Origin of the sequence: Streptomyces harbinensis, from assembly GCF_900116145.1 — a bacterium.
In the GTDB taxonomy this organism is placed as follows: domain Bacteria; phylum Actinomycetota; class Actinomycetes; order Streptomycetales; family Streptomycetaceae; genus Streptomyces; species Streptomyces carpaticus.
Map to the genome: position 1 here is coordinate 111,995 of NZ_FPAB01000005.1, position 113,939 is coordinate 225,933.

Sequence of the window (113,939 nt, forward strand, 5' to 3'; positions counted from 1 at the left end):
CCAGGGGCGGCGCCAGTCTCCGATGACCACGTCGGCGGGCAGCGCCTGCCCGGGCGGGACCTTCTTCGTCCAATTCCAGCAGTAACCGGCGGACATACGCGCGGTGTAGCCCTGGGAGCGCCGTTCTTCCAGAAGAGCCTCCAACTCCTGAGGAGTGTCCGCAATCAGGAGCTGCATCTTGCCGTCGGGCTTCCAGGTCACATGACCTCCCGGCTCCAGCCCCAGCAGGCGCAGCACCCAGAGGAGATAGGCTTCGCTGCCGCCGCACCGGAACTGGCTGTCGAGCGACACTACCCGGCACGTCAGATTCTTCTTCGCGGCGATTGCTTCGATTTCCGCGACCGTGCCCATTTCGCCGGGCCGGACGACCTGGTGCTCGTCCAGCAGGAAGACGGGAACGCGCGCGGCGTCGATGAGTTCTTCGACCTGTGCCTTGCCGGTGCGGTTCACCGCCGGTGTGTAGCGATTCGCCGAGGTTTCCCGCATACGATGAGCTTCGTCGCAGATCAGGACGTCGAGGCCGTTGTGCTCGGCGGTCATGAAGCTGTTGAAGTACTTGAAGAGGTCCCGCACCTCGCGCTTCCGTGTTCCTGCGACCTTTCTCATCGTCGTGGTGAACGACTGGGAGCCGGTGGCGTGGAGAGCAGTGATCTTCTGACGGTAGAGCTCTCCGAGGAGTGACAACGCGATGACGCTCTTTCCCGTCCCCGGCCCGCCTGTGACGATCACGACTTCTTTGTGATCCGACCGTTTGGCTCGCCGGACGGCGTTCAGGACGGTGCGGTAGGCGACTTGCTGCTCATCCAGCAACACGAATTGCTCGCGCTCACGGACCTCTTGGGCCGCGACCGCCATGAGCTGTGTGGACGGCCCGACCTTTCCGTTGATGAGATGGTCCGCGGCGGCAACCCCCGGGGCGCTGCTCAGTCTCGAGCGCAGAAAGTCGATGAACTCGGCCCGTCGTGATCCGATGAAGAGCTGGCCGTACTGATCCTCTTGTGCTTCGAAGAGCCCGCCGACACCGAACTCGGTGGCATTGTGCAAGTACGCGGCACCACTGAGTCGTTCGGGGTGTTCGGCCAGCGCCCCGTTGAAGTTGATGAGGTACTGACAGTAACCGCGTACTTGGTCGACGGGATTCAACACCGCGCGCTTGTAGGCATCGACGCGGCACAGCGACGGATCATCGTCGTCCGGTTCGGCGCTGCTCCACTGCTTCAGCTCCACGATCACGTACGACGGCAGCCCGGTTCTCGGATGGACACCGGCCAGTACGGCGTCCGCGCGCTTACTGTTCAGCGGCAGCCCGTACTCCAGGAGCATCTCCACCTGCCCCAACCCCGCGTCGTTCAGGGCACTCGCCAGGACGGGAATGCTCCGCTCCCACGACCGGACCTCGGACGCGCTGGGCCTGTGGCCGTGCACATGAGCGAACTGTTCCGTCAGGCGGAAGAAGAGCCCGCCGGAGAGGCACTCGGCAGCGACCAAGGCGGCGGAGTCTCGGAACAACACAGGATGCCCCCGGGCAGCACGAAGGAACTCGTGCGGGTGGGGGCATGTCCTCGTTGACTCCGCGCGGCGGAGCGGAAGCCCGGCGGGCCGCAGCTACGACGGATCAAGGCTACCCGCGGCGTCTCCTGTGAGCAGGTGGCAGGTGAGATCCTTCGGCGGTGAGCCTGGGCTCGGCACCGTCGTAGTGCTGCATACCGATCGTCCCGGGGATGAGCTCCCGCAGGGCGTTGTGCGTCGCCGGGTCCACGGCATAGAGGACGGTCCCGACGACGCCCCGGGTCAGCAGCACGTGGTAGGCGTTACGAATGCACCGGGTGACCATCGCGTCATCGATTCCTCGGTCGAACGCGCCATCCTCGGACGCCGTCCGGCTCACCCTGAAAGCGCCGTCCCGGTACAGGAGGTCCGGGCCGATGATGACACCGTTCCAGTCGTACTCGAACGTCTGTGCCGTATAGACGCAGCCAATCTGTCCGATGCCGCGGGCATCGGTCGCCCACACGTCCGACCGGGGCGCGTGCGGCACGGTGTGCTCGGGTTTCACGTTCCAGGGCCGGTGCCAGTCCCCGATCTGCACGTCGTTCACGAGCGTGTGCCCCGCGGGTGGGCTCCAAGGCCAGCAGAACCCCGCGGTGATGCGTGCGGTCATCCCTTCGAGTCCTCGTTCCTGAATGAAGCGCTCCATCTGCTCCGGAGAATCCGCCACGGTGAGCGTCATCCGCCCGTCGGGCTCCCAGCTCACCGGGTCGGAGTCGTCCAGCCCCAGCAACTGCTGCACCCAGCTCCGGAACCTCAGACTGCCTCCCGCTCGGAAGGTCCCACTGAGATCGGTCACTTCGACCCGGCACCCCATGCTCTCGGCGACTTCCTTCAAGTACCGGGCCGTTCCGACCTCGTCCGGACGGATCGACTGGTGGTCGTCGAGGAGGAAGACCGGGACCTTGGCGGCTCTGATCAGCTCCGTGGCCTGTGGCCGGTCGTCGTCCCGAACCTCTTTCCGGGTGTAGCGGTGCGTCGAATTGCGCCGCATGCGGTGAGCCTCGTCGCAGATCAGCACCTCGACGCTGTCCGGCGGAGCATCGGCGAAGCTGTTGAAGTAGCGGTACAGCCGGCGAGCCAGGGCCTTCTTTTGCGCCACTTCTCCCCGGCGAGCCGTGCTGCTGGTGATCTCCCGCAGGGTTTCCGTGTAGGCGTGGGATCCGCTCGCGAGCACGGCTTCGTGGCCCTTCTGGTTGAACACACGCTGCAACTGCAGGGCTACGGCACTCTTGCCGCTACCTGGGCCCCCGCGGAGGATGTACACGCGTTTGGGCTCTGCTACAGAAGTGCTCCCGGTGGGAGTCGGTTCGTAGAACAGCCCGACTTTGAGGCCGGTGAGTGGAGCGGTCTTCTCGAGGTGTCTGCTGATCCGGTCGAACGCCACGTACTGCTCGTCCAGAAGCTCGAGACCGCCATTCTTGACCGAGCGCTGCCGGGCGATGTCAGTGACTTTGAGCAGTGGGTAGCGACGTGCCCGGCGCAGCGCTTCGGCGGCCGGTTTCCCGGATGCGGGAGCGAATCTGCCGACGAGCAACTGCCGGAAGCGCTCCATGTCGTCCAGCGTGTAGAGAAACCCGTGGTTGGACTCGGGCAGCTTGAAGAGTGCTTCCACGCCGGCGTCCCGTGCGTTGTGGAGCAGCGCCACACCCTTCAGCCGCTCGGGGTCCTCCTGCAGGTGCGCGAGATAGCGCACCATGTAGTCGCAGTAACGCTGTATCTGACGGACGGGATGGAGCTTGTGCTTTCCGTCGCCGAACCCGAGGTCCACGGCGATTGGACAAGCGCTGTCGACTGTCGCATGCCGAACCTGCTTCAGTTCGATGGCCAGGTAGGAGTCCGACCCGGTGCCCGGGTGTCGGCCGCAGAGGACGAGGTCGACCGCCGAGTTGGTGTGGGGCAGGTCGACCTCGACCTGCACCTCGACTTCTCCTCGTCCGGTTTCCAGTAGTGCTTTGACCACCACCGGAATGCTTTTGTCCCACGATTCCACATCACCGCGGGTGGGCTCGCGCCCGTTGGCCGAGGTGTAGGCGCCGATCAGCCGCTCGGTGAGCGGGAGGCGCTGCGAGGTGGAGCGGGGGACGATGAGGCGATCGCATTCGGCTGCAGACAGTTGCAGGAGCACAGGGTTCCCCGGGCACGAGTGGACTCGCGCGGGTGGGGGCATGTCCCTTGCGGCTCCGCCGAAGCGGAGCGGAAGCCCGTCGGGCCGCGATGACTATCGGTAGATTAGCCGGGCCTCGACAGGGTCGGGGCGGGCCCCGGAAGCCCGCCCGCCGCCCCGGCTCAGCCGAGGCGGTGCACCACAGCCTGCGCCAGTGCCCACATCAGGTTTGAGCCGAGGCCCGCTGTGATGCCCACCAGGACATCACGGAACCAGATCCGGGGCTTGGGCGTGTACTCGTTGGTGGCCATGGGGAACGCGTCCCTTCGGTCGTAGCCGGTGACGGCGCCGGATGGCTCCCGCCGGGAACGCACCGTGGGCCGAGCCGACGGACCGAAAGTTCACATTTCCGCAACCATCTCGCGTACACCCTCCGGGGAGAAACGCGGTGCGGGACAACGCTAACGCATGGCTGGAAGGTCTGCGCAGAAATGTATCGGCATGCACTGCACGTCAGCTGACGGCGTGAAAGGCATGAGTGGTAGGACGCGGGCGCCCCTTCCGTTCCGCGCGCTTGCGCCCGTGCACCGTGCACAATTCACCACCAGGTGCAGATCCGGGGCGGTGCGGGCGGGAACGGGGTATCTCCGCATCATTCAGTGAACGGTGCTGGTCACAGTGGGTCATCACTTCGGGTGATTCGGTGGCCAGCTCTTGCGGATGGCAACCCTCCGTTGCCAAGCTGTTGCTGTTTGTGAAGAGCAGCAGGCAGGATCAAGGCCGGGAGGGCTTATGCCGTTCGGTGAGCAGCCCGCTTATCTGAAGGTGGCCGAGGATCTGCGGCAGCAGATCGCGGATGGGCGGTTGCCGCCGCACACCCGGCTTCCCTCTCAGGCGAGCATCCGGGCCCAGTACGGGGTGTCCGACACCGTGGCGCTGGAGGCGCGGAAGGTGCTGATGGCGGAGGGGCTGGTGGAGGGGCGGTCCGGGTCCGGGACGTATGTGCGGGAGCGGCCGGCGCCGCGGCGGATCTCGCGCAGTGGGTACCGGACGATCGGGGAGTGCTCGCCCTTCCGGCAGGAGCAGACGGATGAGCGGGTGCGGGGGACGTGGGAGGGGAAGAGCGAGCAGATCACCGCGCCGGACGCGGTGGCCGGGCGGCTGGGGATCGCGACGGGTGATCCGGTGATGTGTACGCGGTACGTGTTCCGTACCGGGAACGAGCCGGTGATGATGTCCACCTCCTGGGAGCCGCTGTCGGTCACCGGCCGGACGCCGGTGATGCTGCCGGAGGAGGGGCCGCTGGGCGGGCGTGGGGTGGTGGAGCGGATGGCGGCCATCGACATCCAGGTGGACAACGTGGCCGAGGAGGTCGGCGCCCGGCCCGCGCTGGCGGCCGAGGCGCGGGTGCTGGGCGGGTTGGCCGGGCACGCGGTGCTGGTGATCACCCGGACGTACCGGGCCGGCGGGCTGCCGGTGGAGACGGCGGATGTGGTGGTTCCGGCCGACCGGTTCCGGATCGCGTACCACCTGCCGGTGCGGTGATCCGTCAGGGCAGGAGGAGTTCGAACCAGACCGTCTTGCCGTCCGCTCCCTGGCGGGTGCCCCAGCGGCGGGACTGGCGGGCCACCAGGCGCAGGCCCCGGCCGCCTTCCTCCAGCAGGGCGGAGGTCCGTTCGTGCGGGGGGTCGGGGAGCAGGTCGGAGACCTCCACCAGGAGGGAGGTGCCGCGCACCATGCGGACGCCGACCGGGCCGTGCGCGTACCGCAGGGAGTTGGTGACCAGTTCGCTGACCAGCAGCACGGTGGTGTCCACCAGGGGTTCCAGGTCCCAGTCCAGGAGCGCGCGGCGCACCGCGCGCCGGGCTTTGCGCGGGGCGTGCGGTTCGGGGGCGAAGATCCACTCGGCGGCGTTGCCCTCGGGCAGCCCGTGCAGCCGGGCGGCGAGCAGCGCGATGTCGTCCGAGGGGCCCGGGGCGCCGCCGCCCGGGCCGGCGTCCGGGGTGAGGCCCTCGACGATCCGGTCGCACAGTTCGTCCAGCGGTCCGCCCGGGGTGCCGCGCTCGGACAGCAGCGTGCACAGCCGCTCCAGGCCGACGGTGATGGACTCGCCGCGGGTCTCGATCAGTCCGTCGGTGTACAGGACGAGGACGGAGCCCTCCGGGACGGTGATCCGGCGTTCCTCGAACGGCACCCCGCCCACCCCGAGCGGGGCGCCGGAGGGCAGGTCGAGCGGGTCGGCCGACCACAGCCCGGTGGCGTCGTCCCGGGTGAGCAGGACGGGCGGCAGGTGGCCGGCCTTGGCCAGGACGCACTCGCGGGAGGCCGGGTCGTACACCGCGTACAGGCAGGTCGCCCACAGCTGGTCGTCGGGGGCCTGGGCGAGGTCCTCGCTGAGGTCGTCCACCCGGCGCAGCAGTTCGGCGGGGGCCAGTTCGAGGCCGGCCAGGGTGCGGACGGCGGTGCGCAGCCGGCCCATGGTGGCGGCGGCGCGCAGGCCGTGGCCCATGACGTCGCCGACGACGAACGCGACCCGGCCGCCGGCCAGCGGGATGACGTCGAACCAGTCGCCGCCGACCTCGGTGCCCACGCTGCCGGGCACGTAGCGGTGGCTGACCGCGACGCCCGGCGGCTGGGGGACGCTCTGCGGCAGCAGGCTGCGCTGGAGGGTGAGGGCGGATTCGCGTTCGCGGGCGTAGAGCCGGGCGTTGTCGAGGGAGATGGCGGCGCGCCCGGCCACCTCCATGGCCAGCGCCTGGTCCTCCCGGTCGAAGGCGGCGCGCTGTCCGGCGCGGGTGAGGATGATGAGGCCGAGCACGGTGCCCCGGGCGCGCAGCGGCAGGATCAGCATGGAGTGGACGCCGAGGTCGAGGGCGGCCCGCACCTTGGGGGAGTCGCTGCCGAGGGTGGCGAGCGAGTCGATGAGCATCGGGTGGCCGGTGCGCAGCACGGTGCTGAACGGGGAGCCGGGTTCGAAGGTGATGGTCTCGCCGGCTTCCAGGGCGGTGTCGGTCTGGGCGCTGTGCTGTTTGGCGGCGGTGCCGAGCTGGAGCACCGGGGTGTCGGGCAGTTGTTCGGCGCTGGGCAGGTCGTTGCCCTCGGCGACGGGGGCGAGGAGTTCCACGGCGGTGTAGTCGGCGAACCGGGGCACCAGCAGCTGGGCGAGCGAGCCGGCGATGAGGTGGACGTCGAGGAGGTCGCCGAGGGAGCTGCCGATGTCGTCGAGCATGGCGAGCCGCTGCCGGGCGCGTTCGATGCGGGCCAGGGCCTCGCGGCGGGCGGTGACGTCCATGACGGTGGAGCTGACCCCGACGGTGCGGCCGTCGCGGTCGGTGAGCCGGCCGAAGGACATGGAGTGGGCGCGGACGCCGTCGCCGGCCTGGACGACCAGGTCGGTGACGGGGTTGCCGGTGCGCAGCACGTCGCTCTGCATGGCGTGGATCCGCGGGGCGGTGGGGGCGGGGAGGATGTCGAGGAGGGTTTTGCCGAGCAGGTCGTCGGGGGTGGCGTCGTGCATGCGGGCGAGGGTCTCGTTGACGCGGACGAGCCGCTGTTCGGTGTCGAAGATGCCGATGCCGAGCGCGGAGGCGGTGAAGAGGGCGTCGAAGGCGGCCAGGTCCTGTTCGATGCCGGTCATCCGGGAGGTCTCCACCAGGTTGGCCAGGATGAACGGGGTGCCGCCGGCGTCCAGCAGCAGGGCGGCGCGCCCTTCCAGGGGGATGATGTGCCCGTCGCGGTGGCGCAGCCGGAGCCGGCCGCGCCAGTGCCGGCGCTGCCGCAGGGTGGCGTGGATGCGGCCGACGGTGGCGGGGGCGTGGCCGGGGGCGAGGAGTTCGGTGAGCCGGCGGCCGACGGCGTCCCGGTCGTGCCAGCCCAGCAGTTCGCGGGCCATGGGGCTCCACAGCCGGATGGTGCCGCGCTCGTCCAGCATGATGATGGCCACGCGCAGCACATCGAGCAGTGAGCGCTCGTCGCTCCGGGCCGGGGGGACCGGTGTGAGTCCGGACGGCTCGGACGGGTTGGTCGTCACACGCTCCTGCCCCCGCTCGGGTACGTCTTCTCCGGATGATAACGGTATCCGGATAAATCGGACCAATTGTCCGATACCCATCGGGTGGCGCAGGGGGATCAGCGGGGAGTGCGGGCTCCCGCCTCGACCCGTTCGACGAGATAGCGACCGGGTTCGGGAAGGGGGCGTACGCCGGGGCCGGCTTCGAGGCGCCGGATGAGCCGTTGCGCTTCGGCGCGCGTGGCGCAATGCCCTATGCGATAGCGACTGCCGTTTTCATCCTGCCGGATCACCTGCCATGGCCGCAGGTTGGTGTCGTTCATTCCTCACCCCCGGTCTGCATATGCCAGACCATACGCCTGTGCCTCACCCCGCGCACACGGATTGGCCGACGGACCGGCCAACAACCTCCACCCAATGGCCGGTTGTCGTCACTTGCGGCGCGGTCCGCGCCCGCCCCGGGCACCGCGTGCCACCAGATAGCACAGCACCAGGACCCCGGCCGCGAACACCGCGATCGGCAGCACCACCGGGGTCCCCCCGCTCCCCGGCGCCGCCCCCGGGGGTTCGCCGGCCCGGTCGACGGCGCGGGGGTCGGTACGGGCGCTCCCTCGCGCACCGCCGCGAGCCCCCGCGCCGCCCTGATCGCCGCCCCGGCCCAGTCGTGCCGCTCCACCGCCGGCCCCACCGCCGTGCGCCGGATCTCGTCGATCTGCTCCGGTGTCAGACCCGAGGAGGCGTCCACCGAGAAGGCGAACGCGCCCTCCGCCGTCCCGACCGCCAGCAGGACCGCCTCCGCCGGCAACTGGTTGCGCTCCGCCGTGGCGTCGGTCCAGGTCTGCGCGGTGAGCCCCGCGAAGTCCCGTACGTACGCCACGTACAGCCGCAGCCCCTCCCCGGCGACGTCCGCGACGGCCGTCCGCACCTCCTCCTCCCGGCCGTCCAGGGCCCGCACCCGGTCGGTCACCCCGCCCGCGCCGTCCAGCTCGATCGGGTACTCGGCGGGCAGCAGCAGCGCCGTCACCCCGGCCAGTGCGGTGAGACATCGCAGCAGCATCCTTCGACGCTATGCGCGCCGGCGGCGCGGTGCCGGGCCCCGTACGCCGCTCGGGTGGGCGCCGCCCCGTGCACGCCGTGTCGCCGCCCGCGCCCCTGGCGGCTCGCCTTGAGTGGGACGGTCCCCTTTATACGTGTGATGAGCCCACCGGAGGTATCGGCATGCGTCCCCCCGTGACCCGCCGCCCCAGGCCCAGGGCGCTGGCGCTGCTGCTCGCCGGGACCCTGTCCCTGACCGCCGCCCTCAGCGGCTGCGGCAGCGACACCGGGCCCGACCGCTCCGGAGCCTCCGGCGCCGCGCAGTCGCTCACCCTCGCCGACCGCGCCGAGCTGCGCACCGGCGGCACCCTGCGCTGGGGCGTCGCCGACCTGCCCGCCACCCTCAACGCCTTCTCTCCGGAGGCGGGGCCGGTCACCGACCAGGTGGCCGCCGCCGTCCTGCCCGCGCTGTTCACCCTGGACGAGCGCGGCCGGCCGCAGCTGAACACCGACTACCTCCGATCCGCCGAGATCACCGCCCGCGAGCCCCGGCAGACCGTCGTCTACACCCTGCACCCCCAGGCCGTCTGGAGCGACGGGCGGGCCGTGGAGGCCGCCGACTTCATCGCCCAGTGGCGCGCGCTCTCCGGCGGCGAGGGCAGCCACCCGGCCGCCCGCAACGCCGGTTACGACCGGATCGAGTCCGTCACCGAGGGGCCCGGCGACGGCCAGGTGCAGGTCACCTTCCACAAGCCCTACGCGGACTGGAAGTCGCTGTTCACCCCGCTGTACCCCAAGGCCGTCACCGAGGACGCCGCCGCGTTCGGCACCGGCACCCGCGACACGCTGCCCGCCACCGCCGGCCCCTTCGGGCTCGGGGACCTCGACCGCGAGGCAGGCACCCTCAGCCTCACCCGCTCCGCCACCTGGTGGGCCGACCCCGCGCTGCTGGACGAGCTGGTCCTCACCGCCGTCCCGGCTGCCGAGCGCGGCGCGGCACTGGAGGACGGCAGCCTGGAGGTGGCCGAAATCCAGCCGGCCGACGCCACCCGCCTCGCCGCGGCGGAGGAGGACGGCGAGCCCGTCGCGTACACCGTCCACCGCGCCTACGCCGCCGCCTACACCCAGCTCGCGCTCAACGGCCGCTCCGGCGCGCTGAAGGACGAACGGGTGCGCTGGGCCGTGGCCCGCGCCATCGACCGCGAGGCGCTGGCCGCCGAGGTGCACGAGCCGGCCGGGCTGCCGGTACGGGCGCTCGGCAGCCATCTGCGGACCCTGGACCAGATCGGCTACCAGGACAACAGCGACGCGCTCGGCGGCTTCAGCACCGAGGAGGCCGGCAAGCTGCTCGACGAGGCCGGCTGGAGGGGCGGCCCGGGGGAGGAGGACGAGGGCGAGGAACCGGCGGCCGGAGATGCCGCGGACGGCAAGGCCCCGGCCGCCGTCGTGGCCGGGCCGCTGAGCGCCGAGAGCGCCGCCGCCGGGCACAGCGCCGCCCTGCTGCGCCAGGCCGCCGGGGCCCAGCGGACGCTCGAGGGCGACGGTGACGGTGACGGTGACGGTGAGGGCGAGGGCGACGGTGACGCCGGTACGGCCGAGCAGCTGGAGGAGGAGGCCGCCGCAGCCGAGGAGCGCGCCCGCGAGCTGGCCGACCGCGCGGCAGGACCGGTCCGTACCGATGAACACGGCACCGAGCTGACCCTGCGCTTCGTCGTCCCGGACGGGGACGCCGGCGCCCGGCAGCGCCGGATCGCCGACCGCATCACCGCCATGCTGAGCGCCGCCGGCATCCGCGCCGAGCCGACCGAGGTCCCCGCCCACGCCTTCTTCAGCGACCACATCAGTACCGGCGACTTCGACCTCGCCCTGTACTCCTGGCCCGCCAGCGGCTACCCGGCCACCGACGCCGCCCCGCTGTTCGCCAAGCCGGTGCCGGACAAGGACGGGGGTCTCGCCGTCCAGCAGAACTACAGCCGGATCGGTACCGACCACATCGACCAGTTGCTGGCCCAGGCGGCCGGCGAACTGGACGAGGAGGAGCAGCACCGGCTGCTCAACCAGGCCGACGCCCGGCTGTGGGCGCTGACCGGCTCGCTGCCGCTCTTCCAGCGCCCGCAGCTGGTGGCGGTCGACGCCGGGCTGGCCGGGGTGGGCGCCTTCGGCCTGGCCACCCCCCGGTACCAGGACATCGGCTACCGCGTCTGACCGCCCGGACGAGCGCGGACGGAGCCCGGAAGGGCATGGAACGGAGCGCGGACGAGGGGCTCGCGAGCCCGGCGCGAGCACGGTGGCGCGCCGGGCCCCGTACGATAGCGGTACAGGCCGGTGTACATATCTGCCGAGCCGCTCACCTCCCTCGTCTCGGAAGAAGCACCGTCAGCCATGCCCACGCGCCAGGACATCCGCAATGTCGCCATCGTCGCCCACGTCGATCACGGCAAGACGACGCTGGTCGACGCCATGCTCAAGCAGGCGGGAGCCTTCGCCGCCCACCAGCACGTCGACGACCGGGTGATGGACTCGGGCGATCTGGAGCGCGAGAAGGGCATCACCATTCTCGCGAAGAACACCGCCGTCAAGTACCACCCCAAGGGCGGCGGCGCCCCGATCGTCATCAACATCATCGACACCCCCGGCCACGCCGACTTCGGCGGTGAGGTCGAGCGCGGCCTGTCCATGGTCGACGCCGTGGTCCTGCTCGTGGACGCCTCCGAGGGCCCGCTGCCGCAGACCCGTTTCGTGCTGCGCAAGGCCCTCCAGGCCCGGCTCCCCGTCATCCTGTGCGTCAACAAGACCGACCGGTCCGACGCCCGGATCTCCGAGGTCCTCAACGAGACCTACGACCTCTTCCTCGACCTGGACGCCGACGAGGACCAGATCGAGTTCCCGATCGTGTACGCCTGCGCGCGCGACGGGATCGCCTCGCTGACCCAGCCGGCCGACGGCACCGTCCCGGCCGACAGCGACAGCCTGGAGCCGTTCTTCTCCACCCTGCTCTCCGCCGTGCCCGCCCCGGTGTACGAGGAGGACGCCCCGCTCCAGGCGCACATCACCAACCTGGACGCGGACAACTTCCTGGGCCGGATCGCGCTGTGCCGCGTCAAGCAGGGCGAGCTGCGCAAGGGCCAGACCGTGGCCTGGATGAAGCGGGACGGCTCGCAGCAGCAGGTCCGCATCTCCGAGCTGCTCATGACGGACGGCCTGACCCGCAAGCCGGCGGAGGTGGCCGGGCCCGGCGACATCTGCGCCGTGGCCGGTATCCCGGACATCATGATCGGTGAGACGCTCGCCGACCCGGAGAACCCGGTGGCGCTGCCGCTGATCACCGTGGACGAGCCGGCCATCTCCATGACCATCGGGACGAACACCTCCCCGCTGGTCGGCAAGGGCGGCAAGGGCCACAAGGTGACCGCGCGGCTGGTCAAGGACCGTCTTGACCGCGAGCTGATCGGCAATGTGTCGCTGCGCGTGCTGCCCACCGAGCGGCCGGACGCCTGGGAGGTGCAGGGCCGCGGTGAGCTGGCGCTGGCCATCCTGGTGGAGCAGATGCGCCGCGAGGGCTTCGAGCTGACGGTCGGCAAGCCCGAGGTGGTGACCCGGGAGATCGACGGCAAGACGCACGAGCCGGTCGAGCGGATGACCATCGACGCGCCGGAGGAGTTCCTGGGCGCGATCACCCAGCTGATGGCCTCCCGCAAGGGCCGGATGGAGACCATGACCAACCATGGCTCGGGCTGGGTGCGGATGGAGTTCCTGGTGCCCTCGCGCGGGCTGATCGGGTTCCGTACCGAGTTCCTGACCGACACCAAGGGCACCGGTATCGCGCACAGCATCTTCGAGGGCCACGAGCCGTGGGCGGGCGAGCTGCGCACCCGGCAGAGCGGGTCGCTGGTGGCGGACCGCTCCGGTACGGCCACCCCGTACGCGATGCTCAATCTCCAGGAGCGCGGCACGATCTTCGTCGAGCCGGGCACCGAGGTGTACGAGGGCATGATCGTCGGCGAGAACTCGCGGGCCGACGACATGGACGTCAACATCACCAAGGAGAAGAAGCTCACCAACATGCGGGCGGCGGCCTCGGATACGACCGAGAATCTCGTTCCGCCGCGCAAGCTCTCCCTGGAGCAGTCGCTGGAGTTCTGCCGTGAGGACGAGTGCGTGGAGGTCACGCCGGTCGAGGTGCGGATCCGCAAGGTCCAGCTCGACCAGCGGGATCGGGCGCGGGCGGCGTCGCGGGCCAAGCGGCAGTAGTCGGCGGGGATTTCCCCGTCAGTAGCTCTGCGTTCAGCGCGGGCTACCGGATGTATCGAATTCTGTCAAGGTTCGATCCGGTCGCTCGCGCTGAGTTGTGTTCGTTATGCGAACGAAATGGGGCGATGTTCGTCACATCAGTCCGCATATCGGTGACTCCAGGGGGTGGATATGTCCGGATTGCCTGATCTCACCTCCCTATCTTCATCAAAATGAAATCGGCAATCGGTGGTTCACCGAAGTTTTATGCCCAATAGTTGGGGGCATTGCGCTCAGGCTTTCGCCGGGTGCGGCTGCTGGACACTTTGGGTATTCAACGCGTGTTGAGCCCATCGCGCTCCGCGGCTTTTCAGCAACGAACCGGACTCCCAAGGAGGCAAGCCCATGCGTGGTGCGCGCAGCGCCAAGTGGGCCGCAGTGGCGATCGTTGTGGCCCTGGCCGCGACCGCCTGTGGTAGCGACGACGACAACGGCGGCAGCGGCGATGGCGGCAACGCGTCCGGCAACGCCTCGGGCATCGTCAAGGTGGACGGCGGCGAGCCCCAGTCGGCTCTGCTCCCCACCAGCACCAATGAGCAGTTCGGCTCGCTGGTGATCAAGAACGTCTTCGCGAACCTGCTGGACTTCGAGGACGACGGCTCCATCAAGTACGTCGCGGCCGAGTCCATCGAGTCGAACGACGACGCCTCGGTGTGGACCATCAAGCTGAAGGACGGCTTCACCTTCCACGACGGCGAGAAGGTCACCGCCCAGCACTACGTGGACGCCTGGAACTGGGCCGCCAACGTCGAGAACGGCCAGAGCCAGAGCGCCTGGTTCGAGGACATCGAGGGCTACGCGGACGTCCACCCCTCGGAGGAGGGCGCCGAGCCCACCGCCGACACCATGTCCGGCCTGAAGGTTGTCGACGACACCACCTTCGAGGTCACGCTGGCCAACCCGGTCTCGTACTACGAGTACAAGCTGGGTTACCACGTCTTCGCGCCGCTGCCCTCCGCCTTCTACGACGACCCGGACGCCTTCGGCCAGGCGCCGATCGGCCAGGGCCCGTACCAGTTCACCAGCTGGGCGCACAACGAGAAGATCACCCTCACCACCTACGCCGACTACGCCGGTCCGAACAAGGCGCAGAACGGCGGCGTGGAGATCATCGCGTACGACAACCTGAGCACCGCCTACCAGGACCTCCAGTCCGGCAACCTGGACGTGCTGCGCCAGGTCGACCCCAAGGACCTGCCGGTCTACCAGACCGACCTGGGCGACCGCGCCATCGCGCAGCCGTACAACGCCACCCAGTCCATCGTTCCGGCCTTCTACGCCGGCTGGGGCGACCTGGACGACCCGTCCAAGGTCCTCCAGGGCGTCTCGATGGCGATCGACCGGGAGACCATCACCCAGACGGTCCTCAACGGCTCGCGCACCCCGGCCGACAGCTTCACCCCGCCCGGCGTCTTCGGTCACCTGGAGAACGCCGCCGACGGCAAGACCGACTTCAACCCGGAGGAGGCCCGCCGTCTGGTCGAGGAGGGTGGCGGCGTCCCCGGCGACAAGATCACCCTGCAGATCAACGGTGACGGCGGTCACGCCGAGTGGGCCACCGCGGTCTGCAACGACATCATCAAGAACCTGGACGTCGAGTGCGTCCTGGACACCAAGCCGGACTTCGCGACCGACCTGGCCGACCGCCGCGCCGACAAGGTCGTCAGCATGTACCGGGGTGGCTGGCTGCAGGACTACCCGCTGAACGTCAACTTCCTGCGGGATCTGTACAGCAGCACCGCGCCGTCCAACTACGGCCGCTACAGCAACGAAGAGGTCGACGAGCTCTTCAAGCAGGGCGACCAGGCCGGTTCCTTCGACGAGACCGTCACCGCCTACCAGGAGGCCGAGAAGGTCCTCTGGGAGGACATGCCCGCGATCCCGCTCTGGTACCAGAACGTGAACGCCGGCTTCTCGGAGAACGTCGAGAACGTCCACTTCGACGTCGCCGGCCAGCCGGTGATCGAGGACATCACGGTCAAGTAAGACCGCTGCTGCAAGGGGGCCGGTGGCCGCTTCCGTGACCCGGAGCGGCCACCGGCCCTGCCGACTGACATGGAGGAACGATGGGGCGCTACGTCGCGCGGCGACTGCTCCAGATGATCCCGGTGTTCGTGGGGGCGACCTTCATCATCTTCATGATGATGTACGCCCTGCCGGGTGACCCGATAGCCGCACTGTGGGGCGAGCGCGCCCCCGACCCGGCTCAGATGGCCCAGATGAAGAAGGAACTGGGCCTGGACCTGCCGATCATGCAGCAGTACTGGAACTACCTCATCGGGGTCTTCCAGGGTGACTTCGGCATCCAGATCGCCAGCAGACGGCCGGTCATGGACGTGATCGGCGACGCGCTCCCCGCCACCCTCAGACTCACCGTGCTGGCGTTCGTCTTCACCGCCGTCGTCGGCATCGCCATGGGCCTGATCGCCGGTCTGCGGGCCGGCAAGAAGACCGACAGCAGCATCCTCTTCGTCACCCTGCTGCTCATCTCGGTCCCCAGCTTCGTGCTCGGTTACCTGGTGCAGACCTACTTCGGTGTGAAGCTCGGCTGGATCACCCCCTCCGTGCAGGACTCGGAGAACTGGGGCGAGCTGCTGCTGCCCGCGATGGTGCTGGCCGCACTCTCCCTCGCCTATGTCGCGCGGCTGACGCGTACCTCGGTCGCCGAGAACCGGCGCTCCGACTACATGCGCACCGCCCGCGCCAAGGGCCTCACCCAGCGGCGGGCCGTCGGCGTCCACCTGCTGCGCAACTCCATGATCCCGGTGGTCACCTTCCTGGGCGTGGACCTCGGCAACCTGATGACGGGTGCCATCGTCACCGAGGGCATCTTCAACGTGAACGGCATCGGCCGGGCGGTCTTCCGGGCACTCAACACCCGTGAGGGTTCCACGGTCGTCGGCATCGTGACGTTCATGATCATCGTCTACCTCGTTGTCTCCCTGCTCGTCGACCTGCTCTACGCGGTCCTGGACCCGAGGATTCGCTATGCCTGAGGCTCCTGACACCACAGCGACCACCAAGGCCGGCGACGTGAGCAAGACCCCCGAAGGGGTGCTGGTCGCCGAGGCCGGCCCGCCGCCGGGCAAGGCGAGCAGCCTGTGGTCGGACGCCTGGCGCGATCTGCGGCGCAAGCCCAAGTTCGTCATCCCGGCGATCATCATCCTGTTCCTGCTGTTCGTCGCGGCGTTCCCCTCGGTGTTCACCTCCGAGACCCCGCGGCTGGGCGACCTGACCCAGCACTACCTGCAGAAGCCGGAGCTGACCCACTTCTTCCAGCCCGACTGGTTCGGCTACGACCAGCAGGGCCGCAGCATCTACGCCCGCGTGGTGTACGGCACCCGGGCCTCGGTGATCATCGGTATCTCGGTGACCGCGCTGGTCCTGGTCACCGGCGGGATCATCGGCATGCTGGCCGGGTACTTCGGCGGCTGGATCGACGCGGTGCTCTCCCGGATCACCGACACCTTCATGGGCATCCCCTTCATGCTGGGCGCCATGGTCGTGCTGGTCTCCTTCAACGCCCGCACCGAGTGGGTGGTGATCCTGGCCCTGGCCTTCCTGGGCTGGACCACCGTGGCCCGCGTGATGCGCGGTTCGGTGATCACCATCAAGCAGGCCGACTACGTGCAGGCCGCCCGTTCGCTGGGCGCCGGCACCGGACGGATCCTGCTGCGGCACATCCTGCCGAACGCCGCCGCCCCCGTGATCGTGGTGGCGATGGTGGCGCTGGGCGGGTACATCACCGCCGAGGCCACGCTCTCGTACCTGGGTATCGGTCTGTCCGACCCGGCGATCTCCTGGGGCGGGGACATCAACTCCGCCCGGGACCAGATCCGGGTGGCCGAGCACATCCTGATCTTCCCCTCGATCGCGCTGAGCGTGACCATCCTGTCCTTCCTGATGTTGGGTGACGCCGTGCGCGATGCCCTCGACCCCAAGCTGCGCTGAGGGAGTTGACGCGCGTGTCGATCGAACCGGTCGAAATCACCCCGGCGGACGCCCCCGGCGTACCGCTGCTGGAGGTCCGTGACCTCCATGTGGAGTTCCACACCCGGGAGGGCGCGGCCCACGCCGTCAACGGCGTGAGCTACACCGTGGACGCCGGCGAGACGCTGGCCGTGCTCGGTGAGTCGGGCTCCGGGAAGTCGGTGACCGCCCAGACCATCATGGGCATCCTCGACATGCCGCCCGGCAGGATCACCGGCGGGGAGATCCTGTTCCGGGGCCAGGACATGCTCAAGATGTCCGAGGCCCAGCGCCGGAAGATCCGCGGCAACCAGATCGCCATGATCTTCCAGGACGCCCTGTCGTCCCTGAACCCGGTGCTGTCGGTGGGCTTCCAGCTGGGCGAGATGTTCCGGGTGCACCGGGGCGCCTCGCGCAAGGAGGCCAAGGCCAAGGCCATCGAGCTGATGGACCGGGTGCGGATCCCGGCCGCCAAGGAGCGGGTGAACGACTACCCGCACCAGTTCTCCGGCGGTATGCGCCAGCGCATCATGATCGCCATGGCGCTGGCCCTCGAACCCGATGTGATCATCGCGGACGAGCCGACCACCGCCCTGGACGTCACCGTCCAGGCGCAGGTCATGGACCTGCTGGCCGAGCTCCAGCGCGAGCACAACATGGGGCTGATCCTCATCACCCACGACCTGGGCGTGGTCGCGGACGTCGCCGACAAGATCGCGGTGATGTACGCGGGCCGGATCGTGGAGAACGCCCCGGTGCACGAGCTGTACAAGCGGCCGGCGCACCCGTACGCCAAGGGCCTGCTGGAGTCGATACCGCGCCTGGACCTCAAGGGCCAGGAGCTGTACGCGATCTCCGGTCTGCCGCCGAGCCTGACCGCCGTGCCCTCGGGCTGCGCCTTCAACCCGCGCTGCCCGCTGGCCACCGACCAGTGCCGTACGGAGGTTCCTCCGCTGGTGCAGGTCACCGAGCAGGACGGGACGCCGATCACCGGGCGGTCCAGCGCCTGCCACCTGTGGAAGGAGACGATCCATGGCTGACCTCGGCAAGAGCGCGGGCGACCGCGAGCCGATCCTGGAAGTGCGCAACCTCGTCAAGCACTTCCCGCTCACCCAGGGCATCCTCTTCAAGAAGCAGATCGGCGCGGTCAAGGCCGTCGACGACATCTCCTTCTCCCTGTACCGGGGCGAGACGCTGGGCATCGTCGGCGAGTCCGGCTGCGGCAAGTCGACCGTGGCCAAGCTGCTGATGAACCTGGAGACGCCGACGTCCGGCGAGATCTTCTACAAGGGCGAGGACATCAGCAAGCTGTCCGGGCGGGCGCTGAAGGCGGTGCGGCGGAACATCCAGATGGTGTTCCAGGACCCGTACACCTCGCTCAACCCCCGGATGACGGTCGGTGACATCATCGGCGAGCCGTTCGAGATCCACCCCGATGTGGCCCCCAAGGGCGACCGGCGCCGCAAGGTGCAGGAACTGCTGGAGGTCGTGGGGCTCAACCCGGAGTACATCAACCGGTACGCCCACCAGTTCTCCGGCGGGCAGCGGCAGCGGATCGGGATCGCCCGCGGTCTGGCGCTGAACCCGGAGATCATCGTGTGCGACGAGCCGGTCTCGGCGCTGGATGTGTCGGTGCAGGCGCAGGTCATCAACCTGATGGACAAGCTCCAGAAGGAATTCGAGCTGTCGTACCTGTTCATCGCGCATGACCTGTCGATCGTGCGGCACATCTCCGACCGGGTCGGGGTGATGTACCTGGGGAAGATGGCGGAGATCGGCAGCGACACCGAGATCTACGACCACCCGACCCACCCGTACACCCAGGCGCTGCTGTCGGCGGTGCCGCAGGCCGATCCGGAGGGCCGGGAGTCGCGGGAGCGGATCATCCTGACCGGGGACGTGCCCTCGCCGGCGAACCCGCCGTCGGGCTGCCGCTTCCGGACCCGCTGCTGGAAGGCGCAGGACCGGTGTGCGGAGGAGGTGCCGCTGCTGGCGGTGCCGGAGCGGTTCCGCGACTCGGGTGGCGGAGCGGCGCACGACTCGGCGTGCCACTTCGCGGAGGAGAAGGACGTGGTGGGCGCCTCGTGACGTTGTCACCGCGCTGACCAGCTAAGACGGCCACGGCCGCCGGGCATCTGGGATGTCCGGCGGCCGTCGGCATGTGGGGGACGCGGGCGTGTCGGGATGACACGGGAAGCGTAAAACGGACGGAAAGGTCATATATTGCCTTAATGCGACTTTCGGCAGTCCGAGGAGGCCATCCCATGCGCGCAGCCACCCGCCTGAGCTGGGCCATCGCCGCCACGACCGTCCTCGCCCTCACCGCCACCTCCTGCGGCGGCGGCAACGGCACGGCCGGCGGCAGCGCCGGGGTCGTCCGGGCCTCCTGGGGTGACCCTCAGCACCCGCTGGAGCCCGCCAACACCAACGAGGTGCAGGGCGGCAAGGTCCTCGACATGATCTTCCGGGGCCTCAAGCGCTACAACCCGGAGACCGGCGAGGCCGAGGACGAGATGGCCGAGTCCATCGAGACGACCGACCAGCAGAACTTCACCGTCAAGATCAAGCCCGGCTGGACCTTCTCCGACGGCACCCCGGTCACCGCCAGCTCCTACGTCGACGCCTGGAACTATGGCGCCCATCTGGAGAACGCCCAGATCGCCAGCTACTTCTTCCAGTTCATCGAGGGCTACGAGGACGTCCACCCGTCCGACGAGAACGCCACCCCCAGCGCCGACACCATGAGCGGCCTCGCCGTCGTCGACGACCACACCTTCACCGTCCGGCTCACCGAACCGTTCTCGCTGTGGCCCGAGACGCTCGGGTACGCCGCGTACGCCCCGCTCCCGCGCGCCTTCTTCGACGACCACGACGCCTGGCTGGCCAAGCCGATCGGCAACGGCCCGTACAAGATCGACACGTACACCAAGAGCCAGAGCATGAAACTGGTGAAGTACGAGGACTACGCCGGCCCCGACAAGGCGCAGAACGAAGGCGTGGAACTGCGGGTCTACACCGACAACAACACCGCGTACACCGACCTCCAGGCCGGCAACCTCGACGTCATCGACGACGTGCCCGCCTCCCAGCTGTCGAACGCCGAGAAGGACCTCGGCGACCGCTTCATCAACCAGCCGGCCGGCATCATCCAGACCGTCTCCTTCCCGCTCTACGACCCCGCCTGGAGCAGCCCGGAGGCCGCCAAGGTCCGGCAGGGCCTGTCGATGGCCATCGACCGCGAGGAGATCACCTCCAAGATCTACTTCGACACCCGCACCCCGGCCACCGACTTCACCTCACCCGTCCTCGGCGACGCCGGCGGCTACGAGGAAGGACTGTGCGGCGAGTTCTGCACCTTCGACCCCGAGCGCGCCCGGCAGCTCATCGAGGAGGGCGGCGGCCTGCCAGGCGGCAAGGTCACCCTCAGCTCGAATGTGGACACCGGCTCCCACCGCCAGTGGATGGACGCCGCCTGCAACAGCATCAACAACGTGCTGGACAACACCGCCGCCTGCACCGTCAACCCGGTGCCCACCTTCGCGGACTTCCGCAACCAGGTGACCAACCGGCAGATGACCGGCATGTTCCGCACCGGCTGGCAGATGGACTACCCGCTCATCCAGAACTTCCTCCAGCCGCTGTACTACACCGATGCCTCCTCCAACGACGCCGTGTACTCCAGCCCCGAGTTCGACCGGCTCGTCAACGAGGCCAACAGCGCCTCCGACGAGGAAGAGGCCGTCGCCAAGTTCCGGGACGCCGAACGCGTCCTCGTCCAGGACATGCCGGCCATCCCGCTGTGGTACCAGAACGGCACCGCCGCCTACTCCACCCGCGTCAGCGACGTCAAGCTCAACCCGTTCTCCGTCCCCGTCTACACGGACATCAAGGTCAGCTGACCATGGGGCGTTACGTCGTACGCCGCCTGCTCCAGATGATCCCGGTCTTCATCGGGGCCACCTTCCTCATCTTCGTCATGGTGTACGCGCTCGGCGACCCGGTCGCGGCCCTCTTCGGCGACCGGGCGCCCGACCCCGCCACCGCCCGCCAACTGCGCGCCGAATTCAACCTCGACAAGCCCGTGTGGCAGCAATACCTGCTCTACATGGGCAACATCTTCACCGGCGACTTCGGCACCGCCTTCAACGGCGAACCCGTCACCGACCTGATGGGCCGCGCCTTCCCCATCAGCTTCCGGCTGATGCTCACCGCCCTGGTCATCGAACTCGTCCTCGGTATCCTCCTCGGCGTCATCACCGGACTGCGCCGCGGCCGGGCCTTCGACACCTCCATCCTCATGGCCACCCTGGTCGTGATCGCCATCCCCACCTTCGTGCTGGGCACCACCGCCCAGTTCCTCTTCGGCGTCCAGCTCGGCTGGATCAACCCCGCCGTCAGCCCCGAGGGCCGCTTCAGCGAACTCCTCCTGCCCGGCATCATCCTCGCCCTGGTCTCGCTCGCCTACGTCACCCGGCTCACCCGCACCTCGGTCGCCGAGAACACCCGCGCCGACTACATCCGCACCGCCGTCGCCAAGGGCCTGCCGCGCCGCCGGGTGACCGTACGCCACCTGCTGCGCAACTCCCTCATCCCGGTGGTCACCTACCTCGGCGCCGACATCGGCACCCTGATGGCCGGCGCCATCGTCACCGAGCGCATCTTCAACATCCAGGGCGTCGGATTCCAGCTCTACCAGGGCATCCTGCGGCAGAACTCACCCACCGTCGTGGGCTTCGTGGTGGTCCTCGTCCTCATCTTCCTGCTCGCCAATCTGCTGGTCGACCTCCTGTACGCCGTGCTCGACCCGAGGATTCGCTATGTCTGAACCGCCCCAGCCACCGCCCGTAGGACCCCCCGAAGCCCCCATCGCGATCGCGGCGGGCGACGGCCGGGGCGAACCGGCCACGCCCACCGGCGCGGAACCGGGACGCGCGCGCAGCCTGTGGTCGGACGCCTGGCACGACCTGCGCCGCAACCCGGTCTTCGTCATCTCCGCGCTGCTGATCTGCTTCCTCGTGCTGATCTCGATCTGGCCCTCGCTCATCGCCACCGAGTCACCGCTGCGCTGCCAGCTCTCCCGCTCCCTGGAGGGCGCCTCCGCCGGCCACTGGTTCGGCTTCGACACCCAGGGCTGCGACGTGTACACCCGCACCGTCTACGGGGCCCGCGCCTCCATCGCCGTCGGGGTGTGCGCCACCCTCGGCGTCGCCCTGGTGGGGACGGTCATCGGCGGGCTCGCCGGCTTCTTCGGCGGCTTCTGGGACGCCCTGCTCTCCCGGGTCACCGACATGTTCTTCGGCATCCCGCTGATCCTGGGCGCCATCGTCTTCCTCAGCATGATCAAGCTCTCCGGCATCTGGCCGGTGGTCCTGGTGATCGCCGCACTGAGCTGGCCGCAGATCGCCCGTATCGCGCGCGGCGCCGTCATCACCGCCAAACAGAACGACTACGTGCAGGCCGCCCGCGCCCTCGGCGCCTCGCACGCCCGCATCCTGCTGCGGCACATCCTGCCGAACGCCATCGCCCCGGTGATCGTGATGGCCACCATCATGCTCGGCACGTTCATCGCCCTGGAGGCCACCCTCAGCTACCTCGGCGTCGGCCTGCGCCCGCCCACCGTCTCCTGGGGCGTGGACATCTCCGCCGCCTCCACCGGGATGCAGTTCCGCAACGCCCCGCACATCCTGCTCTACCCGGCCGCCGCGCTGTCGCTGACGGTCCTGGCGTTCATCATGCTCGGCGACGCGGTGCGCGACGCCCTCGACCCCAAGCTGCGCTGAAGGGGAGGCCACCGGCCATGCTGCTGGAAGTACAGGACCTGCACGTCGAGTTCACCAGCCGGGACGGACTGGTCAATGCGGTGAACGGCGTCAGCTACGCGGTGGACGCCGGCCAGACCCTGGCGGTGCTGGGCGAATCGGGCTCCGGCAAGTCGGTGACCGCCCAGGCCATCATGGGCATCCTCGACTCGCCGCCCGGCCGCATCAGCAAGGGAAAGATCCTCTTCCGGGGCGAGGACCTGCTCACCATGGGCCGCGAGGCCAGACGCCGGATCCGCGGTGAGAAAATGGCGATGATCTTCCAGGACGCGCTGTCCTCCCTCAACCCGGTGCTGCCCGTCGGCTACCAGCTCGGCGAGATGTTCCGGGTGCACCGCGGCGCCTCCCGCAAGGAGTCGAAGGCCGCCGCCATCGAACTCATGGAACGGGTCCGCATCCCGGCCGCCAGGGAACGGGTGGGCGACTACCCGCACCAGTTCTCCGGCGGCATGCGCCAGCGCATCATGATCGCGATGGCCCTCGCCCTCGAACCCGACCTCATCATCGCCGACGAGCCCACCACCGCCCTGGACGTCACCGTCCAGGCCCAGGTCATGGACCTGCTCTCCGAACTCCAGCAGGAGTACCGGATGGGCCTCATCCTCATCACCCACGACCTGGGCGTCGTCGCCGACGCCGCCGATGTCATCGCCGTCATGTACGCGGGCAAGATCGTCGAACACGCCCCGGTGGACGCCCTGTACAAGCGCCCCGCCCACCCGTACACCAAGGGCCTGCTGGAATCGATCCCGCGCCTGGACCGCAAGGGCCAGGACCTGTACGCCATCAAGGGACTGCCGCCCAACCTCGCCCGCATCCCGCCCGGCTGCTCCTTCCACCCCCGCTGCCCCATCGCCCGCGACCGCTGCGCCGTGGACGTCCCCCCGCTGTACGAGGTGGCCCCGGACCGCTCCAGCGCCTGCCACTACTGGAAGGAGACGATCGGTGACTGAGGCGCTGCTGGAGGTCCGCGACCTCGTCAAGCACTTCCCGCTCACCCAGGGCATCCTCTTCCAGCGCCAGGTCGGCGCCGTCCAGGCCGTGGACGGCGTCTCGTTCACCCTCGCGCCCGGTGAGACGCTGGGCGTGGTGGGCGAGTCGGGCTGCGGCAAGTCGACGGTGGCCAAGCTGGTGATGAGCCTGGAGAAGCCCACCGCCGGGGAGATCTTCTACAAGGGCGAGGACATCACCCGGCTGAGCGGCCGGGCGCTGAAGGCGGTGCGGCGCAACATCCAGATGGTGTTCCAGGACCCGTACACCTCGCTCAACCCGAGGATGACGGTCGGCGACATCATCGGCGAACCGTACGAGATCCACCCCGAGGCCGCCCCCAAGGGCGACCGGCGGCGCCGGGTACGGGAACTGCTGGACGTGGTCGGCCTCAACCCCGAGTACATCAACCGTTATCCGCACCAGTTCTCCGGCGGCCAGCGGCAGCGCATCGGCATCGCCCGCGGCCTGGCTCTCAACCCGGAGATCATCGTCGCGGACGAACCGGTCTCCGCCCTCGACGTCTCCGTCCAGGCGCAGGTGGTCAACCTGCTCGACCGGCTCCAGAACGAGTTCGGCCTCTCCTACATCGTGATCGCCCACGACCTCTCCATCGTGCGGCACATCTCCGACCGGATCGCCGTCATGTACCTGGGCAAGATCGTGGAGACCGGCACCGAGACCCAGATCTACGACCACCCCACCCACCCGTACACCCAGGCACTGCTGTCGGCCGTCCCGGTCCCCGACCCGGAACAGAGCGCGCTGCGCGAACGCATCATCCTCACCGGCGACGTCCCCTCCCCGGCCAACCCGCCCTCGGGCTGCCGCTTCCGCACCCGCTGCTGGAAGGCCCAGGACCTCTGCGCCCGCGTCGAACCACCCCTGACGGTCCCCGCCCCCTTCCCCGACCCGGCCACCGGGGCCCACCACCCCTCGGCCTGCCACTTCGCCGAGGAGAAGCAGCACGTGTCCGGGGCCTGAACGCCGGTCTCACCGCGCCCCCAGCCACAGCCCGGCGGCGGTGGAGGTGAGCGAGAGGATGCCCGCGATGGTGACGGCGGCGACGGAGTTGATCGCGGTGTCGTAGCGGCGCTCGTCGGCGGAGACCCCGTGGGTACTGGTGGTGGGCGCGCAGGGCTCCGGCGGAGCACCGCGCACCCAGCGGGCGAGCCGGGTGGTGCACGGCTCACAGGCATGGAACGGCCGGCTCCGGCCGAACCCCACGACCGGCCCGAGCCACATGACCAGGACCCCGGTCCTGGCACACATCAGGCAGTCGCCTTCCTCGGCCCACCCGGAGATCACATCGGTCTGCACCCACACCTGGGTCGGCACGTTCACCGGCCACCCCCCGGCAGCACGCACCGGAACCAGACGATCTTCCCGGCACAGCGGAGGGTCCGCTCACACCCGAACCCGTCCGCCATCTCCCGCAACATCCACAGCCCGCGCCCCGACTCTGCGGCCCAGTCCGGGGCGTTCCCCACCACCGGCAGTCGGTGGCATCGGTCGAAGACCTGCACTGTCACTTCCGTGCCGATCCGCATCATCCGCAGGTAGCAGCGCGGATTCTGCACGTGACGTGCCACGTTGGAGATCAGTTCCGAGACCCCCAGCCGCACGGTTTCCACGACGTCTCGCGAACCGCCCCATTCCCGAGCGACCTCACCTGCGGCGGAGCGCCAATGCTTCACCTCCACGGCGCAGGCGTTCAACGAACGGCCATACACGTTCTCGCGGTGGACGGCCTGGACCGGATCCCTCATCGCACCTCCAGCACGGAGCAAGGCAGACGAACGAAGCCACGCAGATCTGAGCAGCGGGCAAGTGGGGCTGCGCCAGGCTCGTTTGCGACTGCCCGGCGTCCTCGCGGACTAGAGTGCATCAGATCACATGGCGTATGCAAGAAGGGCTAATGCATACATTGCATTGTCTCCGTCCATCGGTCTCTCCGAGGTGGGGCACAGTGGGCCCGTGATGATGGAAAGGTGGAGACGTGCCACAGAAGCCGAAGATCCCGACCGTTCGTTTGCGCCGCCTCGCGGCTGAGCTGCGCAGCCTGCGCGCGGCTGCCGGCCTGACGCGTGATGAGGTGTCAGAGCGCACCGGCATCAACGCGACCACGCTGTACCGGGTCGAGACAGCCAAGACCAACCCCCAGAAGCGGACACTGATCGCGCTCCTGGACCTCTACGAAGCGGACCCTGGGCTTCGCGCTGAGGTCGCTTCCATGGCCGAAAGGGCCACCGAACAGGGCTGGCTTCGCCCGTACCACAGTGAACTTCCGCAGGAATACACTGCCTACATCAGCTTCGAGAACGAGGCTTGGGAGGTCCGCAACTACGAGTCGCTGTTCGTCCCGGGGCTGATCCAGACCGAGCAATACGCCAGAGCGGTGATCGCTGGGACACTCCCGCTCGCGAGTCCTGTGGAAGTGGACCAGCGCGTTCAGGCTCGCATGGACCGACAGGCCGTCCTCACCAAGGAGTCGCCCCTGCGGCTGAGGGCTGTCATAGACGAAGCAGTGTTGCACCGGGCAGTCGGTGGTCAGGACGTGATGCGCGCGCAGATGAGACACCTCTTGCAGGTGATGGACTTGCCGAACGTCAGCGTGCAAGCCATCCCGTTCTCCGCCGGAGCCCATCCGGGAATGCCTGGCTCGTTCGTCCTGATGGCGTTCGCCGACGCGGAGGAGCCCGAGATCGTCTACCTCGACAGCATGGCCGGCGATCTCTTCCTCGAAGCTCCCGTCGAAATGCGCAGATACAACACCATCTTCCATGACGTGATGAGCCAGGCTCTCAGCCCAACAGCGACAGCTGAGCTGATCACTAAGCTGATCAGAACAACCGTCTGAGGAGGTGACATGAAACAGAGCGATCTCAACGCGGTCATATGGCAGCGCAGCAGCTACAGCAGCGGGAACGGGCAGTGTGTCGAGGTGGCCCAGGGCTTCACGGGCGTGGTGCCGGTTCGGGACAGCAAGCACCCGGGTCCGGCCATCACAGTGCGGGCCGGCGCCTGGGATGCGTTCATCGCACACCTCAAGGCCCACGGTTGACGCCGCGACGCTCCAGAAGGAGTCACTGCGTGGGAGATGGACCTCCGGTGGCGAGATGGCGTAAGTCCAGCTACAGCAGTGGCGACACAGGCGCCTGCCTGGAGACCCGGATAACCTCCGACGGCCTGATAGCGGTCCGAGACAGCAAAAACCCCGGCCCGGCCACCATTGTGTCGGCCGGAGCCTGGGCAGCCTTTGTCGAACATCTCAAGGGTGAAGTGTGCGCCCTGCCATCGCAGGAGAATCCGATCGCGCGTAGGGGAATCTGATGCGACATGACCTGCCGATAGCGAGGTGGCGGAAGTCAAGCTACTCGGACGGGGGAAGCGGCAGTTGTCTGGAGACTCAGGTCACGGCGGACGGCGGGGTCGCGGTGGGCGACAGCAAGGACCGCTCGCGCGGTGCGTTCGTGTTCTCCGTCGCCGGGTGGTCCGCGTTCGTCAACCACCTCAAAGGTTGACGCGGCGCGTCATCGGGACGTCCGTCTCGGTCCCGGCACCGACCTGCACACCGGTGCCTCGCTGACTGCCATGACTACCGGCCGAGCTGACGGTCCGACCGCGATGTCCGCCTCCCCGTCCTCCAGCGTCCAGGCGGCCCGGCGCGTTCTCGCCGACCGGCTGCGGGAGTTGTGCGAGGACGCCGGGCTCGACGGCAAGTCGCTGGCGGCTGCGTGCGGCTGGCATCCCTCCAAGGTGTCGCGGATCGCCACGGCGAAAACTTCGCCGTCCGCCGACGACATCCGTGCCTGGTGCCGGGCCTGTGGCGCCGAGGACCAGACAGCGGACCTGATCGCCGCCCTCCGAGCCGTCGAGGGCATGTGGGTCCACTGGCACCGGATGGAGCGCGCCGGGCTGCGCCGGGCCCAGGAGGCTGTCCTCCCGCTGTACGATCGCACACTTTGGTTCCGTGCCTATTCACCCGGACTTGTCCCCGGGTTGCTCCAGACGTACCGGTACACCGAGGACGTCCTGCGCGGAGTACAGCGCCGCCGGGTTCCGGTGGACGATGTCGCGGAGGCGGTCGCCGTGCGCATGGAGCGCCAGTACGTCCTGTACGAGGGGCACCGGCGCTTCGCGTTCCTGCTGGAGGAGCCGGTACTGCGCAACGCGCTCGGCAGTGCGGAGACACAGCGGGAACAACTGGACCATCTGTTGATGGTCAGCTCGTTGCCGCACGTCAGCATCGGCGTCGTCCCCACACAGCTGGGGCGCCCGCGCATGCCGGTGGAAGGGTTCTGGATCTTCGACACGGCCCAGGTGAACGTCGAGTTGGTGTCCGGATATCTGACGTTGACCCAGCCCGGTGAGATCAAGGCGTACGCCGACACCTTCCTCATGCTGGCCGACACGGCGGTCTACGCCGCCCGGGCCCGCGCCCTGATCAGGGCGGCGATGTCCTCGATCGGGTGATGGCCTCGCAATCACCCGCAATCGCCTGGGCGTTGCGGTGCGCCTCTCCCTACCGTCGAAGCACGTGGCCGCGACCGCAGCGGCTCGCAGGGAACAGGAGGCAGCACCATGGGCAAGCACGACAAGCCCGATGACCACGGCGGGGACGGGCTCCCCGGGCAGCCGTGGAGCCCGCCCCAGCCACCGTCGCCCGACGGCGGCGCACCCGAAGGGGACGGGGACCGCCGGAAGTGACCGTTGGATCCGATCGGTCCGGCCGCGCCCGCTCCGCTGTGGGGCTGGCGCGGTTCCTTCGGGAGTCCGGGGCGATGAGCCGTGATTGGGCGGATGCCTTCGCGGCGGTGCCGCGTGAGGTGTTTCTGCCGGATCTGATGTGGCCGTACGACATGGACACCGGCGCGAGCCGTTCCGTGGACCGGCGGACGGACCCCGTGGCGTGGGAGCGCGCGGCGTACGCCAACGTTCCGATCACCACCCAGTGGGACGACGGGCAGCACACCGGGCCGGGGCCGGGGCGGGTGCCGACCAGTTCGGCGAGTATGCCGTCCGTCGTGACGCGGATGCTGGCCGACCTCGATGTCCGCCCCGGTGCCCGGGTGCTGGAGATCGGCACCGGGACCGGGCGGAACGCCGGGCTGCTCGCGGAGCGGCTCGGTGAGCGGTCCGTCGTGACCGTCGAGGTGGACGAGCGGGTCGCCGCCCGGGCGCGGGCCGCGCTCGGCAGTCTCGGGCTGTACCCGGAGGTGGTGTGCGCCGACGGCCGGTGGGGACATCCGGCGGGGGCGCCGTACGACCGGGTGATCGTCACCGCCGGGGTGCGGGGGTTCCCGCCGGCGTGGCTCGCGCAGACCCGGCCCGGTGGGGTGATCCTCGCCCCGTGGGGTACCCACTACTCCCACGAGGACGCCCTGGTGCGGCTGACGGTGGCGGAGGACGGGAGCGCGAGCGGGCCGTTTCTCCGGCCGCTGGAGTTCATGAAGATCCGCGCCCAGCGCCTGGACTGGCGGCGGTTCGCCGGGCATGTCGGGGCGTATCCGGGGGACGCCGCCGCGTCGGTGACCTCGGTCCCGCTCGCGGAGCTGGGGGAGGGGCGGCCCTTCCGGGGCGCGCGGTTCGTCCTGGGGTTGTGTGTGCCGGAGTGCGCCCAGGTGCTGAATACGGGGGAGGGGGAGGCGACGCTCTGGTTCTTCGACATGACCGAGGGCTCCCGGGCCTGGGCGTCGGTCCGGTTCCGCGACGGGGAGCGGGAGGCCACCGTCCATCAGTGGGGGCCGCGCCGGTTGTGGGACGAGGTGGCGCGGGCGCTGGCGTGGTGGCGGGAGCGGGGGCGCCCCGGGGTGGACGGGTTCGGGCTGACCGTGACGCCGGAAGGGGGCTGCCGGCCGTGGTGCGGTGGGCCGGGGGAGCCGGTGCCGTCCTTCGGGGGTGGGGGATAGCGGACGGGACAGCGGAAGGCCCGGCGCCAGTGGGGTGGGGCCGGGCCTTCGGGGGGTCGGGGTCAGCTCGGGTCGAGGTCGATGACCGCGACGCGTTTGGCCGGGTCCGTTTCGCGCAGGGCTTCGCGCAGGGCGCCGGCCACGTCGGTCGGTTCGACCGGGGTCTGGGTGCCGTTGCCCCGGGTCACCAGGACGCTGTCGAACTGGGAGCCGTAGAGGGACGCCAGGATCTCCAGGTCGTAGACGTCCACCAGGGTGCCGTCCACCGCCTTCATGGAGAGGAACTGGTAAATGGAGTTCTCCGGGCTCATCGGCAGGGTGATGCCGCCGGCCTCGATGTAGACCATGTCCGACATCGCGGGCTCGGCGAACTCCGCCATCGCCCGGGCCACCTCTTCCTCGGTGATCTCCGGCTCGACCGTGGTGGTCGGCAGCGTCACCGGGGTGTTCTCGCCGCCGGCCGCGCGGGTGCGGAAGGCCGACTCCACGGCGTCCGCCGCGGCCTCGACGTTGATGCCCTCGCCCGCCTTGCCCGGCTGCGCCTGCGGTCCGGCGCTGCTGAAGGTGATGGAGCCCTCCACCGGGGCGCCCGAGCCGAGGTCGGCCGTCAGGTCCTCCAGGGCCACGGTCAGCTTCTCCCGGTCGACCGCGAAGACCGCGTCCATCGGGCGCTCGCTGCCGAGCAGGGAGCCGAAGACGGACGCCGGCGCGTAGTCGGGGCCCGCGGCGGCGCGGACGGTCGCCTCGGTGTCCACCGCCAGGCCCGCCACGCTGGGCTTCAGCTCCAGTTCCGCGTCGCCGACCTGGAGCAGCAGCGGCGCGTTGTTGGCCTCGTCCACCGCCGCGTCCAGCAGGGCGACGGCCTCCTGGGTGGTGCGCCCGCCGATGTCCTGGCCGAGCACGGTGGTGCCCTTGGGCACGTCCTCCTGGTTGAGCAGCAGCCCGGTGCCGTAGGCGGCGACGCCCAGCAGCACCACGGCGACCACCACGAGCTTGCCCAGCTTGCCCGCCTTGCCCTTGGCCTTCTTGGGGGCGGCTGGGGCCGCCGGGGCCGGCGCGGGGGCCGGCTCCTCGGGGTCCTCGTCGAAGTCGAGCGCCGGGGGCGGTACGGCCGGGCCGCCGGCCGGTTCGCCGAAGACCGGGATCGCGGCGGTGTCGCCGTGGCCCGGCGGGGGCGGCGGCGGGAACGGCCCGCCCAGGTCCAGGGTGGGGCCGCCCGGCTCGTCCGTCACGGCGGCGGGCAGGGCCAGGTCGCCGGTCGCCGGTCCCGTGGTGGGGCCGGACGGCGCGCTGGTGCTCACCGGGCGGGGCGGCAACCCGGTGCCCTCGGGCGGGGTGTCCGGGAACCACGCCGGGTTGGGGCCGGTCTCGTCCGGCTGGGGCTTGCGCGGTGCCGGGGGCGCGTCGAAGGTGGTGTCGCCCAGCGACAGGGCGCCGGTCTCCTCCGCCTGCGGGGGCTTGCGCGGCTCGAACCACGAGCTGGTCTTCTTCTTGGCCGGCGCCGCCGACTCGCCCAGGCCGCTGGAGGTCGCCCCGGTGGCCTTCGGCCGGACCGGCAGCCCGGGCAGTCCGGGCGCCGCCGGAGCGCGGTCGGCGGTGGCCGCCGGCGTTTCGTCCCCTGCCGCGTCGTCGTCCAGCGTCTCGCGCATGACAACGGGCGGAATCGGCCGGGATCCGGGGATGTTGATCCGGATCCGGGTCGTCATCGTGGTCTCGGTCTTCTTCTCCGCCGGCTGCGCCGCACCCGGCGGGGTACCGTCGTTCCCCTCGCTGCGCTGGGGGTCCCATCCCCGGGGACTGGGGGACGGACTGTCAGTTTCACGACTCAAGGCAGGATCTCCCGGTTGGTTTCACCGGCCGGCCCGGATCACTGGCCGGGGCCGGGCGGCAGCCCCACCATACTGGGGTCGCCGCGAACGTACGGCCTCAGCACGAGATTGGCACATCCGTGCCCGGGGGTTCACCGGCGGGCGCCGGGCAGCCGCTCGGGCGGCACCCAGAACATCGGACGGCCGACCGGTGCGAGGGCCCAGCACACTCCGGCCAGGACCATACCGCCCAGCAGGAAGATGTAACTCGTCGCCCCCGTCGCGAAGATGAAATCGCCCTGCGGCCGGGAACCGGTGAGCGCGAGCACCGCGAGCACCCAGCCGGCCGCCGGAGCGCCCACCCCGGCGCGCGAACGGGTCAGCAGTGCGCCGCCGAGGAACAACGCCGCCGCCCCTGCGAGTGACAGCAGCAGGCCCAGCGGTGACCAGCCGGCCTGGATCAGCGATCCGGCGATCCCGCCCACGACGCCCAGCACGCCGAGCCCGACGTAGACCGCGATTCTCATCGGCTCTCCTCCAGGTCAAGACCGGCGAAGACGTCCGTGGCCCCGTCGGGCACCGGGACGCCCGCCGCCAGTGTGTAGTACTCGGTCTCCCACAGCGGCTGCACCAGATCGTTGGACAGGGCGAAGGACGTGCCGTCCTCCCGCACCCTGATCTGGGTGGCGTGCGCCGCCATGGCGCGCTGCTTGGCCGCCGCGTCGGCCGCCGTGCCGTGCACCGTGACCGCGACGGAGGCGTCCGGGACGACCCCGGGCAGGTCGCCGAGCGCCGCCACCGGTTCCGCGGCGCGGGCGGTGTCGGTCAGCGCGGACAGCCGCCGTCCGGCCTCGGTCGCGGGGAGGCAGTTGTACAGCACCCGGGCGATCCGGTGCCGGGGCGCGGCCAGCTCCGCGCCGCGCAGGGCGACCCGGTGCGCCTGGATGTGGTCGGGGTGGCCGTAACCGCCCTGCGGGTCGTAGGTGATCAGGACGTGCGGGCGGACGTCCTCGATGATGTCGGCCAGTTGCCGCCCGGCGAGGTCGGGGTCCGCGCCCCAGAAGGCGTTCGGCGCGCGGTTGGTGGCCAGGCCCATCATGCCGGAGTCCCGCCAGCGGCCCGCGCCGCCCAGCAGCCGGTGGTCGCGTACGCCGAGGGCCCGCATCGCGGCGGTCAGTTCCCGCTCGCGGTACGGGCCCAGGGCGTCTTCGCGGTCGGCGGCGAGATGCGCCTGCCCGGGCGGGATCACCTCGCCCTCCTCGCCGAGGGTGCAGGTGACCAGCGTCACCCGGGCGCCGGCGGCCACGGCTGCCGCCATCGTCACGCCGTTGCCGATCGACTCGTCGTCGGGGTGGGCGTGCACCAGCAGCAGACGCGGACTCATGCCCCGAGCTTACTCAGAACGAGAGATTGCTGATCATCCCGGCCACACTGGAGGTCACGTCGTTGATGGTGGGTGCGATGTTGGAGCTGGCGAGATAGAAGCCGAACAGCACACACACCAGCGCGTGAATGCCCTTGAGTCCCGCCTTCTTGATCAGCAGGAAGACAATGATCGCGAAGAGCAGCACTGCGGAGACGGAGAGCGCCACCGGGATCACCTCCAGGTCGTGACCGGGTCCGGGCAGGGGGAGCGGCCCCTGGGCCGGGGTTGCCCAGTGGATGTCCTACCCATCGTGCGCAACGGACTATAACGATCAACGTGGCGGCATAACTCGGTGCACAGGAGCAGAAGAGGGGCGCACGCCCCCGTCTCACGACGGCTCGCGCATCACGATGTCGTGCTCCCTGGCAACGGTCGAACCTTCTTCCGGGTAGTGGCAGGCGGTGAGGTGCCCCGGACCGTTGCCCTCGATCCGCACCAGCGGCGGCTCCTCGGCGGCGCAGCGCTGCGTGGCCTTCCAGCAGCGGGTGCGGAAGCGGCACCCGGAGGGCGGGGCGGCGGGGGAGGGGACGTCCCCGGCCAGCCGGATCCGCTCCCTGCGCCGGCCGCCGGTGGCGGTACCGGATGCGGCCGTCGTCCCGTCCGGTTCCTCCTCGTCCGACAGATCGACCTCCGGCACCGCCGACAGCAGGGCGTGGGTGTACGGATGGCGGGGGTGTTCGTAGATGGCCTCGCGGTCCCCGACCTCCACGATCCGGCCCAGGTACATCACCGCCACCCGCTGCGAGAAGTGCCGCACCACGGCGAGGTCGTGGGCGATGAACAGAAAGGCGATCCCCAGTTCGCGCTGCACCCGGCGCAGCAGGTTGACGACCTGGGCCTGGATGGAGACGTCCAGCGCCGAGACCGGCTCGTCCGCGATGATCAGCTTGGGGTCCAGCGCCAGCGCCCTGGCCACCCCGATCCGCTGCCGCTGGCCGCCGGAGAACTCGTGCGGGAAGCGGTTGTAGTGCTCGGGGTTGAGGCCGACCGTCTCCAGCAGCTCCCGGACCCGCGCCTCCCGGCCGCCGGGCGGCCGGATGCCGTTGATCTCCATCGGGCCGCCGATGATGGTGCCCACCGTCTGGCGCGGGTTGAGCGAGGAGTACGGGTCCTGGAAGATCATCTGGATCTCGGAGCGCACCGGCGCCAGCTCCCGGCGCCCGGCGCGGGTGATGTCGCGCCCCCGGTAGGAGATGGTGCCGTCGGTCGGGTCGAGCAGCCGGGCGAGCAGCCGTCCGGTGGTGGACTTGCCGCAGCCGGACTCGCCGACCAGGCCGAAACTCTCGCCCTCGTGCACCGTGAGGTCCAGGCCGTCCACCGCGCGCACCGCGCCGACCGTGCGGCGGAACGGGAAGCCGCCCTTGACGGGGAAGTGCTTGGTCAGTCCGCGGGCCGTCATCAGCGGGGCGGGGCCGTCGGTCATCGCGGCTGTCCTTCCAGGCGGGGGCGTACGTGGACATCGAACAGCGTCCGCCGCTGCCCGGCGTCCAGATGGCAGGCCGCGCCCCGGCCGTCCGGCAGGGCGGGCCGCTCCTCCGTGCAGCGTTCCGGCGGGTCCACCGCGTCCCGGTGGGCGCAGCGCGGGGCGAACGGGCAGCCGGCCGGGGGGTGCAGCAGGCTGGGCGGGGAGCCGGGGATGGGCAGGAGTTCGCGCTCGGTGTCCCCGGTGAGCCGGGGCATGGAGCCCAGCAGGCCCCAGGTGTACGGGTGCTGGGGGCGGCGCAGTACCTCGCGGACGGTGCCGCGTTCCACGGCCCGGCCCGCGTACATCACCAGCACGTCGTCGCTGACCTGGGAGACCACGCCGAGGTCGTGGGTGATGAGGATGATGGCGGAGCCGAACTCCTGCTGGAGGTCGCGCAGCAGGTCCAGGATCTGGGCCTGGACGGTGACGTCCAGCGCGGTGGTGGGCTCGTCGGCGATGAGCAGGTCCGGGTCGCACACCAGCGCCATGGCGATCATGGCGCGCTGCCGCATGCCGCCGGAGAACTGGTGCGGGTAGTCGTCCACCCGCTGCCGGGGGTTGGGGATACCGACCTTGCCCAGCATCTCGATGGCCCGCTCGCGCGCCTCGCGTTTGCCGGCGCCGCGGTGCTTGCGGTAGGGCTCGGCGATCTGCCGGCCGATCGTGTAGTAGGGGGAGAGCGCGGTGAGCGGGTCCTGGAAGATCATCGCGGCCTTGTTGCCGCGCAGCCGCTGCAACTGCCGCTCGCCGGCGCCGATCAGCTGCTGCCCGTCCAGTTCGATGCCGCCCGCGATGGTGGTGGTGCGCGGGTTGTGCAGGCCGAGCACGGCCTGGTTGGCCACCGACTTGCCGGACCCCGACTCGCCGACGATGCCGAGGGTGCGGCCCCGCTCCAGGTCGAAGGAGAGCCCGTCCACGGCCTTGACCACGCCGTCCTCGGTGCCGAAGTGCACGCGCAGATCGCGTACCGACAGATAGCTCACGGATGCTCCTAGGACAGCCGCACGCGCGGGTCGATGAGGGCGTAGGCGGCGTCGACGACGATGTTGAAGAGGACGATCATCAGCGCGGCGAACAGCATCACGCCCATGAGCATCGGCAGGTTGGACTTGGTGACGGATTCGACGGCGAGCCGGCCGAGTCCGGGCAGGGCGAAGGTGTACTCGGTGACCATCGCGCCGCCGAACAGCGAGCCCATGTCGATGCCGATGATGGTGACGATGGGGATGAGGGAGCCGCGCCAGGCGTAGCGGAAGAACACGGTGGGCCGGGACATGCCCTTGGCCCGCGCGGTGCGGACGTGTTCCTCCTGGAGTTGTTCGATGAGGGTGGCGCGCGCCATGCGGGTGTAGTTGGCGGTGAAGATGGTGGAGAGCACCAGCCAGGGCAGCAGCAGGCCCTTGAACCAGCCGAGCGGGTCCTCGGTGAGGGGGACGTACTGGGGCTGGGGCAGCAGCTGGGTCTGGTAGACGAACAGCGCCAGGGCGAGCGGGCCGAGGAAGTAGATCTGCATGGAGGAGAGCACCAGCGAGGTGGAGCTCATCACCTTGTCGAGCAGGGTGCCGCGCCGCCAGGCGGCGAGCATGCCCAGGCCGAGGCCCAGGAAGAGGAAGACGACGGCGCCGCCGAGGGTGAGCGAGACGGTGGTGGGCAGCCGGTCGAGGATGGTGTCCAGGACGGGGCGGTTGTCGGCGAAGGAGAAGCCGAGGCAGGGGGCGGGGCAGGGCCCGGCGGCGAAGTCACGGCCGGCGAAGATGCCGATCATGTACTCCCAGTACTGCACGGGCACGGGCTTGTCGATGCCGAGGTTGCGTTCGACGATGGCGAGCTGGTCGGGTGTGCAGACCTTGCCGCAGGCCAGCAGGGCGGGGTTGCGGGGGATCGCGTAGAAGAGGAAGAAGGTGACGGCGCTGATGATCAGCAGGATGGCGACGGCACCCAGCGAGCGCCGGAAGAGAAAACGGAGCATCTGGTAGGCAGCTTTCGGTGACAGCCGGCGCCGGGGTCACCGGCCCGCCGGGCCCGGGTGGGGCGGGGCGGGCCGGTGACGGCCGATCGCGTCGCGGGGTCAGTCCTGGATGACGTACAGCCGGTGCATGTCGACGGTGCTGAAGTCGTTGTTGAAGACGGCTCCGCCGATCCGCGACCCGTGCAGGATGTTCTGCTTGTAGTAGAAGAGGGGGACGGCGGGCAGGTCCTCCTCCAGGATGCGCTTCTGGAGCTCGAACCAGGCGGTGGCGGCTTCGTCCGCGTCCGACAGCAGCAGGATGCGGTCGATCTCCTCGTTGATGTAGTCCTGGTTGATGTGGCTGTAGTTGGACGCGCCGTCCTGGATGGTGCGGCCGTCGTACTGGGCCGGGATCACGGTGGCGGCGGAGAGCCAGTCGTGGCCCCAGTTGCTGCGGTAGATGTCGTAGCCGTTGTCGACCTGGCCGATGGTGTCGTAGTACTGCTCGGTGGGGACCTCGCTGCGGTTCACCGAGAAGCCGGCCGTCTCCAGCGCGTCGGCGATGGCGACGGCGGCCTGCTGGTCCTCGGGGGCCACGTGGTGGAGGTAGTTCAGCTCGTAGCCGACCGCGTCGGCCTCCTCCAGCAGCTGCCGGGCCCGCTCGGTGTCGCCCTGCGGCAGGGCGAGCTTGCCGTACGGGTCGTAGTCGTGCTCGTAGCCGGGCAGCAGGGGGGAGATGAAGCCGCCCGCGTAGGCGCCGCCGATGGCGCCGCCGTAGGCGTTGAGCACGCCGTTGAGCGGGATGGCGTGCGCGATGGCCTCCCGGACCCGCTTGTCGGTGACGGTGTCCTGGTTGATGACCAGGGAGGCGACGAACACCTGGTAGCCGCTGACCATCCGCTCCTGGACCGCCGGGTCCTGGACGACCTCGGCGGAGCCGGCGTCGATGCCGTTGTTGAAGCTGATGGCGTACTGGTTGTCGCCGTTGTCGGCGGTGAGGCGGCCGGTGGAGTCGTCCTGGCTGTGGCCGAAGGTGATCTCGTACCGGTCCGGGTAGGCGTTGCGCGCGGCGTCGGTCCCGGGCACCCAGTGCTCGTTGCGGGTGAGGGTCATGGACCGGCCGGGGCGGAAGTCCTCGATCTGGTAGGGGCCGGAGGTCAGCGGGTCCTGGTCGTAGTTCTCCTTGGTGTCGCCCTCCCGCGAGACGGCGAAGTAGCCGGGCAGGGTGAGGGCGTAGGGCAGGTCGTTCTGCGGCTGGGCGAAGTGGAAGACGATGGTCTTCTCGTCCGGGGTCTCCAGCACGCTGTCGGGCAGGTGGTCGCCCTCGTACGGGCCGTCCGGGAGCAGTTCGCGGTAGGCGGCGCCCTCGGCGTCGGCGAGCCAGGACTGGATGAACGTCGGTCCCTGGGTGATGAATTCGGCGAACTGCCGCTCGAAGGTGTGCCGGATGTCGGCGGAGGTGATGGGGGAGCCGTCGTTGAAGTAGATGTCGTCCTTGAGGGTGTACGTCCAGGTGCGGCCCTCGTCGGAGACGGTGCCCGCGTCGGTGGCCAGGTCGCCGACCACCGAGTAACTGCCGTCGTTGTGCAGCCGGGTGGTGGTGAGGCCGCGGTGCAGCAGGCGGGCGATGGTCATCTCGTGGGCGACGTAGATCTGCGCCGGGTCGAGATGGTCGGGGGAGGTCTCCTGGAGCACGCGTATGGTGCCGCCGCTCCGGGCGCCGGGCACCTCCTCGGCCGGGCCGGTGGAGCCGGCGGCGTCGGCGAACTCGATGGTCTGGAGGGTTTCGGGCGCGGTGTCGCGGTCACCGCCTCCCGGGGTGTCCCCGCCGCCCCCGCCGCCGCTGCTGCACGCGCCGAGGAGCAGGGCGCCGGCCAGGGCGAGGGACGCGGCCCTGGTGCCCCGTCCGGACAGGGTTCTGCGTCGCGTCGTGATGGTCATGACTTCGGTCGCACCTCACATCGGTCAGCGGTCGGACTTCGGGTCGAAGGCGTCCCGTACGGAGTCCCCGAGCAGGTTGAAGGCGACCACGAAGATCACCATCGCGACGCCGGGGAAGAACATGTAGGTGATGTCGCTCTTGTAGACCCGGGCGCCGGTGGCGAACATCCGGCCCCAGTCGGGGGTGGGTTCGGTCATGCCGACCCCGAGGTAGGAGAGTGCGGCGGCGGTGGTGACGAAGCTGGGCAGCATGTAGGTCGTCTGCACCAGGGTGGGTGAGACGACGTTGGGCAGCAGTTCCTTGCGGATGATGCGCCAGGGGGAGGCGCCGGAGACCTTGGCCGCCTCCACGAACTCCCGGTCGCGCAGGGAGAGGGTGGCGCCGCGCAGAATGCGGGCCAGGGTCATCCAGCCGAGAATCCACAGGACGACGACCACCGACAGCACCCGCACATAGGTGGGTGTTTCCTGTCTCGGATCGACGAACAGGCTGGTGACGATGGGCAGGAAGGCGACGAAGAACAGCTGGTTGGGAAAGGCCATCAGCAGATCGATGAGCCGGCTGATGGTGTAGTCCCACTTACCGCCGAGATAGCCGGCGGCGATGCCGAGCACGATCGCGGTGAGGGTGGCCAGGACGGTGACGGCCAGCGCGATGAACAGCGAGGTGCGGATGCCGTACACCAGCTGGGTCAGGACGTCGCGGCCCATGAGGGGTTCGAGGCCGAACCAGAACTCCCCGTCGATTCCGCCATTGGGCTTGACCGGATAGCCGTACTCGTTGAGCAGGGTCGGGTCGATCTGTCCGTACCGGGTGTACGGATCCTTGCCGTAGAGCCAGGAGATGACCGGGGCCAGCAGCCCGATCGCGAAGAAGAACAGCACCACGCAGGCGGAGGCGACCCCGACCTTGTCGCGGCGGAACCGGCGCCACATCAGCTGTCCCGGAGAACGCCCGGTCAGCTCGGATTCGGCTGCGGCAACGGCAGCCTTCGACCGACGTGCCATCACATGACTTCCCCCCACCCGATGTCGATACGCGTGTAGAGCGGGACTGTGGCAAGGCGCACATGGGCTCGTCAAGAGAAAGCAGTGGTATAAACCTATGATGATAATTCAGTGTGGCATTTCTGCGCGGAATGACACGAGCGCACGCGCGATGATCCGTTCAACTTCCGGAAATGTGCCGACACCAGGCCCTTGCCGGGGTTAACACGGCAGCAACCTGCCGGACCCGGCACCGATATGCGGACAGCCCAGACTGAGGCGGTACGGCCGTGCGGGTGCCGTAGCCCGGGGCGGCGCGGCGTTGACGACCGCACCGCCCCGGGCGCCTGTCAGGGCGCCGTCCGGTAGTGGTAGTGGTGGTGATCCGTGAAGCCCAGCCGGTCGTACAGCACCCGGGCCCCCTCGTTGTCCGGCTCCACCTGGAGGTACGCCGCGCTCGCGCCCTCCGCCAGCGCGACCCGCGCCAGCTCCGCCATCAGCGCCGTGGCCAGCCCTTGCCGCCGGTACTCCGCCGCCACCCGCACCGCCGCGAACCCCGCCCAGCGCCCGTCCACCACACACCGCGCCACCGCCGCGCCCGGCACCCGGGCGAGATGGACGGAAGGACCGCCGGCCAGCACCCGCGGCGCGTGGTCCGGGGCCTCGCGATGCCGCGGATAGGCCGCCAGCCACTCCCCGGTCAGCTCCCGCCCGACCCGGACCCGCGGATCCGGCTCCCGGTCGGCCAGCGGCGCCAGCGCCGCCACCCGCAGGATCGCCGGCCGCTCCGCCCGCCACCCGGCCCGCTCCAGCGCGGCGTCCAGCAGTTCGTCGGTGCCGGCCGCGCCGGTGTCCACCTGGATCCGGGCCGGCAGCCCGCGCGCCGCGTACCACCGGCGGATCCGCTCCGGATCGGGATCGCCGGGGCCCACCCGGTGCGCCGAGTTGGCGCGGGCCGTCCAGCCCCCGGCCGCGTTCAGCAGCCAGTCGCCGATCCGCTCCGTCTCCGTACCCGGCCAGGCGCGCCCGGCCACCGCCGTCAGCTCCCGCGCGGAGGCCGCCGGGGTGCCCCGGCGGCGCGCGGGGGCCTGCGGCACGGTCTTTCCGGCCACCATGCCGGATTCGGCGAGCTCGACCCGCTGCCCGTCCCGCCGTGTGATGCTCAGCACGCCGTCCGACCAGGACGTGAGGACCCCCACCGTGTCCGTATAGCGGGCCGGTGCGTCACCCGGGGCGGCGATGGTCCGAACAGAGACGCGTTTGCCCAGGTCAGCGGGGGTGATCGTAACCTTGAGGCGTCCGCCCATGGTGAACTCCACCGTCTTGTCCGCCCCTCGGATTACTTCTTGTCCATTCGACCCGCGATACTAGAGGGTGAGCATCGACGACGCCGCGCCCCCGCGCGCCCAGCGGCTGATTGCCGCCCCTTACCGAGGAGGACTGACAGCGTGACCTACGTCATCGCGCAGCCGTGTGTCGACCTGAAGGACAAGGCATGCATCGAGGAGTGCCCGGTCGACTGCATCTACGAGGGCCAGCGTTCCTTGTACATCCACCCGGATGAGTGCGTCGACTGCGGTGCCTGCGAGCCGGTGTGCCCTGTCGAGGCGATCTTCTACGAGGACGACACCCCGGAGGAGTGGAAGGACTTCTACAAGGCCAACGTGGAGTTCTTCGACGAGCTGGGCTCGCCCGGCGGCGCCAGCAAGCTCGGCCTCATCGAGCGCGACCACCCCTTCATCGCCGCGCTGCCCCCGCAGGAGCACGACGAGTGAGACGGTGAACGAGCCGTCGTACCCCTCGTACACCTCGTACCCGTGACACCCGGTCCCGCACGGCAGCAGCCGAGCGGGACCGTCGCGTTGGACCAGAAAGTGAGCCACCCCGTGCCGTCCCTCTTCGCCCGGCTGCCCGCCTTCCCCTGGGACCGCCTGGAGCCGTACAAGGCCACCGCCGCCGCGCACGACGGCGGCATCGTCGATCTGTCGATCGGCACCCCGGTGGACCCGGTGCCCGCGCTGATCCAGGACGCCCTCACGGCCGCCGCCAACAGCCCCGGCTACCCCACCGTGTGGGGCACCCCCGCGCTGCGCGAGGCGATCCTGGGCTGGCTGGCCCGCCGGACGAACGCGGCCGGGCTCGACCACCCGAACGTGCTGCCGGTGGTGGGCTCCAAGGAACTGGTGGCCTGGCTGCCGACCCAGCTCGGGCTCGGCCCCGGCGACAAGGTGGCCTGCCCGCAGCCGGCCTACCCGACGTACGAGGTGGGCGCGCGGCTGGCCGGGGCCGAACCCGTGCCGTACACCGGGGCCGTCACCGACCTCGACCCGGCCGGGCTCAAGCTGGCCTGGCTGAACTCCCCGGGCAACCCGAGCGGCCGGGTGCTGGACGTGGCCGAACTGCGGGCCGCCGTGGAGTGGGCGCGCCGGCACGGGGTGCTGCTGCTGAGCGACGAGTGCTACCTGGAGCTGGGCTGGGAGGCCGATCCGGTCTCCGTGCTGGACCCGGCGGTGTGCGGCGGCTCGGTGGACGGGCTGATCGCGGTGCACTCGCTGTCGAAGCGGTCCAACCTGGCGGGCTACCGGGCGGCGTTCCTGGCCGGCGACCGTACGGTGCTGGGCGAACTGCTCCAGATCCGCAAGCACGGCGGGATGATGCTGCCGGCCCCGGTGCAGGCGGCGATGACCGTGGCGCTGGGGGACGACGCGCATGTGGCCGTGCAGCGCGAGCGGTACGCGGCGCGGCGGGCCGCGCTGCGGGGGGCGCTGGAGGGGCGGGGCTTCCGCATCGAGCACAGCGAGGCGTCGCTGTACCTGTGGGCGACGCGGGACGAGCCGTGCTGGGAGACCGTGGCGGAGCTGAGCAAGGAGGGCGTCCTGGTGGCGCCCGGCGAGTTCTACGGCCCCCCGGGCGACCGCTTCGTGCGGGTGGCGTTCACCGCCACGGACGAAAGGGTGGAAGAGGCGGTCCGGCGGCTGTCCTGACCTTGGGGGCGCCCCCGGCCGGAGGCTGGGGGAGAAAGAGTGGCAGAGGCGGTCCGGCGGCTGTCCTGACGGCGGACAGCGCGGAGCCCCCGGGGCGGGAGGCGTCCCCGGGGGCTCCGCAGGCGGGCCGGTTCGGCGGCCGGCGGTCAGCCGATGGGCAGGCCGCCGAGCAGCTGGGTGGCCGAGGTCGGGTTGACCGGGGCGGCCGAGGTGAGGGTCTTGCCGAGCGCCCCGGCGCCCTCGGTGGCGACCTCGGCGGCCAGCTCGCCGACGACCTGCTGGGCGGCCGGAACGGTGCCCTGGATCGCGGTGTTGGCGGTCTCGCCGAGCGCCGGCAGCGTGCGGTTCTCCTCGCCGGTCAGCCCGCCCGCGGTCTTGGTGACGCCCTCGACCGTGTTGCCCAGGGTGGCGGGGTCCAGGTTGGTGATCCCGTTCAGCTCCCCGTTGGTGGGCAGCCCCAGGGCGCTGGCCTGGCCGGCGGCGCCGACGAGCGGGGCGGCGGCCGCGAGCACGATGGCGGCCTTGGTCACACGGCGCTGGAGGGGGTTGGACATGATGCTCCTTTGGCGAGAAGTGGTGCGTTGTGGTGCGTTGCCGTGCCTATCGCTCGGAGGGGCTCGGAGGTTGCGGTCTCGCCGGGTAAAGGATTGGTAATGCGTCGCATGATCAGCTCTGCGCAAAAATGGCCGCTCCGTGGCCTATTGCAGCGGGGACAGTGCGAACAGACCTGGCCCGAACGTGATCAGGAGTGGCAGTAACGGAGCGAGTGCCGCCGCCGCGGCGGCCGTACGGCGGCGGGCCGGGGTGAGCCGGACCGGTGGCTCCAGCAGCCGGTCCACCCGGTCGCCGAGCTGCCGCCGGCTGGAGGAGCAGGACAGCACGCCCCGGTGCTCGTTCAGTTCGATGAGCGCGAGCGCGGTGTCCAGATGACCGCAGCGCCGTGACGCGGTGTCGTCGGCGGCGAGTTCGACCAGCCGGTGGGTCTGTTCGCAGAAGTGCGCGAACAGCGGCACCCGCGGAAAGCCGGTGGCCAGCGCGCCGGACAGCTGGAGCAGCCAGTCGTGCCGGGCCCGCGCGTGACCGCGTTCGTGGGCCAGTACGGCGTCCAGCCGGCGCCCGGTGAGCCGGCGCAGCGCGCCCGTGGTGATCACCAGTTGGCCGTCGCCGCCGGGCAGCCACCAGGCGTCCGGGTACTCGTCCTCCAGGACCAGCAGCGGGCCGGGCCGGGAGGGCAGCAGCGGGGCGGGGAGATCGGGCGCCCGCTCGCGCAGCCGGGCCCGGCGCAAAGCGCGGGTGCGGTACGCCTCGGTCAGCTGCCGGGCCAGCATGGCGGCGGTCCAGGCCGCTCCGCAGGCCAGCAGCAGGGTGAGGACGGCCGTCCACAGCGGTACGTCGTGCAGGTTGTAGGCCGCGGTGACGGCTTCCGGCGCGGGCGCGAACACCTGGGCCCGTACCGTGTCGAACACGGCCGCCGCGCCCAGCAGCAGGGCGGCCAGCGCGCACAACAGCACGGTGCCGACCAGGCACTGCCACACCCACAGCGCCACCACCGGCTCCCGCCCGGGCCATTCGGCCCGGGTCAGGGCGCGCGGCAGCAGCACGGCGGCGCTCAGGGCGGTTGCCATGAGCAGGAGGAGGCTGAGGCTCACTCCGTGGGGTTTCCCTTCGTGACCAGGTGCCCGGCGTCGCTGACGGCCGGTTCGTCCTCGGGCGCCGTGGGGACGACGGGGGCCGGGGCGGGCCGGGAGAGCAGCCGGGCGGTGAGGGCGGCGCCGCCCACCAGGACCACCGTAGCGATCAGCAGGGTGGCCGTATAGCCGTGGTCGAAGGCTTGGTGCGCGGCGGCGAGCAGCGCGTCGGCTGCCTGGCCGTCGGGGAGTTCGCCGGCGGCGGCGATGGCCTGGTCAAGGCCCTCCCGCGCGGAGTCGGGCGCGCCCTCGGGCAGCCGGATGGTGGAGGTGTACAGCGCGCCGAGCAGGCTGCCGAGGATCGCGACGCCGGACAGCGAGCCCAGCTCGTAGGAGACTTCCTCCACCGAGGCGGCCATCCCGGCCCGGTGCTTGGGGGCGTTGCCGATGATGGCGGCCGAGGCGGCGGTCATCGCCAGCCCGGCTCCGGCGCCGACCACCACCAGCCCGGGCATGATCCAGGCCGAGTGGTCCGGGTCCAGGGCGAGGAACGGCACCGTCCCCGGCGTCATGCCCAGGGTGAGCAGCGCGCCGGTACCGGTGAGCAGCAGCCCGCCGACGAGCAGCGGACGGGTGCCGACCCGGTGCAGCAGGGCGCCGCCGATGACGCCGGCCGGCAGCGCGCCCAGGGCGACGGCCGCCACCAGCAGGCCGGCCGACAGCGGGGAGAGGCCGAGGACCAGTTGCAGCCGCTGGGTGAGCACCAGCTGGATCCCGGCGTCCGCGAACATCGCCAGGCCCGCCGCCGCGACCCCGGCCATGATGCGCGGGTCGCGCAGCAGCGCGAAGTCGATCAGCGGGTGGGACATGCCGCGCTGGCGGCGGATGAACAGCCAGAACCCGGCGGCGGCCACCAGCAGCGCCAGGACGACGTGCAGCGGCTGCGGCGCGGGCTTGGTCAGCTCCTTGATCGCGTACACGGTGCCGACCAGGCCGGCCATGATCTGTACGGAGGCGAGCAGGTCCCAGGGCTTGTCGGGGTTGCCGGAGCCGCCGGGTGCCAGCAGCGCCGCGGCCACCAGGCTCACCAGCACCACGGGGACGTTGATGAGGAAGACCGAACCCCACCAGAAGTGTTCGAGCAGCAGCCCGCCCACGATGGGGCCCATCGCCATGCCGAAGACGGACATCGTGCCCCACACACCGATGGCGATGCCGCGTTCCCGCTCGTCGTCGAAGGTGATGCGGATGAGCGAGAGGGTGGCCGGCATCATCGCGGCGGCGCCGACCGCCAGGAACGCCCGGCCGCCGATGAGCACGCCGGGGGTGGGCGCGAAGGCGGCCAGCAGGGAGGCGGCGCCGAACAGGGTCAGGCCGATGAGGAACATCCGCTTGTGGCCGACCCGGTCCCCCAGGGTGCCGGCGCCCAGCAGCAGACCGGCCATCACCAGCGGATAGGCGTTGATGATCCACAGCTTCTGCGAAGCGTCGGCGGACAGTTCCTCGGTCAGCGTCGGCAGGGCGGTGTACAGGACGGTCATGTCCACCGAGATCAGCAGCAGACCTGCCGAGACGGTCACCAGGATCCACCAGCGCTTGGCGCTGCTCACGTCGTTCTCCTTGTCGGTGAGGGTGCTACGCCCGCGGGCGTGCGGGGTCGGTGAGGGCGGTGATCCGCTCCACCAGGGCGGCCTTGAGGGGGGCGGGGAGCGGGGCGCCGGAGGTGGCCTCGTACAGCCACATGCCGTCGGAGGCCATCCGGGCCAGCAGCAGATCGACGTCCGCCGGCTCCTCCAGGCGCTCGGGCAGCGGCGCCCAGCGGTGCATCAGCTCGTCCCACTGCCGGGCGAGGGCGGGCTGGGCCGTGGATTCGAGCATGAAGGTCAGCTCCGCCTTGCTGGCGGTGTTGGCCGCGCCCTCGATGGTGTAGGCGGTGGTCGACTCGCGGACGGTCGCCTCCGCCAGCGGTTTGCCGAGCAGTTCGGCCAGCCGTTCCTCCCACCGGGTGATCAGGTGTTTCTGGATGGCGAACAGCAGGTCTTCGCGGCTGGGGAAGTGGTACATCAGGCCGGCCTTGGTCACGCCGGCCTCGCGGGCGGCGGATTCCAGGGTGAGGGCGGTGATGCCGTCGCGTTCGGTGACGCGGATGGCGGCATCCAGGATGAGGGGGCGGGAGCTGGGACGCATAACCAGTTACTTTACCATCCGGAAGGTAAAGTAACTGGGGCGTGCGCTACCGGCCGGGCCCGGGCCCGGCCGGTACGGCCACCGCGCGGCTACTCGGTGTCCCGCTCCGTCTCCGGGGCGCTGTCCGGGCCGCTCTCCGGCTCGCCTTCCGGCGGCGCCAGGATGCTCAGCACCAGCTCGTCGCCCACGCTGCGGCCCCCCGTCCCGTCCAGCGCGCTGTCCGAGCGGTCGGCGTCCTCCCGCCAGCCCTCCCGGGACCGCTTCGCCTCCCACACCCGGTTGCCCAGCTGGATCCGCTCGATCCCCAGCTCGGCCGCGTGCGCCACCGACCAGTGCGCCAGCTCCCAGCCCCGCTGGGCGTGCTCCGCCGGCGACAGGCCCACCGTCACCAGCTCCCCGTCGGCACCGACCGGCAGCTCGCCGAACTCCGCCCGGATCCGCTCCGGCACCTCGGCGGCGAGGAAGGGATCGACCCCGTCCTCCCCGACCGTGCAGTTCAGCGCGGCGGGGGACCGGCCGGTCAGCGCGGCGGCCAGCAGCGAGGCGCGCGGCTCGTGCTTGGCGTACTCGTCCGGGAACGCGCTGCGCTGCACCTCCTGCGCGGCCTCGGTCAGCGGCATCGTCAGATAGTCCTCGACCTCCACCAGGTGGTCGTAGAACTGCCCGGCCGAGTACACCGGATCCATGATCTCCTCCACCGTGCCCCAGCCCTGGCTCGGCCGTTGCTGGAAGAGGCCCACCGAATCCCGGTCGCCGTAATCGATGTTGTAGAGACTGGACTCCTGCATGGCGGTCGCGATCGCTATCGTGATCGCCCGCTCCGGCAGCCCGCGCGCCGTGCCGACGGCGCCGATCGTCGCGGCGTTGGCGGCCTGCCGGGGCCGCATGGTGAACGAGGCGGTCTCTCCCTCGCCCGCGACCGTGCAGTGCGGCGGCTGCGCAGGTCCCGGCGATGACGTGTACTGCACCACGCCGTAACCGGCCACAGCGGCCAAAACCAGGACAGCGGACCCGCCGCGGACCAGCCTGCGACGTCGGGGAGAAGCGGTGGGTTCGGGCACGCGCTTACGGTAACCGGTCTCCGTCACAGCCGGATCACCCACGGGTACCCTCGTGGCCATGGAACCACCCGCACTTGATCTCGCTCTCGACGCCCCCGCCCTCACCGCCCAGCTCGTGGACATCCCCTCGGTCAGCGGAACCGAGGGCCCGCTGGCCGACGCCGTCGAAAGCGCGCTGCGCGCCCTGCCGCACCTGCGGGTGGACCGTTACGGCAACAACGTCGTCGCCCGCACCGACACAGGACGTGCCGAACGCGTCCTGCTCGCCGGCCACATCGACACCGTCCCGATCGCCGGCAACGTCCCCTCCCGGCTGGACGAGGACGGCCTGCTGTGGGGCTGCGGCACCACCGACATGAAGGCCGGCGTCGCCGTCCAGCTGCGCATCGCCGCCACCGTGCCCGAGCCCAACCGCGATCTCACCTTCGTCTTCTACGACAACGAAGAGGTCGAGTCCGAGCGCAACGGCCTGCGCCACCTCGCCGCCGTCCACCCAGACTGGCTGGCCGCCGACTTCGCCGTCCTCCTCGAACCCTCCACCGGCGAGGTCGAGGGCGGCTGCCAGGGCACCCTGCGCGTCCAGCTGCGGCTGCCCGGGGTGCGCGCCCACTCCGCGCGCTCGTGGATGGGCGCCAACGCCATCCACGCCGCCGCCCCCGTCCTCGCCCGGCTCGCCGCCTACGAGCCGCGCCGCCCGGTCATCGACGGCCTGGAGTACCACGAGGGCCTCAACGCCGTGGGCATCGAGGGCGGCGTCGCCGGCAACGTCATCCCGGACGCCTGCGTCGTCACCGTGAACTACCGCTACGCGCCGGACCGCGGCGAGGAGCAGGCCATCGCCCACGTCCGCGAGGTCTTCGCCGACTGCGGACCGCTGGAGATCGAGGTCACCGACCACGCCCCCGGCGCCCTGCCCGGCCTCTCCCACCCGGCCGCCCGCGCCTTCATGGCGGCGGTCGGCGGGCAGGCACGGCCCAAGTTCGGCTGGACCGACGTCTCCCGGTTCAGCGCGCTCGGCATCCCCGCGGTGAACTACGGCCCCGGCGAGGCCAGCCTCGCCCACCGGCGCGACGAGCGGGTGGAGACCGCGCTCATCACCCGCTGCGAGGAACGGCTGCGCGCCTGGCTCGGCGCGGCGTAGCGAGTTCGCCGGTCACGCACTGTCCCGCGCCCTGTCACCAGTGCTTCACTTTTGTCACCGTACGCTGAGTGAGGAGCACGCACCGTCGTAAGGAGCAACACATGAGCACCAGCCCCGAGTCCCGGCCGGCCGCCACGGACGCGCGCCGCGAGCAGCGCCTGGGGCCGGTGGTGCGCCGCCGCGAACAGGTGGTGCCCGGCACGGCCGACCAGCGGCTGCTGGACACCCGGGGCCCGTCCGACTGGGTGCACGGCGACCCGTGGCGGGTGCTGCGCATCCAGTCCGAGTTCGTCGAGGGCTTCGGCGCCCTGGCCGAACTCGGCCCGGCCGTCAGCGTCTTCGGCTCCGCCCGGACGCCGCCCGGCTCGCCCGAGTACGAGGCCGGGGTGCGCATCGGGCGCGGGCTCGCCGAAGCCGGGTTCACGGTGATCACCGGCGGTGGGCCGGGCGCGATGGAGGCCGCCAACAAGGGCGCGGCCGAGGCCGGCGGGGTCTCGGTCGGCCTCGGGATCGAGCTGCCCTTCGAACAGGGGCTGAACGAGTACGTGAACATCGGCGTCAACTTCCGCTACTTCTTCGTCCGCAAGACGATGTTCGTGAAGTACGCCCAGGGCTTCCTGGTGCTGCCCGGCGGCATGGGCACCATGGACGAACTGTTCGAGGCGCTCACCCTCGTCCAGACCCGCAAGGTGACCCGGTTCCCGATCGTGCTGGTCGGCCGCGACTACTGGCAGGGGCTGGCCGACTGGCTGCGGCAGACCATGATCGCCGGTGGCAAGGCGTCCGAGAAGGACCTGGACCTCTTCCACATCACCGACGACGAGGACGAGGCGATCGCCCTGGTCACCAAGGCGTAGCGGCTGCGCGGGCGGCCCCGTCAGCCCCCGCCCCGGGCGTCCGGTCCGGCGGGGCAGGTGCGGTACGTCAGGGGGTGGCCGCCTTGGCCGCCCGGCCGCCGTCGTCCGGGCCGCCTGCCGCCCGGCCGTTGCTCAGGCCAGCCCGCGCCGGGCCACCGCCGGCGGCCGGTGCCCGGCGATCGAGGCCACCATGTCCAGAACCTGCCGCGTCTCCGCCACCTCGTGCACCCGGTAGACCCGCGCCCCCAGCCAGGCGGAGACCGCCGTGGTGGCCAGCGTGCCGATCAGCCGGTCCTTGACCGGACGGTCCAGCGTCTCGCCGACGAAGTCCTTGTTGGACAGCGACACCAGCACCGGCCAGCCGGTCGCCGTCATCTCCCCGAGCCGCCGGGTCGCCTCCAGCGAGTGCCGGGTGTTCTTCCCGAAGTCGTGCCCCGGATCGATCAGCACCCCGTCACGGCGCACCCCGAGCCGTACCGCCCGCTCCGCCAGGCCCACCGTGGTCCGCAGGATGTCGGCCACCACGTCCTCGTACACCACCCGGTGCGGCCGGGTGCGCGGCCGGGCGCCGCCCGCGTGCGTGCACACCAGGCCCACCCCGTGCCGGGCGGCCACCTCGGCCAGCTTCGGATCGACCCCGCCCCAGGCGTCGTTGAGCAGATCGGCGCCCTCCGCGCACACCGCCTCGCCCACCTCGTGCCGCCAGGTGTCCACGGAGATGACCACCTCCGGGTACCGGCGCCGCACCTCGGCGACGAACCCGGCCGTGCGCCGGATCTCCTCGCCCGCGTCCACCTCCTGGCCCGGGCCCGCCTTCACCCCGCCGATGTCGATGATCGCCGCGCCCTCGGCCACCGCCCGCTCCACCCGCTCCAGCGCCGGGCCGTCGTCGAACGTGGCGCCCTGGTCGTAGAAGGAGTCGGGCGTGCGGTTCACGATGGCCATGATCACCGGCTCACCGGCCGCGAACTCTCGCGTCCCCAGGCGCAGCATTGTCGGGTCATCCCTCCCATGTCCGGCGGTTCGGCACGGGTACGAACCTACCTGGCGCCACCCACGGGCGCGGCATGGCACGATCGGTCCCGCATCGGTACGTATCCGAGGGAGAGGCGGTCGGCGCGGTGTTCTGGTTTCTGATGGCGGCCATGGTGGCGGTCGTCGCGGCGGTCGCGCTGGCGGTCCTGGGCAGCGGCGACGGCTCCGGCGGTCCGGTGACGGGCGGGCTGCCCGAGGCCGAGCCGGACCGCGCGCACGACCCGCTCCCGGTGGACCGGCCGCTGACCGCCGCCGACGTGGTCGCGGTACGGCTGCCGCTGGCGGCGCGCGGCTACCGGATGGCGGAGACCGACGACGTGCTGGACCGGCTGGCGGCGGAGCTGGCCGAGCGGGACGCGCGGATCGCGGCGCTGGAGGCGGAGCTGGGCCGGGTGCCCGGGCCGCCGCCGCTGCCCGGGCCGCCGCCCCCGGCCGGGCCCGCGGTGTGACGCGCGCCGCCCGGCCCGCCGCGGAAGGCGGCCGGACGCGGACGGCGCGCCCGGCCCGTCAGTTCCCTCGGAAGCGGGGCCGCTCCTTGGCGACGAAGGCGGTCACGGCGGCCCGGTGGTCGGCCGACGCGCCGGCGCGCTGCTGCAACTCGGCCTCGTGCGCCAGCGACTCCGGCAGGGTGTGGGTGGCGCCGTAGGCCAGCGCGTCCTTGATCGCGGCATAGGCCAGGGTCGGGCCCTCGGCCAGCCGGCGGCCCAGTTCCTGGGCGGCGGAGGCAAGTTCGTCGTCCGGGACGACGCGCTGGGCGATGCCGAGGCGCAGCGCCTCGGCGGCGTCCACGGAGCGCGGGAACAGCAGCAGATCGGCCGCCGTACCGGGGCCGACCACCCGGGGCAGGGTCCAGGAGAGACCCGAATCCGCGCCGAGACCGACCTGCGCGAACGAGGTGTGGAACGACGCGCTCTCCGCGACGAGGCGGTAGTCGGCGGCCAGGGCGAAGCCGAATCCGGCACCGGCCGCCGCGCCGTTCACCGCGGCCAGGACCGGCTTGCGCATTTCCGTGATGGCTTCGGTGATGGGGTTGTAATGCTCGACGACGGTATTCATGGAAGGCGTGTCGGGGGTGGTGTTCCGGAGGATCCCGATGTGTTCCTTCAGGTCCTGCCCCACGCAGAATGCGCGCCCGCTGCCGGTGAGCAGAACGGCCCGTACCGCGCTTTCCGTGGCGGCGGTGCGCAGGGCGTCGCGGAGCGCTTCCTTGGTGCGGACATCCAGGGCATTCATCGCCTCCGGGCGATTCAGCGTAATGGTCGCGAGACTCTCGGTGACGTGGTAGAGCACAGTGTCGGCCATGAGGGACAGCATAGGGAGGCGATCCCCCACCGGGACTGGTGAATTGGGGGGATATGGGAGCATGCGTTGCCGAAGGGAGATCCCCCGCTGTTGGTCAGAGGGTCACTCGATGCGGGATAATGGCCGAGAAGCAATGTGTTCGATGCCGGTGACGCTCGGGTTGTCGGCTGCGATGTAGCGGTTTCAGGAAGGGGAACGAGCATGGCGGCCATGAAGCCGCGGACGGGCGATGGCCCGCTCGAGGTGACCAAGGAGGGGCGGGGCATCATCATGCGCGTCCCGCTCGAAGGCGGCGGCCGGCTCGTTGTCGAGCTGACCCCGGACGAAGCGGTCGCTCTCGATGAGGAGCTGAAGAAGGTGACCGGCTGAGCCGGCGAGCACCAGTGCTGTGAACCCTTGGCGCTGCCCCGGTCCGTCCAGGACCGGGGCAGCGCCGTTCCGGCGTGCGGGGGCCGTTCCGGCGGCGCGGGCGTACGGGGCCGGCGGGGGACTGCGGCCGGCGCGGGCCGGACGGGGCCCGGGATGGGCCGGACGGGGCCCGGCCCGCCGCGGGCCGGGTCAGCGGCGGGCGGCGCACAGCAGGCCGTCACCGGCCGGCAGCAGCGCCGGCATGAGCGCGTCGCTCTCGCGCACCGCGCGCAGCAGCTCGCGGAGCTTGAGCACCTCGGTCGGCTGCGGCCCGGAGTCGACGGTGCGCCCGCCCGCGAAGACCCCGGCGAACACCACCAGCCCGCCGGGACGCAGCAGCCGCAACGATTCTGCCAGGTAGGCGAGGTATTCGAGCCGGTCGGCGTCGCAGAACACCAGGTCGTAGCCGCCGTCGGTGAGCCGCGGCAGCACGTCCAGGGCGTGGCCCGGGATGAAACGCGCCCGGTTGGCGGCGAAGCCGGCGGCGCGGAAGGCCTGGCGGGCGAACTGGAGGCGCTCCGGCTCGATGTCCACGGTGGTCAGCACACCGTCGGGCCGCATCCCCTGGAGCAGGTGGATGCCGGAGACGCCGGTGCCGGTGCCGATCTCCACGACCGCCCGCGCCCCGCAGGCGGCGGTCAGCAGCCGCAGGGTGTCACCCGCGCCCGGGGAGACGGGCCGGACCCCGCCCTCGACCGACCGGTCCCGCGCCCAGCGCAGAGCGGCCCCCTCGGGGCTCTCGGCGTCCGGAGACCCGTACGCCTCAGCGAACGCCCAGCTCGTCAGCCGGTTGCCGGTAATGGCCTTCTCCTGTCCCCGTCTTTCGCGCGCTTTGACTGTAGCGACTCCGGGCGGGAACCGGATCGGCGGTCCGGACGTTCGATCTCTTGCCGGGGTTCGGCGGACGTGCGGCCGAAAGCCGGTCATAAATGCTTATCCGGAGTTAACGGGCGAGGTGGCTATGGTAGGCACTCCACTGGACACCACCAGAGCCGACAGGGGAGGTGCGGCCACGTCTGAGGGCAGGGGAGTGTTCCAACGCTTCCGGCGCTCTTCCGGCGGGCCGAATTCTGTGACTGACATCGTTGACGGAGCCCACACCGACACCGGATCCGCTGACGGCGCCCCCGCCGCCACCGCGACCTTCAGTGCGGGGCCCGACGGCCAGGCCTGGGCACCGCCCAGCTGGGACGAGATCGTCAGCACCCACAGCGCCCGTGTCTACCGGCTCGCCTACCGGCTCACCGGCAACCAGCACGACGCGGAGGACCTCACCCAGGAGGTCTTCGTACGGGTCTTCCGCTCCCTCTCCACGTACACCCCGGGGACGTTCGAGGGCTGGCTGCACCGGATCACCACCAACCTCTTCCTGGACATGGTCCGCCGCAAGCAGCGCATCCGCTTCGACGCGCTCGGCGACGACGCGGCCGACCGGCTGCCCAGCCGCGAGCCCACCCCGCAGCAGCACTTCCACGACACCCACTTCGACGCGGACGTCCAGCAGGCGCTGGACACCCTCGCGCCGGACTTCCGGGCGGCGGTCGTGCTCTGCGACATCGAGGGGCTGAGCTACGAGGAGATCGCCATCACCCTGGGCGTCAAGCTCGGCACGGTGCGCAGCCGCATCCACCGGGGCCGCTCCCATCTGCGCAAGGCGCTCAAGCACCGCTCGCCGCGCGGCCGGGCCGTGCCCGCCGCCGAGCCCGAACCCGCGCTGCTCGCCGGAGGTGGAGCGGAGTGAGTGTCGCCCCGGAACAGGGTGCGGGCCAGGCCGATCGGCACCTCGGGGAGAGCCTGGCGGCCCTGATCGACGGTGAACTGTCCCACGACAGCCGGGACCGGGTGCTGGCGCACCTGGCCACCTGCGCCGACTGCAAGGCGGAGGCGGACGCGCAGCGGCGGCTGAAGAGCGTGTTCGCGGAGAGCCCGCTGCCCACCCTCTCCTCGGGGCTGCTCGCGCGGCTCCAGGACCTGCCCGCGGCGGGCGGCGCTCCGCCCGGGCCACCGAGCGCGCCGACAGCGCCGCGGCCCGGGCCCTTCGGCCTGGGCCGCGGCTCCGCGCTGCCCGGCGGCGCCGAGCGCGAGTCCCTGCTGAGCAGGTCGGGGCTCGGCCCCGACCGCGGCTTCCGGATACACCGGATACAGGAGCCGGCCCGGCCGTCCCGGGAGAGCCGTCCTGGCCACCGCTTCGCCTTCGCGGCGGCCGGCGCGGTCTCCGTCGCGGCCTTCGCCATCGCGGGCGCGGTCAGCACCGCCGGCCTCGGCACCCCGCCCACGGCCGGTTCCCCCGGCCCGGCCAACCCGGCCGCGGCCGGCAGCACCGCCGCCTCCATGGCCGGCAACCGCACGACGGGCCGCGTCGAGGAAACGGCGACCGACCCGGCGGCGGAGACCCCCGGCCTCCGGCCGGTGGGCGCCATGGGCCAGGGCTTTTCGGGTGCGCTGGGCCCGGTGGCGCTGAGCGGCCAGCAGTACCCGCTGCCCCTGTGGAACACCGAACCGATCATCTGGCCCCTCACCGCCTCCCCAGGACCTTCACCGACCACGGCCCTCGGAGCAGTGAGCCCGCGCTGAATCCGCCGGGCGGACCTGGTTGAATCCAATGCCGGAAGACGCCCGTGCGGACACGATGGGGACTGCGATGAACACAGGGCAGGGCAGCACGTCGTGGGGCCCGGAAGAAGACGAACCGGGCCAGGACCCCTACGGCACCCCGCCCTACGGCCAGCCGGGCCCCTGGGCCCCGGCCCCGCCGGTCCAGCACCCCACGCACACCCCACCCACCGGCACGGCGACGCCTACGGCGGGTCCGGGGACGGGCCAGGGCGCGGGACCGGTCCCGTCTGCGGGTGGGACGTACGCGGCGGGGGCGGCGAGCGGTCAGACGCCTGCGGGTGGGACGTACACGCCGGGGGCGGGAGCGCCGGTGGGGCCGGTGACGGCCGGGCAGCCGCCCGCAGCGGGTCCCCCCGTACCGGCGGTGCCGGAAGCCCCGGCCCGGCGGCCGGCGACCGATACGCCAGGACACGGCATCGGTACCTCACACATGTCGGCGCCGACGCCTGCGGCCGGCGCGGACGGCCGGCTTCCCTCCGGCGGGACACCTGGCCACGGCTCCGACGCTGCTGCGGCAGCGGGTCCGGCGAGTCCGGAAGCGCCCACCGGCGCGCACCTCCCTCCGGGTGGCCCGCAGTCGTCTGCGGTGAGCCCGGCGACGGGGCGGGGCGCGGGTCCGCTCCCGGCTGCCACGGATGGTGGCTCTCCCGACGAGCGGTCGGCGAGAGCCGGAAGCACTGACGACCGAGGCGATGGCACGACATCCGGCGCCGGGTCCGGGGCGCCGATCGATCTCGCGAAGCCGGGAACGGCGGCGGACGCGGCCTCCCGCCGCTCCGCCGACAGGGGCACTTCAGGGGGCGGGACGGCCGGGCGTACGTCGCCCGGTGACCCGGGCGCTCCCGGGACCGATCGGACCACACCCACACCCACACCCACACCCACACCCACACCCACACCAGAAGCGGGTGCGGCCTCCGGCCCCGGTGAGGCTGCCGGTGCCGGTGCTGCCGGCCGTCCGGAGTCGGACGGCTCGGCGGGTGCGGCACTCGGCCGTTCCGCCGGTAGTGCGACACCGGCGGCCGGGACGGCCGGGCCGTCGTCGTCTGCGGGTGCGCCGACGCCCGCCGGGGGGACCGCGGCCGGGTCGGTGCCGGACGGGCAGCGGCAGGGTGAGGTCCCCGCGCAGCCCGGCGTGGCCCGCCCCGCCGCCGGTGGGGGGCCGACGCCTCCGCCGCCCGCGCATGCGCCGGGGGCCGGACATCCCGGCGTGCCCGGGAACCCGCCGCCGGGTGGGACGCCCGCCGTGGGTACTCCGCCGGCCGGGCCGCCGGGGGACGGGCTGCGCAGGTACGACCCGTGGGGCGCCGTGGTGCCGCCCCTCGACGAGCCGGCCCCCGCGACGGACGGGGCCGGGCGGCCCCGGCGCGGCGTGCTCATCGCCGGTGCCGTCGCCATCGCGCTCGCCGCCGGGCTCATCGGCGGCGGGGTCGGGGTGTATCTGGAGCGCGAGGGACAGTTCAGCGAGGTGCGGCTGCCGCAGGCGGCCGGTTCCGAGCGGGCGGCGGCCGAGCCCGGCAGCATCGCCGGGATCGCCGAGGCCGCTCTCCCGGGCGTGGTCACCCTGCACGTCCGGGGCGGCGGCTCGGCCGGGACCGGGACCGGGTTCGTCATCGACGACCGGGGCCACATCCTCACCAACGCCCATGTCGTCCGCCCTGCGGTCGGCACCAGCGGCTCGATACAGGTCACCTTCAACAGCGGTGACACCGCCAGTGCCGAGATCGTGGGCCAGGACGCCGGCTACGACCTGGCCGTCGTCAAGGTCACCGGCGTCTCCGGGCTCACCCCGCTGCCGCTCGGCGATTCCGACAGCGTCCGGGTCGGCGACCCCGTCGTCGCGATCGGCGCGCCTTTCGACCTGGCGGGCACCGTCACCTCCGGCATCATCAGCGCCGTCAACCGGCCGATCACCGCCGGCGGTGAGGAGTCGGACGGCTCGGACATCTCCTATGTGAACGCCCTCCAGACCGACGCCCCCATCAACCCCGGCAACTCCGGCGGCCCGCTGGTGGATCTCGACGGCCGGGTGATCGGCATCAACAGCGCCATCAGGGCGCCCGAGTCCGGCGGGGCCGAGGGAGGCCAGGCGGGCAGCGTCGGGCTCGGGTTCGCCATACCGATCAACCAGGGCAAGGACATCGCCGAGCAGCTCATCAACACCGGACGCGCCACCCATCCCGTCATCGGGGTGACGCTCGACCTCAGCTACCGGGGCACCGGCGCCCGCATCGGCACCGCGGCCGGCAACGACAGCGGCACCGCCGTCGAACCGGGCGGCCCCGGGGATCTCGCCGGGCTGCGCGAGGGCGACGTCATCACCGCCGTCAACGGCGAGCGGGTCCGCAGTGGCGACGAACTGATCGTCAGGATCCGCAGCCACCGCCCCGGCGACGCGCTGGTGCTCTCCGTGCAGCGCGACGGCGAGGATCTGGAGGTCCCGGTCACTCTGGGTGAGGCATCGGGGGGCTGAGTGTGATCTGGCCCGCTGTTTACCGTCCGATGGCGCCCCGCGCCTCCCGCCCCGGCCGCGCGGCCGGTACCGTGGCTTCGTCCAGACGCGTGAGGGAGCGGCCAGGTGTTCTTTGATATCGGGTCACTGGAATTCCTGGTGATCATCGTGCTGGCGATTCTGGTCTTCGGGCCGGAGAAGCTGCCGAAGATGATCCAGGACGCCGCCCGGATGATCCGCAAGCTCCGGGATTTCTCCGACAGCGCCAAGAACGACATCCGCTCCGAGCTGGGCCCCGAATTCAAGGATTTCGAGTTCGAGGACCTCAACCCCAAGCGGTTCGCGCAGAAGCACCTGCTCGACAAGAACGATTCCTACGGCCTGCGGGAACTGCGGGACAACCTGGACGTCCGCAAGGAACTGAGCGAGCTGGATGTCCGCAAGGAACTGACCGAGGTCACCGACTCCGTGAACGGCCGGCCCCCCCGCCGTCCCGCCCCGGGCAAGGTGGAACTGGCCAAGACCGGCGGCACCCCGGTGGACCTCGGCAAGCCCGGCGACCCGGCGCGCACCACCCCGGCGGGCGCCGCGGGGGACGACGCGCCCCCGCCGTTCGACGCCGACGCCACCTGACCGGGTGGATTCACCCCGCTTGTAGGTCATATGGGCCCACCGGTCCATCGACCCTGCCCACCTGCCAGGACGCTGATGGCTATCCTCCCTATGTCCGGGGTGTGCCCAGGACGAGGGCAATGAGGAGGCGTCGCGCAGATGGAGACGACGAGTCGGGCAGAACCGCAGGACGCCACGGGCGACCCGGGGCCGTCCGGGTCCGGGGGGCAGGACGCGCCCCAGGCGGTCCCCGGGGCGCGCCGCGCGGCGGTGGACGGGTTTCTGCTGGCCGGGTTCCCCTGGTACGGGCTCGATGAGGCGTTCACCGGCCAGCGCTGGCTGATGCAGGTGGGCACCGCCACCGATGGCACCGTCGAACACGGCTCCACCGGGCACGGCGACGAGCCGTCCCTGCTCACCGAGCTGGGGCAGGAGGAGCAGCGCTTCACGGTGGTGGTGACGGTCGCGTCCCGCCCGGTGCGGCGCAGCCCGGACGGTACGGGGGTGCTGGAGGCGACGTCCGTGACCTCGGCGGCCTGGCTGGCCGGGGCGGGGCTGCTGGCCGGCACCTGGCCGGCCCAGATGGAACGGGCGCTGCGCCAGGACTGGCTGGACCAGCAGACGGCGATCGCCTGGGAGCTGGCGAACGACCTGGACGGCGGCGCCTGGTCGATCCTCCAGCTGCCCGTGGACGGGGTGCAGACCGATTTCCACTACCGGGAGTCGGAGTACGGCTGGGTGCTGGCCGCCGCCGCCCGGGACGGCGTGCACATCGGCGCGTACGGGCGGGGGATGAGCGCGTACGGCCTCGGGTTCTCGGTGATCAAGGACCTGGAGAGCTACACCTAGACCGGTGGGTGTGCCGTGCTCCCGAGGGTGGGGATCGCCCACCCTCGGAGACCGCACGGACCTCAGAACTTGTTGCGCGGGGTGATCCCCAGGGACAGGCCGGAGAGCCCGCGCTGCCGGCCGCCGAGGGCGTCGGCGATCGTGCGCAGCGCCGTTCCGGCCGGGGAGTCCGGGTCGCTCAGCACCACGGGCTTGCCCTCGTCGCCGCCCTCGCGCAGCCGGACGTCGATGGGGATGGTGCCCAGGACCGGCACCTCGGCGCCGGTGGTACGGGTCAGCCCGTCCGCGACCCGCTGCCCGCCGCCGCTGCCGAAGACGTCCACCATCTCGTCGCAGTGCGGGCAGGGCAGCCCCGACATGTTCTCGACGACGCCGACGATCTTCTGGTGGGTCTGGACGGCGATCGACCCGGCGCGTTCGGCGACCTCGGCGGCGGCCTGCTGCGGGGTGGTGACCACCAGGATCTCGGCGTTGGGGACCAGCTGCGCCACGGAGATCGCGATGTCGCCGGTGCCGGGCGGCAGGTCGAGCAGGAGCACGTCGAGGTCGCCCCAGTACACGTCCGCGAGGAACTGCTGGAGCGCGCGGTGCAGCATCGGGCCGCGCCACACCACCGGCGCGTTGCCCGGCGTGAACATCCCGATGGAGATCACCTTCACGCCGTGCGCCGACGGCGGCATGATCATGTTCTCGACCTGGGTGGGCGTGCCGTCGGTGCCCAGCATGCGCGGGACCGAGTGCCCGTAGATGTCGGCGTCCACGACGCCCACCTTCTGGCCGCGCGCCGCGAGCGCCGCCGCCAGGTTCACCGTCACCGAGGACTTGCCGACCCCGCCCTTGCCGGAGGCCACGCAGTAGACGCGGGTGAGCGAACCGGGCTGGGCGAACGGCACCTCCCGCTCCGCCTGGCCGCCGCGCAGCGTGGTCGCCAGCTCCTTGCGCTGGGCGTCGCTCATCACATCCAGCTCGACCCGTACCCCGCTCACCCCGGGTACGGCGCGCACCGCCGCCGTCACCTCGGAGTGGATCGTGTCCCGCATGGGGCAGCCCTGGACCGTCAGGTAGATGCCGACCGCGACCGAGCCGTCCGGGGCGATCTCCACGGATTTGACCATGCCCAGATCCGTGATCGGCCGGTGGATCTCCGGATCGTTCACCGTGGCGAGCGCGGCCCGAACGGCGCTGTCCGTGGGCTGGGGGGTGTCGGTAGCCATGCCACCGATGGTACGGCGGCCCGGGCGTCCAAGGGCCACTGCCTTGAGGGGTGATGGGCGGGTGCGGGTACGCTGCGCCTCAACTCTCCGACCCCTTCGAGGAAAGGCAGCCGACGTGAGGGCAGCGGTCCCCGGATGGCCCAGGTATCGCAGGGCTGTGCTGGCGTTCGTCTGCGCGCTGGCGAGTGTGACGCTCACCGCGTGCGGCGGCGGCGAGGAGGACCCCGACGAGGGCACCAACGGGCTGGCGAAGCTGACCGCCGAGGAGATCGAGCAGGAGGTGCGCGGCGCCGTGGAGGGAGCCACCGCCGTGCGGCTCTCCGGCACGGTGATCACCGAGGGCACGACGTACCGGCTGGACATGCGGATCGGCGAGGGGGGCGGGGTGGGGGAGGTGTCCACCGAGGGCACCACCTTCGAGCTGCTGCGGGTCGGCGAGGACCTGTTCATCAAGGCCGACGCCGGGTTCTGGCAGTCGCAGGACGACCCGGAGGACGAGGACGGGGAGGAGAGCGCGGACCCCGATCCCGCGCACAAGCTGGACGGGAAGTATGTGCGGGTGGCGCCCGAGGACCCGGCGTACGGGCAGCTGAGCGGGTTCACCGACCGGAACGTGCTGCTGGACGGGCTGCTGGCGCTGGAGGGCGAGCGGGCGATCGGCGAGCGCGGTGAGCTGGGCGGGGTGCAGACGATCCGCCTGGAGGCGGGTGAGGGCGCCGGCGGGGCGATGGAGATCTCGCTGATCGGGACGCCGTACCCGCTGCGGTTCGAGCGGGGCGGGGCGGCGGGTGAGCTGACGCTGACGGACTGGAACAAGGAGTTCACGCTGCACGCGCCGCCGGAGGAGGAGATCCTCGATTACGGCGACGAGATGGTGACCGACGAGGACTGACCGGCGGACGCGACGGACGAGGACGGACGAGCATGACCGATGAGCAGCGGGACCTGGCGCTTTTCGACCGGGCCCTGATCGAAGAGAGTGCGAAGAAGTCCGCCCTGGTGTGGGTCCGGGGCCCGCAGGGCCCGGCCCGCGCGCTGTGGCACGTCTGGCACGAGGGCGCGGTGTGCCTGGTCGGCGGGGACGGGCGCGGCGAGCAGCCGCTGGACGGGCTCGGGCTGACGGACGGCGGTACGGCGACGGTGACCTGCCGCAGCAAGGACAAGGGCGGCCGGCTGGTGGTCTGGCCGGCCCGGGTGACCGAGCCGGCGCCGGGGAGCGAGCTGTGGCGGGCGACCGCCGGGGAACTCAAGGGCAAGCGGCTGAACGCGCCCGACCAGGAGGCGCTGCTGGAACGCTGGGAGCGCGAGTGCCGCGTGCTGCGGCTGGAGCCGGCCGGCCCGGCCGGGCAGCGGCCCGGCACCATGCCGCAGACCAGCGGCGCGGCGGCACCGCTGCCGACCCCGGCGGCGACGCGGGTGGCCGCCCCGACCGGCCTCCCGGTCCGGCGCGGCCGGCGCGCCAGGTCCTAGGGGCGCCCTCCCTCGCGGGAGCGCCGTCCGCCCGGGGCGGGCGCCGGGTGCCGGGCGCCGGTCCAAGCCGTGCGCGGGCGCCCCGGCGCCGGGCCCCGGCCGCCCGCGCGGGCCGCGGGTGCTACGCCGAGAGGCCCAGGGCCGCCATCCGCTTGGTGTGGGCCTCGGTGATCCGGGAGAACATCCGGCCGATCTCCGCCAGGTCGAAGCCGTCGGCCACCCCGCCCACCAGCATCGTGGACAGCGCGTCCCGGTCCGCCACCACCCGCTGCGCCTGCGACAGCGCCTCGCCCATCAGCCGCCGGGCCCACAGGGCGAGCCGGCCGCCGACCCGCGGGTCGGCCTCGATCGCCGCCCGTACCTTCTCCACCGCGAACGACGCGTGCCCGGTGTCGTCCAGCACCCGCAGCACAAGACCCCGGGTGTCCGCGTCCAGACGGGAGGCGATCTCGCGGTAGAAGTCGGCGGCGATCGCGTCACCCACGTACGCCTTGACCAGGCCCTCCAGCCAGTCGGACGGCGCGGTCAGCCGGTGGAACTCGTCCAGCGGCCCGACGAACGGCTCCATCGCCGTCACCGGCTCCTCCGCGATGGACGCCAGGTGCTCGGAGACCTGCTCGAAGTGCTGGAACTCCGCCGCCGCCATCCGCGCGAGCGCGGCCTTGTCCGCCAGACCGGGCGCCAGCTTGGCGTCCTCGGCGAGCCTTTCGAAGGCCGCCAGTTCCCCGTACGCCAGTGCCCCCAGCAGGTCGATCACGGCCGCCCGGTACCGCGGGTCGGCGGAGGCCGCGGCCCAGTCCCTGTCGGGCGCGGTGGCGTCGGGAACGGCGGGGTGCTCGGGGCTCTGCGGCGTCTGCATGGACCGCACAATAGCCCCCGGCGGTCGCCCGGGAAGACCGAGCCCTGACACATATGCGCGGTTCCGGGGTACAGTGCTATAGAGGCCCGCCCGGAGGTGGTGGGGCCTTCTCATGCCGGAGTCCGATGGGCCCAGGATCAGCCCGGGTCCCTTGACCTCCGAGGATGTCCGGTCGGTTGGCCGATCGGCTCCGACCTGACCAGCCCTCCGCGTGGTGGGTGCGCCCCGCAGCCACCACGGTATGAGGGACCCGCTCGCGCGGTGCGTGCGCTTGAGCGAGACGACCGGGTCCCGCGCCCCGGACGGCCCCAAGGCGGGCCGCCATCGTACCGGCGCGGTACGGAAGACCCGCCTCGCCGCCACGTGCGCCGCGACACACAGAAGAGGCAACCACCCTGTCCGCCACCACCACATTCCGAGATCTCGGGATCCTTCCCGAGACCGCCGAGGCGCTCGAAGCCGTCGGCATCGTCACCCCCTTCCCCATTCAGGAACTCACCCTTCCCGTCGCGCTGGCCGGCACCGATGTCATCGGCCAGGCGAAGACCGGTACCGGCAAGACCCTCGGCTTCGGGCTTCCCCTCCTGGAGAACGTGACCGTCCCCGCGGACGTCGAGGCGGGCCGGGCCCGTCCCGAGGAGCTGACCGAGGCCCCGCAGGCGCTCGTGGTCGTCCCCACCCGCGAGCTGTGCCAGCAGGTGACCAACGATCTGCTCACCGCCGGCAAGGTGCGCAACGTGCGCGTCCTGTCGATCTACGGCGGCCGGGCGTACGAGCCGCAGGTCGAGGCGCTGGCGCGCGGTGTCGACGTGGTCGTCGGCACGCCGGGCCGGCTGCTCGACCTGGCCGGGCAGCGCAAGCTGCGGCTGTCGCAGATCCGCACCCTGGTGCTGGACGAGGCCGACGAGATGCTCGACCTCGGCTTCCTGCCCGACGTCGAGAAGATCATGGAGCAGCTGCCCGCCAAGCGGCAGACGATGCTGTTCTCCGCCACGATGCCGGGCCAGGTCATCGGCCTGGCGCGGCGCTACATGAGCCAGCCCACCCACATCCGGGCCACCGACCCGGACGACGCGGGTGCGACGGTGGCCAACATCACCCAGCACGTGTTCCGGGCCCACTCGATGGACAAGCCGGAGATGGTCGCCCGCATCCTCCAGGCGAACGGGCGCGGGCTCGCGATGGTGTTCTGCCGCACCAAGCGCACCGCCGCCGATGTCGCCGACCAGCTGTCGCGGCGCGGGTTCGCCTCCGGCGCGGTCCACGGCGACCTGGGGCAGGGCGCGCGCGAGCAGGCGCTGCGGGCGTTCCGCAACGGCAAGGTCGATGTGCTGGTGTGCACCGATGTCGCGGCGCGCGGCATCGATGTGGAGGGGGTCACGCATGTGATCAACTACCAGACGCCCGAGGACGAGAAGACCTATCTGCACCGCATCGGGCGCACCGGCCGGGCCGGGAACACCGGTACGGCCGTGACGCTCGTCGACTGGGACGACATCCCGCGCTGGCAGCTGATCAACAAGGCGCTGAATCTCGACTTCCACGACCCGGCCGAGACGTACTCGACCTCGCCGCACCTGTTCGAGGTGCTCGGCATCCCCGAGGGCACCAAGGGGATACTGCCGCGCGCCGAGCGGACCCGGGCGGGGCTGGCCGCCGAAGAGGTGGAGGACCTGGGCGGGCGCGAGAGCAAGCGGTCCGGCGGTGGCGGCCGGGCCAAGGCCGGTGCCGAGGAGGCGGAGCGTCCCCGGCGCACCCGCAGCCGGCAGCGGCGCCGTACCCGGGGCGGGGTGGCCGTGGCCGCCGACGCGCCGGCCGCCGCCACGGCCGCCGTGCCGGAGCAGAGCGCCGCGGAGCCGGAGGCCGCACCGGCGGACGGTGCGCCGCGTACCCCGCGCCGTCGCCGGCGCCGCCGCCGTACCACCACCAGCGGCGCCGCCGACAGCTGACGGACTGGCTAGCGGTCGAAGACGGGCTGGCCCGCACGGGTCAGCCGCCAGTCCACCGAGGCGAACCGGGCCGGATCGATCTCGCCGTTCTCCTGCACCCAGGAGATGATCGTGTTGCGGATCTCGTCCGAGTTCGCCCACACCTGCTCGGCCGTGGCGATGTGCGGGAAGTTGCCGCCGCCACTGGCCCGGTAGTTGTTGACCGCGAGCACGAACCGCGCGTCGTCCGCCACCGGCTCGCCCGCGAACCGCAGATCGGTGATCCGCGAGCCGGCCGGTTCGGCGATGTCGATGTCGTAGGTGACGCCGCTGACCGCGTCGTAGTTGTAGTCGGGGATGCCCTCGGCGTTCGTCAGCCGCGCCGGGTCGACCTCCTTCCCGGCCGGCGTCCGCACGAAGTACCGTGCCGAGAACTCCAGGTAGTCGCGCAGCTGCGCGCCGGTGATCAGCCGGGCCTCCAGGGTGTTCTCGAAGACGTACATCCCGGCCACGTCGCGGATCGTCACCTCGCCCGCCGGGATCGCCGCGCTGCGCGAGAAGCACGCCGCCTGGGAGAGCACCGGAAGGTCCGCGTACGCCCCGCCGGCCAGTGCCGCCGTCACCGTCTCCGTCTGCACGAAGTTGATGAAGTCGATGATCGGCTCGTCCTTGTACGCCGCGTCGGTGGCGGCCATCGCCTCGCTCGCGGTGCCGATGACCTGGTTGACGTAGGCGACCACCCGCTCGTGCTCGGTGCGCAGCAGCCGGGTGATGCGCGGGTCCTCGGCGACGGTGTTGGTGTTGCGCACCTCGGCGGAGACGGATTCGACCACCCACCGGCCGCGTTCCCAGGCGACGGCTATGTCGAAGACGGTGAGCCGCTTGCCCCAGAACAGCGGCTCGGACAGCACCACGTCCTTGCCGGTCTCGGCGTTGGTCACCCGGTGTTCGGCGATCTCGGTGTGCGCGTGGCCCACCAGGATGGCGTCGATGCCGGGGACCTGCTCGGCGACGAGGGCGGCGGCGTTCTCGATGTGCGGCAGCGCGTCGCCGTAGGAGGAGGTGCCGCTGGTGCCGGAGTGGGCGGAGACGATCACCACGTCGGCGCCCATCGACCGCAGCCGGGGCACGTAGTGCGCGGCTTGCCGCTCCAGGCTGGGGAAGGTCATCTTCCCCTCGACGTGGGCGCGGTCCCAGATCGCGATGCCGGGGTTGGTCAGGCCCAGGATCGCCACCTTGACGGCCCGGCCGCGCGGGGCGGGGACGGTGGCCATGTGGTACGCGGGGAAGGCGGGCCGTTCGGTGCGGGCGTCCAGGGCGTTGGCGCCCAGCAGCGGGAAGTCGCACTGCTCCTCGAACTTCCGCAGCAGCGGGATGCCGTAGTTGAACTCGTGGTTGCCGAGCGCGGCGGCGTCGTAGCCGATGGCGTTCATGGCCCGGGCCATCGGGTGCACCGGGCCGCGGCGGGCGGTGATCGGGTCGATCTTGGCGTAGTAGTACGCGAGCTGGGTGCCCTGGAGGGTGTCGCCGGCGTCGATGAGCAGGGTGTTGCGGCGCCCGCCCTTCTCGGCGCGCACCTCGTCGATGAGGGTGGACAGCTTGGCAAGACCCACGTCGTTGCCGTCCGCGTCCGCGAACTCGGCGTCGGTGAAGTAGTCCCAGTTGAAGACGTGGCCGTGCAGATCGGTGGTGCCGAGCACGGAGAAGGTGTGCCGCTTGGCCCCGTGGCCGGGCGCGGCGGCGGCGGACGGCGCCGCCGCGCCGCCGGCGAGGACCACTCCGGCGGAGGTGGCGGCGGTTGTGCCCAGGAACGTTCGGCGGTTCAGCGGCATGGATTCGGCTCCTCGGTGGGGTGGTTCGGGCACAACGGGCGTAACGCGCGTAGATTCTGGCCCAGACGACGCGCGAAGAACAGCCTCCGTCAGCCTCCGGCCGGCGGGTGCCCCCCGGGTTTCGTCCGGGTGACCGCCGGATGTCACGGCACGGAGGGCCCGGATAGGGTGACGGGTGTGAGCAGGCCGCCTTTCACACAGATGCCGCCCGGCACCCGGGCCCACCGGCTGCGCACCCGGCGCGGCGCGTTCGCCGCGCTGGATGCCGCGCCCGTGGGGGAACCGGCCGGGACCGTGCTGCTGGTGCCCGGATACACCGGCAGCAAGGAGGACTTCATCGCCCTGCTGGAGCCGCTGGCCGCGGCCGGCTACCGGGCGGTGGCGGTCGACGGGCGGGGCCAGTACGAGACACCCGGCGGGCACGGCTGGGACTCCTACCGGCTCGGCGCGCTCGCCGAGGACGTCCTCGCGCAGGCGGACGCGCTCGCGCTCGAAGGCACCCCGCTCCATCTGGCCGGCCACTCCCTCGGCGGGCTGATCGCCCGGGGCGCGGTGCTGCGGGCCGCGGAGGGCGGCGCCACACCGTTCGCCTCGCTGACCCTGATCGCCTCCGGGCCCGGCAAGGTGGTCTCCTGGCAGCGCTGGAAGACCCGCTTCCTGACCGCCGGGCTGCCCGTGCTGGGCACCACCGGCGTCTGGCGGGTCACCCACCGCACCCGGGAGGCGCTGCCGGACGCGGCCGTGCCCGACGCGTCCACCGGCACCGAGGGCGTCGTCTCCCCGCTGGGCGTGGACGGCTTCCTGCGCCGCCGCTGGCTGGCCACCACCCCCGCCCAGCTGATCGCCACCGGCCGCACCCTGCGGCACGAGCCGGACCGGGTGGAGCACCTCGCGGCCACCGGCGTGCCCGTGCACGTGGTGTCCGGGGTACGGGACGGGGTGTGGCCGATCGCCCAGCTGGACGCGATGGCGGCCCGGCTGCGGGCCCGCCGTACCGTCATCAGCGGCTCGGAGCACTCCCCGAACACCGAGCGGCCCGCCGCCACCGCGGCCGAACTCCTCGACTTCTGGCGGGCGCTGGACCGCGGGGACCCGGCGGAGGCCGTCAGCCGGTGACCGGCGCGCCGCCGGAGGCGCGGTCCACCAGCTCCTCGTAGACCTCCGGGGCGGTGGTGTGCTCGCCCAGCCGGATCGTCTTGCGCTCGCCGTGGTAGTCGCTGGAGCCGGTGGGCAGCAGCCGCAGGTCCCCGGCCAGGGCGCGCAGCGCGGCGCGGGTGGCCGGGTCGTGGTCCATGTGGTCCACCTCGATGCCGTCCAGGCCGGCCGCCGCCAGCTCGGCGATCGCCGGCAGCGGTACCACCGCGCCCCGGTGCGCCGCCGCCGGATGCGCGAACACCGACACCCCGCCCGCGGCCTTGATCAGCCGGATCGCGGTGAACACGTCCAGCTCGTGCTTGCCGACGTGCGCCCGCCCGTCGTCCCCGATCCACTCCGGCGCGAAGGCGTCCGAGACGCTGCCGATCACCCCGGCCTCCACCATCGCCGCCGCGATGTGCGGCCGGCCCACCACGCCCTGCGCCAGCTCGCGCACCCGCTCCCAGGTGATGTCCACGCCCAGCTCGCGCAGCCGGGCCACCATCGCCTGGGCGCGCGGCACCCGGTCGTCGCGCACCAGCTGCCGCTCGCGGGCCAGTTCCGGCTCGTCGGGGTCGTACAGGTAGCCGAGCAGATGCAGGCCGATGCCGTCCATCCGGCAGGAGAACTCGGTGCCGGTGACCAGGGTCAGCCCGCGCGGCAGCGCGGCCAGCGCCTCGGCGTGGCCGGCGACCGTGTCGTGGTCGGTGAGCGCCACCACGTCCAGGCCGGCGCCGGCGGCGGCGCGCATCAGCGCGGCGGGTGAGTCCGTACCGTCGGACGCGGTGGAGTGCGTGTGCAGGTCGATGAGCACCCGCCCAGCCTACTCACCGCCCGGGACGGGCCGGGTCAGGATCCGGGGGGAGAGGGCGCCGCAGGGCAGCAGGTCGAACTCGGAGCCGGCGTCCCGCAGATCGGTCAGCAGCAGCTCGTCGTAGAGCAGCACCCCCGACGCCTGCGGCCACACCACCGCCCACAGCCAGATCCCCATCGCCTCCCCGGCGAACACCGCGCGGTCCGCGGGGGCGTCGGTGACCTGCCACAGCGGGGTGGGGCGCCCGGCCGCCAGCATCTTGACCTGCGGCGGGGCCTCCGTCGCGAGGTGAGGACCCGGGTCAGGACCGGCCACCCCCGCGTACCGGGCGCCCAGCCCCACGCCCAGCTCCTCGGCTATCAGCAGCAGATCGCAGGCGCCGCCCAGCGGCCCCGGACCCGAGCACGCGATCACCGAGGCCCGTCCCCCGCTGCGCTCGTCACCGGCGGCGGCCACGCCGGTGAACAGCCAGCCCACCGGCAGCGGCCACGGCATCCACACGGGCACCTCGGTGCGGCCCACCACCACCGAGAGCGCGTCCACGCTGGGCGGGATGATGGGCTGGAGCGGATGGACGGCGCCGTGGGCCGAGCACTGCCAGGAGTCGGAGAAGAGCCCGGGAGCGCGCACCTTGCTCCCGCACTTCGGGCAACTGAATTCGCCCCTCATGTCACCCAACGGTCCCCGTGTCGCACGAATCCGTCAAGAAGCGTCACCCGGACAGGGGTACGGCGGAGCGGTCCGGGTCGCGCAGATCGGTGCCGTGTGCCAGCCAGGCGGCCCGCAGGGCCTCCGGGCCGCGGGCGCGCTGCCAGGCGGTCTCGGCCGGGGTCATGGGCAGCAGCGGGAAGAACCGCACCGGGTCGCAGGGGCCGGGCAGCGGCAGGTCCGGCACCAGGCCGCCGCTCTCGGCGACCAGGACGGCGCTGAACGGGGCGCCGGGCCACAGCGGCTCGCCGAGGTCGAGACAGGCGTCGGGACGTACCACCAGGCCCTCGACCTGCGGCGCGGCGGCGAGCACCGCCAGCGGGCGCAGCACCCGGTCGGTGGCCGGGTGGCCGGCGTGCACGGTGAGCAGCAGCTCGGCGCGCGGGCCGCGCAGCGGGTCGGCGACGGCGGCGGTGGGGTCGGTCATGGGGGAGGCGGACATGCCGAGCGTGGCGTACCGCACCAGCGGGGCGTCCGGGTCGCGGAAGCGCAGCACCTCGATCCGGTCGGCGCCGAGGAAGGTGACAGCCGCGCGGGCGTCGATCTCGCCGAGGGCCGAGACGAGAGCGGACTCGGTGTGCTGGAGCATGGGGGTGAGCTTAAGGGCTGGGCGCGGCGCGGCCGTTCTCCGCCCGGATGACGAGCGCGAGCCCGGCGAGGATCACGGCGAGCGCGGGGTAGGCGGCCGGTTCGGGGCGCTGGCCGAGCCAGACGGCGGCGATGAGGGCCGCGCCGGGGGTCTCCAGCAGGATGGCGGTGGAGGTCACCGACGGGCCCAGGCTGGTGACCACCCGGCTCATCAGGGAGTGGCCGAGCAGCTGGGCGGTGACGGTCAGCAGCAGCAGTTTCAGCCAGGTCTCGGCCGAGTACCCGGCGAGCGAGGCGCCGCCGATCAGGCACACGGGCAGCAGCAGCGCGGCGGTGGTGGTGTAGCAGACGAAGGTGTACGCGGTGGTGCTGGTGGTGCGGCGCACCTCGGCGCCGATCAGTACGTACACGGCCGCCGCGATGCCGCCGCCGAGGGCGAGGGCGTCGCCGGCCAGGGCCCGGGCGGAGACGGTCAGATCGACGCCGGTGAGCAGCAGTGCGCCGGTGAAGGCGATGCCGACGCCGGTCCACACGGCGGCCGGGGGGCGGTGGCCGCGCAGCCGCAGCAGCAGGATGGTCCAGATCGGGGTGGTGGTGACCAGGGCGACGGAGGAGGCCACCGAGGTCAGCTCCAGGCTGGGCAGCCACAGCGCGAAGTGCGCGGCGAGGACGGCGCCGGCCAGGGCGGACAGGACGAGGTTGCGGCGGCCCATGCGGCGCACCTCGCGGCGCAGCGGGCCGCGCAGCAGGACGGCGGGGGCCAGGGCGGCGGCTGCCGCGGCGTTCCGCCAGAAGGCGATGGCCAGGGCGGGGGCGGCGATGGCGGTGATCAGCGGCCCGGACAGCGAGATACCGGCGACGGCGACGGCCAGCAGCGCGATGTCGAGGCGGGGGGCCGTGGCGAGGCCGGTGCCGGTCCCGGTGGCCCCGGTGGGGGTCGTGGCGGGGGCGCCGGCGCGCGTACCGGTGGCGGGCATTCCCCCACTGTAAGCCCCGATCAGCTGGTGGGTGCTGACGGTCCGGGGAGCGGACGGGCGGGGGCGGCGCCCGACTCCGGGCGGGCGAGCAGCGAGACCAGGACCGCGGCGACCACCGCGGCGGTGGCCAGCCCCGGCAGCGCGGCACCCGGGCCGAACACGGCACGGCTCAGGCCCCAGCCCACCAGGCCTGCCACCGCACCGGTGGCCAGGGTGAGCGCGCGGTGCGGGAAGTCCCGGCGCGGCAGCCGCCCGGTCGCCAGGGCGGCGACCGCGAGCCCGGTCATCATCGACAACAGCGTCAGCACGATCACACCCCGCTCCTACCACCGGCGACGGACGGCGAAACGGCGGCCCGGGAGTTCACCGGACCGCCGTTTGCGCTGTTCAGCGTGTGTTCACCGCACCGTCACCAGGACCGGCCGGAGTGCGTCACAGGGCGCCGAAGCCCACCCGGCGCACCGCGGGCTGGCCGATCTCCACGTACGCGATCCGGTCTGCCGGGACCAGGATCTTGCGGCCGTTCTCATCGGTCAGGCTCAGGAGCTTGCTGTCCCCGGAGAGCGCCTCGGCGACCGCGGTTTCCACCTCCTTGGCAGACTGCCCGCTTTCGAGGCTGATCTCGCGCGGCGTGTGCTGAACGCCGATCTTGATCTCCACGGCTTGTCCCTCCGCTGGTCACTGACGTGCTGTCGTGCTGTCGTGCGCGATGGTCCGCGCCGCAGGCATACCCGCACAGCGTATCCGGGCGCCAACGGAGCCGGATCGCGGCGGGCAACGCCCTCAGCGAACAGCCCCCCGGCCCCGGGAACGGTGGCCCGGCTCAGGCCGTGTCTTTCGGATCTTCGCGGGGCCGCGCCGCCAGCGGATGGGGGTACCTCCCAGGCCCTCAAGGGCCTGGGGGAACCTCGCTGCGTTGTCGCATCTCGCGAGTACGACCCGGTACGAGCGAGATCCTCCGCCTTGCGATGCACCGCATCTGACGCCGCGGCCTGATCCACGAAGATCCAAAAGACACGGCCTAGGACGCGGGCGGGTTCTGCATCGGGAAGCCCGCGATGCCCCGCCACGCCAGCGCCCCGATCAGCGACTTCGCCACCTCGCGCGGCACCGGCTGCCCGGAGCTGAGCCAGTGCCGGGCGGTCACCTGCGCCATTCCGCACAGGCTCACCGCCAGCAGCATCGACTCCTCCTCCGGCAGGTCGGTGTCCTCGGCGATCACCGCGCCGACCAGCTTGGCGCAGTCCAGCGACACCTGGTCCACCCGCTCGCGCACCTGCGGCTCGTTGGTCAGATCCGACTCGAAGACCAGCCGGAACGCGCCGCCCTCGTGCTCCACGTAGTCGAAGTAGGCGTTCATGGTGGCCGCCACCCGCGCCTTGTTGTCCTGGGTGGAGGCGAGCGCCTGCCGCACCGAGCGCAGCAGCGCCTCGCAGTGCTGGTCGAGCAGCGCCAGATAGAGATCGAGCTTGCCCGGGAAGTGCTGGTACAGCACCGGCTTGCTCACCCCGGCGCGGTCGGCGATGTCGTCCATGGCCGCCGCGTGGTAGCCCTGCGCGACGAACACCTCCTGGGCCGCCCCCAGCAGCTGGTTGCGGCGGGCCCGGCGCGGCAGGCGGGTGCCGCGGGGCCGAGCCTCGGTCTGCTCGATGGCGCTCACGCCGCCTCCCGGTGAGTGGTCCGTGTCGGTCGGACCGGCCGGCAGGACCGGTCCCGACTGGCCATCGTACGTTCGGGGCATCGGGCCCCGCCCACGTCCGCCGGAGGATTTCACCTGGTGGACATCGCGCCCGCGGTGCGTGCTCAGGGCGGGTACTCCTCGTCACCCGGGTCCACCACGCGGGCCTGCTCCGCCGCGTCCGCCGGGTCCACCTCGTCCCCCTCACGGTCGGTGAGCGGGGTGTCACGGTGCTGGAGCAGCTCCAGCCGCTGCTCGGCGGCGTCCGCCTCCGGCGCCTCGGGGTCGGGCGACGCGCGCCCGCGCCCGTAGGCGTCGCTCTCCTCCTCGTCCAGCTCCGCCAGGTACTCGTCGAGCCCGCCGGGCTCGCGTGGATCCGCACTCATCACGCCTCACCTCCCGGACGACCGGTTGGGCGTTTCCCAGCGTAGGAGCCGATGGCGGTGATGGCGAACGGGGGCGGCGGGCGTCCACGATGCGGACTCGTAATATTGCGCCATGCCATCCACCGAAGAGCCCCGGACGCGGAACGCTTCGGAGCCGCCCGGACAGCCGCCGCCGTCCGCGCCCGCGCCGTGGCCGCCGGATCTGGGCACCGACGTCTCGATGGAACTGCGGGACGGGGAGACCTCGGCGTTCCTCGCCCTCCCCGCCTCTCCCACCGGCGCCGGCATGACCCTGGCGCTGCGCGGGCGGGCCGGGGACCGGGCCGGGCTGGAGCCCGCCGTCTTCGTGCACGGGCTGGGCGGCTCCTCCCGCAACTGGTCCGCGCTGATGGCGCGGGTGGACGGCGACGTGGACTGCCTGGCCGTGGACCTGCCGGGGCACGGTGCCTCGCCGCCCCCGGCCGACGGCGACTACTCGCTGTACACGCACACCCGGGCCGTCATCCGGGCGGTGGCGGCCGGCGGGCGCGGGCCCGTCCACCTGGTGGGCCAGTCGCTCGGCGGGGCCGTCGCCACCCGGGTCGCCGCGCTCCGCCCCGACCTGGTGCGCACCCTCACCCTCATCTCCCCGGCGCTGCCGGAGGTGCGGGTCCCGCGCACGGCGCTGCCCACCGCGCTGCTCGCCGCGCCCGGGGTCGCGCATCTGCTGCGCCGGCTGGCCCGCGATCTGCCGCCGGCCAGCCGCGCCCGGGATGTGCTGGCCCTCACCTACGGCGATCCGGACCGGATAGCACCGGAGGAACTGGCCGCCGCCGTCGCCGAGTTCGAGCGGCGCCAGGCCCTGCCGTACTTCTGGCAGTCGCTGAGCCGCAGTGCGCGCGGACTCGTCAACGCCTATACGCTGGGCGGGCAGCAGTCGCTGTGGAAGCATGCGGAACGGGTGCTGGCGCCCACTCTGCTGGTGTACGGGGGCCGGGACAAGCTGGTGTCGGCCCGCTCGGCGCGCCGGGCGGAACAGACCTTCCCCGACGCCCGGTTCGTCCTGCTTCCGGACGCGGGGCACGTGGCCATGATGGAGTATCCGGGCGTGGTGGCGGATGTGTTCCGGGAATTTCTGGCCGAGACCGCGGCCACCCCTGACGAAGACGGCCACCACTGAGGAGCCGCATGGACCGCCATGACGCCGCCGGTACCGCCCCCGCACCCTCCGGGGGGCCGGGCGGGTCAGGCGCGCCGAGGCAGGAGTACATCGACGCCTTCAGCGAGGAGCAGTACGGGCGCCCGCTGTCCGTCCCGGGGCCCCGCCGTCCCGGGGCCGAGGGCGGGGCGGGCGAGCCGTCCGGGGAGGCGCCGGGCCCCGGGCCCGGCGGCGGAGCGGAACCGGAGCCAGAGCCGGAGCGGGAGCCCGCGGCGGCGGAGACCGGGGCGGCGCGGGAGCCGGAGCCCGCTCCCCGGACGGCCCGTCCGGAGCCGGGCGCCGGGCGGCACCGCGCGGCGCGCCGGCGGGCGGCGCGGCGCGGCGGCTGGGGCCGTACGGTCACCGGGGCCGCCGCCGCTGCCGTGACCGCCGTGCTGACCGTGGTGGTCGCCGGTGAGACGGACGGCCCGGCGGCCATGAGCGGGGGCGGGGCGGGCGACAACCGCCCGCACCTGGGCCAGCAGGACCTGCCGCCGCGGGAGACGGCGGCGGACGGTGCGACCGACACCGCTCCGGACCAGGACCGGGACCGGGAGCCGGACCCGGAACCCACCTACGACGAACTCATGGACAGCCGCTTCCCGCTCGACCCGGACCTGACGGGCGGCGGCGAACTGGTCCCGGTCGGCGGCAGCGAACCGGCCGCCGACCCCGACGCGGTGACCCTGCTGCGCTACCGGGTGGACGTGGAGGCGGGCATCGGCCTGGACGCGGAGCTGTTCGCGGAGGCCGTGCACCGCACCCTCAGCGACCCGCGCAGCTGGGGCAACAACGGGGAACGCGGCTTCGCCCGGGTCTCCTCCGGCGACTACGACTTCGTGATCACGCTCGCCTCACCCGGCACCACGGCCGAATGGTGCGACAAGTCGGGTCTTGACATCCGGCAGACCAACGTCTCCTGCGACTCGGCCAGCACCGAGCGCGTCATGATCAACGCCTGGCGCTGGGCGCAGGGCGCCGAGACCTACGGCGACGACATGCACGCGTACCGGCAGATGCTGATCAACCACGAGGTCGGGCACCGGATCGGCTACGGCCATGTGGGCTGTTCGGCCGAGGGGGCCCTGGCCCCGGTGATGATGCAGCAGACCAAATTCCTCACCTGGACCAATGGGCTGACCTGCCGTCCCAACCCCTGGCCGCACCCGGAGAACGACGCCGGGTCCGCGCCTAACGACTGAACTCCGTCCAAAGTCACGTTTCTTCACCCCTTCTGGTGGTGTGGCGGACAACCGTCCGTCGTGGCCTGCTCCTGCGGACATACCGTCTTCCCGCTGATGTCCAACCGAGTCCCAGGCATCCAGGGGAGGTGCGCCGGTGCGTATCGCGCTGCTCACGGAGGGCGGATACCCCTTCGCGCAGGGCGAGTCCGTCGTGTGGTGCGATCAACTGCTGCGCGGACTGGCCAGGCACGAGTTCGAGATCTGCGCGCTCAGTCGCGGACGGAGCCAGAGTTCGGGCCCCTGGCGGGAGCTGCCGCCGAACGTGCGCCGGGTGCGCACCGCCCCGCTGTGGGGTCAGCCGCCGCGCTCCGGCGGCACCGGGCGCCCCGCACGCCGGCTGGGGCGCCGCTACGCCGAGCACTTCGCCGAGCTGACCGCCGCCCTGTGCTGGGGCGAGACGGCGGCACCGGACCGGGCCGCCGCCCAGGCGGACCGTTTCGCCGCCGGGCTGTACGGCATGGCCGGAACGGCCGTCGAGTTCGGCGGGCTGAGCGGCTGGCTGCGCTCGGACGAGGCGGTCCGGGTGCTGGAGTCCGCCTGCCGGGCGCCCGGCGCGCCGCGCGCCGTGCACGCCGCGCAGGTACCGGATCTGCTGGCGGTCGCCGAGCGCCTGGAGCGGGCGCTGCGCCCGCTGTCGCTGGACTGGTACGGCTCCGGCCCCGACGGTGACGAAGGGCTCGCGGCGGTCGATCTGTGCCACGCGGTGGGCGGTGGCCCCGCCGCGCTGCCCGGTCTGCTCGCCCGGCACTTCTTCGACACCCCGCTGCTGATCACCGAGTACGGGGTCCGGTTGCGGGAGCACTATCTGAGCAGTGCGGCGAGCGCCGCGCGCGCCGCCCACGCGCTGCCGCCCTCGGCCGCGGGCGCCCCGGTGCGCGCCCTGCTGGCGTCCTTCCAGGCCCGGCTGGCCCGCGAGGCGTACGCCAGGGCCACGCTCATCACCCCGGGCAACACCCATGTGCGCCGCTGGCAGGAGCGCTGCGGCGCCGACCGGGACCGGCTGCGTACCGTCTACCCGGGCCTGGACGCACGGCCGTTCCTCGCGGTGGGGGAGGGCGAGACCGAGCGCGCGGCGCGCCGGGGCACGGCGCGCACGGCGCCGCCCGCGCCGCCGACCCTGGTCTGGGTGGGGCGGGCCGCGCCCGCCAAGGACCTGGTGGGGCTGCTGCACGCGTTCGCCGAGGTGCGCCGGGCGGAGCCCGCCGCGCGGCTGCGGATCGTGAGCGGCGCGCCGGGCGACGCCGGCTATCTGGCGCACTGCCGGACGATGGCGGCCCAGCTGTTCCCCGCCGAGTCGGCCGACCCGTACGCCGAGGGCGTCAGCCCCGTCTCGTTCGAGGAGATCGGCGGCCCCGAACTGCCCACGCTGGCCGACGCGTACGCCGCGGGGAGCGTGTTCGTGCTCTCCAGCGCGGTGGAGGGCTTCCCGGTGACGCTGATCGAGGCGATGTTCAGCGGGCGGGTGGCGGTGTGCACCGAGGTGGGATCGGTGTGCGAGGTGATCGGCGGGACGGGCCTGGTGGTGCCGCCGCGCAACCCGCGGGCCCTGGCCGACGCCTGCGTGGCGCTGCTGCGGGACCCGGCGCGCCGGGCCCGGCTGGGCGCGGCGGCGCGCGCCCGGGCGCTGGAACTGTTCACGATCGAGCGGAACGTGGCGGCGTTCGACCGGATCTATCTGGAGATGATCTCGACCGGTCCGGTGCGCCGCTCGGCAGCCGCACCGCCCGGTGACCCGGACGTCCCGTTCGCCTGCCCCGCCGAGAGCTTTCTGACCGCCCCGGTACCGGCGGCCCCGCCCGGCTGGGCCATACCGGCCCTCGGCGCGCTCACCGAACCCGGTCACGGCACGGGCCCCGGTGATCCCGCGTGAGGGCGCCGGCCGACCCCGTACGGGTGCTGATGCACCGGCACCGCGAGCTGTGCGAACGGGCCACCGACCCGCTGGAGATCGCCGCCGCGCTGGAGGCGCACGGCGTCACCGACAGCACCGCGGCCCGGTTCCGGCACCGCGATGTGTTCTCCCTGGCAGAGGAGCTGTATGCCCGCACCCCACGCTCCGGGGAGGCGGCCGAGGGGCCCGCCCGCCCTCACGGCACCCCCCCGGCGCGCGCCCCGCTCGCGCCGCCCGGGACCGCCCGGCACCGGGCCCCCGCGCGCCGCCGCCGGTTACCCCGCCGGCTGCTGACCCCGCTTCCCGCCGCGCTGGTCTCGGCGGGCATGGCGGTCCCCGGTCCGCTCCAGGCCGCGCTCACCGCGGCGGCCGTGCTGGCCGGCGGCGTGCTGCTGTACCGGCCGGGCCGCGCGCGGCTGGCGGCGCTGTGCGCCCTCCCCCTGGTCGCCCTGCTCTGGTACCGGGCCGGCCCCGGCGCGCTGCTGCCGCCCGCGGTCGCGGTCGTCCCGGCCGTGTGGTGCCGCGACTGGTTCGCGGCCCGCTCCCGGCGCCGGCTGGCCGGCAGCCGCAGCCTGCGGGAGTTCGCGGGCGGAGCACGGGCCCTGCTGGCCGGATCGCTGCTGCTGTTCACCGCCGGGCTCGCCGCCACCCAGGCCGCCCTGTGGCCGCTGCTTCCCCCGGCGGCGGCCGGCTGGGCCGTGACCGCGCAGACCACGGCCCTGGGCGTGCTCCTCTTCGAGTCCGTCCTGCTGGCCGCGCACGGCTTCCACCGCGCGGCGGCAGCCGGCCCCGCGGTGGCGGGCGCCCTCCATCTGCTGCTCGTCGCGCTGCCGGGCGCCCCGCCCGCGCTGCACGCCGCGGCCAGTGGCGCGACGGCGGCCGTCCTGCTCGTCCCGGCCTCCCGCGCCCTCGCGGGAGCCTTCGCCCATCACGGTCCGCCCCCACGCACGCACTGACGGCGGCCCGCGCAGTCCCCCCATCCCCCCCGACCCCACGCATGACGCGACGCAAGAGGAGCCAACCCCCCATGACCCACCCACCCCATCCCCCCGTCCGCACCGGCCGACGGGAGGAAGACCGATGAGAGTCCTGCTGCTGGGCGCCGGCGGCTACGTCGGCCGGTTCGTCGCCGAACGGCTCCTCGCCGACCCCGCCGTCCACCTCACCGCGCTGGGCCGCGGCGACGAGGCCGATGTGCGTTTCGACCTCGCCACCGGCAGCCCCGGTGCCCTCACCCGGTTCCTGGACGCGGTCCACCCGGGCGTGGTGATCAACTGCGCCGGCGCCATCCGGGGCACCGCCAGCGAGCTGACCCGGCAGAACACCGTTGCCACCGCCACCGTGTGCGAGGCGGTACGGCGCAGCAGCTGCCGCTCGCGGCTGGTGCACGTGGGCTGCGCGGCCGAGTACGGGCCGTCCCAGCCGGGTTCGTCGATCGCCGAGGACGCGCTGGCGCGGCCCGGCGGCCCGTACGGGGTGAGCAAGCTGGCCGCCACCGAACTCGTCCTGGGCTCCGGTCTTGACGCGATCGTGCTGCGGGTGTTCTCCCCGACCGGGCCCGGTACGCCGGCGGGTTCGCCGCTGGGCCGGCTCGCCGACTCGCTGCGGCGCGCCATGCAGCACGGCGACAGCGAGCTGAAGCTGACCGGGCTCGGGGTGCAGCGGGACTTCGTGGACGTCCGCGACATCGCCAGGGCCGTGCACGCGGCGACCCTGTCGGCGGCGCAGGGCGTGGTCAACATCGGCACCGGGCACGCGGTCCGGCTGCGCGAGGCGGCCACCGCGCTGGCCCGGATCTCCGGTTACGCCGGGGCGCTGCACGAACTGGACGCCCCGCTGGGCCCGCCCCCGCCGCGCGGCCCCGAGCCGTCCGGGCTGCCCGCCCCGCCGCCGCAGCCCGTGCCGTACCCCGACGGCTGCGGCGCCTGGCAGCAGGCGGACGTGCGCACGGCGCGCGACCGGCTGGGCTGGCGGGCCCGGATCGGCCTGGAGGAATCGCTGGCCGACATCTGGATGGAGGCGGCCTGCCGCCTGTAGGACGGCCTTCCGGGACGGGCGTCTCAGGAGTCAGGACGCCCGTCTCGGAATGCGCCACCGCGTGGCACTGTTGTACGGAGAACGTCTGTCCCTTTGACCATCGGAGTCCCCGTGTCGCTGCCACCCCTGGTCGAGCCGGCTGCCGAGCTCACCGTCGACGAGGTCCGCAGGTACTCCCGCCATCTGATCATCCCGGATGTGGGGATGGCGGGACAGAAACGGCTGAAGAACGCCAAGGTGCTCGCGGTGGGCGCCGGCGGGCTCGGCTCGCCCGCGCTGATGTATCTGGCGGCGGCGGGCGTCGGCACGCTCGGCATCGTCGAGTTCGACGAGGTCGACGAGTCCAACCTCCAGCGGCAGATCATCCACAGCCAGGCCGACATCGGCCGTCCCAAGGCCGTCTCGGCCAAGGAGACGGTGCAGGGCATCAACCCGTACGTCCAGGTCAACATCCACGACGAGCGCCTCGACTCGTCCAATGTGATGGAACTGTTCAGCCAGTACGACCTCATCGTCGACGGCACGGACAACTTCGCCACCCGCTATCTGGTCAACGACGCGTGCGTGCTGCTCAACAAGCCGTACGTCTGGGGCTCCATCTACCGCTTCGACGGCCAGGCGTCGGTCTTCTGGTCCGAGCACGGCCCGTGCTACCGCTGCCTGTACCCCGAGCCGCCGCCGCCGGGCATGGTGCCCTCCTGCGCCGAGGGCGGCGTGCTGGGCGTGCTGTGCGCGTCCGTCGGCTCGATCCAGGTCACCGAGGCGATCAAGCTGCTGACGGGGACGGGCGATCCGCTGGTGGGGCGGCTGATGGTCTACGACGCCCTGGAGATGACCTACCGGCAGGTCAAGGTGCGCAAGGACCCCGACTGCGCGGTGTGCGGGGAGAACCCGACGGTCACCGAGCTGATCGACTACGAGGCGTTCTGCGGGGTCGTCTCGGACGAGGCGCAGGCCGCCGCGCAGGACTCCACGATCACTCCGAAGCAGCTCAAGGAGTGGATCGACGCGGACGAGAAGATCGAGATCATCGACGTCCGGGAGCCCAACGAGTACGAGATCGTGTCCATCCCGGGCGCGAAGCTGATCCCGAAGAACGAGTTCCTGATGGGCACCGCGCTCCAGACGCTGCCGCAGGACCGGCGGATCGTCCTGCACTGCAAGACGGGTGTCCGCAGTGCGGAAGTGCTGGCGGTGCTGAAGAACGCCGGCTTCGCGGACGCCGTGCACGTGGGCGGCGGCGTCATCGGCTGGGTGCACCAGATCGAGCCCGCCAAGCCCGTCTACTGACGGCCGGCGGTGCGGTGTGCGGCCGGGGCCCGGACGGGTCCCGGCCGCTCGCGTGTTCTCACGGGCACACCGTGCCGTCCTCGGGCGTGGCGCCGGCCAGCAACTGGGCGTGGACGGCGGCGGTGACGCACGGATCGCCCGAGGCGTACGCGCCGTGGCCCTCCCCGTCGTACGTCAGCAGGACGCCGACCCCCGGCCCGAGCGCGTCCCGCATCCGTTCGGCCCCGGCATACGGGGTGGCCGGGTCGCCGGTGGTCGCCAGCAGCAGGACGGGGCGGGCGCCCTCGGCGCGTACCTCGGGCCGGTCGCGCTCGCCGGTGACGGGCCAGCCCTCGCAGGCGAGCAGGCCCCAGGCGAAGTGCTCCCCGAAGACGGGTGAGATCTCCCGGAAGGCGTCCAGCTGCCCGAGGACGTCGTCGACCGTGGGGCGGGAGGCGAAGTCGGCGCAGTTGACGGCGCGGTTGGCGGCGTGCAGGTTGCGGTAGCCGCCGTCGGCGGCCCGGCCGTTGTACTGCTCGGCGGCGGCCAGCAGCAGATCGCCCCGGCCCTCGTCGAGGGCCTGCCGCAGCGCGCGGGTGAGGAACCCCCAGGACTGCGGGGAGTACAGCGTGGACATGACGCCGGTGAAGGCGAGCGACTGGGTGAGCCGGCGCGGCCCCGAGGTGGGCAGGGGCGCCCCGCGCAGCCGCTCCAGCAACCGCTCGATGTCGGCGGCGGTGGGGCAGCCGGCCGGATCGCCGCAGCCGGCCAGGTAGTTGCCGAGCGCCAGCTCGAACCCCTCGGTCTGGAGCAGCGCGCGTTCGACGACATCCCGGGTCGGGTCCACGACGGCGTCCAGGACGGTACGTCCCACCCGCCGCGGGAAGAGGTGCGCGTACACGGCGCCGAGCTTGGTGCCGTAGGAGGCGCCGTAGTAGTGCAACTGGGCGTCGCCGAGCGCCCGGCGCAGCAGATCCAGGTCCCGGGCGGCGTCGACGGTGCGCAGATGCGGCAGCAGGTCCCCGGCGGCGGCCGCGCAGTCGGCGCCGAGCTCCCGGACGGCGGCGGCCCGTTCCTCGCCCTCGGCGCGGGTGCGCGGGACCCCGGGGTCCTCCTGCCCGTCCGCGTCCAGGGCGGCGCCGTCGCGGCAGACGACGGGGGAACTGGCGCCCACCCCGCGCGGGTCGAAGGAGACCAGGTCGAAGCCCTGGCGCAGCGGCTCGTAGGTGCGGACGACGCGGGGGAGGGCGGCGACTCCGGAGCCGCCGGGGCCGCCGAAGTTGAAGACCAGTGAGCCGATCCGGCCGGCGCCCGGCTCGGCGGGGATCCGGATCAGGGCGAGGCGCAGTGTTTCCCCGTCCGGCCGCGCGTAGTCGAGCGGAACGGTCAGCTCGCCGCACTCCCACTCCGCGCCCGGCGCCTCGCCGGCGCCCTGCTCGGTGGTGGGGGCGCCGCAGGGGCCCCAGGCGATCTCCTGCCCGGTCAGCGCGGCGGGCAACTCCGGCCCGGCGGCGGCCGGTGGGGAGCCGGCGGCGTCCCCGGCGCCGGGTATCGGCGCGTCGCCGTCGGCGGGCGCGGCGGTGCAGCCGGCCGCCAGCAGACACATCCCGGCCAGGGCCCCGACTGCGCGCCGCACCGAACCACCTCCCCGGGGAGGCTACCCGGGCGGCCTGTCATGGCTGGTACAGGGAGGTGGCGGCGGCGTCGGCCACCGTCCGGGCGACCAGGGCCAGCGGGGGGACGTCCAGCTTCCATTGCTGCCAGTACAGCGGGACGTCCAGCCGCTCGCCCGGCGCGAGCAGGGCCAGAGCACCGGCCCGCAGCAGCGGCGTGGCCTGCGGTTCCGGGACCAGGCCCCAGCCGAGGCCGGCGGCGATCGCGTCCCGGAAGCCCTCGGAGGTGGGGACGTGGTGCCGCAGGGCGGCGGCGCCGTGCGCGCCGGCGGTGAGGGCGCGGACGAACCGGTCCTGGAGGGCGTCGCGCCGGTCGAAGACGATCACCGGCGCGTCCGGCAGCCGCGCGGCGAGCGGCCCGCCCGCCAGCAGCCGCCCGGCGAACCCGGGCGCGGCCACCGGCAGATAGCGGACCCGGCCCAGCGGGCGCACCAGGCAGCCCGCCACCGGCTCGGCGGACGAGGTGACCGCCGCCATCACCTGGCCCTCGCGCAGCAGGGTGGCGGTGTGGGCCTCGTCCTCGTGGTACAGGTCGAAGCAGATCGGCGGGTCCTGGGGCACCCGGGTGAGGGCGGGCAGGAACCAGGTGGCGAGCGAGTCCGCGTTCACCGCGATCGGCAGCCGGGCCGCCCCGGCGCCCGCCGCGATCCCCAGCTCCTCGCGCGCGTCGCGCTCCAGCGCGGCCAGCCGGCGCGCGAAACGCACCACCACCTGCCCGGACTCGGTGGGCCGCACCGGCTTCGTCCGCATCAGCAGGACGCGCCCGGTGTGCTGCTCCAGGGTCTTGATCCGCTGGCTGACGGCGGAGGGCGTGATGTGCAGGGCGGTGGCCGCCGCGTCGAACGTGCCCTCGTCGACGACGGCGAGGAGGGTGCGTACCTGGTCGACCGGCAGATCCATCATCACGATTCCTTACGATAGCTAAGAAACTTTAGCTGTACTCATGACAGCGGCGTCCTTAGCGTCGTACCTCGTGAACAGCGCCATCGCCCCCACCGCCCTCGCCGGATTCGGCACCGGGCTCTCCCTCATCGTCGCCATCGGCGCGCAGAACGCCTTCGTCCTGCGGCAGGGCGCCCGCGGACAGGCGGTGCTCGCGGTGGTCGCCATCTGCGCGCTGTCGGACGCCGTGCTCATCGCCCTCGGCGTGGCCGGACTCGGCGCGCTGGTCACCGCCTGGCCGCCCGCCCTCACCGCGATCGGACTCGCCGGCGGCGCCTTCCTGCTCTGCTACGGCGCCCTCGCCGCCCGCCGCGCCCTGCGTCCCGCCGGCGAACAGGCGCTGTCCACCGAGGGCACCACGGCGGGCTCGGTCCGTACCGCCGTCCTCACCTGCCTGGCCATGACCTGGCTCAACCCGCACGTCTACCTGGACACCGTGCTGCTCCTCGGCTCGGTCGCCGCCGAACGGGGCTCGCTGCGCTGGGTCTTCGGCGCCGGCGCGATGCTGGCCAGCCTGGTGTGGTTCACCGCGCTCGGCTACGGCGCCCGGCGGCTGGGCGCCGTGCTCACCCGCCCCGGCGCCTGGCGGATCCTCGACGGCCTGGTCGCCGCCACGATGCTCACCCTCGGCGGCATGCTGCTGGCCCGCACGTTCTGAACCCGGCGCCGTGGCCGCCGGCCGGCTAGCGCGTTCAGGAGCAGGTTTTGCCGTCCTCGGGGACCTTGCCGTCCAGGAGGTAGGCGTTCACCGTGTCCTGGACGCAGCTGTTGCCGCTGTTGTACGCGCCGTGGCCCTCGCCCTCGTAGGTGAGTTCCACCGCCTTGTCCTCGCCCAGCGCCTCGCGCATGTTCGTGGTGCCCGCGTACGGCGTGGCCGGGTCGCCGGTGGTGCCGATCAGCAGGATCGTCGCGTCGGTCGTGGTGCTGACGTCCGGGTGGGCCTGGGCCCCGGTCACCGGCCAGTCGGTGCAGCTCAGCAGGGACCAGGCCATGCCGGGGCCGAAGACCGGGGAGGCGTCGGTGAACTCGGGCAGCGCGTTGTGCACGTCCGCGATCTCGTAGCGCTGGTCGGTGTCGGCGCAGTTGATCGCCACCAGGGAGGACTGGAGGGTGGAGTACGTCCCGTCCGGGTTGCGGCCGTTCATGGAGTCGCCGAGGGTGAGCAGGATGGTGCCGTCCGGGTCCTCCTCGGCCATCGCCTCCTCCAGGCCCTGGGTGAGGAAGGGCCAGAAGTCCTCCGAGTACAGCGACTGGGCGATGCCGCTCCAGGCGAGCGATTCGGTGAGAGGCCGACCGTCCGGGTCCTGGGTGGGGAGCGGAGTGGAGCGCAGGCCGTCCAGGAAGTCGTTCAGTTTCCGCTCGCCCTCATCCGGGGAGCCGCCCAGCGGGCAGTCCTCGCTCTGCGCGCAGCTCTCCATGTAGGCGGTGAGGGCCTGCTGGAAGCCCTCGGCCTGGGCGAGCGCGCCCTGCCGGGCGTCGGCGGTCGGGTCCACGACCGCGTCCAGGGCGGCGCGGCCGACCCGCTGCGGGAAGAGGTGCGCGTACACGCCGCCCAGCTGGGTGCCGTACGAGATGCCGAAGTAGTGCAGCTTGTCGTCGCCGAGCACGTGCCGCATCAGGTCCATGTCGCGGGCGGTGTTGACGGTGGTGAGGTGGGGGAGGAGCGGGCCCGCCGCGGATTCGCAGGCGGCGGCGAAGGAACGCAGCCGGGTGAGGTGGTCCTGTTCGCCGGCCTCGTCGGTGGGGACCAGGTTCTCGGCGAAGTAGGAGTCGAGCTGGGTGCCGTTCAGGCACACCAGGCCGTCGCTGGCGCCGACGCCGCGCGGGTCGAAGCTCACCAGGTCGTAGCGCCCCGCCAGTTCGGTGTAGTCGCTGCCGAACGCCGGGAGCGTCGCCACCCCGGAGCCGCCCGGGCCGCCGAAGTTGAACAGCAGCGAGCCGATGCGCTCGTCGTCGCCCGCCGTGCTGCGGGCCCGGATCAGCGCGAGGTCGAGGGTGTCGCCGCCGGGGTCGGAGTAGTCGACGGGGGCCTTCATGGTGGCGCACTCCCAGGTCGCGCCGTCCGGCAGCGGGGAGGGGGAGCCGCCGGTGTCGCCCTGTTCGGAGTCGGGGGCCGGGCAGGCCGACCAGTCGGGTTGCTGGCCGGTCAGCTCTTCGGGCAGCTGGTCGGTCGCCACCGGGCCGCTCGCCGAGGGCGACTCCGTCTCCGCGACGGTTTCGGGGCCACCGCCCGCCGTACAGCCCGCCGCCGGCAGCAGCGCCAGGACGGAGAGGACGGCGGTCAGGCGGGCACGGTACATCGACGGCTCCGATCGGTCGGGGACGCTCATCTTCCGGCCCGGCCCACGGGCGCCGCACGTGCTGGGGCGCAAGCGGGTGACCCTCAGCGCCCGCCCCCGCCCACCGGGAGCCACCGGCCGCGCAGCGCGGTGAGGATGGTGGCGGCCACCGCGAGCAGCAGCAGGGAGAGCGCGGTCGCCCCGGCCGGGTCGTTCTGGAGCAGCAGATAGACCTGGAGCGGCAGCGTCTGGGTGGTGCCCGGCAGGTTCCCGGCGAAGGTGATCGTGGCGCCGAACTCGCCCAGGGCCCGCGCCCAGGCCAGCGCCGCCCCCGCCACCAGCGCGGGCCGCGCCATGGGGAGCGTCACCAGCCACAGGATGCGCAGCGGTCCCGCGCCCATGGTGGCGGCGGCCTCCTCGTACAGCGGGTCGATGCCGGCGAGCGCGCCCTCCAGGCTGATGACCAGGAACGGCATGGCGACGAACGCGGCGGCGACCACCGCGCCCGCCGTGCTGAACGGCAGGCTGACGCCCACCGACGCCAGCCAGTCGCCGAGCAGTCCGCGCCGGCCGAAGCCCTGGAGCAGCGCCACCCCGGCCACGGTGGGCGGCAGCACCATGGGGAGCAGGACGAGCGAGCGGATCAGGGGTTTGCCGGGTACGCGGGCGCGCGCCAGCAGCCAGGCGAGCGGGATGCCGAGGAGCAGCGAGATCAGCAGCGCCCACCCCGAGACCACCAGGGAGAGCCGCAGGGCTTCGGTGACGGCCGGGTCGGTGAGCCGGCCGGCCAGGGAGGACCAGGGCGCCCGGGTGACGATGCCCAGCAGCGGGACGAGGAGGAACGCGATGGCCCCGGCGGCCGGGAGCAGCAGGGTCAGCGGTACGGTGCGGCGTTTCACGGGGCGGCGAAGCCGGCGTCGGTCAGCAGTTCTTGGGCGGGTGCGCTGCCGAGCCAGGCCACGAAGGCGGCGGCCTCGTCGGGGTGCGCGGTGCTGTTGAGGACGGCGGCGGGGTACTCGGCGACGACGTTCTGTCCGGCCGGGATGGGGAAGGTGTCCACCGCGTCGCCCGCGGAGGCGGCGTCGGTGGCGTACACCAGGCCGGCGTCGGCCTCCGCCAGCCGTACCTTGCTGAGGACGGCGCGGACGTTCGGCTCCTGGGAGACGGGGGTGACGGTGACGCCGGCCCGGTCCAGGATCTCCTCGCCGTAGCGGCCGGCCGGGACCTCGGGGGCGGCCAGCACGAGGCGGAGCCCGTCCCGGCCGAGGCCGGCCAGGTCGGTGACGCCGGCGGGGTTGCCGGGCGGGGTGACGATGACGAGTGCGTTGCGGGCGATGACGGCGGGCGCGCCGTGGTCGCCGGTCTCGGCGCGCACCGCCTCCATGGTGGCGGTGTCGGCGGTGACCAGCGCGTCGGCGGGGGCGCCCTGGTTGATCTGGGCGGCGAGCTCCTGGGAGCCGGCGAAGGAGAACCGGACGGTGACGCCGTCGTGTTCGTCCTCGAAGAGCGCGCCGGCCTCGGTGAAGACGTCGGTGAGGGAGGCGGCGGCCAGGACGGTCAGTTCGGTGGTGGCGCGGTCGCCGTCGCCGTCGGTGGCGCAGCCGGCCAGCAGGACGGTGGCGGACAGCGCCGCCGCGCAGCCGAGCAGCCGGGTCTTCACTGGTCGTTCCCCCGGTCGATGTGCACGCTGGTGGCCTTGACCCGGGCGGTGGCCTCCATGCCGACGGCGAGGCCGAGTTCTTCGACGGCCTCCCGGGTGACCAGGGAGACCAGCCGGTGCGGTCCGGCCTGGATCTCCACCTGGGCGGCGATGTCGCCGAGTTTGACGGCGGTGATGATGCCGGGGAAGGCGTTGCGGGTGCTGGTGTACGCCTCGCCCGCGTCGTCGTCCGCCCCTTCGGCGGCGAGGGTCACGGCGAAGGCCGCGAGGTCGGCGCCCGCGACGATCCGCTTGCCGGCCTCGTCCCGCCGGGTCGGCAGCCGGCCTGCGTCCGCCCAGCGGCGGACGGTGTCGGGGCTGACCCCGAGCAGCCGGGCGGCGCGGCCGATCGTGTAGGAACGCATGCGCGGCACGTTAGGCCGGATGGGGTAGCAGATGCAAGGCCGTGCAGGGGTTTTGGTGGGTGTCTGCGGCCCGTGGGTCAGGTGGTGGGATGTTCGGGGAGCAGCACGATGCCCGGGCGCGGCACGCACCGCGCCCGGGCAGGGAAAGGCCCGTGGCCTACAGGGCTTCCTTCCGGGTCAGATGGGTGAACGCCAGCCAGCCCGGCAGCACCGGCAGCCAGAACGTCATCAGCCGGAACAGCAGCACCGCCGCCAGCGCCGGATTCGTCGGGGCGCCGAACGCCGCCAGCGCGCCCGTCAGCGCCAGCTCCACCGCGCCGATGCCGCCCGGGGTGGGTGCCGCCGAGCCCAGCGCGTTGCCCGCCAGGAACACCACCGCGACCGTCGGGTAGCTCATCTCCACCCCGAACGCCTGGAGCGAGGCGTCCAGGCACAGCACGAACGCCATCGTCATCAGCAGCATCCCGCCGATGCCGCTGAGCAGCTTCTTCGGCTCCTGCACCACGTCCAGCATGCGCGGTACGACCCCGGCGAACAGCGACTGCACCCGCTCCGAGATCGTCTTGCGCAGCGCCGGCACCGCCGCCACGATCAGCGCCAGTACCGCCACCGTCAGCAGCCCGGCGATGACCGTCCGGGACGGCGACAGGTTCGGGGTGTGCTCGGTGCCGGTCAGATAGCCGAAGGTCAGCAGCAGCGTGATGTGGCTGCCCAGACCGAAGAGCTGGGACGCGCCCACACTGGCCACCGCGTGCCCCGGCCGCAGCCCCTGCCGTTGCAGATACCGGGTGTTCAGCGCGACGCCGCCGATCGCGGCGGGCGCCACCAGCTTCACGAACGAACCCGCCACCTGGGCCACCACGGTGCGCAGATACGGCACCTTCTCCGGCACGAAGCCGAGCAGGCTCACGGCGGCGGAGAAGTAGGTCAGCGCCGAGAAGCAGGCCGCCGCGATCACCCACCACCAGTTGGCGTTGTCGATGACCTGGTCGATCTTCAGCTCGGCCAGCTGCGTGATGAGGAAGTAGCCGGCGAAGGCGGCGGCGATGAAGGAGACGAGGGTACGGGGCCGCACCCGCTCCATCCGGGCCGGCTCTATGGCGGCCTCGGGCCGTACCCGCAGCACCTGCTGCCGGATCAGGGAGAGCAGGTCGGGCTCCTTGGAGTCCTCCAGGGCCTGCTCCATGACCTGCTTCTCGGCCTGCTTGGCCGCCTTGACCGTCTTGCGGTCGGCGTCCTCGGGCAGCGTGCCGCGCGCCTCGCGGTAGGCGCGTACGGCGTCGAGGACGGCCTGCCGCTCCCGGGCCGCCCGCTCCTTGCCGAGCTGGCGCAGCGTGGTGCGCGTGGTGCGGGACATCGCGATCGGCTGGAGCATCGGCAGGCTGTCGGCCACCGCGTCCGGGCCGAGGACGGCGACGGCCGAGGCCACCGCCCGTTCGGCGCCGACCCGCAGGCCGAAGGTCGTCAGCAACTGCGCGACGTCCATCCGCAGCGGGATGTCGCCGGCCGCGATCTCCCCGCCGCGCAGATTCGTCAGATACACCTGGCCGGCCCGGTCCACGAGCAGCGAGTGCCCGTCCAGCCGGCGGTGCGCGATGCGCCGCGACTGGAGCGCCACCACCTGCTGCCAGGACGCCGCCATCAGGTCGTCGGTGATCTCGTCCGCCGGGACGGACTCCAGCGACCGGCCGCCGATGTGCTCGTACACGAGCATCACGGCGTCCGGGCCGAGTTCGGAGGTGGCGATCAGCTTGGGGGCGTGGGCGCCGGCGGCGATCGCCGCGTACGCCAGAAGTGCCTCCTGCTCCAGCGCCTGCCGCAGCGAGGGCAGGCTGCGGCGCTGGGTGATGCCGCGCACCGTCAGCCGGCGCCAGGCGCGGTAGAAGAAGCCCTGCGCCTGCTGGGCGCGGTCCACCACCGTGATGTCCAGCGGTGGACCGGTCTCCAGGGTGACGAGATAGCGCCGGGTGAGCTGCCCCGCCTCGCTGTCGCCCGACTCGGCGGCCTCCGACCCGGGCGGTTCCTCGGTGCGCAGCGCGCTCACCGGGCGGAAGCCGACGTTGCGCAGCCCGGCCAGCAGTTGCTGGCCGGTGGGGCGGACGTTCGGGGTGCCGACCGCGTACAGCGTGCCGTAGGCGATGGTCCAGCCGATGAGGACGGTGACCAGGATGGAGAAGAGCGTGGTGTAGCCGGCCACGAGCACCGAGACCGCGTCCAGCACCAGCACCGCGATCATGATCAGCCGCCAGCGCGGGCGGTGGGTCATGCCCACGGCGGTGGCGTAGGCGATGACGGGCGCGAGGTAGCCGTGCACCGGATCGGTCAGCCCCACCCCGGACGGGGCGTCGCGGGTGAGGGCGTTCTGCACGGACTCCGGTGCCACCCGGGCCACCCACAGGCTGAAGGACAGCGAGACGCCGTGCGCGAGCACGGCGGCCAGCACGCCGTCCGCGATGCGCAGTCCGTCGCGCTTGATGAGGCGTTCGACGGCGAAGGCGACCGGGACGATGAGGACGGCGACGGAGGACGCGAACCCCGCGAAGGAGATGAGCAGCGGCGGGGCGCCGTCCGCGCTGTTGTTGATGTCGGTCTCGATGCCCTCGGTGGTGCCCACGGCGAAGGTCGCGGTCAGCAGCACCAGGGCGATGCCGAGCAGCCCGAACAGGGAACGGATCAGATCGCCGGGGCGGTGCACGCGCGCGGCGAGGATCGGCTCGTCGATCTCCAGCCGGTCGGCCAGGGACACCGGCTCCGGCGCGGACTCCTGGCCCGGGCCGGGGGGTACGGGCGCGGCCCCGGCGGGCTCGGTGGCGCGGCCGGACTCCGCCGGCCCCGGCGTCACCGACGGCGCGGCTGGCGGCCGGTCGCGCGCCTCCTCGGCCAGCCGCTTGGCCTCCTGCCGCCGCCGGCTGTTCGCCCGGCGGGCCGCCTTGGCGCGCTTGCCACTCCTGGGGGGCTGCCGTACGGCCGGTGACTGTCCGTTCATGCCACTCATGGCGTCGTACAGCCCCTCCCCCTCGTCATGCCCCGGCGCCCGCCCCGCCCGGAGTCGCTCCGCCTCTTCTTCGCCCCGTATCACTGGCCGTTTCCTCGGTCTTCGTCACTGTGACGATAGTGGCACGAGTGACGGCCGGCCGGGGACTGTCCGTGACATACGGCACCATGGGCGCCATGACCAGCACCCCGCACCGGCTCCCGGACTATGCCGACCGGGTGCTCACCGCCGCCGAACGCATCCCGCCCGGCCGGGTGATGACGTACGGCGACATCGCCGCGCTCCTCGGCAGCGGCGGCCCCCGGCAGGTCGGCCGCGCGATGGCGCTGTACGGCGGCGCCGTCCCCTGGTGGCGTGTGGTGCGCGCCGACGGCCGGCCGCTGCCGGGCCACGAGAGCCGCGCGCTGGAGCACTACCGCGCCGAGGGCACCCCGCTGCGCCACGGCGCCGCCGGCGTGCCGCGCGTGGACATGGCACGCGCCCGCTGGACGGCGGAGGGCGAGGCCCCCGGGGACGGCGGGCCCCGGAAAACACGCTGAAGGCAGGAGACGGAGACGGCTCACAAGCACCAGCTTCCGTCATCCGGGCCGCCGGCGGTATGCCCGGCGCCCTCCGTACGGGGGACCGCACAGAAGGTGCGGGCCACCCCACGCCCGTGGTGCGCGCCGCGGCGTGCCCCGGGGTTCCCGTGCGGGCGGGTCACCGCAAGGCGTAGCGTCTTTCCCACCGCTTCGCCGCCCGATCCCATCCCCAAGGGGACCCCCCGCGAGAATCTGCGATGCACGTGAGCCTCTCTGTCCCGCCCCCGGACGCCGTCCGGGAAGCCCCCCGAACCGCGCAGGATTCCGGGGCGTACCGACTGGTGCGCGACCCGGTCCTGACCACGCACCCCCCTGCCTTGGACGCAAGCCAGCGCGCCGTGGTTGAGCATCCGGGCGGACCGCTTCTCGTCCTGGCGGGCCCGGGCACCGGCAAGACGACGACGCTGGTGGAGTCCGTCGCCGCCCGGGTGGCGGCCGGCACCGACCCGGAGCGGGTGCTGGTGCTCACCTTCAGCCGCAAGGCCGCCGCCGAACTGCGCGACCGGATGACAGCCCGGATGGGCGGCGGCGCGCCCCAGGCCACCACCTTCCACTCCTTCGCGTACGCGCTCGTGCGCGCGCACCAGGACCGCGAGCTGTACGCCGAGCCGCTGCGGCTGCTGTCGGGACCGGAACAGGACGTGTTCCTGCGCGAGCTGCTGGCCGGGCAGCTGGAGCTGCCGCCCCGGGTGCCGTGGCCGGCCGAGCTGCGCGCCTGCCTGACCACGCGCGGGTTCGCCGACGAGCTGCGCGCCGTCCTCGCCCGCACCCGCGAGCTGGGGCTGGCGCCCGCCACCCTGGCCGGGTTCGCCCGCCGCACCGGGCGGCCGGACTGGGAGGCGGCGGCGCACTTCCTGGCGGAGTACCTGGACGTCACCGAGGCGCAGGGCGTCCTCGACTACGCGGGCCTGGTGCGCGGCGCGGTGCGGCTGGCGGAGCGCCCGGACGTGGCGGCGCGGGTGCGGGCCCGGTACGACGCGGTGTTCGTCGACGAGTACCAGGACACCGATCCGGCGCAGGCCGCGCTGCTGGCGGCTCTCGCCGGGGGAGGCGGCGGGCGGGACCTGGTGGTGTTCGGTGACCCGGACCAGTCGATCTACGCCTTCCGCGGCGCCGACGTGGGCGGCATCCTCGGCTTCCCGGACGCCTTCCCGACCGCCGCCGGGGACCCGGCCCCGGTCGCCGTCCTCACCACCGGGCGGCGCGCCGCGTCCGCCGTGCAGGACGCCACCCGGCTGCTCGCCCAGCGGATGCCGCTGGCCCGGCTGCCGGCCGACGCGGTACGGCGGCACCGCGCGCTCGCCGCCGTGCGCGAGGGCGGCAGCGTCGAGGCGTACACCTACCCGACGCCCGGCGCCGAGCTGGAGAACATCGCCGACCTGCTGCGCCGCGCGCACCTGGAGGACGGCCTGCCCTGGGGCGAGATGGCGGTCCTGGTCCGCGCCGGGGGGCGCTCGCTGCCGGTGGTGCGCCGGGCGCTCACCTCGGCCGGGGTGCCGCTGGAGGTGGACGGCGCCGATCTCCCGCTGCGCCAGGAACCGGCGGTGGCGCCACTGCTCATGGCGCTGCGGGCGGTCGCGGGAGAGGCCACCGGCTTCGACCCGGAGACCGCGGCGGAACTGCTCACCTCGCCGCTCGGCGGGCTGGACGCCGCCGACCTGCGGCGCCTCGGCCGGGCCCTGCGGCACGAGGAACGCACCGCCGGGGCCGCCGTACCGGCCCCGTCCGGAGAACTGCTGGCCCGGGCGCTCGCCGAACCGGAACGGCTGGTCGCCCACGACCCGGCGTACGCGGGCGGCGCCCGGCAGCTGGGCATGCTGCTGCGCAAGACCCGGGAACTGCTGGCGGGCGGCGGCAGCCCCGAGGAAGCACTGTGGGAGCTGTGGTCCGGCACCGGCTGGCCCGACCGCCTGGAGCGGGCCGCCCGGCGCGGCGGCGCGGCCGGCCGCAACGCCGACCGCGACCTGGACGCCGTGTGCGCGCTGTTCGAGGCGGCGGCCCGCGCCGAGGAGCGCGGCGGCGGGCGCGGCGCGCTGATCTTCCTCGACGAACTGGACGCCCACGACATCGCCGCCGACACCCTGACCGCACGCGCCGCGCGCCCCGACGCCGTCCGGCTGATGACCGCCCACCGGGCCAAGGGCCTGGAGTGGTCGCTGGTCGTGGTGGCCGGCGTCCAGGAGGGGCTGTGGCCCGACCTGCGGCGGCGCGGCTCGCTGCTGGAGGCGGACCGCATCGGCCGGGACGGGCTCGCCGAACCGCTGCCGCCGGGCGCGCTGCTGGCCGAGGAGCGGCGGCTGTTCTACGTGGCCGCCACCCGGGCCAGGGACCGGCTGGTGGTGACGGCCGTACGCGGCGCGGACGACGGCGACCAGCCCTCCCGGTTCCTCACCGAACTGGGCGTGGAGCCGAAGGACGTGACCAGCCGGCCGCGCCGCCCGCTGGCCCTGTCCGCGCTGATCGCCGAACTGCGCGCCACCACCGTCGACCCCCGCGTCACCCCGGCGCTGCGCGAGGCGGCGGCCCGGCGGCTGGCGAGACTGGCCGCGCTGCGGGACGACGACGGCCACGCGCTCGTACCGGCCGCGCACCCGCAGCGCTGGTGGGGGCTGCGCGCCAGGACCGAGTCGGCGGCGCCGGTGCGCGACCCGCGGCGTCCGGTGGCCCTGTCGGCGAGCGCCCTGGACGAACTGGTCAACTCCTGCGCGCTGAAGTGGTTCCTCGCCCGCGAGGTGCACGCGGACGCGCCCGCCACCGCCGCCCAGGGGTTCGGCAACGTGCTGCACGTGCTGGCCGACGAGGTGGCCTCCGGCACCACCCCCGCCGACCTCGCGGTGCTGATGGAACGGCTCGACGTGGTCTGGGACGGCCTGGCGTTCGAGGCGCCCTGGCAGTCCCGCACGGAACGCGACGAGGCGCGCGCCGCCCTGGAACGCTTTCTGCGCTGGCACGTCCTCCAGAGCCAGGCCGGGTTCGAACCGGCCGCGTCCGAGGAGGACTTCGACGTCACGCTCGCCGCGGGCGAGCACCGGATCCGGATCCGCGGCACCCTGGACCGGGTGGAACGGGACGCCGACGGCCGCGCCTACGTCGTCGACTTCAAGACCGGCCGCGCCAAGCCCACCAAGGCGGAGGTGGAACGCCACCCGCAGCTGGCCGTGTACCAGCTGGCGGTCCGGCACGGGGAGGGCGGCACCGAGACCGGCGGCGCCGCGCTCGTCCACCTGCGGCAGGGCGCCCCCAAGAAGGAGGGCGGCGACGCGCTGCCCGCCGTCCAGAAACAGCCGCCGCCCCAGGGCGACTGGGTCGGCGACCTGCTGGCCACGGCAGCCGGCCGGGTCCTGGACGAACGGTTCTCCCCCACCCCCGGGCAGCAGTGCGGCACCTGCCACTTCCGCGCCTCCTGCTCGGCCCGCACCGAGGGCCGGCACGTCGTGGAGTAGCCCACCCCCGCGCCCCGCCCCACACCCGCCCGCGCCGCCCTGTCGGCGGCCGGGGATAGCCTCGTGCGCGTGGCCGCACGACTGACCCATCCCCGGGAACTGCGCGAGCTGCTCGGGATCCCGTTCACCCCCGAGCAGTTGGCGTGCATCACCGCACCCCCCGCCCCGCAGGCCATCGTGGCCGGCGCCGGCTCGGGCAAGACCACCGTCATGGCCGCCCGCGTGGTGTGGCTCACCGGCACCGGCCAGGTCGCCCCCGAGCGCGTCCTGGGCCTCACCTTCACCAACAAGGCCGCCGGCGAACTCGCCGAACGCGTGCGCAAGGCCCTCACCCGGGCCGGCATCGGCCAGGAGACCACCGACACCGGCGAAGGCGGCGGCGAGCCGCAGATCTCCACCTACCACGCCTTCGCCGGCCGCCTCCTCAAGGAGCACGGGCTGCGGCTCGGCATCGAACCCGCCTCCCGGCTGCTCGCCGACGCCGGACGGTTCCAGCTGGCCGCCGAGGTGCTGCGCGCCGCGCCCGCGTCCTTCGAGCCGCCCGGCAGCGGCTTCACCACCCTCGTCACCGACCTCATCGCCCTCGACGGCGAACTGGCCGAACACCTCGTGTCCCCCGGGCGGCTGCGCGCCTTCGACCGCGACCTCCTCGCCGAACTCGACGCCACCGCCCTCACCAACGCCGACCTGCGGCGCATCCGCGAGGCCGCCGCCGGGCGCGGGCAGCTGCTGGACGTGGTCGAGGAGTACCGGGCCCGCAAACGCTCCCGCGACCTCATCGACTTCGGCGACCAGATCGCCCTCGCCGCCACCCTCGCCCGCGACATCCCCGAGGTCGGCCGGGCGCTGCGCGAGGAGTACGGCGTGGTCCTCCTCGACGAGTACCAGGACACCTCCGTCGCCCAGCGCATCCTGCTCGCCGGCCTGTTCGGCGACGGCACCGGCCACCCCGTCACCGCCGTCGGCGACCCCTGCCAGGCCATCTACGGCTGGCGCGGCGCCTCCGTCGCCAACCTCGACGACTTCCCCGAGCACTTCCCCGCCCCCGACGGCACCCCCGCCCGGCGCTACTCCCTCAGCGAGAACCGCCGCAGCGGCGGCCGGCTGCTGCGGCTGGCCAACGACCTCGCCGCACCGCTGCGCGCCCTGCACCCCGCCGTCGTCCCGCTGCGCCCGGCCGAGGACGCCGAGCACACCGGCCGCGTCCACTGCGCCCTGCTGCCCACCCACGCGGACGAACTGGCCTGGCTCGCCGACTCCCTCGCCCACCTGGTGCGCACCGGCACCCCGCCGGGGGAGATCGCCGTGCTGTGCCGCACGGCCGGCGACTTCGCCGAGATCCAGCGCGCCCTGGTGGAACGCGACGTGCCGGTCGAGGTCGTCGGCCTGTCCGGGCTGCTCCACCTGCCGGAGATCGCCGACCTGGTCGCCGTCTGCGAGGTGCTCGCCGACCCCACCGCCAACGCCGCGCTCGTCCGGGTGCTCACCGGGCCGCGCTGGCGCATCGGCCCGCGCGATCTCGCCCTGCTCGGCCGCCGGGCCCGGCACCTGGTGCGCCGCAGCGCGTCCGGTGAGGACGACACCGACCGGCTCGCCGCCGCCGTGGAGGGCACCGACCCCGCCGAGACCACCTCGCTCGCCGACGCGCTGGACACCTTCATCGGCGAGGACCGGGACGACGCGGACGAGCTGCCGTTCTCCGCCGAGGCCCGGGTACGCTTCGCGCACCTCGCCGCCGAGATCCGCGACCTGCGCCGCTCGCTCGCCGACCCGCTCATGGACGTGCTGCACCGGGTGCTGGCCGTCACCGGCCTCGAGGTGGAGCTCTCCGCCTCCCCGCAGGCGCTGGCCGCCCGCCGCCGCGAGACCCTGACCGCCTTCCTCGACCTGGCCGCCGCGTTCGCCGCGGGCCGCACCGGCGTGGCCGTGGACGGCGAACGGCTCGGCGGCTCGCTCACCGCCTTCCTGGCGTTCCTGCGCGCCGCCGCCCAGTACGACAAGGGCCTGGACAGCTCGCTGCCCGGCGGCGAGAACACCGTCAAGGTGCTCACCGCGCACAAGGCCAAGGGCCTGGAGTGGGACGTCGTCGCCGTCCCCGGGCTCTGCGCGGGCCAGGGCGGCTTCCCGTCCCCGCAGGCCCGCGACTCCTGGCTGAAGCACCCGCGCGCCCTGCCCCACCCGCTGCGCGGGGACGCCGCCACGCTGCCGGCGATCAGCGGCTGGACGGCCGCCGCGTACAAGGAGTACGCCGGGCTGCTGGCCGGCCATCTGCTGCACGAGGAGCTACGTCTGGGCTACGTCGCCTTCACCCGGCCGCGCCGCCTGCTGCTGGGCTCCGGGCACTGGTGGGGGCCGAGCCAGAAGAAGAAACGCGGCCCCTCCGCGTTCCTGGAGGCGCTGCGCGCGCACTGCGAGGCCGACCCGGCGCACGGTGAGGTGGAGCACTGGGCGGACGCCCCCGACGACGAGGAGGAGAATCCGGCGCTCGCCGAGCCCACCGAGGAACGCGCCTGGCCGCTGCCGCTGGAGCCGGTCGCCCTGGAGCGCCGCCGGGCCGCCGCCGACCGGGTGCTCGATCTGCTGCGCGAGGGGTTCCGGGAGCCGGCGGCGGAAGCGGCGGACCCGGCGGAGGCCGCCGCGCCGTCCGCCCCCGCGCCGTCCGCCCCCGCGCCGTCCGCCGCCGCCGGCCCGCCGCCGCAGCTGACCGCGGAGGAGCGGCGCACGGTGGAGTCCTGGGACCGGGACCTGGACGCCCTGGCCGGCGAGCTGCGCCGGGCCAGGGAGGGCGTCCGGGAGGTGCCGCTGCCGGTGTCGCTGTCCGCGACACAGGTGCAGCGCCTGGCGTCCGACCCGGAGGGCTTCGCCCGCGAACTGGCCCGGCCGATGCCGCGCCCGCCGCAGCCCGCCGCCCGCCGGGGCACCCGCTTCCACGCCTGGGTGGAGTCGCGGTTCGAGGAACTGCCGCTGCCGATGCTGGGCCCCGACGAGCTGCCGGGCGGCGGCGCGGACGGCGAGGGCGAGGAGATCGCGGACGAGCGGGAGCTGGCGGCGCTGAAGGAGGCGTTCGGCCGGACCGAGTACGCCCGCCGCACCCCGTACCGGATCGAGGCGCCGTTCCAGCTGCGGCTGGCCGGGCGGGTGATCCGGGGCCGGATCGACGCCATCTACCGCACCGACGACGAGCGCGGCGAGCGCTACGAGATCATCGACTGGAAGACCGCGCGCCGCCAGGACGCCGACCCGCTCCAGCTGGCGATCTACCGGCTGGCGTGGGCGGAGCGGCGCGGCCTGCCGCTCGGCCGGGTGACGGCGGCCTTCCTGTACGTCCGCAGCGGGGAGGTTGTACGGCCCAGTGTGCTCCCCGGGCGGGCCGGTCTTGAGCGGCTGCTGCTGGGGGAGGAGTCCTGGGAGCCGAACGACCCCGGTTAGGCTTCCCGTATGGCTAGCACCTCGGACAACGGCGTCCAGCCGATCGCGCTCACCGGCAACGGCGGCATCGACCGGGGCGGCGAGCACCGTCTCGACGAGGCATGGCTGGGGGCGGCCTGGAGCCACCCCACCACCAGGGTGTTCGTGGTGTCCGGGGGCCAGGCGCTGATCGAGGAGACCGAGGACGGCCGCACCGAGCTGGTGACGATGCCGTCCTTCGACGCCCCGTTCACCGAGGCGCACCGCTACTTCCTGGGGACGGACGAGGACGGGGTGCGGTACTTCGCGCTCCAGAAGGACGCGCTCCCCGGGCGCATGGACGACGCCGCGCGCCCCGCCGGGCTGCGGGAGGCCGCGCCGCTGCTGTCCGAGCGGGACAACGAGCTGTTGGTGCACGCGGTGGCGCTGGAGAACTGGCAGCGCTCGCACCGCTTCTGCTCCCGCTGCGGGGAGCGGACGGTCATCGCGGCGGCCGGGCACATCCGGCGCTGCCCGGCGTGCGGGGCCGAGCACTACCCGCGCACCGACCCGGCGGTGATCATGCTGGTCACGGACGCCGAGGACCGGGCGCTGCTCGGGCGGCAGCTGCACTGGCCCGAGGGCCGCTACTCGACGCTGGCCGGCTTCGTGGAGCCGGGGGAGTCGGTGGAGCGGGCGGTGATCCGGGAGGTCGCCGAGGAGGCCGGGATCGTGGTGGGCGAGGTGGAGTACGTCGCCAGCCAGCCCTGGCCGTTCCCGTCCAGCCTGATGCTGGGCTTCATGGCGCGGGCGGTCACCTCGGCCGTGAAGGCGGACGGCGAGGAGATCGAGGAGGCCCGCTGGTTCTCCCGGGACGAACTGCGGGCCGCCATGGAGGCCGGGGAGGTCCTGCCTCCGTCCGGCGTCTCCATCGCGGCCCGGCTGATCGAGATGTGGTACGGGGAGCCGCTGGGCTGACCGTCAGGCCGGCGCCGGGGCGAGGGCCTGCTTGACCTGGGCCAGGGACGGGTTGGTCATGGTGACCTCGGCCCCGCCGGTCGGGGCGACGACGACCGTGGGAACGGTCTGGTTGCCGTTGTTGGCCTTCTCCACCAGGGTGGCGGCCTCGGGGTTCTCCTCGATGTTGATCTCCGTGTAGGCGATCCCCTCGCGGTCCAGCTGGCTCTTCAGCCGGCGGCAGTAACCGCACCAGGTGGTGCTGTACATCGTCACGGTGCCCAGCATCGTCTGCGCTCCTTGGTCGTGTCCGGTCGTGTTCGGTCCTTCGGCGATCCCATCATCGCCGAAGGGAGAACACCGGCGGCGGGGCGGGTAATCCCGGATGTCCGGTACGACGGTATGACCGGGGCTGTGGACAAGTCGCCGCATCCCGGCGCCGGACCTGGCAGCATGACGGGCGTGACAGCAGCAACCCCACCCCCAGGCTCCCCCGGCCCCTCCGGCTTCCCCGGGTTCCCGGCCGTGCCGGACTCCGCCGACGCCGTGCTCGACGGGCTCGACCCCGAGCAGCGCGCCGTGGCCACCACCCTGCACGGCCCGGTGTGCGTGCTCGCGGGCGCGGGCACCGGCAAGACCAGGGCGATCACCCACCGCATCGCCTACGGGGTGCGCGCCGGGGTCTTCCAGCCGAGCACGGTGCTGGCCGTCACCTTCACCCACCGGGCGGCCGGCGAGATGCGCGGCCGGCTGCGGGGTCTCGGCGCGGGCGGGGTCCAGGCCAGGACGTTCCACTCCGCCGCGCTGCGCCAGCTCCAGTACTTCTGGCCCCGGGCGGTGGGCGGGGAGGTGCCCCGGCTGCTGGACCGCAAGGTCAAACTGGTCTCGGAGGCGGCCGGCCGCTCCCGGATCTCGCTCAACGGCCACGAACTGCGCGATGTCACCAGCGAGATCGAATGGGCGAAGGTGACCCAGACCACGCCCGACGACTATCCGGCGGCGATCGCCAAGGCGGGCCGGGACGCCCCGCGCGACCCGGCGCAGACCAGCCGGATCTACGCCACCTACGAACAGCTCAAGCAGGACCGGGGCGCCATCGACTTCGAGGATGTGCTGCTGCTCACCGTCGGCATCCTCCAGGACCGTCCCGACATCGCCGAGACCGTGCGCCGGCAGTACCAGCACTTCGTCGTCGACGAGTACCAGGACGTCAGCCCGCTCCAGCAGCGGCTGCTCGAACTGTGGCTGGGGGACCGGGAGAGCCTGTGCGTGGTCGGTGACGCCAGCCAGACGATCTACTCCTTCACCGGCGCCACCCCGGACCACCTGCTGAACTTCCGCGCCCGGCACCCGGAGGCCACCGTGGTGAAGCTGGTGCGGGACTACCGCTCCAGCCCGCAGGTGGTGCAGCTGGCCAACGGGCTGCTCGACCAGGCGAAGGGCCGGGCCGCCGAATCCCGGCTCCAGCTGATCTCGCAGCGCCCCGCCGGGCCCGAGCCGGAGTTCCGCGAGCACCAGGACGAGCCGGCCGAGGCCGCCGCCACGGCGCGCCGGATCCAGCAGCTGATGGCCCCCGTGGAGCAGGGCGGGGGCGGGGTGCCCGCCAGCGAGATCGCCGTGCTCTACCGGGCCAACTCGCAGTCCGAGAGCTATGAGGCGGCGCTCGCCGAGGCCGGGGTGCCCTACCAGCTCAAGGGCGCCGAGCGGTTCTTCGAGCGGGCCGAGATCCGGCAGGCCGCCCTCGCGCTGCGCGGTGCGGCGCGGGCGGGCAGTGGCAACGACCGGGCGCTGGCGGGCGCCGAGGGGCTGGCCGCCGAGGTGGGCGCGGTGCTGGCGACCACCGGCTGGACACCGGAGCCACCGGCCGGCTCGGGCGCGGCCCGCGACCGGTGGGAGTCGCTGGCGGCCCTGGTGCGGCTGGCCGAGGACCTGGGGCGGGCCCGGCCCGGCGCCGACCTCGCGGCCTTCGTGGCCGAGCTGGACGAACGGGCGAACGCCCAGCACGCGCCGACGGTGGAGGGTGTGACCCTCACCTCCCTGCACACCGCCAAGGGCCTGGAGTGGGACGCGGTGTTCCTGGTCGGGCTGACCGACGGGATGCTGCCGATCACCCACGCCAAGACGCCCGAGCAGGTGGAGGAGGAACGGCGCCTGCTGTACGTGGGGGTGACCCGGGCCCGGGAGCATCTGACGCTGTCCTGGTCGCTGGCGCGCGCCCCGGGCGGGCGGGCGTCCCGGCGGCCCAGCCGCTTCCTGGAGGGCCTGCGGCCGGGCTCGGGCGCCGCGGGCACCCGCAGGGCGGGTGCCTCGGGTGGTGTCGAGGGCGGGGGCGGCTCCCGGCGGCGCCGGGCGCGCGGGCCGGTGCCGTGCCGGGTCTGCGGCCGGACGCTGACCGAGGCCGCCGAGATCAAGCTGCGGCGCTGCGTGGACTGCCCCTCCACCATGGACGAGGGCCTGTACGAGCGGCTGCGGGAGTGGCGCCTGGAGCAGGCGAAGGAGCTGGGCCGCCCGGCGTACGCGGTGTTCACCGACGTCACCCTGATGGCGATCGCCGAGTCGGAGCCCGCCAGCCAGGCCGAGTTGTCGCGGATCTCGGGTGTCGGCGCCCACAAACTCGCCCAGTTCGGCGCCGACGTGCTGGCTCTGTGCGCAGGTCAGGAGCTTCCCGGGCGGGCGGACGGGTCATCCGGCGGTACCGGGGATCACCCCGATGGGGAAACCTCGGAAAAATAGTTTGCGCGGCCCGCGGCCGTCCGCATAGCGTGCTGCACACGGCGCCGGGGGAGGCTTTCGCTTCCGGACGAGCCGTGCTGTACTGAGTTGTACTGATTCCGTATACCTCGGTCCGGGAAGATCCCGGTCCCCGAGGACGAGACGCCTGAAGGAGGCGATTCCAGTGGCAAGCATCACTCTGACGAAACTGTCCGGGCTGTCCGGCCGCGGCGTCGTCTCCTCCTGCCTGCCCGGCGGCTTCCCGCTGTTCTCCGCCACCGGTGTCTTCGGTGCCGAGACCGCACGTGAGGTGCGCGTGAAGCGTGCCGAGCGCGTGGAGCGACCGACCCAGGCGTCCGTGGTGGCGGCAGCACCGGCAGCGGCACAGGCAGCGGATGCCTATGTCGCCGTCGTGGCAGCAGCAGCAGCCAAGGGCGCCGGTGCGGCGGCAGTGGCAGCGAATCAGCTGTTCGGACAGCAGAAGAGCCAGCTTCACACGATGTGGGCCCTCCGCGGGCTCAAACCCTGGATGCACCCAGCCTGATCGGCTCAGATCAGGTCGGCACCTTCCAGGGCCGCGGAATCCCACCGGGATCCGCGGCCCTTCTGTTTTGCCCACGACAACAGAAAAGAACGAGGACATGACCGTGCCCATCGCGCCGACCGCCCGACCTGACCTGAACTCACCACCCGATCCGGAGACTTCTGTGACCCCGCTGTACAGCCTCAACGAACTCGACGAGGCCATCGAGCGACTCGACGCCACCGTGCCGTGCCGTTCCTACGACCCCGAGGTGTTCTTCGCCGAGTCCCCCGAGGACGTCGAATACGCCAAGTCCCTGTGCGGAGCCTGCCCGCTGCGCGAGGCCTGTCTGGCCGGCGCCAAGGAGCGGCGCGAGCCGTGGGGCGTGTGGGGCGGCGAACTGTTCGTCCAGGGCGTGGTGGTGCCCAGGAAGCGGCCCCGTGGCCGCCCGCGCAAGAATCCGGTCGCGGCATGAACACCCCCGGCACCATCGGACGTCCGGCCGCCCATGGCCCCCAGCGGATCGACGGGATCCGCGCACTGACCGCAAGAACCACAGATCTGGCCGCCGTCGACGCGTGCCAGGACCAGAACAGGACCACTGAGTTGCATCTCATCCCAGAAGCGCTGGCGCGCTCCCATATGAGTGAACGCGCCCGCGAAGCCGAGTCTCAACGCATGTCGCGCCAACTGGCGATCGCGGACCGCCTGCACCGCAGGTCCCGCCGCCTCCAGGCGCGGGCCGAACGCGCCTCGCACCGGGCCCGCCGGGCCCTGGCCCAGGCGGTCATGCAGAACCGATGACCACAGCCCACCACTCCGACCCCGAAGCCCCCGCCCCGGGCGGGGGCTTCCGCGTACCCGGCGCCGGCGTACCCGGGCGCCGGCGTGCCTGGGGTGGGGTACCTGGGCCGGCCGGCCTGTCCGGGTGGCGGCGTGCCCCGGCGCCGGCGTACCCGGGCGACCGCGCGTTCTGGCCCCGGCCTGTCCGGGCCCGAGGCGGCTCGGCTCATCCGGAGGGCACCGGTTGCGGCGGTGGCCGGCGGGCATCGTCTCCTTCCTCGGGACCGGGACCGGGACCGGGACCGGGGACGGTGCGGTCCGGTGGTGGTGCGTCGGTGCCGCGGGCGTGGGCGCCGCAGGGGCACTCGGGGTGCGGTTCGTGGGTGGTCGTGGTGAAGTCCAGGCCCGGCAGGGACAGTTCCAGCCGGCTGCTCCGGGCGGGTGGCGGCGCCCCGTCCAGGAAGGCGAGGGCCGTGGCCGCCGTCAGCCCGGCGACCGTCTGGGCCAGCGCCGCGTCGCAGGAGGGCGCGGCGCGGGCGGGGGCGTTGCGCCACTGCGCCACCAGCAGCGGCCAGCCCGGCTCGCCGCTGGCCCGGGTGCGCAGCAGACATTCCGCGCAGGCCGTGCGCCCGGGCCGGACCAGTGGGCCGACGAAACCCGTCGCCTCCACGACCCCCGCGTACAGATGGGGGGTGCCCGCCGCCAGCAGGGGTTCGGCCGGCACCGGGTCGGGCGCGTAGGCGGTGATGCCGTCCCGGGGCGCGAGCACCACCAGATGCGGGCCGCCCGGCCGGTCCCCCGGTGGCGGCGCTTTGTCCTGGGCCCAGGGCACCGCCGCGCGCACCGCGCCGGCCGCCGCCGCGGCCCGGCGCTGTCCGCGCCGGTCGGCCGGCACTCCGCCGGGTGTGGTGTCGGCCGCCGTCACCCGGCCGCCGTCGACCACCTCCACCCGGCCCACCCCCGCCTGCGCCAGGGTGACCGCCACCGCCGCGCCCACCCGTCCGGCTCCGCGCACCCGCACCCAGGCGCGGCGCCGCTCCAGCAGCCGCCGCAGCCCCCGGCCCGGCTCGCGGTGCACCAGGGAGAGCGAGGCGAGATCGGGCTGGGCGGCCTCGCCGACCCGGGCCGCCGCCGAGCGGTCGGCGTCCGCGTCGTCGAGCACTCCGAGGTCGGCCAGCCGGTGGGCGATCCGGTCGGCGGCCGACCGGCCGAGGCCGAGCGCCACCGCCGCGTCCCGCAGCGCGGGCAGCCCCCGGGTGCCGTCCAGGAGGGCGAGAAAGCTCTGGGTCGCGGTGTCCACCGGGCCGAGCAGCACCGCGTGCGCGGGGGTCACCCCGAAGCGCAGCGTGTGCCCGTCCCGCCAGCTGCGGCGCAGTGCCGGCTTGATCATCGGATGCATGGGGATCAGCTCCTCGTTCGATCGGTGCCTCGTGATCGAGGCATGACTCAGAGTGCCCGATCACCCTGGGTCATCGCGGAAAGTTATCCACAAGAGGTGGATATGGTCCGATGAGCTGCACGGTTCAACGCCGCGTGCCCGCTCCGGAGCTGTCAGGGGGGACATATCCCGCTGTCAGCGGGTAACGTCGAAGTGTGACCGCCGATCCGCTGAACAGCAGCGCCGGCCCGCCGCGGTACAGCCCACCGGCGGACCGGGCGGTCGAGGTGCGCCGATCCACCCGCCGCCGGCGCACGGTCTCCGCCTACCGCGAGGGCGACCGGACCGTGGTGCTCATCCCCGCCCGGATGTCGGCGGACGAGGAACGCCGCTGGGTCACCGTCATGCTGGAGAAGCTGGCGGCCCAGGAGGACCGCCGGATGCTCGACGACGCGGCGCTCGGGCGCCGCGCGACGGAGCTGTCCGCCCGCTATCTGCGCGGCCGGGCCCGCCCGGACAGCGTCCGCTGGGTCACCAATCAGAACTCCCGCTGGGGCTCGTGCACCCCCGCCATGGGCAGCATCCGGCTCTCCCACCGTCTCCAGGGCATGCCCGAGTACGTCATCGACTACGTGCTCCTGCACGAGCTGGCGCACCTGCTGGTGCCCGGCCACGGCGAGGGGTTCTGGCGGCTGCTGGACGCCTACCCGCGCACCGAGCGGGCGCGCGGCTTCCTGGAGGGTGTGGTGGCCGCCGAGCGGCTGCCGTACATCCCCTGCGGTTCCCCCGACTGACGCTGCCGGGCCCGCTGTCGGAGCCAGCGACTAGGCTGATCGGCGGAGTTCGTTCACATCGGGACGGGGGACGGTCGGTCACGCATGGTCAGGCACTTCCAACGCGGCCAGAAGGCCAGGCTCGGCGATCTCACGCTGGGGACGGATCTGTACGTCGGGGTCAGCATCTCCGGTCCGGGGATGACCTTCGACATCAGCTGCTTCGGCCTCGACGCGGACGAACGCCTCTCCGACGACCGGTACTTCATCTTCTACAACCAGCACGCCTCCCCGGAGGAATCCCTGCAACTGCTGGGTCCGCAGGCCGGGGACACCGAGTCGTTCCGCATCACCCTGGACCGGGTGCCGCAGGCCATCGACCGGCTCTCCTTCACCGCCACCATCGACGGTGACGGCACCATGGCCCAGGCGGCGCCCGGCTATCTGCGCATCGTCGCGGGCGGCGAGGAGGTGGCCAGGTACGCGTTCGATGGCTCGGAGTTCAGTACCGAACGGGCCGTGATGCTGGGCGACTTCTACCGCAAGGACGGCTGGCGGTTCGCCGCCGTCGGCCAGGGGTTCGACGGCGGCCTCGAAGCCCTGCTCACCCACTTCGGCGGCGAGGTCGCCGAGGAGGAGGCCCCGCCCGCCCCCGAGCCGCCCGCCGTCCCCGCGCCCGCGCCCGCCGTCCCCGGCTTCGCCCCACCGCCCGGCCCCGGCCCCGTTCCCGCACCGGCCCCCGCGCCGCCGGCCGCCCCCGTGGCCCAGCCCGCGCCCTCGGCACCGCCGCCCGCCGCTCCGCCGTCCCAGCCCGCGCCCCCGGTCCAGCCGACACCGCCGCCCGCGCCGGTGGCGGCCCCCGTGGCCGCGCCCGCGCCGGTCGCGCCACCCCAGCCCGTACCCGCACCCGTCGCACCACCCGTACCCGCGCCCGTACCGCCCCCCGCCGCCGTACCGCCACAGGCCGCGGCCCCGCCGCCCGGCCCGCCGATGGCGGCCGAGCCGCTGCCCGCCCCGCCCGCCGGTGGCGTACGGACCGCCCTGGACGCCTTCGGCACGCTCGGCGAGGCAGCCGGCCGCTGGAGCCTCCAGAACCCGCAGCTCGTCCGCGTCGACCTCGCGGCCGACGAGGGCCGGCCCATCATGGCCAGGCTCGGCTCCATGGTGCTCTACCAGGGCGACGTCGACTTCGCCTACAAGGGCGGCGGCATCAAACGCCGCATCGTCAGCGGCATGACCGGCGAGGGCTTCGGCTCCCTCATGCGCGTCTCCGGCACCGGCCAGGTCTACCTCGCCGAGGAGGCCACCCGCCTGCACCCCGTCGAACTCCAGGGCGACGCCCTGTGCGTCGCCTCCCAGCACGTCCTCGCCTTCGACGAGACCCTGGAGCACGAGGTGCGCCGCATCGACGGCCACGGCATCCCCGGCGGCTCGCTGTACGCGCTCCAGTTCCACGGCCACGGCACCGTCGTCGTCACCACCCACGGCGAACCCCTCGTCCTGCCCGTCACCCCCATGACCTTCACCGACGCCAACGCCACCATCGCCTGGTCGGCCGCCGCCCAGGTGCTCGTCGCCCACCAGGTACGGCTGCGCCGCCACGCCTACCCGGGGGACAGCGGGGAGACCACCCAGCTCCAGTTCCGCGGCGCCCCGGGGAACTTCGTGATCGTCCAGCCGTACGAGATCTGACGGAGCGATGATGGATCAGCACATGGTGTCCGGCCACGCCCCGACCCCGCCCGCCGCCCGCATGGAGAACCACGGCCCGACCATGGCCAAGATCGCCATGCGGACCGGCGCCGACCTCCTGGCCAGGACCGGCTCGATGGTCGCCTACGAGGGCTTCGTCCAGTACGAGTCGAACCCGGCCGCGCTGCGTTCGGTCGCCTCCCAGTGGCTCAGCGGCGAGAGCGTGCCCCTCATGCGCTGCCACGGCGACGGCATTCTCTACCTCGCCGACTACGGAGCCCACGTCGTCTGCGTGCCGCTCAACGACGAGAACCTGTCGGTCAACGCCACCAACGTCCTCGCCTTCGACGCCCAGCTGGAATGGGGCGTCCAGCGGGTCAAGGGCATGGCCAAGTTCACCGGCCAGGGCCTGTTCAACTTCGGCCTCTCCGGCACCGGCTGGGTCGCCGTCACCAGCCGCGGCGTCCCGGTGGTCATCGACTGCGCGCGGGCCGGGGAGATCTTCGTGGACCCGGACGCGCTGGTCGCCTGGTCCACCGGTCTGGAGATGAAGGGCAAGCGCAGCTTCAAGGCGTCCTCGCTCATCGGGCGCGGCAGCGGCGAGGCGTACCAGCTCGCGTTCAGCGGCGAGGGGTTCGTGGTCGTGCAGCCCAGCGAGGACAGCACCGAACGGCTCACCGAGCAGCAGCACCAGCAGCAGGCGTAGGCACGGGGGAGAGCACGATGCAGAGCACGATCTTCAACCACACGGTGACCCAGTCCACCGAGCGCTTCGCCCCGCAGAACCCGCGCATGCTGCGGGTACGGCTCGACGACGGCGAGGACCTGGTCGCCCGCGCCGGGTCCATGGTGGCCTTCGAGGGCATGGTGGAGTTCGACGGCGAATACCTCAGCCGCCACCAGCAGTACGCCCAGCTCGCCACCGGCGAGATCCTGCCGCTCATGCGCTGCTTCGGCCGGGGCACCGTCTATCTCGCCAACCTCGCCCAGCACGTGCACGTCCTGGAGGTCGGTCACGACGGCCTCACCGTGGACAGCGCCTACGTACTCGGCTTCGACTCCCATCTGCACTGGGAGGTGATCTCGGTGGAGAGCCAGTACGGGATCGCCGGGGTCGGCGCGTACAACCTGGTCTTCAGCGGGCAGGGCAAGGTCGCCCTCACCACCTCCGGCGCGCCGCTGGTGATGCCGGTGACGCCCGACCGCTATGTGAGCGCGGACGCCGACGCGGTGGTCGCCTGGACGACCGCGCTGCGGGTGCAGATGCAGGCCCAGACGGCGGCCCGCTCGATCTGGCGGCGGCGCGGGGCGACCGGCGAGGGCTGGGAGCTGAGCTTCATGGGGGAGGGGTACGCCGTGGTCCAGCCCAGTGAGCTGCTGCCGCCGCAGCACACCTCCTTCGGCCGCCGGCTGCCCGCCCCGGGCCGGGCGGGGACCGGGCCGGGGCTGCACCAGGGCGGGGCCTGGGGGCCGCGCTAGCGCCTTGCCGGCGGACCGGGCCGGGTCCCTGCGGGGGCGCGTCGGCGTGGTCGGCCGCACGGTGGGCAAAGGCCCGCCGCGCCGGCCGTCCGTGAGGTGCCGCCGGCATCGACCGGCCTCAGCCTCGATGGAGACTTCTCCTGCCCGGATGCCGGTCTCTGCGGTGTTCCTTCCGGCCAAGTCTCACAGGGTGCGTCAATGAAAAAATTGAGGGTGTTATCACCGTCAACGGGAGGAACACCGTGAAGTACGTGCTCGAAGTCGATCTGGAGGCCGGCCGGATGACCGGGGACACCGCGGCCGAGCTCGGCCGGATTCTCCGGTACTGGGGTGGCAATCTGCACCACTACGCCCTGCGGCCCGGCGACGGGTCCGGGCTGTACGACTCGGGGTACGCCGAGGTCGGCTCCTGGCGCGTCACCGGCCGGCCCGGGGAGGAACCGGGTGAGGAGCCGGCGGAGGCGGGCGGTTAGCCGGTCGTCGTGGTGAACGCGCCCCACAGCAGGGGCGCGTGCTCGATCGTGCGCTCCCGGCGCCACGCGGTCAGGCGCTCGCGCTGCCAGCCGGCCAGGGCACGGACCGGGTCCTCGCTCTCGTGCGCCGTGTCGATGGCGCGGATCGCCTCCTGGAGCGGGCGGGCGGCCGGGTCGGCGCCCGCCAGGGCGAGCGCGTGATCGGTGGGCAGCGGCCAGCGGGTGGCCGTCACCAGTTCGGCGCCCGCGTGGAGCGTCGCCGAGGTCAGCCCGAGCGCGTCCGCGAACCGTGGGTCACCGCCGCTCTCGCAGGCGATCAGCGCCACCCGGCCGGGCATCGGCCAGCGTGCCGGGTCCAGCAGCAGGTCCTTCGCCGCCAGCGGGCGGTGGCCGCGCAGCGCCGGGGCGTGGCCCGGGAGTGTCGCCGGGCAGGACAGGTGGAGGCGGGCGTCCTCGCTGGAGCCGGCGGCCGGGTCGGCGGCGGTCACGTGCCCGGTGTACAGCAGCCGGCTCGCGCCGGCCCGCAGCGCGGCGGAGAGCCAGTCCCGGTCGGTGTCGGCCCGGCGGAACAGCGACGTGGCCTCGCCCGGCACCGGCAGCCGCAGCCGTCCGGCCCGGGCGTGCTCCGCCAGCCGCCGGACCAGCGGCGCGCCGGGGTCCACCGGCCCCAGGACGGAACCGAGCCGCGAGCCGGCGCCGAACCCGGGGACCCGGGGGTCGAGCACGGCGACCAGGGGCAGTTCGCGGCCGGCCGACCAGGGTCTGCGGACCCGGGCCGGGGCGTGCACCACGCTCGCCGGCGCCAGCGCGCTGACGTCCGCGACCTCCAGCAGCCGGATCTCCGGGTCCGAGTCGAGGGCGAGCAGTTCCCACGGCACCCGGGCGATGCTCGGCGCGGGCTGGATCCGCAGCAGCGGCCGGACACCGCGCTGGAGGTACTGGTGCAGGTTGAGGGCGAGCCCGTACGGGACGAGGGTGCGGGCGAGCCGCGCGGCGAGGTCGAGTTCGGTGGTGTACGCGGCGAGATGGCCGTCCGGCGCGCCGGGCCGGGCGGCGGTGAGCGCGGCCATGGCGTCGGTGACCTGGGCCCGCGGGATGACGGTGACCCCCGGGCTGTCCAGGGCGTGCGTCCAGCGCCAGGTGACGTACAGGTCCCCGGCGTCGGCGAACCGCACCAGGGCGGTGGGCGCGGCCGGGGCGGTCACCATGTGGGCACCTGCCGCTCGTCGCGCACGGGCACGCCGTAGCGCTGTTCGGCCAGCGCGATCCGGTCGGCCAGCGCCACCTCGCCCGCCGGGGTGAGCAGCAGCCGGGGTGGTGGCGCCACGGGCAGGACGGCGGCGGCCTCGGCGCCGGCCAGGGCGGCGCCGAGGGTGCCGTCCGGGCCCGGCGGGGGTTCGTCCAGGAAACCGGCCGGGGCGGGCCGCGCCGGCTCCGCGGGCACCGGGCCGTCCTCGCGCAGGACGGGGGTGGTGGCGCACTGCACCTCGATCAGCTGGGCGACCAGCCGCGCGTCCCGGGTGCGGGCCGCCAGCCGGAAGGCGAGGGCCAGGGCGGGTTCGGCGACCGCGCGGCGCCATCGTTCCCGCCGCCGGCCCGCCGTCAGCCCGTACCGGACGGCGTCGACGGTGAGGGCCGCCGGGACCGCCAGGTCCAGGGCGCGGGCCAGGTCCCGGGGCGCGCCGGAGTGTTCCAGCAGCGCCGCGTGGACGAGATGGGTCTGGGCGCGGCGCAGCCCGAGCCCGAGGGCGGCGAAGGTGTCGGCGGCGTGGCTGAGCAGGCCGTCCGCCTCCTCGGTGCGGCCGGCCCGCCAGGCGGCCTCGGCGCGCCGCACGGTGAGGACGGTCAGGGCGGGGGTGGCGCCGGAGGGCTCCAGGAGGGCGTGCGCGCGGGCGTACAGCTCCTCGGCGCGCGCGGGTTCGCCGCGTGCGGCGGCCAGGGTGCCGAGCAGTTCCAGGGCGTGGGAGGTCCGTTCGGTGAGCCCGGCGGTCCCGGTGTGGGCGAGCACGGTGTGCAGCAGCGCCTCCGCCTGCTCCGGGCGGCCGGTGGCGGCCATCAGCTGGGCGAGCACGATCCGTACGTCGGCGGCCCCGGCCTGCTCGCCGCCCGCCTCGCAGGCCGCCAGCGCCTGTTCGGCGAGGTCCTCGGCGGGCCCGTGCCGTCCGGTGGCGAGGGCGACGGTGGCCACGTTCATCAGGGCGCGTCCCACCAGGTCGGGGCGGAGCCGGGTCACCGTCTCCAGCGCCACGAGGGTCAGACGTTCGGCGCGTTCCCACTCCTCCCGCTGGACGGCGACGGTGCTCAGCGCCACCAGCGCGGCCATCAGCGGTTCGGCGTTGTCGCCCGCCGTGTCGTCGCCGTCGCCGTCCCCGGTCCCGTCCCCGGTCAGCAGGGTGCGGCAGTCGGTGAGGGCGCTCTCGGCCGCCTCGAACGCGCCGGTCGCCAGCAGGGACTGCGCGAGGTTGATCAGCACGGCCGGCCGCAGGCCGCCCAGCCGCTCCGGCTCGGCGGCGCACCGCGCCAGCACCTCCTCGAAGGTGGCGATCGCCGCCGGGTGATCGCCGAGGTGCCCGGCCGCCGCCGCGCGGTTGATCAGCGCCTGGAGGTACTGGTCGGCGAGGGCGGGATACGGCTCGGCGGCCCGCGCCGCCCGGTCGAACAGGTCGTGCGCCGCCCGGGGCGCCCCGGCCTCGAACCGCTCGATGCCCGCCGCCACCAGGGCGGTGACGGTACGGGAGACTTGCTCGCTCATCGGTCCCGCGCCGCCTCGGTCTCGGCGCGCAGCGGCGCGATCACCGGCCCGGAGCCCGCCAGCCGGGCGTGCGCGAGCGCCCGGATCCGCTGCCGCAGCCGGCGCTGCTCCGCGTCGTCGGGGGTCGGGGGCTCGGGGAACGCGGGCAGGTGGACGGTGATGTCCGGCCGTCCGGCTCCCGGGGGCGGCGCGCTGCCGGTCCAGCTGTCGTCGGTGAGCCGCAGCGGTATCTCGGCGAGACCGCCGTCCGCGGTGGTCACCCGGGCCCGGGGCCGCAGATGCTCCGGCACCCGCGTCCGGTCGGTGAGGCCCGGTGCGGCCACCACCGCCAGGGCCAGCACCGTGGCGCGGGCCGGGAGCCGGGTGATCTCCCAGCTCACCGCCTCCTCGGAGGCGTCGAGCAGACCGGGCGGGCAGCGGCGCCAGTCGGTGCCGGCCGTGCCGCTCGCCAGGACGAGCCCGCCCGCGTCCGCCGCCTCACCGGCCGCCAGCGCGTACCCCGGCGGCGCGGGCGGCTCCCCGGTCACCAGCGGCTCGGGCTCCTCGCCGCCGAGCAGCAGGTCGCACTCCGCGGCCAGTTCGGCGATCTCCCCGGCGAGCACCCGGCCGTCCAGCGCGGGGATGGCGTCGAGGACGGAGGCGGGCCACCAGTGGGCCGCCCAGTGGGCCCAGGCCAGCCGCCGGGCGGCGTCCGCCAGCCCCGGCAGCGCGGGGACGGCCGGGCCGAGCGGCGCGCCGGCCGCGGCGCGCAGCGCCGCCGCCTCGCCCCACAGCGCCCACAGCCAGCCCTGGGCCGCCGCCGGATCGTCGAGGAACGGCACCGGATCGGCCGCCGGGTCCAGGACGTTCCAGGTGAGGTGGCCACCGGCGACCTCCAGGACCGCGTCGGCGGGCCCGGGCTCGCGGGGCGCGGGGCCGCTCACGCCTCCACCGCCGTCCGTACCGTCAGCGCCTGCCGCACCCGGGCGCGGTGGTCCAGGATGACGGACCGGGCCACCCCGTCCAGCAGATCCCACAGCTCCTCCGGCGCGGTCACCGGCGCCCGCCGCACGTCCCGGCCGTGCAGCCGGGCCCATAGCCGCCGCAGATACCCCTGCCAGGGCCGGCGCAGCTCGTCGGCGATCCGGTGCAGCGGATCGTCCGGCGGCGCGCCCGCGGCGTCCGGGCGCAGCAGCAGCCTGCGGGCGCGCAGCACATACGCCTCGCGGCGCCAGCGGGCCTCGACCGCCCGCTGCGCCGCCGTGGGCGCGGGCCCGGCCGTCGCCTCGGGGCCCGCGGTCAGCGGGCGCAGTCCCAGCGCGAGTTGTTCGCCGATCGCCGCCGCCACCCGCAGCGTCTCGTCCGTCAGCCCCCACGGGGCACAGCTGCGGTCGATCTCCTCCGTCACCAGCCGGGGCAGCGGCGGCAGGACGGACCGGTCGGTGCTGGACCGCAGGGTGGTGAAGACCCGTTCGTGGACGGTGCGGTCCAGCGGCGGGCCGAAGGAGACGGAGCCGTCGGTCAGCCGGGGCTTGCCGGGCACCGGGCGGCCGGTCAGGCCCAGCCGCCGGGCCGGGGGCACCCGTTCCGGGTCGGCGAGGGTGCGCCCGGTGGCGGTGCCGGCCCGGAGCCGGGCCAGCTCGGCCAGCGGATCGGGCTCGGCCCGCGCACCGTCGAGCACCGCCGTGATCAGGCCGGGGACGCCGGGCGCCGGACCGGCCCCGGCGGCCGTCTCCCGGCCGGACCAGGCGGTGTCGAGCCGCGCGCGCAGCCGGGCGGCGGTGGCCGGGTCGGCGAGGTGGTCCTTCAGCGCGCCGGTGGTGCGGCCCTCCGTCGCGCCGTGCAGCTCGCGCAGCACCCGCTCGGCGGTCGCCGGCTCCGGTGCGGTGCCGCCGGTGGCGAGTTCGAAGCAGCGCTGGAAGTACCGGTCCTGCGGATGCCCGTCGGTGATCCGCAGCCGGCGCCGTTCCTTCTTGAGGACCTCGAACCACCGCGCCGTGGCCCGCAGCACGTCGCCCGAGGCGAGGATCAGCGAGGTGAGCAGGACGGCCCCGTCCGGGGTCAGCACGGTGGGGGCGCACAGCGGGTGCTGGAGCGGGCGGATGACCAGCGGATCCAGGATCAGTTTGACGGTGCGGCTGAGCGGGCCGCCGTGCGCGCCGCTCAGCGCCGCGACGCCGTCCAGCCGCTGCCACGCCTCGTGGATCACCGCCGCGCGTGGTCTCGCCCCCCGTGCACCGTCCATGCGGCCAGCTTAGAACGGCCCCGGGGCGGCGAACCTGGGATCGGTAGCGGCGCAGACGTTCCTACGGTGGCCGGGCACCACCGACGAGAGGAGCGCACCATGCCATCGAAGATCCCCGCCGTGTTCCGGGCCGCCGTGTCGGCCGCCGCGCTGGGCGCCATCGGCTACTACCTCTGGTACGGGCTGACCGACCGGGGGGACCCGGCGGTGTACCCGAGTTCGTGGGTCGGTCCGCAGCTGATGCTGCCGATCCTCGGCTTCATCGCCCTGTCGTTCGTGGGCAGCGGGATGCTCGCCCGGCGGCTGCTCGGCGCGCACGGGGTGGGCACCAACAGCGCCCGGATGCTGAAGGAGGGGCTGCTGGGGGCCGGGACCGTGCTCTCCGTCCGGCCGACCGGGGTGCTGGTCAACAACCGCCCGGTGATGCGGGTGGAGTTGTCCGTGCTCGGCGCGCGCGACGAGACGTTCCAGGCGTACGCGAAGGTCGCCCTCGGGATGGCCGGGGAGGCGGCGGCGATCCGGCCGGGCGCCATGCTGCCGGTGCGGTATCTGCCGGAGCGGCGGGGGGAAGTGGTCGAGGTCGAGGTGGACTTCTCCGGGGACACCGCCGCCGCCCAGGAGGCGCTCAACCGGGCGATGGTCAAGCGTGGCATGACCACGCCCCGGCGGCTGGACATCGCGGCACGCGGCGTGGTGGCCCAGGCGGTGGTGCGCACCCTGGAGGTGACGGGCCAGGTGCGGGACGGCATGCCGGAGCTGGCGCTGGAACTGGTGGTGACCAGCCCGGGCGACGGCTCGTCGTTCCCGGCGCACGTACGGCGTTTCCTGCCCGCCGACGCGGTGCCCAAGGTGCAGGTGGGGCGGGTGGTGCAGGTGCGGTACCTGCCGGAGGCGCCGGACGAAGTGGTGCTGGCCTTCGGCCTGCTGGGGGAGTGACCCGCCGGAGTGGACCGGCCCGGCCGGGCACCCGCCCACCCGCCCGGCGTCGGGCAGCATGGTCCCGTGCCGATACGCAGAAGGGCCCCGCCACCGCCGCCGTTCCCGCCGCACACCGCCGCCCCCGACGACGATCCGGTGCTGGAGTACGCCCGCGCGGAACTGGACTGGTACGCCCGGGTCCGCGACCGGGCCCGGATCCGCCACCGGGTGACCGAGCTGAGCGCGCTGGTCACCGGGGCGGTCACGGTCGTCGCGGCGGGCGTCCAGGCCCCGGCCGCCGTCACCGCCACCACCGCCG

At 72.9% G+C, this 113,939-nt stretch carries 104 protein-coding genes and 2 pseudogenes (2 of these 106 running past the window's edge); 56 read left to right on the plus strand and 50 right to left on the minus strand.

The annotated features are described in order from the left end of the window. The 3 genes from BM385_RS15465 to BM385_RS27825 all read right to left on the minus strand — a co-directional run. A protein-coding gene (locus BM385_RS15465; protein WP_093843392.1) for a DUF2075 domain-containing protein crosses the window boundary here: on the minus strand, positions 1-1,512 show its 5' portion. It extends 369 nt beyond the left edge of the window; the window shows 1,512 of its 1,881 coding nt (coding positions 1-1,512); the start codon lies at positions 1,510-1,512; its stop codon lies beyond the left edge, outside the window. 109 nt (positions 1,513-1,621) lie between these two features. Continuing rightward, a complete protein-coding gene (locus BM385_RS15470) occupies positions 1,622-3,676 on the minus strand; it encodes a DUF2075 domain-containing protein (protein WP_254791601.1) in 2,055 nt (684 codons plus the stop codon). A gap of 161 nt (positions 3,677-3,837) precedes the next feature. After that, entirely contained in the window at positions 3,838-3,966 is a 129-nt protein-coding gene (locus BM385_RS27825) for a DUF6408 family protein (RefSeq protein WP_246337935.1), read from the minus strand. A 481-nt stretch (positions 3,967-4,447) separates the two neighbouring features. Here BM385_RS27825 and BM385_RS15475 point away from each other — a divergent pair, with 481 nt between their 5' ends. Next, the gene (locus BM385_RS15475; protein ID WP_019434849.1) at positions 4,448-5,200 is read left to right on the plus strand and encodes a GntR family transcriptional regulator; all 753 of its coding nucleotides are present in this window, start codon (positions 4,448-4,450) and stop codon (positions 5,198-5,200) included. Between the two features lie 4 nt (positions 5,201-5,204). Here the strand turns inward: BM385_RS15475 and BM385_RS15480 are convergent, their stop codons facing one another. The 3 genes from BM385_RS15480 to BM385_RS15490 form a co-directional block, all read right to left on the minus strand. Beyond that, positions 5,205-7,685, minus strand: a complete 2,481-nt coding sequence (locus tag BM385_RS15480) for a SpoIIE family protein phosphatase (protein WP_093843394.1) — start codon at positions 7,683-7,685, stop codon at positions 5,205-5,207. A 98-nt stretch (positions 7,686-7,783) separates the two neighbouring features. Further along, a complete protein-coding gene (locus BM385_RS27830; RefSeq protein WP_078576248.1) occupies positions 7,784-7,987 on the minus strand; it encodes a hypothetical protein in 204 nt (67 codons plus the stop codon). Continuing rightward, positions 7,984-8,721 (minus strand): TPM domain-containing protein, encoded by a 738-nt coding sequence (locus BM385_RS15490; RefSeq protein WP_093843395.1) that lies wholly within the window; start codon positions 8,719-8,721, stop codon positions 7,984-7,986. The genes BM385_RS27830 and BM385_RS15490 overlap by 4 nt, the downstream gene beginning before the upstream one ends. 161 nt (positions 8,722-8,882) lie before the next feature. Here BM385_RS15490 and BM385_RS15495 point away from each other — a divergent pair, with 161 nt between their 5' ends. From BM385_RS15495 to BM385_RS15550, 12 genes are all read left to right on the plus strand, one after another. Next, entirely contained in the window at positions 8,883-10,904 is a 2,022-nt protein-coding gene (locus tag BM385_RS15495) for an ABC transporter family substrate-binding protein (protein WP_093843396.1), read from the plus strand. A gap of 177 nt (positions 10,905-11,081) precedes the next feature. Continuing rightward, on the plus strand, positions 11,082-12,950 hold the full coding sequence (gene typA, locus BM385_RS15500; RefSeq protein ID WP_093843397.1) for a translational GTPase TypA: 1,869 nt from the start codon (positions 11,082-11,084) through the stop codon (positions 12,948-12,950). A 384-nt stretch (positions 12,951-13,334) separates the two neighbouring features. Next, a complete protein-coding gene (locus tag BM385_RS15505; protein WP_019434854.1) occupies positions 13,335-14,975 on the plus strand; it encodes a peptide ABC transporter substrate-binding protein in 1,641 nt (546 codons plus the stop codon). Between the two features lie 80 nt (positions 14,976-15,055). Continuing rightward, positions 15,056-15,985, plus strand: coding sequence for an ABC transporter permease (locus BM385_RS15510; protein WP_093843398.1), 930 nt, complete (start codon positions 15,056-15,058; stop codon positions 15,983-15,985). Further along, complete coding sequence (locus tag BM385_RS15515; RefSeq protein WP_019434856.1) at positions 15,978-16,940, plus strand: ABC transporter permease; 963 nt, start codon at positions 15,978-15,980, stop codon at positions 16,938-16,940. The genes BM385_RS15510 and BM385_RS15515 overlap by 8 nt, the downstream gene beginning before the upstream one ends. 14 nt (positions 16,941-16,954) lie before the next feature. After that, entirely contained in the window at positions 16,955-17,998 is a 1,044-nt protein-coding gene (locus BM385_RS15520) for an ABC transporter ATP-binding protein (RefSeq protein ID WP_175543004.1), read from the plus strand. Beyond that, positions 17,991-19,046: an ABC transporter ATP-binding protein gene (locus tag BM385_RS15525; RefSeq protein WP_019434858.1), complete on the plus strand. Its 1,056-nt coding sequence runs from the start codon at positions 17,991-17,993 to the stop codon at positions 19,044-19,046. Before BM385_RS15520 ends, BM385_RS15525 begins: the two co-directional genes overlap by 8 nt. A gap of 176 nt (positions 19,047-19,222) precedes the next feature. Then, the gene (locus BM385_RS15530) at positions 19,223-20,857 is read left to right on the plus strand and encodes a peptide ABC transporter substrate-binding protein (protein ID WP_093843400.1); all 1,635 of its coding nucleotides are present in this window, start codon (positions 19,223-19,225) and stop codon (positions 20,855-20,857) included. Between the two features lie 2 nt (positions 20,858-20,859). Beyond that, on the plus strand, positions 20,860-21,783 hold the full coding sequence (locus BM385_RS15535) for an ABC transporter permease (protein WP_019434860.1): 924 nt from the start codon (positions 20,860-20,862) through the stop codon (positions 21,781-21,783). Beyond that, a complete protein-coding gene (locus BM385_RS15540) occupies positions 21,776-22,738 on the plus strand; it encodes an ABC transporter permease (protein WP_019434861.1) in 963 nt (320 codons plus the stop codon). Before BM385_RS15535 ends, BM385_RS15540 begins: the two co-directional genes overlap by 8 nt. Before the next feature lie 17 nt (positions 22,739-22,755). Then, positions 22,756-23,730 (plus strand): ABC transporter ATP-binding protein, encoded by a 975-nt coding sequence (locus tag BM385_RS15545; RefSeq protein WP_019434862.1) that lies wholly within the window; start codon positions 22,756-22,758, stop codon positions 23,728-23,730. Then, positions 23,723-24,751 (plus strand): ABC transporter ATP-binding protein, encoded by a 1,029-nt coding sequence (locus BM385_RS15550; protein WP_019434863.1) that lies wholly within the window; start codon positions 23,723-23,725, stop codon positions 24,749-24,751. Before BM385_RS15545 ends, BM385_RS15550 begins: the two co-directional genes overlap by 8 nt. 9 nt (positions 24,752-24,760) lie before the next feature. Here BM385_RS15550 and BM385_RS15555 read toward each other — a convergent pair whose 3' ends face one another. Together BM385_RS15555 and BM385_RS15560 are read right to left on the minus strand one after the other, a co-directional pair. Then, positions 24,761-25,111: a hypothetical protein gene (locus BM385_RS15555; RefSeq protein ID WP_019434864.1), complete on the minus strand. Its 351-nt coding sequence runs from the start codon at positions 25,109-25,111 to the stop codon at positions 24,761-24,763. Beyond that, positions 25,108-25,536, minus strand: a complete 429-nt coding sequence (locus BM385_RS15560) for an ATP-binding protein (protein WP_093843401.1) — start codon at positions 25,534-25,536, stop codon at positions 25,108-25,110. The genes BM385_RS15555 and BM385_RS15560 overlap by 4 nt, the downstream gene beginning before the upstream one ends. A gap of 230 nt (positions 25,537-25,766) precedes the next feature. Here BM385_RS15560 and BM385_RS15565 point away from each other — a divergent pair, with 230 nt between their 5' ends. The 6 genes from BM385_RS15565 to BM385_RS15590 all read left to right on the plus strand — a co-directional run bounded on the left by BM385_RS15565 (position 25,767) and on the right by BM385_RS15590 (position 29,679). After that, positions 25,767-26,627 carry a helix-turn-helix domain-containing protein gene (locus BM385_RS15565; RefSeq protein ID WP_093843402.1) on the plus strand — a complete coding sequence of 287 codons (861 nt, stop codon included), beginning with the start codon at positions 25,767-25,769 and terminating at the stop codon, positions 26,625-26,627. Positions 26,628-26,636: 9 nt separating this feature from the next. After that, complete coding sequence (locus tag BM385_RS15570; protein WP_093843403.1) at positions 26,637-26,831, plus strand: DUF397 domain-containing protein; 195 nt, start codon at positions 26,637-26,639, stop codon at positions 26,829-26,831. A gap of 47 nt (positions 26,832-26,878) precedes the next feature. After that, the gene (locus tag BM385_RS15575; protein ID WP_254791621.1) at positions 26,879-27,100 is read left to right on the plus strand and encodes a DUF397 domain-containing protein; all 222 of its coding nucleotides are present in this window, start codon (positions 26,879-26,881) and stop codon (positions 27,098-27,100) included. Further along, entirely contained in the window at positions 27,100-27,291 is a 192-nt protein-coding gene (locus BM385_RS15580) for a DUF397 domain-containing protein (RefSeq protein ID WP_175543005.1), read from the plus strand. Before BM385_RS15575 ends, BM385_RS15580 begins: the two co-directional genes overlap by 1 nt. Before the next feature lie 103 nt (positions 27,292-27,394). Next, on the plus strand, positions 27,395-28,243 hold the full coding sequence (locus tag BM385_RS15585) for a helix-turn-helix domain-containing protein (RefSeq protein ID WP_093843406.1): 849 nt from the start codon (positions 27,395-27,397) through the stop codon (positions 28,241-28,243). A 308-nt stretch (positions 28,244-28,551) separates the two neighbouring features. Next, positions 28,552-29,679, plus strand: a complete 1,128-nt coding sequence (locus BM385_RS15590) for a methyltransferase domain-containing protein (protein ID WP_175543006.1) — start codon at positions 28,552-28,554, stop codon at positions 29,677-29,679. Between the two features lie 62 nt (positions 29,680-29,741). Here BM385_RS15590 and BM385_RS15595 read toward each other — a convergent pair whose 3' ends face one another. The 10 genes from BM385_RS15595 to BM385_RS15640 all read right to left on the minus strand — a co-directional run bounded on the left by BM385_RS15595 (position 29,742) and on the right by BM385_RS15640 (position 40,573). Then, positions 29,742-31,385, minus strand: coding sequence for a hypothetical protein (locus BM385_RS15595; RefSeq protein WP_019434872.1), 1,644 nt, complete (start codon positions 31,383-31,385; stop codon positions 29,742-29,744). Between the two features lie 254 nt (positions 31,386-31,639). Continuing rightward, positions 31,640-32,014 (minus strand): DUF6113 family protein, encoded by a 375-nt coding sequence (locus tag BM385_RS15600; protein WP_019434873.1) that lies wholly within the window; start codon positions 32,012-32,014, stop codon positions 31,640-31,642. Beyond that, a complete protein-coding gene (gene mshB, locus BM385_RS15605) occupies positions 32,011-32,871 on the minus strand; it encodes an N-acetyl-1-D-myo-inositol-2-amino-2-deoxy-alpha-D-glucopyranoside deacetylase (RefSeq protein ID WP_093843407.1) in 861 nt (286 codons plus the stop codon). The genes BM385_RS15600 and mshB overlap by 4 nt, the downstream gene beginning before the upstream one ends. Positions 32,872-32,884: 13 nt before the next feature. Further along, positions 32,885-33,079, minus strand: coding sequence for a hypothetical protein (locus tag BM385_RS15610; RefSeq protein WP_026047610.1), 195 nt, complete (start codon positions 33,077-33,079; stop codon positions 32,885-32,887). A 162-nt stretch (positions 33,080-33,241) separates the two neighbouring features. Continuing rightward, complete coding sequence (locus BM385_RS15615) at positions 33,242-34,336, minus strand: ABC transporter ATP-binding protein (RefSeq protein WP_093843408.1); 1,095 nt, start codon at positions 34,334-34,336, stop codon at positions 33,242-33,244. Continuing rightward, entirely contained in the window at positions 34,333-35,361 is a 1,029-nt protein-coding gene (locus BM385_RS15620) for an ABC transporter ATP-binding protein (protein ID WP_093843409.1), read from the minus strand. The genes BM385_RS15615 and BM385_RS15620 overlap by 4 nt, the downstream gene beginning before the upstream one ends. Positions 35,362-35,369: 8 nt before the next feature. Further along, positions 35,370-36,347, minus strand: coding sequence for an ABC transporter permease (locus tag BM385_RS15625; protein WP_019434878.1), 978 nt, complete (start codon positions 36,345-36,347; stop codon positions 35,370-35,372). A 99-nt stretch (positions 36,348-36,446) separates the two neighbouring features. Continuing rightward, positions 36,447-38,267, minus strand: a complete 1,821-nt coding sequence (locus tag BM385_RS15630; RefSeq protein WP_093843410.1) for an ABC transporter substrate-binding protein — start codon at positions 38,265-38,267, stop codon at positions 36,447-36,449. A gap of 24 nt (positions 38,268-38,291) precedes the next feature. Beyond that, positions 38,292-39,275: an ABC transporter permease gene (locus BM385_RS15635; RefSeq protein WP_237751343.1), complete on the minus strand. Its 984-nt coding sequence runs from the start codon at positions 39,273-39,275 to the stop codon at positions 38,292-38,294. 329 nt (positions 39,276-39,604) lie between these two features. Beyond that, entirely contained in the window at positions 39,605-40,573 is a 969-nt protein-coding gene (locus tag BM385_RS15640; protein WP_026047612.1) for a GNAT family N-acetyltransferase, read from the minus strand. Between the two features lie 129 nt (positions 40,574-40,702). Between BM385_RS15640 and fdxA the strand changes: the two genes are divergently transcribed. Continuing rightward, positions 40,703-41,029: a ferredoxin gene (gene fdxA / locus BM385_RS15645; protein ID WP_019434882.1), complete on the plus strand. Its 327-nt coding sequence runs from the start codon at positions 40,703-40,705 to the stop codon at positions 41,027-41,029. Positions 41,030-41,140: 111 nt separating this feature from the next. Then, positions 41,141-42,238, plus strand: a complete 1,098-nt coding sequence (dapC, locus tag BM385_RS15650) for a succinyldiaminopimelate transaminase (protein ID WP_093843411.1) — start codon at positions 41,141-41,143, stop codon at positions 42,236-42,238. Between the two features lie 146 nt (positions 42,239-42,384). Here dapC and BM385_RS15655 read toward each other — a convergent pair whose 3' ends face one another. From BM385_RS15655 to BM385_RS15675, 5 genes are all read right to left on the minus strand, one after another. Beyond that, positions 42,385-42,792, minus strand: a complete 408-nt coding sequence (locus BM385_RS15655) for a hypothetical protein (protein ID WP_019434884.1) — start codon at positions 42,790-42,792, stop codon at positions 42,385-42,387. A gap of 144 nt (positions 42,793-42,936) precedes the next feature. Beyond that, positions 42,937-43,887, minus strand: a complete 951-nt coding sequence (locus tag BM385_RS15660) for a M56 family metallopeptidase (RefSeq protein WP_019434885.1) — start codon at positions 43,885-43,887, stop codon at positions 42,937-42,939. Then, positions 43,884-45,476: an MFS transporter gene (locus tag BM385_RS15665; RefSeq protein ID WP_093843412.1), complete on the minus strand. Its 1,593-nt coding sequence runs from the start codon at positions 45,474-45,476 to the stop codon at positions 43,884-43,886. Before BM385_RS15665 ends, BM385_RS15660 begins: the two co-directional genes overlap by 4 nt. A gap of 25 nt (positions 45,477-45,501) precedes the next feature. Further along, on the minus strand, positions 45,502-46,053 hold the full coding sequence (locus tag BM385_RS15670; RefSeq protein ID WP_019434887.1) for a TetR/AcrR family transcriptional regulator: 552 nt from the start codon (positions 46,051-46,053) through the stop codon (positions 45,502-45,504). Between the two features lie 89 nt (positions 46,054-46,142). Next, complete coding sequence (locus tag BM385_RS15675) at positions 46,143-47,114, minus strand: VldE C-terminal domain-containing protein (protein WP_428836461.1); 972 nt, start codon at positions 47,112-47,114, stop codon at positions 46,143-46,145. 58 nt (positions 47,115-47,172) lie between these two features. Here BM385_RS15675 and dapE point away from each other — a divergent pair, with 58 nt between their 5' ends. Together dapE and BM385_RS15685 are read left to right on the plus strand one after the other, a co-directional pair. Further along, on the plus strand, positions 47,173-48,255 hold the full coding sequence (gene dapE / locus BM385_RS15680) for a succinyl-diaminopimelate desuccinylase (RefSeq protein ID WP_019434889.1): 1,083 nt from the start codon (positions 47,173-47,175) through the stop codon (positions 48,253-48,255). A 101-nt stretch (positions 48,256-48,356) separates the two neighbouring features. Further along, a complete protein-coding gene (locus tag BM385_RS15685; protein ID WP_019434890.1) occupies positions 48,357-49,112 on the plus strand; it encodes an LOG family protein in 756 nt (251 codons plus the stop codon). A gap of 132 nt (positions 49,113-49,244) precedes the next feature. On the opposite strand, the gene folP is transcribed toward BM385_RS15685, so the two are convergent. Continuing rightward, on the minus strand, positions 49,245-50,105 hold the full coding sequence (gene folP / locus BM385_RS15690; RefSeq protein ID WP_093843413.1) for a dihydropteroate synthase: 861 nt from the start codon (positions 50,103-50,105) through the stop codon (positions 49,245-49,247). A 128-nt stretch (positions 50,106-50,233) separates the two neighbouring features. Here folP and BM385_RS15695 point away from each other — a divergent pair, with 128 nt between their 5' ends. Further along, the gene (locus BM385_RS15695; protein ID WP_019434892.1) at positions 50,234-50,596 is read left to right on the plus strand and encodes a DivIVA domain-containing protein; all 363 of its coding nucleotides are present in this window, start codon (positions 50,234-50,236) and stop codon (positions 50,594-50,596) included. 58 nt (positions 50,597-50,654) lie between these two features. Here BM385_RS15695 and BM385_RS15700 read toward each other — a convergent pair whose 3' ends face one another. Next, complete coding sequence (locus BM385_RS15700) at positions 50,655-51,449, minus strand: enoyl-CoA hydratase-related protein (RefSeq protein WP_093843632.1); 795 nt, start codon at positions 51,447-51,449, stop codon at positions 50,655-50,657. 201 nt (positions 51,450-51,650) lie between these two features. Here BM385_RS15700 and BM385_RS15705 point away from each other — a divergent pair, with 201 nt between their 5' ends. Further along, positions 51,651-51,818: a DUF3117 domain-containing protein gene (locus BM385_RS15705; RefSeq protein WP_019434894.1), complete on the plus strand. Its 168-nt coding sequence runs from the start codon at positions 51,651-51,653 to the stop codon at positions 51,816-51,818. 189 nt (positions 51,819-52,007) lie between these two features. On the opposite strand, the gene BM385_RS15710 is transcribed toward BM385_RS15705, so the two are convergent. Next, entirely contained in the window at positions 52,008-52,784 is a 777-nt protein-coding gene (locus BM385_RS15710; RefSeq protein ID WP_078576253.1) for an O-methyltransferase, read from the minus strand. 34 nt (positions 52,785-52,818) lie between these two features. Here BM385_RS15710 and sigE point away from each other — a divergent pair, with 34 nt between their 5' ends. The 5 genes and pseudogenes from sigE (at position 52,819) to BM385_RS15735 (ending at position 58,386) form a co-directional block, all read left to right on the plus strand. Then, complete coding sequence (gene sigE, locus BM385_RS15715; protein ID WP_093843414.1) at positions 52,819-53,598, plus strand: RNA polymerase sigma factor SigE; 780 nt, start codon at positions 52,819-52,821, stop codon at positions 53,596-53,598. Then, complete coding sequence (locus tag BM385_RS27835) at positions 53,595-54,431, plus strand: anti-sigma factor family protein (protein ID WP_019434897.1); 837 nt, start codon at positions 53,595-53,597, stop codon at positions 54,429-54,431. The genes sigE and BM385_RS27835 overlap by 4 nt, the downstream gene beginning before the upstream one ends. A 1,099-nt stretch (positions 54,432-55,530) precedes the next feature. Then, a pseudogene (locus BM385_RS15725) lies at positions 55,531-56,946 on the plus strand (S1C family serine protease); the annotation flags it as partial. A 105-nt stretch (positions 56,947-57,051) separates the two neighbouring features. After that, positions 57,052-57,558 (plus strand): sec-independent translocase, encoded by a 507-nt coding sequence (locus tag BM385_RS15730; RefSeq protein WP_019434899.1) that lies wholly within the window; start codon positions 57,052-57,054, stop codon positions 57,556-57,558. A 138-nt stretch (positions 57,559-57,696) separates the two neighbouring features. After that, the gene (locus BM385_RS15735; RefSeq protein WP_019434900.1) at positions 57,697-58,386 is read left to right on the plus strand and encodes a hypothetical protein; all 690 of its coding nucleotides are present in this window, start codon (positions 57,697-57,699) and stop codon (positions 58,384-58,386) included. A 62-nt stretch (positions 58,387-58,448) separates the two neighbouring features. Here BM385_RS15735 and BM385_RS15740 read toward each other — a convergent pair whose 3' ends face one another. Continuing rightward, the gene (locus tag BM385_RS15740) at positions 58,449-59,600 is read right to left on the minus strand and encodes an Mrp/NBP35 family ATP-binding protein (protein WP_051131178.1); all 1,152 of its coding nucleotides are present in this window, start codon (positions 59,598-59,600) and stop codon (positions 58,449-58,451) included. A gap of 157 nt (positions 59,601-59,757) precedes the next feature. Between BM385_RS15740 and BM385_RS15745 the strand changes: the two genes are divergently transcribed. Next, positions 59,758-60,492 (plus strand): hypothetical protein, encoded by a 735-nt coding sequence (locus tag BM385_RS15745; RefSeq protein WP_019434902.1) that lies wholly within the window; start codon positions 59,758-59,760, stop codon positions 60,490-60,492. 32 nt (positions 60,493-60,524) lie between these two features. After that, the gene (locus BM385_RS15750; protein ID WP_093843415.1) at positions 60,525-61,070 is read left to right on the plus strand and encodes a hypothetical protein; all 546 of its coding nucleotides are present in this window, start codon (positions 60,525-60,527) and stop codon (positions 61,068-61,070) included. A gap of 121 nt (positions 61,071-61,191) precedes the next feature. On the opposite strand, the gene BM385_RS15755 is transcribed toward BM385_RS15750, so the two are convergent. After that, positions 61,192-61,938: a ferritin-like fold-containing protein gene (locus BM385_RS15755; protein WP_026047616.1), complete on the minus strand. Its 747-nt coding sequence runs from the start codon at positions 61,936-61,938 to the stop codon at positions 61,192-61,194. A gap of 314 nt (positions 61,939-62,252) precedes the next feature. Here BM385_RS15755 and BM385_RS15760 point away from each other — a divergent pair. After that, positions 62,253-63,860: pseudogene (locus BM385_RS15760) on the plus strand (DEAD/DEAH box helicase); the annotation flags it as partial. Positions 63,861-63,886: 26 nt separating this feature from the next. Here the strand turns inward: BM385_RS15760 and BM385_RS15765 are convergent. Continuing rightward, positions 63,887-65,689, minus strand: coding sequence for a bifunctional metallophosphatase/5'-nucleotidase (locus BM385_RS15765; protein WP_093843417.1), 1,803 nt, complete (start codon positions 65,687-65,689; stop codon positions 63,887-63,889). A 177-nt stretch (positions 65,690-65,866) separates the two neighbouring features. Between BM385_RS15765 and BM385_RS15770 the strand changes: the two genes are divergently transcribed. Next, positions 65,867-66,805, plus strand: a complete 939-nt coding sequence (locus BM385_RS15770) for an alpha/beta fold hydrolase (RefSeq protein ID WP_026047617.1) — start codon at positions 65,867-65,869, stop codon at positions 66,803-66,805. Here the strand turns inward: BM385_RS15770 and BM385_RS15775 are convergent. The 8 genes from BM385_RS15775 to BM385_RS15815 form a co-directional block, all read right to left on the minus strand. Continuing rightward, positions 66,795-67,637 (minus strand): PHP domain-containing protein, encoded by an 843-nt coding sequence (locus tag BM385_RS15775; protein ID WP_019434908.1) that lies wholly within the window; start codon positions 67,635-67,637, stop codon positions 66,795-66,797. The two genes, BM385_RS15770 and BM385_RS15775, sit on opposite strands and share 11 nt — an antisense overlap. Before the next feature lie 9 nt (positions 67,638-67,646). Beyond that, on the minus strand, positions 67,647-68,306 hold the full coding sequence (locus BM385_RS15780) for a DUF6758 family protein (RefSeq protein ID WP_026047618.1): 660 nt from the start codon (positions 68,304-68,306) through the stop codon (positions 67,647-67,649). A 43-nt stretch (positions 68,307-68,349) separates the two neighbouring features. After that, a complete protein-coding gene (locus BM385_RS15785) occupies positions 68,350-68,934 on the minus strand; it encodes a suppressor of fused domain protein (RefSeq protein WP_019434910.1) in 585 nt (194 codons plus the stop codon). A gap of 10 nt (positions 68,935-68,944) precedes the next feature. Further along, positions 68,945-69,910 carry a DMT family transporter gene (locus BM385_RS15790; protein ID WP_093843418.1) on the minus strand — a complete coding sequence of 322 codons (966 nt, stop codon included), beginning with the start codon at positions 69,908-69,910 and terminating at the stop codon, positions 68,945-68,947. A 20-nt stretch (positions 69,911-69,930) separates the two neighbouring features. Continuing rightward, a complete protein-coding gene (locus BM385_RS15795) occupies positions 69,931-70,224 on the minus strand; it encodes a hypothetical protein (RefSeq protein WP_019434912.1) in 294 nt (97 codons plus the stop codon). Positions 70,225-70,342: 118 nt separating this feature from the next. Beyond that, positions 70,343-70,570: a DUF3107 domain-containing protein gene (locus BM385_RS15800; RefSeq protein WP_019434913.1), complete on the minus strand. Its 228-nt coding sequence runs from the start codon at positions 70,568-70,570 to the stop codon at positions 70,343-70,345. 361 nt (positions 70,571-70,931) lie between these two features. Then, positions 70,932-71,570 (minus strand): TetR/AcrR family transcriptional regulator, encoded by a 639-nt coding sequence (locus BM385_RS15810; RefSeq protein WP_019434914.1) that lies wholly within the window; start codon positions 71,568-71,570, stop codon positions 70,932-70,934. 143 nt (positions 71,571-71,713) lie between these two features. Next, a complete protein-coding gene (locus BM385_RS15815) occupies positions 71,714-71,974 on the minus strand; it encodes a hypothetical protein (RefSeq protein WP_093843419.1) in 261 nt (86 codons plus the stop codon). Between the two features lie 112 nt (positions 71,975-72,086). Between BM385_RS15815 and BM385_RS15820 the strand changes: the two genes are divergently transcribed. From BM385_RS15820 to moeZ, 6 genes are all read left to right on the plus strand, one after another. Next, positions 72,087-73,133: an alpha/beta fold hydrolase gene (locus BM385_RS15820; protein ID WP_093843420.1), complete on the plus strand. Its 1,047-nt coding sequence runs from the start codon at positions 72,087-72,089 to the stop codon at positions 73,131-73,133. An 8-nt stretch (positions 73,134-73,141) separates the two neighbouring features. After that, positions 73,142-74,353 carry a DUF3152 domain-containing protein gene (locus BM385_RS15825; protein ID WP_093843421.1) on the plus strand — a complete coding sequence of 404 codons (1,212 nt, stop codon included), beginning with the start codon at positions 73,142-73,144 and terminating at the stop codon, positions 74,351-74,353. Positions 74,354-74,489: 136 nt separating this feature from the next. After that, entirely contained in the window at positions 74,490-76,265 is a 1,776-nt protein-coding gene (locus BM385_RS15830) for a DUF3492 domain-containing protein (RefSeq protein WP_093843422.1), read from the plus strand. Beyond that, a complete protein-coding gene (locus BM385_RS15835; RefSeq protein ID WP_093843423.1) occupies positions 76,262-77,242 on the plus strand; it encodes a hypothetical protein in 981 nt (326 codons plus the stop codon). The genes BM385_RS15830 and BM385_RS15835 overlap by 4 nt, the downstream gene beginning before the upstream one ends. 124 nt (positions 77,243-77,366) lie before the next feature. Further along, on the plus strand, positions 77,367-78,323 hold the full coding sequence (locus BM385_RS15840; protein WP_019434920.1) for an NAD-dependent epimerase/dehydratase family protein: 957 nt from the start codon (positions 77,367-77,369) through the stop codon (positions 78,321-78,323). A gap of 111 nt (positions 78,324-78,434) precedes the next feature. Beyond that, positions 78,435-79,613: an adenylyltransferase/sulfurtransferase MoeZ gene (gene moeZ, locus BM385_RS15845; protein WP_019434921.1), complete on the plus strand. Its 1,179-nt coding sequence runs from the start codon at positions 78,435-78,437 to the stop codon at positions 79,611-79,613. Between the two features lie 58 nt (positions 79,614-79,671). On the opposite strand, the gene BM385_RS15850 is transcribed toward moeZ, so the two are convergent. Together BM385_RS15850 and BM385_RS15855 are read right to left on the minus strand one after the other, a co-directional pair. Beyond that, entirely contained in the window at positions 79,672-81,228 is a 1,557-nt protein-coding gene (locus BM385_RS15850; RefSeq protein WP_246337942.1) for an alpha/beta hydrolase, read from the minus strand. A gap of 37 nt (positions 81,229-81,265) precedes the next feature. Further along, the gene (locus BM385_RS15855; protein WP_093843424.1) at positions 81,266-82,168 is read right to left on the minus strand and encodes a LysR family transcriptional regulator ArgP; all 903 of its coding nucleotides are present in this window, start codon (positions 82,166-82,168) and stop codon (positions 81,266-81,268) included. Between the two features lie 40 nt (positions 82,169-82,208). On the opposite strand from BM385_RS15855, the gene BM385_RS15860 reads away from it, so the two are divergent. Next, complete coding sequence (locus BM385_RS15860) at positions 82,209-82,865, plus strand: LysE/ArgO family amino acid transporter (protein ID WP_276034467.1); 657 nt, start codon at positions 82,209-82,211, stop codon at positions 82,863-82,865. A gap of 34 nt (positions 82,866-82,899) precedes the next feature. On the opposite strand, the gene BM385_RS15865 is transcribed toward BM385_RS15860, so the two are convergent. The 5 genes from BM385_RS15865 to BM385_RS15885 form a co-directional block, all read right to left on the minus strand. Beyond that, complete coding sequence (locus BM385_RS15865) at positions 82,900-84,507, minus strand: alpha/beta hydrolase (protein WP_093843425.1); 1,608 nt, start codon at positions 84,505-84,507, stop codon at positions 82,900-82,902. 83 nt (positions 84,508-84,590) lie between these two features. Beyond that, on the minus strand, positions 84,591-85,385 hold the full coding sequence (locus BM385_RS15870; protein ID WP_093843426.1) for an ABC transporter permease: 795 nt from the start codon (positions 85,383-85,385) through the stop codon (positions 84,591-84,593). Then, entirely contained in the window at positions 85,382-86,146 is a 765-nt protein-coding gene (modA, locus tag BM385_RS15875; protein ID WP_093843427.1) for a molybdate ABC transporter substrate-binding protein, read from the minus strand. The genes BM385_RS15870 and modA overlap by 4 nt, the downstream gene beginning before the upstream one ends. After that, on the minus strand, positions 86,143-86,550 hold the full coding sequence (locus BM385_RS15880) for a TOBE domain-containing protein (protein WP_019434928.1): 408 nt from the start codon (positions 86,548-86,550) through the stop codon (positions 86,143-86,145). The genes modA and BM385_RS15880 overlap by 4 nt, the downstream gene beginning before the upstream one ends. Before the next feature lie 157 nt (positions 86,551-86,707). After that, the gene (locus BM385_RS15885; RefSeq protein ID WP_093843428.1) at positions 86,708-89,536 is read right to left on the minus strand and encodes a lysylphosphatidylglycerol synthase transmembrane domain-containing protein; all 2,829 of its coding nucleotides are present in this window, start codon (positions 89,534-89,536) and stop codon (positions 86,708-86,710) included. A gap of 185 nt (positions 89,537-89,721) precedes the next feature. On the opposite strand from BM385_RS15885, the gene BM385_RS15890 reads away from it, so the two are divergent. The 4 genes from BM385_RS15890 to nudC all read left to right on the plus strand — a co-directional run bounded on the left by BM385_RS15890 (position 89,722) and on the right by nudC (position 97,934). Then, entirely contained in the window at positions 89,722-90,084 is a 363-nt protein-coding gene (locus BM385_RS15890; protein ID WP_078576274.1) for an MGMT family protein, read from the plus strand. Between the two features lie 239 nt (positions 90,085-90,323). Further along, positions 90,324-93,569 carry an ATP-dependent helicase gene (locus BM385_RS15895; RefSeq protein WP_093843429.1) on the plus strand — a complete coding sequence of 1,082 codons (3,246 nt, stop codon included), beginning with the start codon at positions 90,324-90,326 and terminating at the stop codon, positions 93,567-93,569. Positions 93,570-93,638: 69 nt separating this feature from the next. Continuing rightward, positions 93,639-96,998, plus strand: a complete 3,360-nt coding sequence (locus tag BM385_RS15900) for an ATP-dependent helicase (RefSeq protein WP_093843635.1) — start codon at positions 93,639-93,641, stop codon at positions 96,996-96,998. A gap of 9 nt (positions 96,999-97,007) precedes the next feature. Continuing rightward, a complete protein-coding gene (gene nudC / locus BM385_RS15905; RefSeq protein ID WP_019434933.1) occupies positions 97,008-97,934 on the plus strand; it encodes an NAD(+) diphosphatase in 927 nt (308 codons plus the stop codon). 3 nt (positions 97,935-97,937) lie between these two features. Here nudC and BM385_RS15910 read toward each other — a convergent pair whose 3' ends face one another. Continuing rightward, positions 97,938-98,201 carry a mycoredoxin gene (locus BM385_RS15910; protein ID WP_019434934.1) on the minus strand — a complete coding sequence of 88 codons (264 nt, stop codon included), beginning with the start codon at positions 98,199-98,201 and terminating at the stop codon, positions 97,938-97,940. A 174-nt stretch (positions 98,202-98,375) separates the two neighbouring features. Between BM385_RS15910 and BM385_RS15915 the strand changes: the two genes are divergently transcribed. The 4 genes from BM385_RS15915 to BM385_RS27180 all read left to right on the plus strand — a co-directional run bounded on the left by BM385_RS15915 (position 98,376) and on the right by BM385_RS27180 (position 101,952). Further along, entirely contained in the window at positions 98,376-100,646 is a 2,271-nt protein-coding gene (locus BM385_RS15915; protein ID WP_380979115.1) for an ATP-dependent DNA helicase UvrD2, read from the plus strand. Between the two features lie 163 nt (positions 100,647-100,809). Continuing rightward, entirely contained in the window at positions 100,810-101,169 is a 360-nt protein-coding gene (locus tag BM385_RS15920; protein WP_247482427.1) for a hypothetical protein, read from the plus strand. Positions 101,170-101,266: 97 nt separating this feature from the next. Then, positions 101,267-101,623, plus strand: coding sequence for a WhiB family transcriptional regulator (locus BM385_RS15925; protein WP_026047621.1), 357 nt, complete (start codon positions 101,267-101,269; stop codon positions 101,621-101,623). Next, complete coding sequence (locus BM385_RS27180; protein WP_019434938.1) at positions 101,620-101,952, plus strand: putative WhiB-interacting protein; 333 nt, start codon at positions 101,620-101,622, stop codon at positions 101,950-101,952. The genes BM385_RS15925 and BM385_RS27180 overlap by 4 nt, the downstream gene beginning before the upstream one ends. A gap of 205 nt (positions 101,953-102,157) precedes the next feature. Here the strand turns inward: BM385_RS27180 and BM385_RS15935 are convergent, their stop codons facing one another. Further along, a complete protein-coding gene (locus BM385_RS15935) occupies positions 102,158-103,330 on the minus strand; it encodes a TOMM precursor leader peptide-binding protein (protein ID WP_093843432.1) in 1,173 nt (390 codons plus the stop codon). Between the two features lie 194 nt (positions 103,331-103,524). Between BM385_RS15935 and BM385_RS15940 the strand changes: the two genes are divergently transcribed. The 5 genes from BM385_RS15940 to BM385_RS15960 all read left to right on the plus strand — a co-directional run bounded on the left by BM385_RS15940 (position 103,525) and on the right by BM385_RS15960 (position 107,726). Continuing rightward, positions 103,525-104,103, plus strand: coding sequence for a M48 metallopeptidase family protein (locus tag BM385_RS15940; protein WP_019434940.1), 579 nt, complete (start codon positions 103,525-103,527; stop codon positions 104,101-104,103). 84 nt (positions 104,104-104,187) lie between these two features. Next, the gene (locus BM385_RS15945; RefSeq protein WP_093843433.1) at positions 104,188-105,774 is read left to right on the plus strand and encodes a TerD family protein; all 1,587 of its coding nucleotides are present in this window, start codon (positions 104,188-104,190) and stop codon (positions 105,772-105,774) included. A 10-nt stretch (positions 105,775-105,784) separates the two neighbouring features. After that, positions 105,785-106,480, plus strand: coding sequence for an AIM24 family protein (locus tag BM385_RS15950; RefSeq protein WP_026047758.1), 696 nt, complete (start codon positions 105,785-105,787; stop codon positions 106,478-106,480). Between the two features lie 17 nt (positions 106,481-106,497). Further along, positions 106,498-107,253: an AIM24 family protein gene (locus BM385_RS15955; RefSeq protein WP_019435637.1), complete on the plus strand. Its 756-nt coding sequence runs from the start codon at positions 106,498-106,500 to the stop codon at positions 107,251-107,253. A gap of 242 nt (positions 107,254-107,495) precedes the next feature. Beyond that, the gene (locus BM385_RS15960; protein ID WP_093843434.1) at positions 107,496-107,726 is read left to right on the plus strand and encodes a hypothetical protein; all 231 of its coding nucleotides are present in this window, start codon (positions 107,496-107,498) and stop codon (positions 107,724-107,726) included. Here the strand turns inward: BM385_RS15960 and BM385_RS15965 are convergent. The 4 genes from BM385_RS15965 to BM385_RS15980 are packed head-to-tail and all read right to left on the minus strand — an operon-like array spanning position 107,723 to position 112,702. Continuing rightward, positions 107,723-108,934 carry a CHAT domain-containing protein gene (locus BM385_RS15965; protein WP_093843435.1) on the minus strand — a complete coding sequence of 404 codons (1,212 nt, stop codon included), beginning with the start codon at positions 108,932-108,934 and terminating at the stop codon, positions 107,723-107,725. The two genes, BM385_RS15960 and BM385_RS15965, sit on opposite strands and share 4 nt — an antisense overlap. Continuing rightward, the gene (locus BM385_RS15970) at positions 108,928-110,478 is read right to left on the minus strand and encodes a tetratricopeptide repeat protein (RefSeq protein ID WP_093843436.1); all 1,551 of its coding nucleotides are present in this window, start codon (positions 110,476-110,478) and stop codon (positions 108,928-108,930) included. The genes BM385_RS15965 and BM385_RS15970 overlap by 7 nt, the downstream gene beginning before the upstream one ends. Next, on the minus strand, positions 110,475-111,401 hold the full coding sequence (locus tag BM385_RS15975; protein ID WP_093843437.1) for a hypothetical protein: 927 nt from the start codon (positions 111,399-111,401) through the stop codon (positions 110,475-110,477). Before BM385_RS15975 ends, BM385_RS15970 begins: the two co-directional genes overlap by 4 nt. Then, a complete protein-coding gene (locus tag BM385_RS15980; protein WP_093843438.1) occupies positions 111,398-112,702 on the minus strand; it encodes a hypothetical protein in 1,305 nt (434 codons plus the stop codon). Before BM385_RS15980 ends, BM385_RS15975 begins: the two co-directional genes overlap by 4 nt. Before the next feature lie 99 nt (positions 112,703-112,801). Between BM385_RS15980 and BM385_RS15985 the strand changes: the two genes are divergently transcribed. After that, on the plus strand, positions 112,802-113,638 hold the full coding sequence (locus BM385_RS15985; RefSeq protein WP_093843439.1) for a hypothetical protein: 837 nt from the start codon (positions 112,802-112,804) through the stop codon (positions 113,636-113,638). Between the two features lie 66 nt (positions 113,639-113,704). Then, positions 113,705-113,939: the 5' end (the start) of a DUF4231 domain-containing protein gene (locus BM385_RS15990; protein ID WP_254791603.1), read on the plus strand. Its footprint extends 257 nt past the window's final position; 235 of the gene's 492 nt are visible here — the first part of the coding sequence; its start codon is at positions 113,705-113,707; its stop codon lies beyond the right edge, outside the window.

Excerpts from the sequence above, each read along its gene's own strand:
- BM385_RS15540 (WP_019434861.1), top strand. The coding sequence starts at position 21,776 with ATGTCTGAACCGCCCCAGCCACCGCCCGTAGGACCCCCCGAAGCCCCC.
- folP (WP_093843413.1), bottom strand. The coding sequence starts at position 50,105 with ATGCTGCGCCTGGGGACGCGAGAGTTCGCGGCCGGTGAGCCGGTGATC.
- BM385_RS15860 (WP_276034467.1), top strand. The coding sequence starts at position 82,209 with ATGACAGCGGCGTCCTTAGCGTCGTACCTCGTGAACAGCGCCATCGCC.
- BM385_RS27180 (WP_019434938.1), top strand. The coding sequence starts at position 101,620 with ATGAACACCCCCGGCACCATCGGACGTCCGGCCGCCCATGGCCCCCAG.
- BM385_RS15510 (WP_093843398.1), top strand. The coding sequence starts at position 15,056 with ATGGGGCGCTACGTCGCGCGGCGACTGCTCCAGATGATCCCGGTGTTC.
- BM385_RS15625 (WP_019434878.1), bottom strand. The coding sequence starts at position 36,347 with ATGCTCCGTTTTCTCTTCCGGCGCTCGCTGGGTGCCGTCGCCATCCTG.
- BM385_RS15970 (WP_093843436.1), bottom strand. The coding sequence starts at position 110,478 with ATGAGCGAGCAAGTCTCCCGTACCGTCACCGCCCTGGTGGCGGCGGGC.
- BM385_RS15700 (WP_093843632.1), bottom strand. The coding sequence starts at position 51,449 with ATGGCCGACACTGTGCTCTACCACGTCACCGAGAGTCTCGCGACCATT.
- BM385_RS15685 (WP_019434890.1), top strand. The coding sequence starts at position 48,357 with ATGAGCACCAGCCCCGAGTCCCGGCCGGCCGCCACGGACGCGCGCCGC.
- BM385_RS15705 (WP_019434894.1), top strand. The coding sequence starts at position 51,651 with ATGGCGGCCATGAAGCCGCGGACGGGCGATGGCCCGCTCGAGGTGACC.
- dapE (WP_019434889.1), top strand. The coding sequence starts at position 47,173 with ATGGAACCACCCGCACTTGATCTCGCTCTCGACGCCCCCGCCCTCACC.
- BM385_RS15560 (WP_093843401.1), bottom strand. The coding sequence starts at position 25,536 with ATGAGGGATCCGGTCCAGGCCGTCCACCGCGAGAACGTGTATGGCCGT.
- BM385_RS15950 (WP_026047758.1), top strand. The coding sequence starts at position 105,785 with ATGGATCAGCACATGGTGTCCGGCCACGCCCCGACCCCGCCCGCCGCC.
- BM385_RS15910 (WP_019434934.1), bottom strand. The coding sequence starts at position 98,201 with ATGCTGGGCACCGTGACGATGTACAGCACCACCTGGTGCGGTTACTGC.
- BM385_RS15980 (WP_093843438.1), bottom strand. The coding sequence starts at position 112,702 with ATGGACGGTGCACGGGGGGCGAGACCACGCGCGGCGGTGATCCACGAG.
- BM385_RS15595 (WP_019434872.1), bottom strand. The coding sequence starts at position 31,385 with ATGACGACCCGGATCCGGATCAACATCCCCGGATCCCGGCCGATTCCG.
- BM385_RS15785 (WP_019434910.1), bottom strand. The coding sequence starts at position 68,934 with ATGCTCCAGCACACCGAGTCCGCTCTCGTCTCGGCCCTCGGCGAGATC.
- BM385_RS15655 (WP_019434884.1), bottom strand. The coding sequence starts at position 42,792 with ATGTCCAACCCCCTCCAGCGCCGTGTGACCAAGGCCGCCATCGTGCTC.
- BM385_RS15535 (WP_019434860.1), top strand. The coding sequence starts at position 20,860 with ATGGGGCGTTACGTCGTACGCCGCCTGCTCCAGATGATCCCGGTCTTC.
- BM385_RS15880 (WP_019434928.1), bottom strand. The coding sequence starts at position 86,550 with ATGCGTTCCTACACGATCGGCCGCGCCGCCCGGCTGCTCGGGGTCAGC.
- BM385_RS15890 (WP_078576274.1), top strand. The coding sequence starts at position 89,722 with ATGACCAGCACCCCGCACCGGCTCCCGGACTATGCCGACCGGGTGCTC.
- BM385_RS15945 (WP_093843433.1), top strand. The coding sequence starts at position 104,188 with ATGGTCAGGCACTTCCAACGCGGCCAGAAGGCCAGGCTCGGCGATCTC.
- BM385_RS15925 (WP_026047621.1), top strand. The coding sequence starts at position 101,267 with ATGACCGTGCCCATCGCGCCGACCGCCCGACCTGACCTGAACTCACCA.
- BM385_RS15840 (WP_019434920.1), top strand. The coding sequence starts at position 77,367 with ATGAGAGTCCTGCTGCTGGGCGCCGGCGGCTACGTCGGCCGGTTCGTC.
- BM385_RS15530 (WP_093843400.1), top strand. The coding sequence starts at position 19,223 with ATGCGCGCAGCCACCCGCCTGAGCTGGGCCATCGCCGCCACGACCGTC.
- BM385_RS15765 (WP_093843417.1), bottom strand. The coding sequence starts at position 65,689 with ATGCCGCTGAACCGCCGAACGTTCCTGGGCACAACCGCCGCCACCTCC.
- BM385_RS15855 (WP_093843424.1), bottom strand. The coding sequence starts at position 82,168 with ATGATGGATCTGCCGGTCGACCAGGTACGCACCCTCCTCGCCGTCGTC.
- BM385_RS15515 (WP_019434856.1), top strand. The coding sequence starts at position 15,978 with ATGCCTGAGGCTCCTGACACCACAGCGACCACCAAGGCCGGCGACGTG.
- BM385_RS15935 (WP_093843432.1), bottom strand. The coding sequence starts at position 103,330 with ATGCATCCGATGATCAAGCCGGCACTGCGCCGCAGCTGGCGGGACGGG.
- BM385_RS15865 (WP_093843425.1), bottom strand. The coding sequence starts at position 84,507 with ATGTACCGTGCCCGCCTGACCGCCGTCCTCTCCGTCCTGGCGCTGCTG.
- BM385_RS15825 (WP_093843421.1), top strand. The coding sequence starts at position 73,142 with ATGGACCGCCATGACGCCGCCGGTACCGCCCCCGCACCCTCCGGGGGG.
- BM385_RS15780 (WP_026047618.1), bottom strand. The coding sequence starts at position 68,306 with ATGAGGGGCGAATTCAGTTGCCCGAAGTGCGGGAGCAAGGTGCGCGCT.
- BM385_RS15670 (WP_019434887.1), bottom strand. The coding sequence starts at position 46,053 with ATGCGTCCCAGCTCCCGCCCCCTCATCCTGGATGCCGCCATCCGCGTC.
- sigE (WP_093843414.1), top strand. The coding sequence starts at position 52,819 with ATGGTAGGCACTCCACTGGACACCACCAGAGCCGACAGGGGAGGTGCG.
- mshB (WP_093843407.1), bottom strand. The coding sequence starts at position 32,871 with ATGAGTCCGCGTCTGCTGCTGGTGCACGCCCACCCCGACGACGAGTCG.
- BM385_RS15600 (WP_019434873.1), bottom strand. The coding sequence starts at position 32,014 with ATGAGAATCGCGGTCTACGTCGGGCTCGGCGTGCTGGGCGTCGTGGGC.
- BM385_RS15590 (WP_175543006.1), top strand. The coding sequence starts at position 28,552 with ATGAGCCGTGATTGGGCGGATGCCTTCGCGGCGGTGCCGCGTGAGGTG.
- nudC (WP_019434933.1), top strand. The coding sequence starts at position 97,008 with ATGGCTAGCACCTCGGACAACGGCGTCCAGCCGATCGCGCTCACCGGC.
- BM385_RS15580 (WP_175543005.1), top strand. The coding sequence starts at position 27,100 with ATGCGACATGACCTGCCGATAGCGAGGTGGCGGAAGTCAAGCTACTCG.
- BM385_RS15525 (WP_019434858.1), top strand. The coding sequence starts at position 17,991 with ATGGCTGACCTCGGCAAGAGCGCGGGCGACCGCGAGCCGATCCTGGAA.
- BM385_RS15820 (WP_093843420.1), top strand. The coding sequence starts at position 72,087 with ATGCCATCCACCGAAGAGCCCCGGACGCGGAACGCTTCGGAGCCGCCC.
- BM385_RS15475 (WP_019434849.1), top strand. The coding sequence starts at position 4,448 with ATGCCGTTCGGTGAGCAGCCCGCTTATCTGAAGGTGGCCGAGGATCTG.
- BM385_RS15545 (WP_019434862.1), top strand. The coding sequence starts at position 22,756 with ATGCTGCTGGAAGTACAGGACCTGCACGTCGAGTTCACCAGCCGGGAC.
- BM385_RS15710 (WP_078576253.1), bottom strand. The coding sequence starts at position 52,784 with ATGACCGGCTTTCGGCCGCACGTCCGCCGAACCCCGGCAAGAGATCGA.
- BM385_RS15965 (WP_093843435.1), bottom strand. The coding sequence starts at position 108,934 with ATGGTGACCGCCCCGGCCGCGCCCACCGCCCTGGTGCGGTTCGCCGAC.
- BM385_RS15495 (WP_093843396.1), top strand. The coding sequence starts at position 8,883 with ATGCGTCCCCCCGTGACCCGCCGCCCCAGGCCCAGGGCGCTGGCGCTG.
- BM385_RS15750 (WP_093843415.1), top strand. The coding sequence starts at position 60,525 with ATGACCGATGAGCAGCGGGACCTGGCGCTTTTCGACCGGGCCCTGATC.
- BM385_RS15570 (WP_093843403.1), top strand. The coding sequence starts at position 26,637 with ATGAAACAGAGCGATCTCAACGCGGTCATATGGCAGCGCAGCAGCTAC.
- BM385_RS15790 (WP_093843418.1), bottom strand. The coding sequence starts at position 69,910 with ATGCCCGCCACCGGTACGCGCGCCGGCGCCCCCGCCACGACCCCCACC.
- BM385_RS15740 (WP_051131178.1), bottom strand. The coding sequence starts at position 59,600 with ATGGCTACCGACACCCCCCAGCCCACGGACAGCGCCGTTCGGGCCGCG.
- BM385_RS15735 (WP_019434900.1), top strand. The coding sequence starts at position 57,697 with ATGGAGACGACGAGTCGGGCAGAACCGCAGGACGCCACGGGCGACCCG.
- typA (WP_093843397.1), top strand. The coding sequence starts at position 11,082 with ATGCCCACGCGCCAGGACATCCGCAATGTCGCCATCGTCGCCCACGTC.
- BM385_RS15615 (WP_093843408.1), bottom strand. The coding sequence starts at position 34,336 with ATGACCGACGGCCCCGCCCCGCTGATGACGGCCCGCGGACTGACCAAG.
- BM385_RS27825 (WP_246337935.1), bottom strand. The coding sequence starts at position 3,966 with ATGGCCACCAACGAGTACACGCCCAAGCCCCGGATCTGGTTCCGTGAT.
- BM385_RS15885 (WP_093843428.1), bottom strand. The coding sequence starts at position 89,536 with ATGAACGGACAGTCACCGGCCGTACGGCAGCCCCCCAGGAGTGGCAAG.
- BM385_RS15630 (WP_093843410.1), bottom strand. The coding sequence starts at position 38,267 with ATGACCATCACGACGCGACGCAGAACCCTGTCCGGACGGGGCACCAGG.
- BM385_RS15985 (WP_093843439.1), top strand. The coding sequence starts at position 112,802 with ATGCCATCGAAGATCCCCGCCGTGTTCCGGGCCGCCGTGTCGGCCGCC.
- BM385_RS15815 (WP_093843419.1), bottom strand. The coding sequence starts at position 71,974 with ATGAGTGCGGATCCACGCGAGCCCGGCGGGCTCGACGAGTACCTGGCG.
- BM385_RS15955 (WP_019435637.1), top strand. The coding sequence starts at position 106,498 with ATGCAGAGCACGATCTTCAACCACACGGTGACCCAGTCCACCGAGCGC.
- BM385_RS15490 (WP_093843395.1), bottom strand. The coding sequence starts at position 8,721 with ATGCTGCTGCGATGTCTCACCGCACTGGCCGGGGTGACGGCGCTGCTG.
- BM385_RS15585 (WP_093843406.1), top strand. The coding sequence starts at position 27,395 with ATGTCCGCCTCCCCGTCCTCCAGCGTCCAGGCGGCCCGGCGCGTTCTC.
- BM385_RS15505 (WP_019434854.1), top strand. The coding sequence starts at position 13,335 with ATGCGTGGTGCGCGCAGCGCCAAGTGGGCCGCAGTGGCGATCGTTGTG.
- BM385_RS15895 (WP_093843429.1), top strand. The coding sequence starts at position 90,324 with ATGCACGTGAGCCTCTCTGTCCCGCCCCCGGACGCCGTCCGGGAAGCC.
- BM385_RS27830 (WP_078576248.1), bottom strand. The coding sequence starts at position 7,987 with ATGAACGACACCAACCTGCGGCCATGGCAGGTGATCCGGCAGGATGAA.
- BM385_RS15635 (WP_237751343.1), bottom strand. The coding sequence starts at position 39,275 with ATGGCACGTCGGTCGAAGGCTGCCGTTGCCGCAGCCGAATCCGAGCTG.